This window comes from Burkholderia sp. JPY481 (assembly GCF_038900515.1).
Classification (GTDB): domain Bacteria; phylum Pseudomonadota; class Gammaproteobacteria; order Burkholderiales; family Burkholderiaceae; genus Paraburkholderia; species Paraburkholderia youngii.
In genome coordinates this window covers 57,672-173,014 of sequence record NZ_JAYMRT010000005.1, presented here as the reverse complement: position 1 = coordinate 173,014, position 115,343 = coordinate 57,672, and the positions used below count along the sequence as shown (strand labels likewise).

The window sequence follows — 115,343 nt, the reverse complement described above, 5'->3', positions numbered from 1 at the left end:
GCGATCCGCGACGTGTGGGTTAGCGCCGACATGACGGAGAACAATCTGGGTCATCTGAAACCCGGCACGCGCGTCGAAATCGCATTGGACGTGCTGCCCGGTGAAGTGTTCGACGGGCGGGTTCGCAGTGTCGGCTACGGCGTGAGCGTGGGACAGACCACGCCGGCCGGCAGCCTGCCCACCGTGCAGAATAGCCGCGACTGGCTGCGTCCCGCACAACGCTTTCCGGTGATCGTCGAATTCGACGACAACGAGCGCGCGCGCCTGCGCGATCTGCGGGTGGGCGGGCAGGCCGAAGTGATGGCGTTTCCGACCCAGGGCAATCCGCTCAATCCGCTGGGACACGCGTTCATCCGGCTGATGAGCTGGCTTTCTTATGTCTATTGAGAGGCCCATGCAGCTCGTGACCCAGCGCCTCGGTTATCGCGCGATACGTGTTGCGCTGGGAACGGCGATCGCTGTTGCGGTCAGCTTTGGACTCGATTTCCCGATCCCGGTCGTCGCGCCGGTATTCACGGTCTTTTTGCTGGCCACGCAGAATCGGCCGCTGTCGTTGAAGGCTGGCGTGATTCTGTCGCTGGTCGTCGCATCGACCACCGGCAGCGGCTTGCTGCTGGTTCCGTTGCTGCGTCACTACGCGCTGGCCGGCGTGACGATCGTCGGCCTGATGTTGTTCTTCGCGTTTCGTTATGGCTTGCGCGGCGGCAACAATCTCGTCGCCACTTTTCTGGTCGCGGGACTGACGATGATTTCCGCCGCGGGCACGGCCGACTTCGAGCTGGCATTGACGGTCGTCGGCGCGCTGGCGAAGGGGCTGCTGCTGGCCGTGCTGGTGTCGACGCTCACGCACAGCTTGTTTCCCGAGCGCATGGATGCACGAGAACAGCCCGCCGCGGCAGCGATGGCGCAGGACAAGGCGGCCTATATCGCGCTGCGTGCCGCGCTCGTCGTGATGCCGGCCTATCTGCTCGCGATGACCGATCCGGCGAATTACATGCCGATCATCATGAAGTCCGTCAGCCTCGGCAGACAAACCTGCACGACCTCGGCTCGCGGCGCCGCACGCGATCTGATCGGCTCTACGTTGCTCGGCGGTCTGCTTGCCATCGCCTTCTGGTTTGCGCTGAGGCTGTTCGTGCATCTGTGGATGTTTTTTCTGTGGATGCTGCTGTTCGGTCTGCTGGTGGGGCGCAAACTCTACGGCCTGCAACCGACGCGTTGCTCGCCGGGATTCTGGCTGAACAGTCTCGTGACGATGATCATTCTGCTCGGGCAATCGGTGCAGGACAGCGTGGCGGGCAAGGATGTCTACACCGCGTTTGCCGTGCGAATGGGGCTCTTTCTGGCCGTCACGGTCTACGCATGTTTGATGCTTCTGCTTTTCGAGCAACACCGCCGTGTGGAGTGAGGCGGTGCGTCATGCCGCAAAGCCGGCCCGGTGATCGCAACAGGAGCGTGCAATGGGAAATGCGACAGGCGAAGGCGCGGGCCGACCCCGGGCCGGCGAGATCCTGAAGGAAATGGCGATCACCGTGTGGTATCTGCGAGCGATTCTGATCGGCCTGCTTCTGCTATTCGTGCTGCTGACGGTCGGCATGTACTACTGGGGCGCGCCTGTCGAGACCGCGAACCGCACACCGTCGCCACTGGGCGAAACCGTGTACTTCTGTGCGATCACGGCGCTTACTATCGGGTACGGCGACGTGGTGCCCACTTCGTCGTTTGGCCGGATCGACGCCGCATGCCTCGGGCTGATCGGCGTGGTCTTCACCGGCTTGATCGTGGCCGCCGCTGTGCGCGGGGTGCAGGAGGCCGCGCATCGGGCGCAAAGGATCGGATAGCGAGGTAAGGTATCGCGGGCGGGCAGAGTCCGGCCGTGCATGTCGGCGTCGCCGTCGCCGGGAAGACGGGCTGGCGCGCGGAATGCTTCCCTCGAAGTCTTGACGCAATGGAGACGACACACAATGGCACGCTTGCTTTGCGATATCTGCGGTGTCCGGCCGGCGACGGTGCGGCTTGCGGTACTTCAGAACAACCAGCGTCAGGTGCTCGACGTCTGTGATTTTCACTACGCGCAACTGACCCGCCATCAACGCTCTATCTCGCCGCTGGAAGCGCTGTTTCGCGCGCAGGCATCGGCCCAGGAGCCGTCCGCTGCCGATCCGTATGCCGCGCAGCAGCCCGTCGAAGGCGGCGAGGCGTTCAGCATCGAGCGGCATTTCAGCGATGTCGCGATGGAGATGCTGCAGCGCGCCGCTGAAACCGCGGCGCAGTTCGGCCGTCGCGAGGTCGATACCGAACACCTGCAATACGTGCTCGCCGACCATGCGGCCGTCGAAGCAATCCTCGCTTCGCTCGGCGTGAAGGGGAGCGATTTGCGCGCGTATATCGATGCGAACGCGGAGAAGCGCGAGCCCGCCGCACCGAGCCCGCGCGAGCCGATGGGCGTCTCGCCGCGACTGAAGAGCGCGCTCGATCGCGCGTTCCTGGCGTCCCGCCAACTGGGTCACAGCTCGGTCGGCGCCGAACATCTGCTGATCGGTCTGGCCGAAGTGCCGGAGAGCTTTGCGGGGCAACTGCTGGGCCGGCTCGGGGTTCAGGCGCCGGCGCTGCGTCAGCAGACGCTGCGCGCGGCCGGCGTGCAGAAGCCAGCGGCGCCGCGCCAACCGTCGCGCACGCCGCAGCTCGACAAGCACAGCCGGGACCTGACGGTACTGGCGCGCGAAGGCCGGCTCGACCCCGTGATCGGAAGGTCCAGCGAAATCGAAACGATGGTCGAAGTGCTCGCGCGCCGGCGCAAGAACAACCCGGTGCTGATCGGCGAGCCCGGCGTCGGCAAAACGGCGGTCGTCGAAGGGCTGGCACAGCGGATGGTCAACGGTGACGTGCCGGAGTCGCTGCGCAACAAGCGGCTCGTCGAGCTCAACGTGAATTCGATCGTCGCGGGCGCGAAGTACCGGGGCGAATTCGAAGAGCGCGTGAAGCAGGTGATCGACGAAGTGCTGGAAAACCAAGAATCGCTGGTGCTGTTCGTCGATGAAGTGCATACGATCGTCGGCGCGGGGCAGGGCGGCGGCGAAGGCGGTCTCGACATCGCCAACGTGTTCAAGCCGCCGATGGCGCGCGGCGAACTCAATCTGATCGGCGCAACGACGCTCGCCGAATATCAGAAGTACATCGAAAAGGATGCGGCGCTCGAGCGGCGCTTTCAGCCGGTGCTGATCGCCGAGCCGTCCGTCGTGCAGACCATCAACATTCTGCGCGGACTGCGCGACCGGCTGGAGGCGCATCACAAGGTGACGATCCAGGACGATGCGATCGTCGGCGCGGCGGAGTTGTCGGATCGCTATATCTCCGGGCGCTTTCTGCCCGACAAGGCAATCGACCTGATCGATCAGGCCGCGGCGCGTGTCAATCTGTCGTCGACGTCGCGTCCCGCCGCTGTGCTCGAACTCGAAGCGGAAATCGGTCAATTGCGCCGCGAGCAGGACTATGCGGCATCGCGCAAGCAATTCGATCGCGCGCATGCGCTCGGCAGCGAGATCACCGCGAAGGAAGAGCAGCTGCGCGAGTCGACCGACGCGTGGAAGAAGAGCATCGGCACCCACACATCGCATGTGAGTATCGGGCAGGTCGCCGAAATCGTCGCGCGGCTCACCGGCATTCCCGTCGCGCAGTTGACGGCCGAGGAAAAGGAGCGGCTTCTGAATATGGAGCAGCGCTTGCATCAGCGCGTGATCGGCCAGGATGAAGCCGTCGTGGCCGTCAGCGATGCAGTGCGGCGCGCGCGTGCCGGCTTGCAGGCGCGGCACCGGCCCACGGCCGTGTTTCTGTTTCTGGGGCCGACCGGTGTCGGCAAGACCGAGCTGGCGAAAGCGCTCGCCGAAGTCGTGTTCGGCGACGAGGATGCGATGCTGCGCTTCGACATGAGCGAATACATGGAGCGTCATACCGTCGCGCGTCTGATCGGTTCCCCGCCCGGCTACGTCGGCTACGAAGAGGGCGGGCAGCTGACCGAACGCGTGCGGCGCAGACCGTACAGCGTGATCCTGCTCGACGAAATCGAAAAGGCGCATCCGGACGTGTACAACGTACTGCTGCAGGTTTTCGACGATGGACGCCTGACGGACGGCAAAGGTCGCGTCGTCGATTTCAGCAATACGCTGATCATCGCGACGAGCAATCTCGCGTCCGACGTGATCACCGGACAGAACCGCACGGGGCCCGGATTTTTCAGCCAGGCGGGTTCCGTCAGCGTGGAAAGCGGCGTGATGAACGTGCTGCGGCAGCATTTCAGGCCGGAGTTCCTGAACCGGATCGACGACATCATCGTGTTCAAGTCGCTGGGCCGCGACGAGACGCGTCAGATCGTGCGGATTCTGCTGGAGCAGGTGCGGCGCATTGCCAGCAGTCAGGACATCGAGCTGAGCTTCGACGACTCGCTCATCGACCATCTCGCGACCGAGGGCTACCGGCCCGAGTTCGGCGCGCGCGAACTGCGCCGGCAGATCCAGCAGCGCGTCGAGAATCCGTTGGCGAAGGCGCTGATCAATGGCGAAATCGGTGAAGGGATGCGGGTGGTTTGCCGCTACGATTCGCAGGAGCAGCGGGTGGCGTTCGAGCCGGTCTCCGAAGCAGGGGGATCATCGTCGTAGAAGGCGATCGAAACGCTTACAGAGCCTCCTCGCTGGGGGCTCTCGGCTATTGACTACCGGCGCGAAAAGGGGGAGCTTGTCTGTTTGGTTCAGGTTCGCTGTTGTCTCGATCAGTTCGACTATCCGAGGTGACCATGTGGATCTTGCGTTTAGGGCCGGCCATCCTTAACCGGTCCAATACCTCCGTCGGCAAGGTCACGACCTGAGTGGAGGTGGACACATGAAACCAGCGGCTTCCACGCGCTCTCATCTGCATCACTCGCCGTTTCTGCAAGGGCTTTTGCCCTTCAATTCCTCTCAACTGCCGCGCGACATCATCGCCGGGCTCACGCTGGCGGCACTCGGCATACCCGAGGTGATGGGATACACGAAGATATCCGGCACGCCCACCGTCACGGGTCTTTATACGATCCTGTTGCCGCTGGTGGCGTTCGCGGTTCTGGGTGCTTCGCGTCAACTGGTAGTCGCGGCGGACTCCGCGACGGCCGCGATCCTCGCCGGTACGCTGACGAGCGTCGCTGCATTGGGCAGCAAGGAATACATCGGCCTGACGAGCACGGTGGCCCTGACGGTCGCCGTGATGCTGGTGATCGCGCGTATCTTCCGGCTCGGCTTTCTGGCCGACTTTCTTTCACGTAGCGCGTTGATCGGCTTTCTGACGGGGGTAGGCGTGCAGGTCGCGGCGGGGGAACTCGCCGGGCTGCTCGGGCTCGCGAAGCACGGGCATGGCCCCGTCATGCAACTGGTGAGCGTGGTGCAACGTGTGGCCGAGGCGAACTATCCGACCACGCTCCTTTCGCTTGTCGTGCTCGCGGTGATCATCGGCTGCAAGCGTCTCGCGCCGCATGCGCCCGGCGCGCTGATCGCCGTGATCGGCTCCATCGTGGCGAGCGGGGTCTTCAATTTCGCCGGGCATGGCATCGCGGTGACGGGCGAAGTGCCCGGCGGACTGCCGTCGCTGTTCGTGCCGCCGTTGCACATGAGCGAGATCAACCAGGTGCTGGCGACGGCCGCCTCGTGCTTCATCGTCATCATCGCGCAGAGCGCGGCGACCGCGCGTGCCTACGCGACCCGCAACAACGAGAAGGGCGACGATAACGCCGACATCATCGGACTCGCGGCGGCGAACGCGGCCGCCGCGTTCACCGGCACCTTCGTCGTGAACGGTAGTCCGACCAAGACCGAGATCATCGACGACGCGGGAGGACGCACCCAGCTCGCCCATCTGACTACAGCCGTGATCGTGCTGCTGGTGCTGCTGTTCCTCACGAGGCCGCTCAGCCTGATGCCGGCCGCCGTGCTGTCGGCAATCGTCTTCATGATCGGTGTGAAGCTGATCGACGTGAAGGGGATGGCCGAACTGTTTCGCATGCAGAAGGACGAATTCGTCGTTGCGTTGCTCGCGGCGGGCGTGGTCGTGTTCGTCGACGTGATGCACGGCATTCTCGCTGCCGTCGTGTTGTCGCTGATCGCGCATGCGCGGCATAGCTATCGGCTGCGCACGCGTGTGTTGACGCGCGGCCCCACCGGCCACTGGATTCCCCATCACGTCGAGCCGAACCTGCTCGCGGCACCCGGCATCGTCATCTACCGGTTCGAAGCGGATCTGTTCTATGCGAACACGGGGCGCTTCACCGAGGAAGTGCTGAAACTCGTCAACGAGGCGAGCGTTCCGTTGCGCTGGGTCGTGATCGACGCAACCGAGATCAGCAATATCGACTACACGGCAGGCAAGACCTTGCTCCAGCTAGGTGCGGAACTCGACCAGCGCGGCCTGGGTATCGCCGTGGTCGCGGTGCCGGCTGGCGTGCGGCACGAACTCGAGCGGTACAAGGCGCTGCGGGTGAGCGGCGCGCATCGCGAGATCTTCGAGACGGTCGATGCGGCGATCGACGCACTGCGCGATCTGTCGCCGCCCGCGTGGGCGGCTGCACCGGACACCGACAAGCCGCGATGAAGCAAAGCGAGCGAAGGCAAGTGAAGGAAGTGAGATGACAAGGCCGCTTGATCCCCGATCCGAAAAAGGAGTGACGCGTGTCTGATTCCGCTGCTGAGAAGTCCATCCAACCCGCCATGGATCACGCCGATCCGAAGACGCTGGCGGCACAGGAAGATCCGTCCATGCTGTTCGCCGGGCGTGGCTCGCTGGCCGCGCGCATGGAGCAGGGCAAGGCGGCGCGCAAGAAGGCGCCGCGCGCGCAGCTGGGAATCTGCAGGATCGCCGATCGCGATCCGATTGCTCTGCTCGATGCGTCCAATGTGGGCCGGGTGCCGGAGCTGATACCGATCCGCTACGGTCGGATGGTCGCGAGTCCGTTCGCGTTCTATCGGGGTGCCGCGCCGCTGATGGCGCACGACCTGTCGAAGCTCCCGCATTCCAACGTGACCGTGCAATTGGGCGGCGACGCGCATCTCGCAAATTTCGGGCTTTTCGCGAGTCCGGAACGGCGCATTCTTTTCGGCCCCAACGACTTCGACGAAACCCTGCCGGGTCCGTTCGACTGGGACGTGCGCAGGCTCGCCGCTTCGTTCGTGATTGCCGCGCGCGAACGCGGCTTTGCGATGCGCGACCAGCGCGCGGTGGTACGCCGGCTCTGCGAGACCTTCCGGCAACGGCTCGCCGGATTGAGCAGCATGGACACGCTCGACGTCTGGTATTGCCAGTTCAAGGCAGCGAGCATGCTGGCGATTGCCGATTCGGTGGAGGAAAGGCGGAAAGAACTGGCGGTCATCGAAAAGGCGAGGCAGCAGTCATCACGTTCGGTGCTGACTCACGCGACCGAGCTTGTCGACGGCAAGCTGCGCATCAAGGACTCGCCCCCGCTCGTGTACCACGTGCCGCTCGAGAGCAAGCACGACCAGAAACAGTACCAAACGCTGGTACGGCGCTTCTTCGCCGACTATCGGCTGACGCTTCCCGATGACAGGCGCGCACTATTCGATCGCTATGAACTGGTGGATATCGCCATTCGCGTGGTGGGTATCGGCTCGGTGGGAACGCGTTGCTACGAGACGCTCTTCATGGCCGACGGAGAGTGTCCGCTGTTCCTGCAACTGAAGGAGGCACGGGCTTCCGTGCTGGAGGAGTATCTGGGGCCGAGCCGCTATGCCAATCACGGCCAGCGCGTGGTGAACGGGCAGCGTCTGCTGCAGTCGGCCAGCGACATTTTCCTCGGCTGGTCGAAGATGCATCACACCGGCAACGACTTCTATGTGCGGCAATTGCGCGACATGAAGGGCGCGTTCGATTTCACCACGTTCGACGTCGAAGATCTGGGCGAATACGCGGTGTCCTGCGCTCACGCGCTGGCGCATTCGATGGCGAAAGCAGGCGACCCCGCATTGCTCAGCGGATATGTCGGCAAGTCGGACGCATTCGACGAAGCCGTCGTGCAATTCGCGCTCGCTTATGCCGAACAGAATGAGGCGGACTGGACGGTTCTGAAAGCGGCAGTCAAGGCGGGACGTATTCAGGTCGTTCGTGAGTGAGGTTCAGGTCCCAGCGTGATTTTTTCTCAACCACATCGCCTAATTGCCTTCCGGCATTTTCGACGAATGATGGGTGGTAATCAGCCACTTGTGCCCATTCCACGCGTAGGTGAACGTATAGCGCGCCTTGACGACCGAACCGTCCGCGAACTTGAACGTATAGAGCCCCGAGTCGATCGCCGTATTGCATTCGATCATGATGTCGCGGAAGTCGATCGTGCCGACCGGTTTGTTTTCGAGGAAGTGTTTGAAATAGTCGAGCTTTTCGTCGGCGGTCAAACGCGGCTTGTTCGAGACGGTCGGCAACAGGATCGAGTTCGGCGCGTAGTTCGCGACGACCTTCTGCGGGTCGCCGGTCTTCAGCGAGTCGTTCCAGCGATCGAACAGTGCGGAAATCTGCTTCTCCGACGCGGGATGGCACGCTTCGGACCTCGCGAATGCGCTGCCGTGCACCACGACCGCGACCGTCGCGAGGATGACGGACGGCCCATATACGCTGATTTTCATGATGCCCTTCGCGATGGGTGGCCGGTGGGTTGTTCCGCCAGTAGATCGAAATCGCGCGCCGCATATCCGCCACAGCATCGACATTAGAGGACAACCGACCGGGTAATTTGGATAACTTCAGCTCGCTTCTTCCAGGACCACGACACTGCGCGCTTCCACGCGACATTGCTCGCTTTCGATGGCGCCCTGCTGCGCAGCTTCCACGATGTCATCGGGACTATCGCGCGCGGTATCGACGATACGCCGCCAGTGCCGCGCGTCTGGCGCGGGCAACTCGACCGTGCGCGCGCGATCGCTCATGTTGAACACCATGTTCAGTGCCGGCTCGCCCGGTTTTTCGCCGCCCAGCGTGACGGCGAGAAGCCGCGCGCCGGCATCGTGCCAGCCGGGCTCGTTCAGGCGCTCGCCATGCCATGCGACATCCGGCCGGGTTTGCCCGGGCGATGGCCGGCCGGTCAGGAAATTTTGCCGGCGCAAATTTGCGTGGCGCATGTGCAGCGCAATCAATTCACGCACGAAGCGCGACATGGCCGAGCCGGCTTCAGTGGATGTCCAGTCGAACCAGCTGAGCGCGTTGTCCTGACAATAGGCGTTGTTGTTGCCGCGCTGGCTGCGCAGCACCTCGTCGCCGGCGAGCATCATCGGCACGCCCTGGCTCAGGAACAGGATGGCCATCAGGTTGCGCGCCTGGCGCAGCCGCAGTGCGAGAATCGTCGGGTCGGAGGTCTCGCCCTCGGCCCCGCAGTTCCACGACAGGTTATTGGAGTTGCCGTCGCGATTCGCGTCGCCATTGACCTCGTTGAGTTTCGTCTCGTAGCTCACCAGATCGATCAGCGTGAAACCGTCGTGGCAGGTGACGAAGTTGATGCTGTTGTCGGGCAGCCTGCCGTCGTCCGCATACAGGTCCGAGCTGCCCGCGATGCAGGTGGCGACTTCCCCGATGAGGCCCGGGTCACCGCGCACGAAACGGCGAATCACGTCCCGATAGCGGCCGTTCCACTCGGCCCACGCCATGCCGGGAAAGGCGCCGACCTGGTACATGCCGGCGGCGTCCCACGCTTCCGCGATCAACGGCACGCGCGCGAGCACACGCGAAGACTCCATCGCCCAGGGCAGCGGTGGATCGGCCATCAGCTCGCCGTGCTGGTCGCGCGCGAACACACTCGCCAGATCGAACCGGAAACCGTCGACGCCCAGCTCCTCCACCCAGTATTCGAGGCAGTGAACGATGAACGCCGTCACCAGCGGGTGGTTGCAATTGACCGTGTTCCCGCAGCCGGTGTAATCCCGATAGCGACGCCGGTCGGCCTCGTCGAGGTGGTAGAAGATATCGTTGACGAGGCCCTTGAAGTTGATGACGGGTCCCGTCTCGCCCGCTTCCGCCGTATGGTTGAACACGACGTCGAGCAGCACCCCGATGCCCGCGGCGTGCATCGCGTCGGTGAGCGCGCGAAATTCCTGCGGCGCGCGCGCGGGGTCCAGGCAGTAGCGAGGATGCGGGCTGTAGAAGCTATGCGTGCTGTAGCCCCAGTAGTTGATCAGGCCGAGGGCTGCTGCCCCGGGCGGAACGTCCTGCTCGTCGAAGGCCATCACCGGCAGCAGCTCGACGTGGGTCACGCCGAGTTGCGCGAGATACGGAATCTTCTCGATCAGGCCGGCGAAGGTGCCGGGATGCTGGACGCCGCTCGACGGATGACGCGTGAAGCCGCCCACGTGCAGCTCGTAGATGATCGCGTTGTCGAGGCCGCGCGAGATACGGTTGGGGGGCGCGCGCAGCGGTTCCGTCACGATCGCGCGGTGCGTGGCGTGCGCGTTGGGGTTCGGGTCGCCGGCCGGACGCCGTGTCCACAGAACGTCGCTGACCGCGCGGGCATACGGATCGAGGAGTTCGCGCTCGGGATCGAACGCGGAGCCGCCAGACTGCGTATCGCGCGGACCGTCCACTCGCCACGTGTAGTGCGTGCCGAACGGCAGCCCTTCCACCATCACATGCCAGAAGAAGAAGGTTCGATTCTCATCGGTACAGAGAGGGACGATCTGAAACGGCTCCGGGCTGTCGGCGGCCTCGTACAGCAATAGCTCGACGCGCGTCGCGTAGCGGCAGAAGATGCAGAAATTGATGCCCCCGGGCACCACGCTGACACCCGTCGGAAACCGCGAGCCGGGGCGAACCGCATGAGCACGCAGCAATGCCGTTTCAGGGTCATTGGTCAAGGGTGATCCTTATCGGGCAGATCCTCCAGATCTTCTTGCAGTATTCGCCGATGGCCCGGTCGGAGGAGAACTTGCCCGAGCGCGCGGTGTTCAGGATCGACATGCGGGTCCAGCGCCCCGTGTCCTGCCAGGCGGCGCTGACGTCGTCCTGACGCGCCACGTAGGCGGCGTAGTCGGCGAGCACCAGAAACGGGTCCGAGTGCAGCAGATTGTCGACGAGCGGGCGGAACATCTCACGGTCGCCGCGCGAGAAATGACCGTCGGCGATCAGTTGCAGCACTTCGCCCAGTTCCGCGTTGTCCTTCACGTAGTCCGCGGGGTGATAACCCGCGCGCTTCACGCCTGCCACTTCGTCGGCGGTCAGGCCGAACAGGAAGAAGTTTTCGTCGCCGACTTCTTCGCGGATTTCGACGTTGGCGCCGTCGAGCGTGCCGATCGTGAGCGCGCCGTTCATCATGAACTTCATGTTGCCGGTACCAGACGCCTCCTTGCCGGCCGTCGAAATCTGCTCGGACAGATCGGCGGCGGGGTAGATGAAGTGGGCATTCTTCACGTTGAAGTCCGGATAGAACACGACCTTCAGCCGGCCGTTCACGACCGGGTCGTTATTCACGACTTCGGCGATGCCGTTGATCAAACGGATGATCAGCTTGGCCATCACATAGCCGGGCGCGGCCTTGCCGCCGAAGACGAAGCAGCGCGGCGTCAGCGCGAGTTGCGGATCGCGCAGCAGGCGCCGGTACAGTGTGACGATCAGCAACGCGTTCAGATGTTGCCGCTTGTATTCGTGGATGCGCTTGACCTGCACGTCGAACAGCGCGGCAGTGTCGACGCCGATGCCGGTGACACGGCGGATATGCTCGGCGAGCACCTCCTTGTTCGACTGCTTCACGCTGCGCCAACGCTGCTGGAACGCGGCGTCGTCGGCATAGGCTTCGAGCTTGCACAAACGCGAAAGATCCGTGACCCAGCCAGCGCCGATGGTCTCGTCGAGCAGCCGCGCGAGCCCCGGATTGCAAAGCAGCAGGAAGCGGCGCGGCGTGACGCCGTTGGTGACGTTGTGAAAGCGCTCGGGCCACAATTCGGCGAAATCCCGCAGCACGGTCTGCTTGAGCAGCCCGGAATGCAGTTCGGCCACGCCGTTGATCGCGTGGGCGCCGACCGTCGCGAGATGCGCCATGCGCACGAGCTTGTCTCCGCGCTCGTCGATCAGCGACATGCGTGCGATGCGCGCTTCATCGTCCGGAAAGCGTTGCCGGACTTCGTCGAGGAAACGCCGGTTGATCTCGTAGATGATTTCGAGCAGGCGCGGCAGCAGGTTGCGCATCAGCGGCAGCCCCCAGGTTTCGAGCGCTTCGGGCAGCAGCGTGTGATTGGTGTACGCGAGCGCGCGCCGCGTGATGTCCCAGGCCTCGTCCCACGGCAGCTCCTTGTCGTCCACCAGCAGACGCATCAGCTCGGCGACCGCGATCGACGGATGCGTATCGTTCAGCTGCACGTTGAACAGATCCGCGAAGTGTCCGAGCGGTTCGCCCTTGATTTCGAGCAGCCGCAGCATGTCCTGCAGCGAGCACGACACGAAGAAATATTGCTGCGCGAGACGCAGGCGCTTGCCGATCTCGGGCTCGTCGTTCGGATACAGCACCTTCGATAGCGTCTCGGAGATCACCTTTTCGTTGACGGCCTCGTAATAGTCGCCGGCGTTGAAGTCCTGCAGGTCGAACGACTCGACCGCCTCGCTTTTCCACAGCCGCAAGGTGTTGCAGGTGTTCACGCGATAGCCGGGCATCGGGATGTCGCACGCTACGCCTTTGACCTGCCGCGTGGGGGTCCAGCGCACACGCAGATGCCCGCGTGCATCGGTCTCGTTGTGCGTGCTGCCGCCGAACCCGACGTAGTACGCCACCTCGGCGCGCACGATCTCCCACGGATTGCCTCTTTGCAGCCACTTGTCGGTGGTTTCGACCTGCCAGCCGTCGCGAATCTGCTGATCGAAGATGCCGAACTCGTAGCGGATGCCATAGCCGATGGCCGGGATTTCCAGCGTCGCGAGCGAATCCAGATAGCAGGCCGCGAGCCGGCCCAGCCCGCCATTGCCGAGCCCCGGCTCCTCCTCGATCTCGAGCAGCGTATCCAGGTCGACGCCGAGCGAGGCCAGCGCTTCACGCGCGTTGGCCTCGATGTCGAGGTTGGCGAGGTTGTTGCCGAGTTGCGGGCCGATCAGGAATTCGGCGGAAAGGTAGCAGGCTACGCGCGCATCGTTGACGGCGTAGGTCTGGACGGAGGCGGCCCAGCGCGCCAGCATGCGGTCGCGCACACTGTAGGCGAGCGCCATATACCAGTCGTGCGGCGAAGCGATGGCCGGATAGCGGCCGAGCAGACACAGCAGATTGTCGAGCACGCCGCGCTGCAGCGCGGCGGCGCTCAGGCCGGTGCGCGCCGCATCCGTGCTTTGCGGCGTGGTCGTGGTGGGAGCGTCGTCCATGGAGCTTTCCCCGGTGCATGCTGCGCGTGAGGTTCAGAAGGGCCGGACCCAGTCGGCGACCCCGGCGCGGTCCGTGGCGTGGGATGCGCATGGTGCAGGCGTGTCGGGCGCGCTGCGCAGGCGCTTCGATGATTGACGAGGTCCGGACCGCACCTGTAAGCGAACTTCTACGTCCGGGCATTTTTTGCCAGCCGACGAAGATTCATAACGCAGAATATGTTACTGCGCGAAGATTGCAAGGATGATCCGGCACCGTATTGCGCGGCCTGGAAAACCGCATGTTGTATTCAGGCCGCGATCCGATGTTCGTAGAACGGCCGGTCCCGATCGTCGAGAATCGCGTACAGCGCTGCCAGATCGTGCGGATCGGGATTCAACCATGCGTCGATATGCTCGGGCTTGATCGGAATGATGCAGCGATCATGGCCGGCGGCGGCAATCTCGGGTGGCGGATCATCGGTGATGGCGGCGAAGGACGAGAGATCGGGCTCGCCTTTGCCGCTCCAGCGTGACCATAGGCATGCGACCAGCATGTCGTGGGGCGGATTGGGGCTGAACTCCAGCCGGACGTTTTCATCTTTGTCGCCGGGCGCCAGTTCACGGCCTTCCATCCGCGCGCGCGATACGTTCTCATAGAACGAACTGGCCAGCACGAGTCCATGTGAGTAGCCAAATAGTGTCTTCCAGAAACCTTCGAGACTGTCGCGGCGAGCGTTGTACGTGCCCGGATAGCGGGTGTCGTACGATGCGGGCTTGCCGGCGAGGCGGCACTGATAGCGCATCGGTTTGACGACGCGCTGGCCGTTTTCCATCACCAGTACCGGCGCGTAGTAGCCTGGAAAGATGCGCGAGTCGGCTGCTTTGGGATCGACCCGGCGCAGATCGTCGAGGCGTTCGAGCGTGCGGTCGATCTTGTCTTTGGCGATCCGTTGGCTCTCGGTCGCCGCTTTGGTGACTTTGGTCTGCAAGGAGCGCTCGGCATCGGCGAAGCGGGTGCGCTGTTTGAACAGTTCCTGTTCGAGCTTTGCGGTCTGCTGCGACCGGAAGCGTTCGATCAGCGCCCAGACTTCCCGTTCCGCGTCGGACTGCGGTTCCGAGAAGGCGTCTTCCATCGCTTTGGGAATCCTGGCCTGATTGTCCTCAGCGCGTTCGAAGAAAAGCCGCGCGAATTCCTCGATGCTCATCTGCGCGCCGAACATGCGGACGTAGCGCCGGTAGTCCGCCAGAATCTGAGCCGAATAGCACATGGATGCCCTCCGTTTGCTGTTCCGATGATACGCATTCGCACGCTTGCGTCAGCAGAAGTTTCTGCTCGTCGTTTGCAACTTGCCCAGCAGATGGGACATATCGACGAGCCGCTGCGCGACGAGGTGCCGGACTTCTCCCTGACACTGCCACGTGCCGTACACGGCGAGCAGCGTGGCGCCCAACGCTTCCTTGCGCTGTTTTTCGAGCAGGCCCGGCCAGATGATCACGTTGACGTTGCCCGTCTCGTCTTCGAGCGTGACGAATACGACGCCCTTGGCCGTGCCAGGTCGCTGACGCACCGTCACCAGTCCACAGGCGCGCGCGAGGCGGCCGTCGCGATAGGTCCGCAGCGTCGAGGCCGGCATCAGCCGGTTCGCGAGCAATTGCGGCCTGAGCAGCTCCAGCGGATGGCGGTTCAGCGTCAGGCCGAGCGAGCGGTAGTCGGCGACGATGTCGTGCGCTTCGCTCGGTGCGCCCAGTTCGGGCGTTTCGTCCTGAGTCGCGGCGGCCGCGAGCATATCCTTGTCCGGCACCGCGGCGACCGACTGCCACAGCGCTTCGCGGCGGTTTCCCGCGAGCGCTGCCAACGCATTCGCATCCGCGAGCGCATGCAGGTCTTTGCGGTCGAGCTGCGCGCGGCGCGCGAGATCGTTGACGCTCGCGAACGGACGAACCGCGCGCGCGTTCTCGATCCGTTCGGCGGCGCCGTCCTTCATGCCGCGCAGCAGCGAAAGACCGAGCCGCACGGCAGGGCGCGTCGCCCCCGCACGGTGTTCGAGCGACGAATCCCAGCCGCTCACCGTCACGTCGACCGGCAATACCGTGACGCCGTGCCGCTGCGCATCCTGCACCAGTTGCGACGGCGAATAGAAGCCCATCGGCTGGCTGTTCAGCATCGCGGCGAGAAAGGCTTCGGGTTCGTGACACTTGAGCCAGCTGCTCGCATAGACGAGCAGTGCGAAACTGGCCGCGTGACTTTCGGGGAAGCCATATTCACCGAAGCCCTTGATCTGCTCGAAGATCGCCTCGGCAAAGGCCTGGTCGTAGCCGCGCTCCTGCATGCCGAGCACGATGCGGTCATAGTATTTTTCGAGCCCGCCTTTGCGTTTCCACGCGGCCATCGCGCGCCGCAGCTGATCGGCTTCGCCGGCGGTGAAGCCGGCCGCGAGAATCGCCACCTGCATCACCTGCTCCTGGAAGATCGGCACGCCGAGCGTGCGGCCCAGCGCGGTCTTCAACGCGTCGCTCGGATAGGTGACGGGCTCGAAGCCCTGGCGGCGCTGCAGGTACGGATGCACGGCGCCGCCCTGAATCGGACCCGGCCGCACGATCGCGACTTCGATGACGAGGTCGTAGAACGTCTTCGGCCGCATGCGCGGCAGCATGCTCATCTGCGCGCGCGATTCGATCTGGAATACGCCGACCGTATCGGCGGCTGAAATCATCGCGTAGGTCGCCGGATCTTCAGACGGAATGTCCTGCATTTCGAAGCGTTCGCCGCGCTGTTCCGACACGAAGTCGAGCGTGCGCCGGATCGCCGACAGCATTCCCAGCGCGAGCACGTCGACCTTCAGCAAGCCCAATGATTCGAGGTCGTCCTTGTCCCACTCGATCACCGAGCGCTCGGCCATCGCCGCGTTTTCCACCGGCACGAGCCGCGTGAGCTTGCCGCGGCTGATCACAAAGCCGCCCGAATGCTGCGACAGATGGCGCGGAAAATTCAGCAGCTGCGAGGCGAGCTTTGCCCAGGCCTGAATCAGCGGCTTGTCCGGATCGAGGCCGGATTCCGCGAAGCGCGCGAGCAGATCCTGGCGGCCATCGAACCAGTGATGCGACTTCGCGACCGCATCGACGATCTGCGGATCGACGCCGAGCGCCTTGCCCGTTTCCCGCAGCGCGCCACGCGGACGATAGGTCGACACCGCCGCCGCGATCGCCGCCCGGTCGCGGCCGTACTTGCGATAGATGTACTGGATCACTTCTTCGCGCCGCTGGTGCTCGAAGTCGACGTCGATATCGGGCGGCTCGCCGCGCTCTTTGCTGATGAAGCGCTCGAACAGCATGTTGCCGCGCGCGGGGTCCACTTCGGTCACGCCGAGGCAGTAGCAGACCGCCGAGTTCGCGGCCGAGCCGCGCCCCTGACACAGAATGTGCTGACTGCGCGCGAAGCGGACGATGTCGTAGACGGTCAGGAAATACGGCTCGTACTGCAAGTCCGCGATCAGTTCGAGTTCGTGCTCGATCTGCTGCTGCACGGGATGCGGAATCCCCGCCGGAAAACGCCGCTGCGCGCCGATATAGGTCTCCTGGCGAAGATACGAGGCCGGCGTATGGCCGGCCGGCACCAGCTCGTCGGGATACTCGTAGCGCAGCTCGTCGAGCGAAAACGTGCAGCGGCTCGTGATGTCGACCGTCGCGGCGAGCGCGTCTTCCGGGTACAGGTTGGCGAGCCGCAACCGCGAGCGCAGATGCTGCTCGGCGTTCGGCGCGAGATCGTAGCCGCACTCATGGACCGGCTTGCCGACCCGGATCGCGGTCATCGTGTCTTGCAGCGGCTTGCGCGAGCGCACGTGCATCACGACTTCGCCGAGTGCGACGACGGGCACGTCGCGGCTCTTCGCGACGAATTCGACCGCGCCGCGATGCATGTCGTCCATCGCGCGTTGATGCAGCACGAGGCCGACCCATGCGCGGCCGGTGAAGGTTTCGTCGAGCCATTCGACCTGTGCGTCGAGCGCGTCTTCGCTGGCCGGGAAATCCGGCACCAGAATCGCGAGGCAGTCGGGCATGCCGAGCAGGTGGCGATATTCCTTCTCCGGCCGCGACAGATCCTGCGGCGTTAGCCGGTATTCGCCCTTGGGCGCGCGCATGCGCGCGAGCGTGATCAGCTCCGACAGATTGCCGTAGCCGTTGCGGTTGCGGGCGAGCAGGATCAGGCCGAAGGCCGGCGAACCATCGGCATTGACGAGCCGGAAATACGAACCGACGATGAACGGCAGCTTCGCTTCCTTCGCCGCGACATGCGCGCGCACGACTCCCGCGAGCGAGCATTCGTCGGTGATCGAGAGCGCGGAGTAGCCGAGTTGCGCGGCACGCTCGGCCAGTTCCTCGGCGTGCGACGCGCCGCGCAAAAACGTGAAGTTGGAAAAGCAGAACAGCTCGGCATATGCCGGCAGCATCGTGAAGGTGGTGTCCATGGCCGTTCATCCGCGCATATCAGCCGCGCCTGTCAGCCGAACAGGCCATGAAGGAACCAGCGTTGCTCTTCTTCCGCGTCGCGGCTGCTCACGCGCTCGCGGTAGATCCAGTAGCAGCTCTGGTCGTCCGCCTGCGCGACGAAGTAGTCGCGCGTGACGAGTTCGCCGTCGAACCAGCCGCTCTCGATGCGCTCGCCCGGCGACACCATGCGCAACGGCGAGCCATAGAACGGGCGGTGCTGGCGCATCAACAGACGAACGGGCGTGTCGAGCATCCACGTCGGGCGTGGCAGATTCTGCGGCAGCGGTCCGAGCTTGACCGGCTGCGACACCGGCAGCCAGCGGTTCGCGATCTCCGGGCGATGATCGGCGCTCGGCGCGGGCTTCAGCACGTTCTCTTCGCCGAGCCGCGCGACCAGCAGTTCGAGCAGGCGCTCGTGGTCTTCCTGCGAGCCGCCCGGTTCGGGAAAGAGCGTCGCGGACGCGGGCGCGGCCGATTCGACGTTCGATGCGTCGAGCCGCAACGCAATCACGGGCGCGGCGAGCTCGATGCGATGCAGCCGTTCCTTTAGCAGCCGCATCAGATGTTCTTCGCGCCAGGTCGGCTCGCCGAGCGCGATGTCGATCGTGGTCGGCTCGATCGCATTGCGTCCGCGCTCGTGTTCGAGCGACAGGCGAATGCCGCTGACCGCGAGCTGCTTCGCGCACAGCCATCCGCACAGCTGCACGACGAGCCGCTGCGCGCCGAACACCGCGCCATCCGCGTGTTCGAGCCGGTCCGGCATCTCGATGCGCGCCGAGAACGTGGGCGGCAGTTCGAGCCAGTCGAACAGTTCGGGCGCGGTGCCGAATGCGCGGTCGAGCGAGTCGAGCAAATGTTCGCCGCAGCGGCGCTGCAAGCCGGCGCGGGGCAGGCGGCGCAGATCGGCGATGCGCTCGCAGCCGAGGCCCGTGAACCAGTCGGCGAACGGACGGACTTCGGGCACGGCGAGCATCGGCAGCGCGCAGAGGCGCTGTTCGAGCGACGCGAGCTTCAGCACGCGGCGGTTGCCGAACTTCGCGAGCAGCCACGCGCCCTGGCCGGTCGGCGCGGCACTGATGCGCGCGGTGAAGCCGAGCGCATTGAGAATGGCCTTCGCGTCGCGGCACAGCGCGAGCAGGCCGCCGAAGAGCCGCAGACTCGCGCCGATCTCGACGACCACCGTCGCCTCATCGAGCAGCGCGACTTCGGGTGAGAAGCGCATCAGCGCGATCCCCACCTCGCGATGGGCCGCCGCTTCGCGGCCGCTGTCGCGCTCATACATCTCGGTTTCCGGCGACAGCGTCAGCACGCCGCCGCGCTTCATGCCCGCACGCACGCCCGCCGAGCGCGCGGCGGGATCGGCCATGACCACCTTGTCTTTCTCCAGCACCGCGCAGCCATGCGCGGGCTCAGGCGACCACTTCGGTCTGAAGACCTCGAGCGGCAACTTTGGCAGATGAACGGCGAGAAAGACGCGCATGTCGGGAAAGCAGAACGGGTGTGGGTTGAAGGGGAATCGACAGGGGCTCTGCGCGAGCGGGCCCTCGTCGTTTCACGATGTCGATGGTCAGACCTTCGGCCGATGGCCTGAGCGCGAGCCGCAGCAGCGCGGGCGACGCGTCCTGCGCGGTGGCGAGCGGCCGCACCATGATGAACAGCGTCTCCGACGACTGCGCGGCCAGATGCAGACGGCGCAGCGACGACGCCTGCGCGTACTGCGCCCAGAAGATCAGCGCGCCGCAACTGCCGGCGCGCAGGATCTGCTCGGCGGACCACAGCGCGTCGGCGGTTTTCGGTGCATTGATGCGCAGCACCTGCTGCAGCGACAGGCCGATGTAGTTCAGCCCGAGGCCGTCCGGCGTATGCGGCGGCTGCACGAAGGCGACCGGACGCTCGCCGACGGCGCTGAGCGCCGGCTGCAACAGCCGCAGTTCGCCGACGCCGGCCTGCTGCACCAGCAGATCGACCAGCGCGCCGAGCGGCCAGCCGCCGCCGGGCAATTCCGCCGACAGGGCCGGATAACCGGTATCGACGCTGCGGCCGCGGCCAGCGCCAAGCTGGGACGCCCGCCACAAGGACGGGTGAATGGCTTCCGGTGCTGGCAGGGCGGTTGTCATTTGCGAAAATACCTGTATGGATATACAGTATCCTACATCGTTTTTAAGATATGGCGAATAGGCACTTTTTCGGGAGCGGATGAATGGACATGCGAGTGCGCAAGCCGGCCGGGCATCCGATGCCCGAGATCGCGGCGTTCGTGGCCGAACTGAAGGCGGTGTTCGGCGAGCCGGGCATCGATGAAGCGATTCGCCGCGGCAAGGCGGGCGAGCCGAACTTTCATGCGCGGGAAAACGGCCGCTCGGTGGGAACGGCGCGGCCGGCCGAGGCTAACGTCTGGCGCGTGGATCGCGCGGTGCGCGACCGCCATTACTGCGAGGGTTGCGACGGCTCGTGCGTTGGCAGCGCGAAGTCGTGCCGTCCATAATTGCAGCTGCCCTCAACCTCGGAGAACCCCATGCTGCGCACGTACCTCGGAAGTTGCCACTGCCAATCCGTGAAGTTCGAGGCTCGCATCGATTTCGACAAGGGCACGTCGAAATGCAATTGCAGTTATTGCAGCAGGCTGCGGTTCTGGCACGTGCAGGTTCGTCGGGAGGACTTTCGTCTGCTTTCGGATGAAGCCACGCTCAGCGAATATCAGGGGAAAAATGCGGTTGCGCATCACCCGTTCTGCCAGCGCTGCGGGGTTCACGTATTCGACCGCATCGATATGCCGAACGGCACGGGGTATCCGTATATCAACGTCAACATCATGTGTCTCGATGAACTCGATCTCGATGCAGCGTTGAACGCGCCCGTGACCTATCGCGATGGCTTGCACAACGACTGGGGCAATCCGCCCGAGCAAACAAGGCATCTTTGATTGCGCGGGTCAGGGCGCTCTTCGCGGATGGTGGGGAATGTCAGGCAGGTGAGCGTCAAGTTGATGGCGTTCGCACACGAACTGAACGAACTCGGGCTCGAACCGCGCAGGATCATCGAGCGTGCCGGCGTAGAGGGTCACTATGTCCGGTGCATGATGCGGCGTGCCGAACAGCAGGCTGCCGCAATGAGCGCAGAAGTTGCGCGTCGTCGGCATGCCGCTGCCGCCGGTCTTCGTATAAGGCCTGACGTCGCCTTTGAACGAAAAGCCGGCGGCTGTCACTACGACGACCGGCAACCCTGCGGAACCGGAAGCGCGCTGACAATCGCGGCAATGGCAGATCAGTTGCGCGAGTGAATCACCGTGAGCTTCGTATTGCACCGCGCCGCATAGGCACCGGCCCGTCCAGGGACTCGACATCGATCTTCTCCGGTTCAAATGCTCTCGCTGTTTGCGCTGTTTGCACTGTTTGGTTGGAGAGCCTAAGAATACGCGCGGCGGACGGTAGATTACCAGCGCTCAGGTTCTTGGCGCATAGACATTACACCAGCCGTCCGCCGCAACCGATTTGCCGGGGAACATCGGGCACGGTCCGGCGGCCTCGCCCGCTGCGCCGGTATAGAAGCGACAGTTCGCGCAGGTCTGGCCCGCGTGGTACTTGGGGAACTTCGCGGTGTCGACGCTGCTCGCTTTCGCACGATAGCCGAGCGAGCCTGCGGTGGCGTCGTTTTCGTCGACGGGCGGCGGCGCGGCGAGCGCGAGGTCGGCGCTGGCGAGCGCGGCGCACACGCCCGCGGCCTGAAGAATGAAGTGTCTGCGATTGTGAGAGACCATGATGGTGTCCTGAGAAAAGAAATGGGTCGTCCACGCCGCATTCCATTCGATCGAAGCGGCGTGGCGTTGCAATGCAGTGCGATGCAACGTGTCAGTGGCGCGGTCCCGCATTCAGCGGTGTGGTCGAGGATTGCGCGGCCTGCGCGGTCAGCTTCACGTTGCCGGTGTCGTAGCCATTCGTATAGAGCAGGAAGGCCATCAGATCGGCGTACTCCTCGTCGCTCATCTTGCCGGGATGATCCGCGGGCATGTTGGTCGACATGTACTGATAGATGCCGCCGATCGTCAGATGCGAGTTCGCCGCTGGCGCGAAGGCCGGTCCGCTCAACGAAGGCGCGGTGTTGCCTTCGAGCTTCTCGCCGTGGCATTTCGCGCACGAATCGGCATACAGATGTTCGCCGTGGGCGACCTGATCGTGATCGAAAGACGGTGCCTCGGTCGTCGCCGCGACCTTGATGAAGCCGCCGGCGGCCGGCATGCCGCTCGCGCGCCATACGTCCGCACGCGGCGACGGCTGCGTCGGGCCGTCGAGATAGCGCGCGGCACTGCGCACGAGGCTCGCGTGAGGGGTCGCCGAATCGGTCGCGATCGTGGCTGGTAATGCCCAGTTGCGCGTCAGCGCCGCGAGCCGGCCATCGCTGCGCAAGCGCACGAGCGCTTCATCGATGCGCTTTTGCAACTGCTGCGTGCCGGGTCCCGATGCGAACACGAGTTTCCAGTCGGCATAAGGCGATTCGGCGGCGGCGACGTCGAAGTGCTGCTGCGGGTGCGCACGCCGATATGCGACCACGGCCGGGTACCAGACGATCGCGCGTTGCGCGCGTCCTTTCGCGACGGCGTCGACGGTCAGCCTGGAGGTGGTTTCCAGATCGAAGCGCGCGTTCTTCTGCTGGACCGCGATCAGTTGCGACGGGCTCGACCAGGTGGCCGCAATCGTGATCTTGCCGTCCGGCGCCGCGACGCTGGGGTTGGCCGCATGGGTGCCGCGCAGCGTGACGCTGACATAGCCGGAGTGCAGATAGCCCTCGGAAAATAGCAGCTGCGAGTCGGAGCCGTCGGCCACGCTCGAACGCGGAAAGCCCGCGATCACATCGCAGTCGCGCTGCAGCGATTTGGACAGCTCGCGAGCGGAGATGCCGTCGTCGCCGCCGTCGTCATCGATGCCGCGCGACGCGAAGGTCGCGGCGATGCCCGCGGCGTTCAACACCGCACGTGCAACGGACTTGTCCAGCTCGGCCGAAGGGCTGCCTGGCATCGTGCATACGCGCACGCTGGACGACGTCTGCGTGGCCGCGTGGACGGCAACCTGCGCGGCGCCGGCGACGAGCGCGCCGGCGAGAGCAACCTGAGTGAGTCGAATGTTCATGATGGTGCGTTCCTGTGATGGCGGGAACACCGCGCCCGCCTGAACTGCGTGCGGGCGCGGAGAGATGCAGCTGCGAGAGTCGGAGGTGCAGAACGATGAGGGTGCAGTGGCTGCGCTCAGCTGCGATCGAGCGCGAACACATACAGCGTGCCGCCGCGCGGAACGTCCTTCGCGACGTCGGCCATCGGGCCGCCCCAGATCGGATTCGCACCGCCGTAGCCCGCCAGCACGGCCACGTATTCCTTGCCATCGACTTCGAACACGGAAGGTTGCGCGACGATGCCGCTCGCGAGTTGCGGGCTTTCCCACAGCACCTTGCCCGTGGTCACGTCGAACGCGTACAGATGGCCGTCGAGCGAGCCGCTGAAGGCGAGGCCGCTGGCCGTCGTGGCGACGCCGCCGTTCCAGGGCATTTTGGTCCAGTGACCCCACAGCTTCTTGCCGGTATTGACGTCGATGGCCTGAAGCTCGCCATAACCCTGGCTGCCCGGTTCAGGCTGGATCTCGAAGCCTTCGCCGAGGTAGGGCAGGCCCTCCATGTAGCTGACCGACTTGCCGGACAGGCTCATGCACGCATGCAGCGACGGCACCACCGCGATGTGCCGCTCGGGATCGTAGGAGGTCGACCACCAGTTCTTGCCGCCGAGAAAGCTTGGGCAGGTGTTGATCGTCGTGCCGGCCTTCGGAAACCGGCTGGCGTCCTGAACCGGTTTGCCGTCGGCGGTGTAGCCGGTCACCGACAGCGCCTTGACGAACGGTTCCGCGTAAATCAGCTTGCCGGTCTTGCGGTCGATCGCGTGGAAGAAGCCGTTGCGGTCGGCATGGATGATCGCGTCATACGGCTTGCCCTTGTAGCTGATGTTCGCAAGGACCGGCGTGTTGACGCCGTCGTAGTCCCACGTGTCGTTGTTCGTGTATTGGTAGTGCCACTTCAGCTCGCCGTTCTTCGGATTGAGCGCGAGCAGTGAATCGGAGTACAGGTTATCGCCGGGACGCAGCGCGGCGAGCCACGGCCCCGGATTGCCGACACCCCAGTACAGCGTCTGCGTGGCTGCGTCGTAGGTGCCGGTCAGCCACGCCGCGCCGCCGCCATGTTCCTGCATGCCGTCGGGCCATGTGTCGCTGCCTTTCTCACCGGCACTCGGGATCGCATAGCGCTTCCAGATGATCGAGCCGTCGTCGGGATTGAGCGCGGCGATATAGCCGCGAATCCCATATTCGCCGCCCGACGTGCCGACGACGATCGCGCCGTCGAGCGCGAGCGGCGCAAGCGAGAACGCGTAGCCGAGACCCGGCTCGAACATCTGCTTCTTCCACACGAGGTTGCCGCTCTGCGCGTCGATCGCGGCCACCTCGCCGCTCAGCATCGCCACGTAGACGTTCTTGCCATACAGCGCGACGCCGCGATTCACGACGTCGCAACAGGCGGTCTTGAACGATTCCGCGCCGAGCTTCGGCTCGTATTTCCACAGCTGCGTGCCGGTTTTGACATCGAACGCATAGACGTTGTCCTTTGGCGTACTGACAAAAAGGTATCCGCCGTTGACGATCGGGGTTGCTTCGAAGCCCTGCTTGAGTTCCGCGGGGAAGCGATAGCTCCAGGCCTGCTTGAGTCCGGCGACGTTCGATGCATCGATCTGCTTCAGAGGGGAATGCGACTGGCCGCTATAGCTGCGGTAATAGGTCAGCCAGCCCGGGTCGCTTTGCGCTTGAGCGAGGCGCTCGTAGGTCACCGCGGGATAGTCCGGGGCGGCGCCCACCGGAGCCACGTTCAGTGCCATCGCGATCGCGATGCTCGCTCCAAGGACAGCCAGCCGGCCAGCGGCGGGCGAACGGTTCTTCATGGTCGTCTCCTGAGTGTTTGTCGATGCAGTGCCGGGAGAGGCGTCGCCCCTTCGTTCCGTGCGATCCGGTTGCGATGCCGTTACTGCAAGTGGCATGCCATTTTTGTGAACGAGTCCGAAAGGGCGGCGCGCCTGAAACGCGCTGCGGGACATCTCGCCCGCATGGCGCTCCATCTGTTGCGTCCCGGTACAACGCCGGACGATGGAGTGTTGAGAAACAGCACAATCGCGGCGCTCGCGCGCATCGCTCGGGGCGGGGGCGACGCCAGCAGCGCGGATCAAGCGCCACTCGGGGTGACTCCGCATATCGCAACGCGTAGGGATTTGCGGTAATACAGCCTCTTCGCTTCGCGACCGCCGATGAAATGAATGGCCTGGAGCTTGCTTAAGGAAACGGAGAAAAGTCTGGCAAGGTACCAGGCTCTGCTGGAGGGAGACAATGCGCGATGACGTTCATCCGGCCGTGACTCAGACGGCCGTCCGGTCCAATGACTTTCCCGCACCGGCGATTCAGAAAGCACACGAACGGTCCGAGACGTTTGGTCTGTGCGCGTCGGCGCGACCGGATTACGAGGTTCTTTCGAACGCGGGACTCGTGCTCAAACGCGAGCAGAACCGGGTGCTGTGCGCGCACGCGATGCCGGTGATGGAGACGCTGCGCGAGCAGATCGCCAACACGCAAAGCATGATCGTGCTGACCAATGCCGAAGGACTGATCCTGCATTCGATCGGCGACGACGACTTCCTCGCGCGCGCGGAGAAAGTCGCGCTGCGGCCCGGCGCGAACTGGGCCGAGGACCGCCAGGGCACCAATGCGATCGGTACGGCGCTGGCCGAGCGCTGCGCGATGGTCGTGCACGGCGACCAGCATTACCTCGCGGCCAACCGCTTCCTGACCTGCTCGAGCGTGCCGATTCTCGATCCGTATGGCGACGCGATCGGCGTACTCGACGTGACGGGCGATTACCGCAGCTATCATCAGCACACGATGGCGCTCGCCAAAATGTCGGTGCAGATGATCGAGAATCATCTGTTCACGACCACCTTTCACGAAACGCTGCAAGTGTCCTTCCATAGTCGTCCGGAGTTTCTCGGCACGCTGATGGAAGGCATCGTCGCGTTCACGAGCGACGGGCGCTTTCTGTCGGCCAACCGCAGTGCGCAGTTCCAGCTCGGCATGCCGCTCGCCGGGCTGCGCGCGCATACGTTGTCATCGTTGTTCCAGACCACCAGCGCGCAACTGATCGATCGTGCGCGCGCGAGTCTCGACCCGCACCTGCTGCTCAACCTGAGCAGCGGCGCGGTGGTCTGCGCGCGCGTGCAGTTCAGGCGGGCGTCGCTGGCCGAAGGCAGCCGCCCGGTCGCCATGCACGAGGGCGCGCGGGCGGCGGCGCGCGAAGAGCCGCCGCCCACCGCTGCCGGGCTTTCACGTCTGAGCTATCTCGACACGGGCGACCCGCAGGTCGCCGCGGTCATTGCGAAGGTCAAAAGGGTGATCGGCAAGGACATTCCGATCCTGATCAATGGCGAGACCGGCACGGGCAAGGAACTGCTCGCGCAGGCGATTCACAACGATTCACCGCGTCACGCGGGGCCGTTCGTCGCCGTCAACTGCGCTTCGATCCCCGAGACGCTGATCGAATCCGAGCTGTTCGGCTACGAGGAAGGCGCATTCACCGGAGCGCGCCGCAAAGGCGCAATCGGCAAGCTGCTGCAGGCGAACGGCGGCACGCTGTTTCTCGATGAGATCGGCGACATGCCGTATTCGCTGCAAGTGCGGCTGCTGCGCGTGTTGCAGGAACGCGTCGTCAACCCGCTCGGCTCGACGCGCAGCATTGCGGTGGACGTCGCGATCATCTGCGCGACGCACCGGGACCTGCGCGTGATGATCGCGCAAAACCGCTTCCGCGAGGATCTCTACTACCGGCTCAATGGCCTCGTGGTGCGTCTGCCGCGGCTGCGCGAGCGGACCGATCTCGCGGTCGTGATCCAGAAGATGTTGCTGCGCGAATCGCTCGCCAGCGCGAACGGGCACCCGCTTCACGTCGCGCCCGACGTGATGGCGATGTTCGAGCGCTGTCCATGGCCGGGCAACTTCAGGCAGCTTGGCAATCTGCTGCGCACCGCGGCGGCCATGGTCGACGCGGACGGCGAGATCCGGCGCGAGCATTTGCCCGATGACTTCTTCGATGACCTGCGCTGTGACGTTGCGTCGAGCGGCGCGGCGGATACGCGAGGCGCGGGCGGTGCGTCCGTGCCGGAGTGCGCGCGCCTCCAGGACGTGACCGTGTCGGTGATTGCCGCGGCGCTCGCGCGGCATGGCGGCAATGTGTCGGCGGCGGCGCGCGAGCTCGGCGTGTCGCGCAACATGATCTACCGGAAGATGCCCGCGGTCGAGCCGGGTCGTGCGGTGGACGACTTTTGAGCCCATCGCGCCGCTTGCATCGGCACTTCTGTTTCGCTCACGTGCTGTCGCACCGCTGTTGCATCCCGCAACGGTGGTGCTCCAAAAATCAACACTGCCCGTCTCCCGAATGCCCCCCGCCTCGCGTGACGACACCGGCATATCCTTTGCTTTGAAGGGAGCGGCCGCGCATCGAGTGCGGTTTTTCATCCAATCGCAAACAAGGAGACATGCCATGCAATGGATCACCCCGTCGTATGCCGAAGTGCGTTTCGGCTTTGAAATCACGATGTACATCGCCAATCGCTGAGCGGGCCGCGGCGTGCCGCCCGCGCTGCACGTAGTGCGCCGCGGGCGGCGCACGCAACGAACGACCATGAACACACTGGGATCGCGATGAACAAGCGTGATTCGAATAGCGGCGTGCCGCTGCGCCCCCGTCTGAGCAGCGTCTTCCGCCTGCAGTGGGAAGCGGCGCAGGACGCCTACGTGCTGCTCTATCCCGAAGGGATGGTGAAGCTCAACGCTAGCGCCGGCGCGATCCTCGCGCGTTGCGACGGAGAACACGAGCTCGACGACATCATCGGCGAACTCGAACGGCTTTTCGGCACGTCCGAACTTGCGCCCGACGTCTACCGCTTTCTCGATCATGCGCGGCTGCGCGGCTGGCTGGATTGACCAGCCCCAGGACTTGTGCGCGTCCCACGCAGATTCGATCGAGAAAGATGTTCGATCATCTCGAACGATTTCATCGCCCGGATCGTACGGCATTTCCATCGAAACGGCGCATCATTGAATCGCAGTAACTCACCTGACTCATTGGAGAAAGTTATGACGCGATTTCATGGCAAATCTGTATTGATCACTGGCGGTAGCAGCGGAATCGGTCTCGCCGCGGCAAAGGCGTTCGCCGCGGAAGGCGCACGGGTCGTCATCACGGGCCGTGACAGCGCGGCGCTCGAAGAGGCGAAACGAGGGCTTGGCGCCGACGCGGTGGCGGTTCGCAACGACACAGGATCGGTTGCGGCCGCGCGCGAGCTCGCCATCGCGATCGGCGATGCAGGCATCAAGCTCGATGCGGTCTTCATCAACGCGGGCGCTGCAAAGTTCGCGCCCTTCACTGACGTGGACGAAGCGCTCTGGGACGCGAACTTCAATATCAACGTCAAGGGCGCCTATTTTCAGATCCAGTCGCTGCTGCCGCATTTGAACAAGGGTGCTTCGGTGGTGATCAATGGCTCGATCAACGCGCACATCGGCATGCCCGGTTCATCCGTTTATGCGGCCAGCAAGGCTGCCGTGATTTCGCTCGCCAGGACCTTGTCCTCGGAGCTATTGCCGCGTGGCGTGCGCGTGAATGTGGTGAGCCCCGGGCCAGTGCAAACGCCGCTGTACGGCAAGCTCGGCCTGGACGCCGATACCCTGAAAGCGACTGCCGCTCAAATTCTCAATCAGATTCCGCTGGGACGCTTCGGCACGCCTGAGGAAATCGCCGCCACCGTGTTGCATCTGTCGTCACCCGAATCGGCGTTTATCGTCGGCACGGAGATCATCGCTGATGGCGGGATGAGTCAGCTTTAAACGACGCGATCGAATCTGATGCGCTCTCAAGTGCGGTCCAACAGCGGGCCGAAGATGTGAATCAGGTTTCCCTCCGGATCGCGCAGCATGGTTGAGCGCCGCTCGGCGCTCAACGGCTGGTCTGCCCACACCATGTCCACCCGATGCTCCTCCAGCAAGGCCGTGGTCGCCTCCAGGTCGTCGGTTTCGAACACCATCGCCTTGAGGCCAAGCACCGCAAGATGATCCGGCGGGGTCGTGCGGTCCACCGGACGTTGCACCGCGCTTGCGCGTGCCACCAGTTCAATGCGCAAACCGGCAGCCTCGAGGATTGCGTAGTCCGCGCCTCCCGCGTCGAAACGGCCGCGCCCGGTCACGACGAAACCGAGCCGGGATTCGTACCACGCGACCATCGCGCTCAGGTTGCTCACGGCGAGCGCGACGTTATTGAGTCGCAGACCGCGAACCGGAGGCAGCATCAGATGAGCCTTGTACATGACCGAGGTTTCCTACTTTGCACGCGCGAAGCGCGCGCGATCGTGCGGGGTGGAGAAGTCGAGCACCGGTCCAAGCGGCACGATGCCCGTGGGGTTGATCCCACGATGGCTTTCGTAATAGTGCCGTTTGATGTGCTCGAAATTGACCGTTTCCGCGACGCCCGGCATCTGATAGATATCGCGCGTATAGGCGGAAAGGTTGGGGTAGTCGGCGATCCGATGCAGGTTGCATTTGAAGTGACCGACATAAACGGCGTCGAAGCGTATCAACGTCGTGAAGAGACGGATGTCCGCTTCGGTGAAGGTGTCGCCAGTCAGAAAGCGTTGTGTCGAGAGCCGCTCCTCGAGCCACGCTAGCGTTTCGAACAGCGGCTTGACGGCTTCCTCGTACGCGCTTTGCGTTGTTGCGAAGCCGGACTTGTAGACGCCGTTGTTCAACGTGTCGTACACACGGCCGTTGATTTCGTCGATCTCGCGTCGCAATGGCGCCGGATAGTAATCGCCAGGCGTGGCGCCCAGAGCGTCGAAGGCCGAGTTCAACATACGAATGATTTCCGACGATTCGTTATTGACGATCGTCTTCTGCTGTTTGTCCCACAGCACGGGCACGGTGACGCGTCCGGTGTAGTGCGGGTCGGCGGCGGTGTAGACCTGATGCAGCAAGCTTGCGCCGTTGACGGTATCGGGCACGGTGCCGGGCCCCTCGGCAAAGGTCCATCCGCGCTCGAGCATCAGCCAGTGGACCACCGACACACTGACCATCTCGTTCAAGCCCTTGAGCGCCCGCACGATCAGCGCGCGATGTGCCCACGGGCAGGCGAGGCTCACGTACAGGTGGTATCTGCCAGCTTCAGCGCGAAAGCCGCCACGCCCGCTGGGCCCCGGCGAGCCGTCGGCGCTCAGCCAGTTGCGAAACGCGGCGTCCTTACGGACAAAGCGACCGCCCGTCGACGCCGTGTCGTACCAGCGGTCTTGCCATTCACCATTGACCAGCAGGCCCATGTCGTTGCTCCTTGTTCGCGAGACGTTCAGGTTGGTTACAGCATGATGGACCATCAGGATGGTATTGCCGTACGATCGTCCCGATGAACACGTTCGACGGAGTGGAACATGTTGTCGGCGGAAGAGCTTGCATTGCTGGAAGCGATTCGGGAAACCGGGAGCCTGTCGCGCGCGGCCGCGCAACTGGGCAAGGCGCCGTCAACTGTGTCGCATGCCGCGCGCCAGCTCGAGAGCCGCTTCGACGCATTGTTGTTCGATCGCCGGCGCTACCGGTTGCAGCTTACTCCGGCTGGGCATGCGCTGGCGGAGGAGGCGGGCCGGCTCATGCAGGACGTGGCTCGCATGACTCAGCGGGTTCGGCAGATCGCGAGCGGCTGGGAGGACCGGTTATGGATCGTGACCGACGAGATCATCGAGTTCGAGCTTGTGATGCCAGTCGTCCGCGCATTCGACGCGTTGCAGTCGGGGGTAAAACTCCGGGTCACCCATGAAGTGCTCGGCGGCACCTGGGAGGCGCTGCGCGAAGGTCGAGGCGACCTGGTTGTCGGGGCGACGAACGAACCCCCGGCGATCCCCGGCCTACGGTGGTTCGAGCTGGGTGTGATGGAGTGGGTGTTCGCGGTCGCGCCGCGTCATCCGCTGGCAGCGGCCAAAGGTCCGCTCAGGCGCGAAGATATCGCGGCCCATCGTGCCGTCGTCGTGGCCGATTCGTCGAGAATGATGCCGGGCCGCGCCTATGGCGTGGTTGGCGGCCAGGCTTCGCTGGCCGTTCCCAGCATGCGCGCGAAGATTCTGGCTCAGCGTGACGGGCTCGGGGTCGGCTGGCTGCCGAGACGCAGGATTGCGGCGCTGCTCAAGCGAGGCGAACTCGTCGAGAAAGGCACGGCCGATCCCCGTGAACCCAACGTGCTCTACGTTGCCTGGCGCGGCGACCACGAAGGCCGAGCGCTTCAATGGTGGTTGGAGCAATTGCGTCAACCGCGTCTGGCCAAACGATTGGTGAACGGACTGGATCTGTTTGCATAAGCGATCCGCATAGCTGCATGGGCAGCTTTCCCATGCGAGGTCGCGTAGGTCACCCCTCGATAGAAAGCGATAGCGTCGCGATGACACGACAACGATTCCGCATTCGTTGTCCGTGTGACCGTTCATGTCTGTGACACGCGCAAACGATAAATTTCGCGGGTCGAAGGGCAGGAACACTCGGAATTCATTTGCCACGGCATGAAGCCGATGCAATGCGCTGCATTGGAATGGAGTCAATGAGAACATCGCCATCCCGAATCGCCATCGCCGTCTCCGCTGCAACGTTGTCGCTCGCCACCGGGGCGAATGCGCAACAGACTGAACCCGCGGCCACTCAGCAGACCGAGGCACCGGTCACTCTGGGACCCATCGTTGTCAATGCGACGAGACCAGCGGCCGCTCCCGATAACGTGGACGACCCGGAACAGATCGTGGGCGTCAGCAAGACCGGCACTCCGCTCGGCGACCTGCCGATGAGCGTGGAGGTCGTTCCGCGCGGCATTCTCGACGAACAAGGCGCCATGTCGTTGCAGGATGCGATCCGCAAAGGCAACGTGTCCGGAGTGAACTACGGCGGTACCGATTCGAAGGGCTTCACCGACCACTTCATGATCCGAGGCCTGCAGGCGCAGACCTATGACGACGGTTTTTCGGACGGCGACCAGGTCAACGGCCCAATGCATTCGCTGCTGGGCGTCGAGCGCATCGAGGTGCTCAAAGGTCCGGGCTCGGCGCTGCTCGGCAGCGGTCCTCCGGGCGGCTCGATCAACCTGATCCACTACACGCCGTCCGCGCAGTTCCATTGGGGCGGCGATATCCAGGCCGGCTCTTTCGGTACGGTCAACGCGAGTGGCTACGTCACCGGTCCAACCGGCATCGACGGACTGAACTATCGTGTCGACGCCAGCGCCGGCCGCTCGGACGGCTACCGCGACCTGGCATCGTGGAACAGGGAAATCCGGCCCGATCTGCAATGGAAAATCGGCGACCACAAGGTTGAATTCTCGATCGACGCGCAGGAGTACATGGCAACGCCCGACTCATACGGGATCATCTACTACAAGGGTGCGCCGATTCGCAATGTCCCGTTCAACGCCAAATATTCGACGCCCTTCGCGAACGCGCACGGCAACTACGTCCGTGCCACGCTGACGGACGAGTGGCGCATCAGCGATTACCTGACGATCAATAATCGCCTGTCATACATGCACCACACGCTGGACTTCTACAGCAACGGCGACAGCACGCACGCGAAGGTCAAGGGCAACGCATTCGTCGGCCGCCAGTTGCGCGATCAGGACGATTCGCTCAACACGTTCGACTACCAGTTCGAACCAGTCTGGAAATTCTCGACCGGCAGCATCCGCCATACGCTGCTGACAGGCTTCGAATACCTGAACCAGGATCTCAACAGCGCGAAGACGACAGCAGACCTTCCGGGCATAAGCGACATCTTCGCGCCGGTGCCGCTGGAAACATCCATCGCAAGCCTGCACTTCCAGTGCGCGCCGTCTCACTCGTGCCAGAACGATCATGTGAGCGCGAACTTCTACAGCCTTTATGCGACCGATCAGGTGGACGTGACGGACAGGTTCAAAATCCGCGCAGGCGTGCGCAAGGACTGGTTCGGTACGTCGCTGACCCTGAACCCGGTCCCCGGCGAGCCGAATCGTACGGCCAACGACGGCATCACGCTGGTTCCCGGCAACACGTATACGCGCAACGATGCCCCGACCAGTTGGAGCGCCGGGATGTTGTACAAGCTGACGCCGTGGATGACGCCGTACTTCGGCGTATCGCGCAGCTATCTCGCGAACTTCAACTCCGAAAACACGGCTTTTTCCATCGGCCCACCGGAATCAGCGCTGCAATACGAGCTGGGCATAAAGTGGTCGTTCTACGACGGGCGCTACGTGCTCAACACCGCGCTGTTCGACGTAAAGCGGGAACACGTGGCGACCCCGTTCGGTGAAGACCAACTCGCGTTCGATTCGCAGCGCACGCGCGGCGGCGAGGCTTCGTTCGACGCGGATCTCACGTCGAACTGGCACGTGTACGCGAACTTTACCGGACAGCAGGCGCACATCACCTATAGTCCGGACACTCCCGGTGCGGTCGGGACCGCCCCGCAGGGCGTGCCGGCCTTTATGGCGAACCTGTGGACGACATACCGCTTCAGCCTCTTCGGCAAGACAGGTTTTCATGCTGGTGCCGGCATCGACTACATGAGCCGGATGACGAACGGCTTTGCCAACGGCTACGACTGGGCACCGGCCTCCGTGATCGCGAACCTGCAGTTCGGTTACGCGGAGCGTCACTGGGGAGCCGATCTGAACATCGACAACGTCACCAACCAGCGCTACTTCATCGCCACCAATGTGGTCGGTGCCTATCTCGGCTCGCCGTTAGCCGCGTACGTTCGCCTGCACGCGGACTTCTGATCGTGGACGACAGCGGGCGGCTGTCCATCTGGACAGCCCCCCGGCGATGGCAGCTACTGCGTGTGCAGCGCGACGGGCGATGCGAACCCTCGATCAATCGTCATCGTCGTCGGCAGCGGCGACCGTCTTCGTCCCTTCAGCAGACATCTTCGTGTAGATCGAATGCGGCGCCGGATACGGCTTGTCGCCCATCACGCCGGTCCACAGCACGCGGTTGAAGAGTTCCGGCGGAACACGATCCTCCTTGGAGAAATCGAAGCCCTTCGTCACGCTTGCCCAGTAAGTCGCGTCATGCAGCGGATGAATGTCCGGACCCTGTGCGTACTGATTGCCGTCGTTGCCGGCGGATGCCGGGCCGGTGGCAACGTTGCCCACGTTCGTACCCCTCAGGATCGTCGACGCGACGGCAGTGTAGGTCCACGAACCGTCCGAGCCAGTGTCGAAGACGTCGGCCATCGGTTGCGCATATGCGGTGTTCAGATTGATGTGCTGGGTGCCGAGCACGTCTTCCATGGTACGGATCGCGTTCACCTGGCTGTACGCGGTGCTGACAACGGCGTTCTTCTTCACGTATGCGCCAACGACGTAGGCCGGCGCGCGGTGCGAGTCGACGTGATCCGAACCGGCCTGCGAGTCGTCCTCGACCACCACGATCAGTGTGCTTTTCGCGTACGGGCTGTGTGCGACCGTCTCGATCAGCTTGCCCACCGCGAAGTCGTTGTCCGCTTGCTCCTGTTCAGCCGTCCCCATCTGACCGACGTTCTGCGCATAGCTGCCGGTGTGATCGGAACCCATGCGGACGAATTCAAACGACGGCAGACGGCCGTTCGCGACGTACTGCTGGAACTCGCGGTTCCATTCGAGTTCGCGGAAGGTGTCCGGATAGGCCTGGTCGAAGCCGCGGTAGTACGGGTCCGTCAGCGTGACGAGCGACGGCTTGAGCGGGTACGCCTGAATGTTGCCGGCAGCAAACGGGTTGAGGAGGGGGCTCGCGATCGTGCCGATCGAGCCGCTGTTGTTGACCATGCCGCCGTAGTTGCGGACCGTACCGCCCGCTTGCAGCACCGCGTCATAGATGCTCGCCTTCTGGTAGCCGAACGGCGCATCCGGGACCGAAATATCGGCGATACCCGGCAGCGCGTTGGCAGTGCCGCCCGGCAGCGACGACGTAACCGTGCTGTAGGCCCCGCCGGAGGCACCGTCGCGCATCGCGGTGGTGGCGAGGCCAACCGGCAGACCGCGATTGGCGCCTTCGGATTCATACGACATGCCGCGGCTCACGCCAGCGTAGTTTTCCTGCTGCGACACTTCCTCGGTCGGCGTGACGTGCGCGTGCTGCACCCACGACCAGCCATCCATCGAGCCGTCGCCCGGATCGGCGAAGTTGTCGATCGTGGCGAAATTGCTAGCGATATTGTGGAAGTTCGGCGTGGTGGCCTTGCCATACATCGTCAGCGACGGATCCCCGTTCGAGCCGTTGCCGAGGTCGCCGAGAATCTGGTCGAACGTCCGGTTTTCCTTGACGACATAGATCACGTGCTTGATGTGATCGTGCAGGAAATTCATCGTCTGGCGATCGCTTTGCGATTCTCTGACCGAATAGTGGTTGTTCTCATCGACCTGGCTGGTCAGCCGCGCAAGCACGTCGCCCCTCGGGACCGGTGCGCTCACGAGGCTGCTCTGTTCGAGACCGAACTGGTACTGGGCCGTTGTGCCCGACGTGTAGAGCGGGTTCGGGCCGGTGTTCGACTTGCCGTTGATGATGTACATCTGCGAGCCGTCGGCGCTCAGCGTGACGTCCTTGGGCGCATACGCGGTCGGGATCAGGCCGGTGACGTGGTAGCCCTCGTTGCCATCGAGCGAGATCACGGCGATCGAGTTGTCGCCGTTGTTGACCGCATACAGGGTTCGCCCGTCGCGCGATACGGTTACGTTGACCGTGTCACGGCCGCTGTACTTCCTGTTGCTGCCGCTGCCCTCATCATTGCCGTCGCCGGACTGGCTAGCGATGTCGATCGTCTTCTCGACCCGGTGGCTGGCCGTATCGATGACCGCGACCTGGTCGGTATTCGCCACGGCGACGTAGAGCTTGGACTGATCCGGCGAGAGGGTCATTCCGTACGCATTGCCTTTCACCGGAATGCGAGTGATGAATTGCGGCGCGGCCGGGTTCGACAGGTTGAGCACCACGACTTCACGGTCGCGCACCGACGAGATGAACGCCGTGTCGTCGGATTTCAGCGCAACGGCCCACGGGTATTCGCCGCCGGCAACGCCCTGCGTGCCCGACGTATTGAACGGGCGCAGATCGTATTCCGACATGACGGTGTTCGATGTCGTGTCGATGATGGTGATCGAGTCGTTGTAGTTGTTGGCAACGACGAGAATCCTGCCATTGCCGGAGAGAGCGAGACCACCGGCGTTCGGCTTCACGCCCGACCCGACACCCTTGCTGTGGTTCAGGGCGATGGCTGCGGTTTGTGACCATTGGGCCGACGGAAGAGCCGACGGGCGGCTATAGACATAAACCGCGTCGTCCGCGCCACCGGTGCCGTACAGGGTCTGGTTGCCATTCCATGCGAGGCCATCGAACGCATTGTTCTGGTGGATGGCCTGCACGAGCTTCGGGGCGGCCTTGTTGGCGCCCGACACGTCGTAGATGAAGATGTACTGGGTCGAGTCAGTCTTGTCCAGCGTGCTGTTGCTGGCACCCGTGTAGACGGTGTTATAGCCCGCCGTAATCACGGCCAGTGTGTTGCCGTCCGGGCTGAGTTGCGACTTGATCGCACCGCTGACGATCTGGGTCGGCTTGGCCGAAAGCTGCGGGTTGAGCAACTGCTGCACGGCACCTGGTATGGCTCGCGGAGAAATGAATTGCCCAGTCGGCAGAAGCTCCATGTCGCCCTGCGGCGCCGCAAATGCAATGCAGCTTGTCAATAGTCCTAATGCAAATCCAGATTGAATGAGATTTCGATGCATTTTGTTTCTCTCCAGATAATCAAAACAAAATAGCCAAATTGGATTGGAATGGAATCATTTGTCTGGTGGGTTGCCTCTGGTCGAGGATATGTGCGAGCGATTCGTCCAGGCGGGAAGCATTGAAACGGTGCCGCGCTGGAGCTTTCAGCACCGCAACATTTAGTCAGTTTCGAATGTCAGTGGAATGACATGTCTGAACCATGTGCATTCCGAATAAATTTTTACAAAAATTATCTCTCGATCGATATGTAATCGTAATTTAAACGTAAAAATATTCCTGATATAAAGTGCTCGTCGTAAACGTCGTGGCAAGAGGTGACTCGCAGGGCCCAACAGGTGTGTAATATCGACTGGAACGTCTCTTTGGGAGCAGTCCCATGCTTCGGGTACTTGAGCCGGGCGACTACTTCGGCACTACCACCCTGCAATACAGGGATGATGGTATCTCGGTCGTGGAGACCCAATTCGCAACGGATCTCATCATTCCGCAGCACGAACATGTGAATCCGTTTTTCTGTTTCGTGCTGGACGGCTGCGGTACACGATCCTGGCCGTCACGCCGTGGCGAAGACGGGCCGATGTCACTGACGCTTTTCCCCGCAGGCGTACCGCACGCAAATTGCTGGTACGGGGCCGGCGGCAAGGCGCTCCATGTCGAATTCTCGTCCTCGTGGCTAGCGCGGCTTGGTGGTCGGACCCAAGTCCTCGATCGCCCGGATGACTTTGCCAGCGGAGCTCCGCTGTCGTTCATGCGCCGTCTGGTCCGCGAGTGCCATGAGCAGGATTCGGCTACGTCGCTGGCAGTCGAAGGGTTGGTACTCGAACTTCTTGCAGCATGCGAGCGGGCCGCCCCGCGCGCGGCGACGGTTGGCGGTTCGCGTCGATGGCTCGCTCGCGTGGAAGCACTACTGCACGATCGTTTTCGTGAGGCATTGACGTTGGACGAAATCGCTTCGGATAGCCATGTTTCCGCCGACCACCTCGCGCGGGAATTCCGCAAGCACTATGGCTGTACCGTCGGAGACTACGTGCGCCAGCTTCGGCTCGATTTCGCGTGCGCTCGATTGACCAGTGGACGCCATTCGCTCAAAGCGATTGCTCAGGCCGCCGGTTTCGCCGATCAAAGCCACTTTACGCGCGTGTTTCGGCGCAGGATGGGGCTGACACCGGGCGCGTACCGCGCGCAGTTGCTCGAAGATCGCTCCTGTACCAAAGATTGACGGTCCGGTACAAGACCAACAGAACTGGCAAGGCCTACAGTGGCTCGCATCTTCGACACGAACTAACGTTCATGGAGACTGATGTGAGCACCGATCCCTTTCCATATCTGACCCGCCTTAACGTTCTCTACTCCTTCGGCGAAGTCATCGACGTGCCTGCCCTCGTGGCGGCAAACGGCCATCCCTGGTACAACCAGACGCTGTGTCAGGTGAACCAGTCGGTAGTCCGGCTGGGTGTCGTGCAGGGCGAATATCATTGGCACAAACATGACGCGGAGGACGAATTCTTTTATGTTGTTAGCGGACGTTTCCTGATAGACCTTGAGGATCGGGTCGTCGATCTAGGCCAGGGACAGGCGTTTGTCGTGCAAAAAGGCCTGCTGCATCGCCCTCGAGCGCCTGAGAAAACGGTGATCCTGATGGTCGAGGCGGCGGGAATCGTTCCCACCGGTGACGCCTGATGCAGATCGTCAGCGAGGATCGGTCAGCGGTACGGTCTGGCCAGTCGCATCCAGACCAATTCCGCCGTCGCATATGATGGTTTGCCCAGTCATGAAGGAGTTCGAAATCAGAAATTCGATCGCCATGGCGACGTCGTCTGGCTGGCCAATTCGTCCTACTGGCGTTCTCGCCGCATAACCGGCAAAAGCGGATTGCTTGTCTTTCTCCGGCAGGAAGTCCCACCACGGCGTATCAATGACGCCAGGCGAAACCGCGTTAATCCGCAACGGGCGTAGCTCTGCCGCCAGGATCGGCACGATCGCGGCAATCGCCGCGTTCGCTGCGCCGAGGCCCGCTGTTCCGGGTATGGCCGAGTGTGCCGACACGGCAGAGAGAAAAGTGATACTTCCGGTTTTCGCAATCGACGCAAACGCCGCCTGGGCACACGCGAAATGAGGAAACACTTTCTCATCGAATCCCATACGCACCGCATCGAGACTGACGGCTGAAAACGGGCCGCCACCCTTGCCACTGCCGAGCGCGAGAACCAGGTGATCGATTGCGCCAATCTCGGCAAACGTGCCGGCGATGGTCGATGCATCGGATGCATCGAATCTCACCGTATTTGCAGCGCCGTGCAATGCTGCCTTCGCTTTGGCCAGTTTCGCGGAATCTCTCCCTGCAATCGTAACCGTGTATCTCCGATCCAATAGCCGGCTAGCTGTCGCGAAGCCAATGCCGGAGGAGCCGCCGACAATGAAGACATGTTGTGACATGGTTGAAGTTTCCGCTCTTTGAAACATGCCGGGTATCCGGAACCCAGGCGGGGCCGACATCGAAATTCGATGTGTCAATGTGCCAGCGACGGGTCCGTCAACTGAAAGCTGAGCTGACGCAGTCGCTTGCGAAGCGTGGGGTCGTAGGCGTCGGGATGAGCTCTGGCGAGCCTCGTGCCGTCGAAATAGAGGCCGGTACGGCCTTCCATTGCGGTTGTCGCCGCAAGATGAAGAACCGCGTCGGCGCCTTCCGCGACCGTGCTGAGCGGTGTGATTCCGCCATTCCTCACCATGGTTGTATCCATGAATGTGGCCGGATGCAGACAATTTGCCGTCACGCTGGTCTGCGCCAGTTCGTCGGCCAGATCGAAGGTGAACATGATTTGCGCGAGCTTGCTCTGGCAGTAGGCCGCGGTACCGCTATAGCCGCGGCTCAACATCACGTCGTCGAAATCGATCGGGCGTTGTCCCACGGAAGCGACATTGACAATCCGCGATCTCGAGCCCTTCAGCAAAAGAGGCAGCAGAAGCCTGGTCAGGGCAAAGCCCGCGAGGTAGTTCACGGCAAACCGCAATTCGATTCCATCCGCCGTGACTAGCCGGGTCGAGCCACGCGGACCGGTGTCGATGCCGGCGTTGTTGATGAGCAGGTCGAGTCGATCGTGCGCGCGTCCGATCGCGCTCGCCAGCGATCTAACTTCCGCGAACGTAGACAAATCAGCCGGATAAAAAGTAGCTTTGCCTCCCGCATCCGCTATCTCGCGAACGACGTGTTCGCCCCTTTCCATATTTCGCCCGTGAATGAGCACATGCGCGCCCTGGGCTGCGAGTCGCTTCGCGACGCAGCGTCCGAGTCCGTCGGTCGAGCCGGTAACCAGCACAAGCTTGTTCGTCATGTTCATGATTGAATAGACTGAAAGTTGGTTTGGTCTTCATCCTGTGCGCTTTGCCGCGCGACAAACAGTGCTGGATCGATACTGGTATAGGGAGCTACCACGATGACGATGAACGTCAGAACCGTCGCCGCCGAACGGCGCCGTTGCGAGCTGGGTGCATTTCTGAGGTCGCGGCGCGAGCACCTGAGTCCAGCCGCGGTCGGATTGCCTGACGGGTTTCGACGACGCACGCCGGGGCTGCGCCGCGAAGAAGTCGCGATGCTCGCGGACGTCGGCATCACGTGGTACACCTGGCTCGAACAGGGGCGCGACGTCCGCGCGTCCGAAGAGGTGCTGATCGCAATCGCGAATGCGTTGCGGCTGGACGCCGTTGAGCGGCGGCATCTGTTCGTACTGAGCGATCGTCCGTCGCCGGAACTCCAGTCGACGAATCCAGAAAAGCTCGAAGAGCCGGTGCAACGGATGCTCGCCAGTCTGTCAGGCCAGCCCGCTTACGTCACTGGCCGTCGCTGGGATATCCTGGGCTGGAATCGGGCCGCCACCTTGGTGTTCGGTGACTACGGTCAGCTTTCGGTGGATGAGCGCAATCTGATGTTCATGGTCTTCGCGAATGCGCGGCATCGCCGTTTGCTCGTTGACTGGGAGGACGTGGCGCGTGCGTCGCTAGCGATGTTCCGCAACGACAGTGCACGCTATGTGGGTGATCCTGATTTTGAACGGCTGATATCGACGCTGCGACACAGGAGCGACGAATTCAATGCGTGGTGGCGCAGGCATGAGGTGCTCAATCCGTTATCGAACATCAAGCGCATCAGGCATCCGCGCAAAGGCCTGATGGTCTTCGAATACACCAGTTTCGCGCTGCTGGACGGCTCCGATCGCAAGCTCACCGTCTACACGCCGCTTGATGAATGCAGGACCGCGGACAAGCTGGACGCTCTCATCGTGTCCGCCAGGCGCGAACTGTAAAGCATTGACGCAATCAATTCAGCGCGCGGGATGCCAGACTCAAGCAAATGAGGTGGATGGTGTTCTTTCCGAGTGCAGTCAACTGAGAGACTGAAGTTCGCAGCGCGATGCCCAGGATCTTCATCAGCCACGCCAGCGCAAATAACGCTCTCGCGCTCGCGGTCGGACACTGGCTTGCCGATAACGGCTGGGATGACTACTTCGTTGACCTCGAGCCGGTCGAGGATTTGGTTCATGACGAACGCTGGCAGGAGGCGCTCAAGTCTGCGGCCGACCGCTGCGAGGCCGTGCTGTTTCTGATTTCGCCCGCGTGGTGCGACTCTCGCTCGTGCCTGGCCCAGTTAACCCTTGCCAGGTTTCTGGGCAAGACAATCTTCGGTGTGCTCGTCGAGGCGATGCCGCTCGACGCCTTGCCGAAAGAGTTGACGGTGCGATGGCGGCTCTGTGATCTCGCCACTGGGACTCAACGCCAGAGCTTCCGGGTCTCGCATGAGCCGCTTGTTCCGGCAACTGAAGTCTCTTTCGCCAAAGCGGGGCTTGCCCGGCTCGAGTTTGGGCTGCGACAGGCCGGGTCCTCCCCGTCGGGCTTTCCGTGGCCGCCGGCTAACGATGCCAAGCGGCCCCCTTATCCAGGACTGAGAGCGCTGGAGGCCGAGGATGCGGCCGTGTTCTTTGGCCGGGACACGGCGGTCTTGCGCGGGCTCGATACGCTACGCAGCGTCCGTGAGCAGGGGGGCGAGCGGATGTTGGTGATCCTCGGCGCGTCCGGAGCGGGCAAGTCGTCCTTCCTGCGGGCGGGCCTGTGGCCGCGTCTGAAGTGCGATGACCGAAACTTTTTGCCGCTGCCTGTGATCCGGCCAGAGTGCGCTGTTCTTACCGGTGCCACGGGACTAGTCGTCAGTATCGAGCTCGCCTTTCAGGAACTCGCTGCACCCAGGACGCGCGCCGAGATCCGCCAGGCAGTTCAGACTCCTGATGGATTTGAGAAACTGCTTGGCCAGCTTCAAACGCTGCACTGCTCGCGGCTCGGATCAGATGCCGTGGCGCCGACCGTTCTGATCTGTATCGACCAGGGCGAGGAATTGTTCAGCGCAGAAGGCGAAGAGCAGTCTTCGCACTTCCTGTCCTTGCTTGCGAGGACGCTCGCGACGGCGGAAAACGGGGCGATTCAGGCGATCGGCAAACGGCAGCGTGCGCTTGCGGTCGTGGCGATCCGCACAGACGCTTACGAGCCATTGCAGAGCGCGCCAACGCTGCGCGGCATACCACCGCGCGTCTTCAGCCTCCCTCCATTCGAGCGCGCGGAATTCAAGGCGGTGATCGAGGGTCCTGCCGCGCGGGCTACCGCCGCCGGGCGTGAGCTGACGATCCAGCCAGCGCTGATCGAGCGGCTTCTTCACGATACTGAAGGGACAGACGCATTGCCCTTGCTGGCCTTTTCGCTCGAGCGGCTATTTACCGACTATGGCGCCACAGGAAGCTTCAGCCTGGCCGACTATCAGGCGATAGGGGGTATGCGCGGTTCCATCGAGGCCGCGGTCGAATCGGCATTTGCCGATCCCGGACGGGCGCCTGCTGTTCCAGCAGATAAGGCTGAGCGCGAGCGTCTACTGCGCGATGGCTTGATCCCATGGCTCGCGCACGTCGAACCGCTGACGCAACAGCGCAAGCGCCGTGTGGCACGCTGGGATGAGCTTCCCGAGTCCGCCCATGCCGTGCTGAAGCGTCTCATCCGGTATCGATTGCTATTGGAAGACCGACGCAAGGCCGAAGCTGGCGATGAGGAAATCACCATCGTTGAAATCGCGCACGAGGCGCTGTTACGGCAGTGGCCTGTCCTTACCACCTGGCTCGACGCGGACGCAGATGCGCTCAATACAGTCGACACCGTGCAGCGAGCGGCGCAGGAGTGGCAAAAGAACGGGCAGGGGACGGCCTGGCTAGCCCACGCCGGCGAGCGGCTGGCGAGCGCGGAAGCCATCCTGCAGCGGTCGGACTTCGAACGAATGCTGGGCGCGGATGGCCTTTCCTATTTGCGGGCTTGTCGCGGGCGCGAGGAGGGCGCACGCGCGGAGCGCGAGTCGCAGTTGCAGCGGATCGCTCACACACGGACAGCGTCTACGCAGCGAGTCATCCAGGTACTGATGGGCGTAATCGCGTTCATTCTGATTGCGACAGCAGGGTGGATCATTCACCAGACCCGGACGGTCGCGCGCCAGACTTCTGTTGTGCTGGTGTCGGCCGCGACGATGGCGAACGACGCGGGAATTTACGATCGCGCAATGCGCTTCGCGATACTGGCGATGCGCAAGAGTTGGCTTTCGCCGGGATCGGTTGACGCGGAGCTGGAGCTCATGCGCGGCGCGCAGGCATCGATGCAAATTGCGGTGCTCGGTGGGCATCAGGATGCGGTCGATTCCGCCGCGTTCAGCCCCGAAGGCAAGCGGGTGGTGACCGCGTCCTGGGATGGGACCGCGCGGGTGTGGGACGCGGCTACCGGCAAACAGATCGTGCAACTCAGCGGACATCAGGGTCTGATTTATTCCGCCGTCTTCGGCCCGGACGGCCGGCGCGTGGTGACCGCGTCCGCGGACAGGACCGCGCGGGTCTGGGACGCGGCGACGGGCAAACAGATCGCGCAGCTCCGCGGGCATCGGGACCTGGTTTATTCCGCCGCCTTCGGCCCGGACGGCCGGCGCGTGGTGACCGCGTCCGCGGACAGGACCGCGCGGGTTTGGGACGCAGCTACGGGCAAACAGATCGTGCAGCTCAACGGGCATCAGGGGCCGGTTTTCTCCGCGGTCTTCAGCCCGGACGGCCGGCGCGTGGTGACCGCGTCCGCGGACAGGACCGCGCGGGTGTGGGATGCAGCGACCGGTCACGTGATCGCGCAGCTCAGCGGGCATCGGGACCTGGTGAGCTCAGCGGCCTTCAGCCCGGATGGCCGGCGCGTGGTGACCGCGTCCGATGACAAGACCGCGCGGGTATGGGATGCCGCGACCGGTCACGTGATCGCGCAGCTCACAGGGCATCAGGGACCGGTTTTCTCCGCGGCCTTCAGCCCGGACGGCCGGCGCGTGGCGACTGCGTCCGATGACAAAACCGCGCGAGTGTGGGATGCGGCGACCGGCCACGCGATCACGCAGTTCAACGGACATCAGGGACCGATAAGCTCCGCCGTCTTCAGCCCGGACGGCCTGCGCGTGGTGACCGCCTCCGATGACAAGACCGCGCGGGTGTGGGATGCGGCGACCGGACAGACGATCGTGCAGCTGATCGGACACCAGGGGCCGGTAAACGTCGCCGTGTTCAGCCAGGACGGTCAGCGGGTGTTGACTGCATCGCGTGACAGGACCGCGCGCGCGTGGGACGCGGGCAAGGGGATCTTGCTGCTCAGCGGGCATCAGGAGCCGGTTGTTTTCGCCGCCTTCAGTCCGGACGGTCAGCGTGTGGTGACTGCGTCCCGTGATAGGACCGCGCGGGTGTGGGACGTCGCCACGGGCAAGCAGATTGCGCTGCTCAGCGGGCATCAGGGTTGGGTAGACTCCGCTGCGTTCAGCCCTGACGGCCAGCGGATAGTGACCGCGTCCGCGGATCAGACCGCGTGGATGTGGGATGCGGCCGCGGGCAGACAGATCGCCCAGCTCAGCGGGCATCACGGGGCAGTTTTTTCCGTCGTCTTCAGCCCGGACGGCCGGCGGGTGGTGACCGCGTCCGCGGATGGGACCGCGCGGGTGTGGGACGCGGCCACGGGCAAACAGATCCTGGTGCTCAGCGGGCATCAGGAGCCGGCAGATTCCGTCGCCTATAGTCCGGACGGCCAGCGGGTGGTGACTGCGTCCTGGGATGGGACCGCGCGGGTGTGGGACGCGGCCACGGGCAAACAGATCCTGGTGCTCAGCGGGCATCGCGGGACGGTTTTTTCCGCCGTCTTCAGCCCGGACGGCCGGCGCGTGCTGACCGCGTCCGCGGATGGGACCGCGCGAGTGTGGGACGCGGCGACGGGCAAACAGATCGGCCAGTTCAGCGGGCATCAGGGGGCGGTGGGTTCCGCCGCCTTCAGCCCGGACGGCCAGCGGGTAGTGACCGCGTCCGCGGATGGGACCGCGCGAGTGTGGGACGTGGCGACTGGCCAGGTGATCGCGCAACTCACCGGGCATCACGGAGCCGTGAGCTCCGCCGCCTTCAGCCCGGATGGCGAGCGGGTGGTGACCGCGTCCGCGGATCAGACCGCGCGGGTGTGGCCGATCCCTTGGCTTATGCAAAATCGAGGGCGGAGTTTGGCGATGGCGGTGTGCAAGGAAAGGCTTGTGGGAGCAAACTTGCTCACAACCGGTGATGGAGCCGCCCTTTCTCCCGTGCGCGGGCGCCAGGGCGAAAACGTATGTGGATCCTGATTTGCCGACCGGACGACAGGAGCATCGAATGAAGCCGACACGCAACGCCGATTCCGTCCCAGGCGAGTGGTACATCGACACAGCGTGCATCAATTGCGGTGCATCGCGTCACGTCGCGCCGGGGCTGATCGTCGAACGAAACGACAAGAGTGTCTTCTTGCGGCAGCCGGTTACGCCCGAAGAGCACGTCGACGCCTGGCGCGCGGTGCTCGTGTGTCCTACGGCCTCGGTACGGAGTGAAACGAAGCAGCCTCGTCCGGGTGCCGTGATCTTTCCACAGCCGATCACGTCGGCGGTGTGGCGCTGCGGATTTAACGCGCGGTCGTCGTTTGGCGCGCACTCTTACTTTGCGAGGCGCCCGGACGGCAATCTGCTGATCGACTCACCGCGCTACGCGGCGGAACTCGTGAAATGGTTCGACGACAACGGTGGTATCGCGCATATCCTTCTGTCGCATCGTGACGACGTCGCGGACGCGGATAAATACGCCCGTCATTTCGGCGCGCGCGTCTGGATTCACCGGGAAGACATGTCGGCTGCGCCTTACGCAACGGACTTGCTCGACGATGCATCGGCGACGGATATAGCCGCCGGCGTGCGCGCGATTCCTGTGCCCGGGCACACGCGCGGGAGCGTCGTGTACCTGCTCGACGACAGTGTGTTGTTCGCGGGTGATTCGCTTGCATGGAGCCCGCGCGCGCGGGACCTCGTCGCGTTCAGGGACGCGTGCTGGTATTCATGGTCTGAGCTCACCGAATCGCTTGGCAAGCTAGCCGCGTATCGCTTCGACTGGTTGCTTCCTGGTCACGGCTGGCCCACGCACTTGCCGGCCGAGGAAATGCGCACCCGCTTGCTCGCGTTGGTTGTTCGCATGCGGAAGGATTGAGGTTGACGGGCTTTCGTGGCGAGAAGTGCCGCAACGCAGGTAGGGCTGAGAGTGTGGTCTCGCGCTCCGCGCAGACCAGCCGTGAAAAACAAAAAACCCCGTAAGACTTTGATCTTACGGGGTTTCTCGAACTACATCGGCTTACGCCGGAACAACTTGTGGTGCCAGGAGAAGACTCGAATTAAACGCATAACCAATTGAAAAATAACAAGAAAAATGATTCAAATAACAGCGGTATACGTACCTGTATACGCAAAAAACTTGGACGTTAGCGGCGCGTTGGGGCTCTCGTGGGACCAATATTCGCTCGGGCCGACGCTACCCTAGATTCTCCGAAAAGCGAACCAGTGAGCTAAGACGGCCTTTTGGCGGCTCGCTCCTGCGGCATTGCGCCTCGTACAAACTGCGAGTCGCCCCCAATTGATCACAATCAGGTGTTGCTGAGTCGTCCGCACCCGTTCAAGCAACCATTAAGCCAGACCACCCCATCGTTCGAGAAATTCGCATTATGAGGAGTCGATACATTATTGGCTCCCGCTATTGGGCAGATGAAACCGAGCAAACTAAGCTGGAAGTAATGTTTCATGCGGCTTTTTCTTTCGGGTGGCTTTCAGTCATGGCAAGCGCTACATGCGAACTGGGTTTTCTCTGTCCCAAATGCAGTGTTCCGATGGAAGACTGCTGGGAAATCCTCGCCGCAGGTGAGGTTCACCGCCTCACTTGTCAGTGCTGCGGCGCCGTGTTTAACGGTTTGATCGTGGAGTGTGATGCGTGTGGGTCCGAGGACTTTATCTCTAGTACGTCAGAAATCGATGCTGAAGGGATTGCCTGCTCCTCCTGTGGTCATCGCAATCTCCGTGACGGAGTCGATGATGAAGAGCCTTATTTTTGAGCGCGGGCTCCTTATCGGCGGAGAGCGGGTTGTGCTCAGTCTTTTTAGGGCTCCCCCGGGGTTCGTTCTGGAGCGACGACTGATTGAAAGAGATCAATCGACATTCGTCCAGGTGCTTCCCATAACGGTTCCGTACGATGTCCAACGATTCGCCGTTGCAGATAACTATTCGAAAGAACTCGCCCCGTTGTATTACGAGGTTCGGCGTCAACTTCTAGAAAGTCGCACGCTCGGATAGCTGGAGAGATCGGGAAGAGATGGCCACCCAACTGACGCCCCCCGACCTAAGCGTCCTTTTTGAAAGGCTCATCACCGCCAGCGGCGATTGCGAATTGGCCGATTACGTGAAGGCCATAGTCAGCGCACTGGGCGGAGACTCGTACGTCTTCGTCGCCATTTACCCCGGAGTGTCGACGGCGGCCCGTCCTACGCATCGTTTTTTGATCGGCTGCAGCCCCGAATGGTGCCAGATGTACAACACCAATAAGTGGTATATGACCGATCCATTTTTGGAGTACGCGCGAAGCAACACTGCCCCAATCACAGGTTCGGAGATTGCGCTTGAGACGCAAGGCCAGTGTGAAATGCTTGCAGCCGCGAGTGAACATGGCTTCAGAAGTGGAATGGTCGTTCCCGTCCACACGAGCGTTTCAGACCGTCTGGGCGTTCTGTACATCGGTTCCGACGATAGCCAGGAAATCGGGGAAAAAAAGCTCGCTGCACATCGGTTGTACTTCAGGGCGCTCGCCTTGGAGCTACTGGATTGGTTCAATCGAGTCTCAAAGCGCGAGCTAGTTGAGGCGCATGGAATTACCGAAATGGATCTTCGTGTAATGGGCTACTTGAAGATGGGATTTACTGCTGAAGATATTGCTCGCGAATTAGATGTTTCTATTCAGACGGTCTACGGAAATTTTAAAAAGATAAAAGACAAGATTGGGGTTTCTCATATTTCGGAAGCGGTTAAGTTCGCTCAGGTAAATGACCTTCTGGCGTAACTCGTATAGCGCATTTTGGTTATCACTAACTTTGCCGATAGCCGCGGCTGGTCTGTTCCTTATCGAACAACCGTGGGTGTTCGCGATGATCGTCCTTCTTCTTGTTCCTATGCTGGACGCGGCGATAGGTCGTGGTGCTCCGGGAGCGGGGAAAGTCTTCGATAAAAAAATTGAGGATCAGGTGCCGTGTTGGTTCGCGGTCGCGTGGATGGTCGCGATGGGAGTCGGCGCATGGCGCGCAAGCATGTCGTCTTGGATAGAGTTGATCGGACTTGCGACAGCTTGCGGATTACTCAGCGCGACCGCGATGGCGCACCTTCATGAACTTGCGCATCGACCGAATAGATTCTGGAGGGAGACAAGTGACATCGCATTCGCCGTCGCCGGCTATCCGCACTATCGATTCGCACATCAACTACATCATCAACACGTGGGAAATCCGAAGTTCGGTTCGGCGGCGCAGTTGGGAACGTCGGCGTGGCGCCATGCCGGTAGATCCTACACGGCTGCCTTTACCTCTTCACTCTCTCCGCAGTCATATCGTGATGGGAAGGTACCGTTGAGTTTGTTTAGAAATCTAATTTTCTCCTCCTCTCTATTGGTCATAGCAGCGGTTCTGCAAGGTCGGGTTGCAATCTTCTATATTGGCTATTCCATTGTTAGCATCTTTGTTGTCGAAACAGTGGGGTATATACAGCATTACGGTATCGCCGCGGATTCCTCCCATCCCGCGATAACAGCTTGGGACGTCGACTTCTGGCTGTCGAACTGTCTGCTTGTCAATAACGGATTTCACAACGCTCACCATCGCGAAAGTGAAGTGAGATATTTGAATCTCAGTTCGCAAGGCGTCGCTATGCCCGCAGGCTACTTTCAGATGCTTTGGTTAGCGCTGTTTCCGCCGGCTTGGTACTACCTAATGGATCGACGCGCAAAGATCTTACTCACGCGTCAATGACGTCGGCGTCTCGCTCTCAGAAATCAAACGCTTTGCGACCGTAGCAAGATATGATGAATCTAATGTCTCAAGTTCGACCTCTATAGGACAGCCGCTACGCGAGTAGTTTTTTTTCGTGGAGCGCGAGTATGCAGGATCATAATAATCGAGCATGATGCTCTCGAACAAGGCGACGATGTCATGTCGCTCAGCTAGCGACACCCATTTTTGTAGGGTTACGCCGCTTATAAGGGCTTTTAGATAGCTTAGGCGGGCGACTAGACCCTCGGGGTCTTTTTCAAAGTGGGGATACTCGCGACGCCACATTTCGATTCGCTCGTGCATTGGCGTTTTGACTGAAAACAAACGTCCCTCATGCATTCGATCGAACAGCGCAGTAGGCAATTGGACCTGCCCAATACGTTTGCTCTCACCTTCAATCCAGACGCGTTTCGAAGAGTCCAGCCGATAAAGCTCGGCAAGCAACATGCTGTCGAATAGCTTCTGAGTGGGTTGTTGTCGTCCGGGAATTGCCCCAATGATCGATCCTCGGTGCGAGGCGAGAGCTTCGAGGTCGATGATCTGTGCACCAGACTCTCTCAAAGCAATCAACAAACGCGTCTTCCCGCATCCTGTGGGACCGGAAAGCACATTGAACTGCAAGCGGGTAGGGATCTCTTCAAGAGTTTCACGAACCCAGCTCCGATATCCTTTCCAACCCTTCGGGAGCCGTTCGACCTTGTAGCCAATTGTTTCTAACGTGTCTGCCCAAAGCTTGCTTCGTTTCCCACCCCGGAAGCAATAAACCAGAATTGACATTTTTCGACTTGGCCGAAAATACGGAAGCTCGAGGTGACGCGCAATGTTTTTTAAAGAATAGGCGACGCCGATCTGATACGCGCGCATAGGATCGGTTCGATGCGTAGTACCGACTTCGGCGTACTCATCATCGAATACAACGGGCAGGTTTATCGCGCCTGGCAAATGGTCTTCGGCGAACTCACGCGGGCTCCTCGCATCAATCACCAGGTCAAACTTCTTCAAAGCATCCACGTCGTACATGTTTTGCCTCAGTTATCACATTGACGGTTAAAAGTCAATGTAGTTTGGTATGGTCCCGATCCCTCAGCCAGCGAACTAGACTTTTTCTTGCCGCGCTGCGTCCGACAACAGGTGCTGCCAGGCCGGCTCGTACGACCGTTCTACTACTACCGGCCGTCAGAGTGTCATGTCTGACTTCAGGATACGCCGCCCCAACGGGGCGCTGTAGTAATCGAATGAGGGAAGTGCGGGAATTGCAGGTCAACGCTAAGGGACCGTGCTGCACATTTGGATCGGCCGGACGATCGATGTCGCCGTCCGGTTTGATTTGTGGCAAGTAACGGGGAACTGATGCGGCAGAACGCTGCAGGCGATGAGGACGATCATGGATCACTCAGAGAACCCATGTCAGCCAGCAGGAGCACGCGACGATAGCACCGTAGCGCTTGCTCCAAATTCACTGCAGAGGCGCGTCGACCAGGCCGAGGCTGACGTTCGCCGCCTAACGGAGCAATTGAGAGGGAAGGAGCGACAACTGTGCGATATGGGAAAGGCGTTGCTTCGTACGGTGGCCGTGCATCATGCGATAGAAGAGCGACAGGAGCAGGAGCTCGAGTCGTTGCGTGCGATGGCCCCGTCATGGAGGGCGTTGCAATGCGCCTGCGAGGAGCAGTCGGAGCATTCTTACGGGATCACCGTTCGGCTGCCGTTTATTACCGAGATTCTTTCCGGAATGTTTGATGTCATGCAGATTTTCTGGTCCGACTATGACGAGAACAATCCGCCCAAGTCGTCCGTCGTAGCGCGGGCCATCGACGAACGGTTGAATCTGAAAGCTCAACCCGACGGCGAGGCGTCTCGAAGCGCGCAGACCTATGCGTCAGCAATCCGACCTGACTGGCTGAAGGAGACGGGCAGGCGATACCCGAGGTCGCGCTCCTGACGGAGTGTCCTGACGGTAAGACGGACTTCCCCGTCTGTGCTTCCTGTTGCTTGAATCGGATCTGTGCCGGGCTGATCCGCACAAAGCCAGGAGGACGGAAGTCATGTCGGATTCGATACGTGTGGCAGGCGCGATCCTGCGCCGCAAGCAGGTCGAGCAGGTCGTTGGCCTGTCCCGTTCCACCATCTATCAGCGCATCAAGGACGGAACGTTCCCGAGGCCCTTATCGCTGGGCGGCCGAATGGTCGGATGGCGAGCGTCGGATATCGAACTATTCCTGGTCGATCCGGCCGGCTATCGCGCGGCCAGTTCATCCGACGGGGAGCACGATGATGATTGATCCATCCCGTGCGTCCCTGGAGTTCCGTCTCGATAACTGGGCCAATGCGCCACGTGGCGCCTACGATCCGATCGACGCAGCCAGGATCGAGGCAGCTTGGCGATGTCTCGATCCTCGTCACAGGGAACTGCTTCGTGTGGTGTTCCTGTGGCACGCCGGTCGCGAAGTGGCCTGTCGCCGCCTCAGGATTCCGCGCCATCCGCGCAGTCGTTACGAGCTGGAGCTCGCTGCCGCCGAGCACGCGCTCGCCCGACTGCTGGAGACCAAACGGCCGTAAAAGATATTTCCGGAATTTGCCGGATACCCCCGGAAACTGACGGACGTTAGAACGGAAATACCGGGGAATTTTGACACTTGCCTCACCGCAAAATCACACCTAGAGTGCAGTCAACAACCTGTTTCCGGTCGACGCGCAAATGCGCGACCGAGTACGCGCCAGCGGCCCCGATGTCCCGACGTATGTGTGTGGGCGTAGTGGTCGCAATGCGAGCCAAGCCTGTGAACCTCATGGTCGCAGGCTTTTTTTCTGCTGATCCCCCTTGAACTCGCGGCGTGCCTCCCCGGCCTCGCGGGTTTCTTTTTCCGCACACATCCGTTCCGGTACATCGGTGCGCAACGGATTGAATCGATGGAAGGTGGATCATGAAGATGGATCGTTTCGTTCTCTGGTGTTGTGAACTGCGCACGATGCGAGGTATTGCGCGGCGCTGGTCGCTTGCGCTGGCACTGCTCGCCGGCACCTCGTTTTTCGCGCCGGGCGTGGCACATGCGGACGACTGGGGCTGCCAGGTCATGCTCTGCCTGTCGAACCCCGGCGGCCCCGAGCAGTATGGCGAATGCGTGCCGCCGATCGAGAAGCTATGGCGCGCGCTACGGCACGGCGACCCATTTCCGACCTGTGATTTCGGTGCGGGCGGGGCGCACGGTACGTCTGCCACCAGCAAGTTCGCGAGCGGCGGTTATTGTCGCGAAGATCTGCTGGTTTGGGGCGGTCCGGAGCAGAGCGAACTGCTGTGTCGCGCAACCGGTGCCATCAACGTCACGATTGACGGCCAGCTCTATACGCGCGTCTGGTGGGACGTCGGCGGACAGGGACCAACGATCACTGAATTCTATGGGGCAGGCAGTACGCAAGCGCCTTATGACCCTACACGGTCCGCGGCGCTCTTCCTGCAGCGCGTCGACGAGCAGTGGGATCGCTTCGGCGGGGGAAACTGATCATGTCTCTCGACTTTATGGCACTCGCGCAGCAATGCGCGCCGCAGATCGCGCCGGTCACGATGGCCGCGATCGTGCACACTGAGTCCGGATTCAATCCCTATGCGATCGGCGTGGTGCATGGCCGGCTACTGCGGCAGCCATCGAATGCCGCCGAAGCGATGGCAACGGTGCGCGCGCTGGAGGCGACGAGCTGGAACTTCAGCGTCGGACTCGCGCAGGTGAATCGCGCGAACTGGCGGGCATATGGCCTGACTGCCGGGAACGCTTTCGAGCCGTGCCGCAACCTGGCGGCGGGCGCCGCGATCCTGCAAGGCTGCTTCGTCGCGGCGCGGAACCGGCAGGGCTATGCAGACGCCGATTCCCAGTCTGATTTGCAGACCGCGCTACGCGCGAGCCTGTCCTGCTATGTGAGTGGCAATTTTTCGACCGGCTACCGGACGGGGTATGTACAGCGCGTCGTGGACAACGCGGCGGATCGGTTGCCATTGCCGCCGGGCGTACCGGCGATCCTCCCCCTCCCGGTCGTGCCTGTCGACTCTGCGACGCCGGTTCGCCCAGCTCGCTCCCTCTCTGTCATTCGACAGCCATCGCGGCACGCCCGCAATGGAGAGACTGACACATCACCCGCGAAGGATCAGCGGCATGAGCCGGACAGCAGTGCCGTGGTGTTCTAACCCGTCGTTCTGAAGAGTCAGATAGTGATCGATTGAACAGGAGCCGGTCATGTACTTAGGAATACTTTGTAAATCACGAAAATTCGGCATGTGGACGATGCGATGGCTGTCCGGCCGAACGGCTGCGTGGGAGACCGCGATCGCCACTTCGTTCCTGATGTTGGCGGCGCCGGCATGGGCACAGCTTTCCCAGGTCAATACGCTGCTGAGCACGATCCAGACGACGTTGCTGGGCGTGGGTGGTGTGATCTGCTCGATCTCCATCATCTGGGCGGGCTTCCGGATGATGTTCCAGCATGCCCGGTTCGGTGATATTGCGAACGTCTTTATCGGCGGTCTCTTCGTCGGTTGCGCGACCGTTATCGCTAGCATGTTGATTCCGGCAGGTTGATCCAGGGGCGCCGAACCATGCACTCGCTGAAGGATCCCGTCTTCAAAGGCTGCACGCGTCCCGCGATGCTCTGGGGCGTGCCGCTCGTGTCGTTTCTGGTGATCGGCGGTGGCATGCTGATCCCGGCCATCTGGGCACTACTCGCCAGCCCCCCGTTGGGTGTTGCGATTCTGTTCCTGATGATTCCCGTGTTCGTCGCGATGCGCATGATCACGCGCTATGACGATCAGCGCCTCGCGCAGTATTCGCTACGCGCTCGCATGGTGCTGCGCCAAGGCAACCGCCGCTTCTGGGGCATGCATTCCTACGTACCGGTCCTCCTGAAGAGGAGGGCGTGATATGCCGGCCAAACCGCAACTCGTTTTCGTCGCGAACCGGGAAGTGCCGCTTGCGGGCTACATCCCTTACTCGACGCACGTGACCGACCATGTGATCAAAACGCAGGAAGGCGACTACCTGAGGAGCTGGAAGATTGCCGGCATCGCGTTCGAGGCATCTGATCCTGCCGATATCCTCGCGCGTCACGATGGGTTCAACCAGTTCGTGCGTGGGCTCGCGGGTGGTCATGTGGCGCTATGGTCGCATCGCCTGCGCCGACGCGTGTCGGATCGCTTCTCGACGGAATACCGCAACCGCTTCTGCGAGGAGTTGGCTACGCGCTACTACGCTAGCTTCGCGGGCTACCGGATGATGACCAACGAGCTGTACCTGACGGTGGTCTACCGGCCGAACCGCACCCGGCTCGGACGCGTCTTCAGTCGCGCGGCGCGCCGCACAGGCGACGACATTCGGCGCGACCAGCTCGACGCGCTGAAGGTGATGGCGGAACTGGCGGCCCAGGTCGAATCAAGCCTCAAACCGTACGATCCGGTCGCGCTCGGCGTCTATACCCGACCCAGTCCCTGCACGTCGTCTCCGCGCAGCTATTCATCGGCGTTGGAATTTCTTGGCTATCTGGTCAACGGGGCCTGGGAGCGCGAGCCAGTGCCAGCTGGGCCGATTCGCGAAGCGCTGCCAACTTCGCGGCTCTTCGTCGGCGCCGAGAAAATCGAGATCCGCATGCCGGCGACGACGCGTTTCGCCGCGATGCTTGACCTCAAGGATTATCCAGAGGACACCGAGCCGGGCATGCTGAATGGACTGCTCTATGCCGACTTCGAGTACATCGAGACGCAGAGCTTCACGATCCTCGACAAGCCCACGGCAAAAGAGGCTCTGGAGCGGCAGCGCAACCAGCTTATCGCGGGCGAGGACGTCGCCGTGTCCCAGGTCGAGGCAATCGACCGGGCGCTTGATGACCTGATCAACGGCGATTTCGTCCTCGGCGAATATCACTATTCGCTGGCCGTGCTTGGCGACACGCTGGACGAGGTGCCCAGGCATGTCGCGAAGGCCCGCACGCAACTGGCCGATGCGGGTTTCCAGACGGCACTGATCGATCTCGTAGCCGACGCGGCCTGGTTTGCGCAGCTACCGTGCAACTGGCGCTATCGGCCGCGCGAGGCGAAGCTCACATCGCGCAACTTCTGCGGCCTGTCGAGTCTGCACAACTTCGCGACCGGCAAGCGGGAAGGCAATCCGTGGGGCGAGGCGATCACGATCGTCAAGACGCCCGGCGGCCAGCCGCTCTATCTGAACTTCCACGCGACATCCGACAAACAGGATTCGCTCGACGAGAAGGCGCTTGCCAACGCGCAGATCATCGGTCGCGCCGGCGCAGGCAAGACGGTGCTTGAGCTGTTCCTGCTGGCGATGGCGACCAAGTACGGCATCACCGCGGTTCTGTTCGACAAGGACCGTGGTACGGAGATCGCGATTCGTGCGATGGAGGGCACCTATACGGTATTCCGTCGTGGCGAGCCTACCGGGCTGAATCCGTTCCAGATGGTCGCGGGCGAGCCCGTCATCGACTTCTGGGAACGCCTCGTGCGCAAGCTCGTCGATATTGGCGAGCCGCTGTCTGCGAGAGATGAGCTCGACATCTCGCGCGCCGTGCGCGAAGTCGCCCGCATGGACAAGCCCCTGCGTCGTCTGTCGATGGTCCGGCAGCTCCTGCCGAACGTGGGCGAAAACAGCCTGCATGCGCGGCTCGCGAAATGGTGCGTGGGCGGGCGCCTGGGCTGGGTGCTCGACAACCCGACCGATCGCATCGATCTCGCCCACGCGACGCTGTTCGGCTTCGACGACACCGAACTGCTAGACGATGGCGAGGTGTCCACGCCCGTCACAATGTACCTGCTGCACCGGACCGAGAACCTGATCGACGGGCGGCGTTTCATCTACGTGATGACCGAATTCTGGAAGCGGCTCAGTGATCCGGTCTTCACGGATTTTGCGAAGAACAAGCAAAAGACGATTCGCAAGCAGAACGGGCTAGGCGTTTTCGATACGCAATCGCCTGCCGACGTGCTGCGCAGTGATATTGCGAGTGCGTTGATCGAGCAGAGCGCGACGTTCTTCTTCCTGCCGAACCCGCGCGCCGATTACAACGATTACGTGCGCGGTTTCAAGCTGACCGAGGCCGAATTCAACACCGTGCGCAACCTCGGCGAGAACAGCCGCCTGTTCCTCGTCAAGCAGGGCCATCGCTCGGCCATCGGCCGGCTCGATCTCGCGGGCCTTGGCGATGTGCTCGACGTGTTGTCCGGCACGAGCGACAACGTAGAACTGCTCGACACGATCCGTGCGCAGGTCGGCGACGCACCGCGAGACTGGTTGCCCGTGTTCCACGAGCAGCTCGCGAAGCGTCGCGCCGCACAGTCAGAACGGGCCGGCGCACGCCAGTCGTCGCAATCGCCGGGACTGGGGGGTGTGCGATGAGCGGCCTCTTTACCGCCGTGGGCGGCACCCTCGAGAACGGCATGTCGACCTACGTGACGAACGTGTCGTCGGCGCTGTCCGGCGCGCTCGTGCCGGTCGTGACCACGGCCGTCACGATCTGGGTGCTGGCTTACGGTCTCGCGGTGGTGCGCGGCGAAGCACACGAAGCCGTGCCGGCGTTCGCGTGGCGCGGGCTGAAGGTGGCCATCACGCTCGCGTTCGCGCTGAGCGCCGGGATCTACCAACAGCAGGTCGTCACCGCCGTCGACGGTGCGACGTCCGGACTTGCCCAGTCCATCCAGAACGCGGCGAACACGACGGGCGGCGGCAATCCGGGGTGCGGTTCAATCAACGGAAGCAGTGTGACAGGGCAGGGCGCAGCGACCGGCATCTACCAGACGCTCGACTGTTACGACCAGCAGATCGATCTCGTGATGGACGCGTACTTCGACAAGGCCACGCACGAGGGAATCAGCCCGAGTGGCTTGGCCGCCGCGATAGGCGATTTTCTGTGTGGCCTGGTGGCCGCGCTCGGGGGCTCGATTTTCCTGATCGTCCTGGCCTTCGAGGTCGTGATGGCGAGGATGCTGCTCGATCTCGTGCTTGGGCTTGGGCCCATTTTCATCGCCTGCGCGGCGTTCACGCCGACCGCGCGGTTTTTCGAGGCGTGGACCGCGAAGGTCGCCAATTACGCGTTGCTGCAGGTCCTCGTGGCCGCCTTCCTCGGTATGGCGCTCACCGCTTTCTCGGCGGATCTCACGTCGCTTCATGCGACGGGTAGCGCACCCGGCGCCGATGCATCGGTCCTCGTGCAAGCCATTTCCGTCTCCCTGGACGACAGCGCGGCGGCCGCCGCCGCGATTGGCGTCTTCGCGACCGGCATGTTCCTCGCGATGGTCGGCTGGCAGTTGCCGTCCGTGGCGGCGGGCCTGTCGGGCGGCGCGACGCTATCGGGCTTTGGCGCATTCGTGGCGGGCTTGGCCTCGCGGAGTTTGGCGGTTGCGATCGGCCGGGCGATCAGCGGTAACGGGCGAGGGCCGCGCCCAGGCGGCAAAATTCGCGATCGGACGGGCTCAGGTGGTGGGCCACGGGGCGGCGGTGCGACCCCGGCCTATCAGAGAGTCGCGCGCGCGAACCTCGGTCAGCAAGGACGTTGAAGCGGAGGAGACGATCATGAACGGACGATGCAGACGGATGAGCGCCGCATGCGTGTGGGCGGCAGGGTGCCTCGGTGCGCACGCACAGGGCATCCCGGTCTATGACGCGCAGAACGTCATCCAGGCCATTGCCTCGGTGGGGCAACTGAAGCAGGAAGTGCAGCAGGAAATCCAGATCTACCAGTCGACGGTCGGCACGCGCGGCTTCGGTGCGCTCCTGAGCGATCCGGTCGTGGCGAACTCGTTGCCGTCGAACTGGCAGAGCGTCTATACAGCGATCCAGAACGGCGGCTATACGGGCCTGACCGGCAGCGCGCAGGCGCTGCGCTCGGCCAGCCAGATCTACAACTGCGAGGACCAGACAGGGATCGATCAGCAGGTGTGCCAACGCGCGCTCAACAAGCCCTATCAGGACAAGGCTTTCGGCCTGCAAGCCTACCAGACAGAACTGCAGGAGTTGGACCAGATCCAGGGCCTCGCCCAGCGGATCGACCTGACGCAGGACCCGAAGGGCATCGCGGAGTTGCAGGCGCGTATCCAGATCGAGTCCACGGCGGTCGGCAACGAGATGACGAAGCTGCAGCTCTTCCGGATGCTGGCCGAAACCGAGGACAAGCTCACGACCGAGCAGCAGAGTGAACTGGTGCTCAGCCGGGCAGCCAAGACCAACCGGCTGCAGGACCACATGGTGCCGGCGTCGTTCGGAAACTGAGGAGATCACCATGTCCCTGCTGACCTCTTTGGCACTGGCTTGCTGCGTCGCCTGGAGCCTGGCTGCCTGCAGCAGCGGGCCGACGAAACCCGTGTTGCCGGACGGGCTGCATCGTGTGCCGGTCGATCGCGTGCCGCCGGTGCCCGATGTGCCAACTGCAGCACCAGCCACGGTACCGGCGGTTCCGGATCGGCACGCGTCCCCGGATGCCGGAGACGGGTCATGAGTGCGTCGCACGATTACGGGCGCGTGCTCGACATCGAGGCGTCGCTGACCCACCTGCAGGAGCGTTCCGAACGGCGCGCGTGGCATGTCGCCTACGCGGCGATCGGCGTCGCCGTGCTCAGCGCCACTGCGCTGGCGGTGATGGTGCCGTTCTATCGCGTGGTGCCGCTGCCCATCGAGGTCGATCGCCTGACGGGCGAATCCCAGGTGATCGACGTGCTCGATGCTCGCCACGTGCATACGAAGGAGATCCAGGACAAGCACTGGGTCGAAACCTATGTGCGCGCACGCGAGCGCTACGACTGGGGGCTGCTGCAGATGGACTACGACAGCGTCCTTGCGATGAGCGACGACGTGGTCGCTCACGATTACCGCGGCATCTATAGTGGCCCCGATGCGCTGGACCGGCAACTGGGGCCGGGCCTCGAGCGGCGCATCCGGCTCCTCTCGATCACGCTGCCGCCCGACGAACCCGGTCATGCAGTCGTGCATGTCGAGCGCACATCGTTCAAAAACGGCGAGGCCCAAGCCGAACCCACGCAGCGTTTCGTGATCACGCTGGCCTACACCTACCGGCCGCCCATATTCACGCGCGAAAGCGTGGCGATTGCCAATCCGTTCGGTTTCAGGGTCACGGCCTACAGTCGCGACCCCGAATATACGCCGCCGGCCACCGCTTCCACCTCGAATGTCGGGGGCACGCCATGAGAACGCCTGCTTTAGCCGTGGTGCTCGCTGCTGTGCTGTTCTCGGCTAGGGCACACGCGTTCGACGTGCCTGGATGGAACGACGACTCGCGCGTTCGCCAGGTGATCTATCGCGCGGACGACGTTGTGCGCATCGAGGCGCAGCGCGGCTTTGCCACGCACATCGCACTCGATCCATACGAGCACATCCTGGTCGTCGCGCCCGGAGACCGGGACGGCTGGCAGGTGGTCGCGAGCAAGGGCGATCACGACGTGTACCTGAAGCCGCAACTCGCCGCGCACGACTCGAACCTCGAGATCCGCACCGACCGGCGCAGCTACAGCTTCGATCTGGTGGTGCTCCCGCTCAAGGCCAGGTTCGGCAACGACCGTGAGATGTACCGCGTGAGCTTCGTCTATCCGGATGAGCTGGCGAAGCAGGCGCAGGGGGATTCGGATGCGGCGCGGGTCGCGAAGCGCCTGGCGCAGCTGCCCACCGTGCGTAACGCGCGGTACTCGATGCAGGTCATGCCGGACTCCGACGACATCGCACCGACCGCGGCATGGGACGACGGGCGCTTTACGTGTCTGCGCATCCCGAACAACCGACGCATGCCGGCGATTTTCCGCGTGGCCGATGACGGCACGGAAAGCGTGGTCGACAGGCACGTCGAAGGCGACACGATCGTCGTGCACGAGGTCGCAAAACGATTCGTGCTGCGGCTCGGCAATGAGATCGTGGGCATCTGGAACGACGCCTACGACATGGACGGAGTGCCACCTCATGACGGCACGACGGTCAATGGGGTGAAGCGCGTTCTGCGGAGTCACGATGATGAATGACGACACTCCACGCAATGTGATCGAGCCCGACGATGCGCCCGATTCGCTGCCTCGAAGTGCTCAGAACGAGGGGACATCGGGTGTTGCTTCGGATCGCGGTATGCCGGCTTTGGGTCAATACCGCGGTGGCCGCCCGCGCGCCTGGTGGCTGACGCCGGTCGTGATCGTGCTGATGGTCGGCGCCGGCGCCGTCTGGACGGTGCACGGCTTTCTCGCGCGCCACGATGCCGAGGCGAAGGCAAGGCGCGACACGCTAACCGATACGTCTTCCCAGGGACACGTGTTCAAGGATCTGCCTGCATCGTCGGTCGATCATGCGGCCTCGGCCCCGGTATCGCCGAGCGCGGTTGCGGCTCCTTCCACGCCGGCGTCGCGTGCCTCCGTGGCTGCCGCGCCTGCTCGCGCCACACACGCGGTGGCAACCCGCAGCTACTTCGATGCGCCGCTGCTCGCAACGGGCGGTGGACAGGAGTCCGCGGGTGGGCTGCCAGAAGGGATGGCGGCCGCGGCTTCCTCAGTTGTGGTCGCGGCGAGCGGCGCTGCCGGAGCGTTGGCCCAGGGGCCGGCCGGCGGCGCGCTCGCCCAAAGTTTGACGCCAACAGTCACGCAGCGCGTTTGGGCCGAGACGCTGGGCAACCGGAGTCTTATGCTCGCGCAGGGCGCCAAGATCGACTGCGCGGGCGATACGGCGTTCGATTCGACCGAGGCCGGCATCTCGACGTGCACGGTGACGAAGAACGTGTATTCGGACGATGGCCGTGTCGTGCTGATCGAGCGGGGTTCGCAGATCAACAGCCAATATCGCTCGAACCTGTCGCCAGGCCAGAAGCGGGTGTTCGTGCTGTCGGCCCGTATCGAGACGCCCCACGGCGTCACGGTCGAGATCGACTCGCCCGCGGCGGACGCGCTCGGGCGCATGGGCATCGACGGTTACGTGGACAACCACTGGCGCCAGCGCATCGGCGCAGCGATGCTGCTCGGCCTCACCCAGGACGCGATTGGCTATCTGTCGACCCGCGGCGGCAACTCCAGCGGGTCGGTGGTGTATGAGAACACGCAACAGCAGGGCAACGACATGGCCACGCGCGTGCTCGACAGCACGATCAATATTCCGCCGACGCTGACGCAGAACCAGGGCGCGGAGTTCACGATAGTCGTCGCGCGCGATCTGGACTTCGGATCGGTGTATGCCCTGGAGCCGGAGGGCACGCGATGAGGCCGCATACCCACCTGCCGGATGCATCTCGCGACCCGGTACTGGCCCGGCTACCCGACGACGCATCGGTGTGCGAGCTGATGCGTCCATTCGCGCCGCTGCTCGACGATTCCGATGTGACAGAACTGGTGATCAACCGGCCGCAACGTGTGCTGACCGAGAATGCGCTCGGCTGGCATGGCCACGATTGCCAGGAACTCGATTTCGATCGGTTGATGTCGTTCGCAGTGGCGGTGGCGACGCTGACCAGTCAGGAAATCTCGGCCCAGCATCCAATACTGTCGGCGCTGCTGCCGGGGGACGCGCGCATCCAGATTGTGGTGCCGCCGGTCGTGCCGCCGCGAACGGTGTCGGTGACTATCCGCCGCCCGTCCGCACGCGAGAAGACGCTCGATGCGTACCGTGACGAGGGACTGTTCGACGAGACGGTCTGGCATCGTCCGGATGGGCTTGATTCAGCATTACCCGCATTGCGCGCCGAAGACCGCAGGCTGGTCCGGTGCCTGGAAGAGCACGACTGGGGCGCCTTCTTCGACGGGGCGGTCACGGGCCGGCTCAACATCGCGGTCGTCGGCAATACGGGATCCGGCAAGACCAGTTTCATGAAGACCCTGTGCCGCTCGATCCCGGCGACCGAGCGGATCGTGACAATCGAGGATGTCCGCGAGCTGTTCATCCGGCACATCGAGAACTGCGTCCACCTGCTGTACAGCAAGGGCGGCCACGGGCAGGCGCGCGTGACGCCCGCCGATCTGATCGCGAGCACGATGCGCATGCGCCCGGATCGCGTGCTGCTTGCCGAGCTGCGCGGCGCCGAAGCCTATGACTTCCTGAAGCTCCTGACAACGGGTCACGCGGGTTCGATCACGAGCTACCACGCGCCCAATGCGACGGTGGCGATCGAACGCTTTGCGCTGATGGCGAAGGAACACCCGGAAGCCGCCGCCTGGGACGATGCCGCGCTAAAGCGCCTGCTGTTCCTGACCATCGATGTCGTCGCACACGTGGATGCACGTACGGTCTTCAATGCAGCGGGCGAGCAGACCCGCAGGCAGTGGGGCATGACGGAAGTCTGGTTCGACCCGGTGCGCAAGGCGCGCACCGCGTTCGTCTAGGGAGCGGCGATGAACCACCCGTCTTCCTCTTTGCTTCAGCACACCAGGACAGCCGCCATGACATTGGCCGTGCTGGCTTGCCTGATGGGTGGCGTAGCCGCATCGCTCTGGCTCGCGTCGTTTTTCCTGTACGCCAGCCTGCGGATCAATCCGCTGCACGCGGGACTGTGGGGCTGGCTCGATGCTGTGCTGGCCTGGCGGCACGGAATGATGCCGAACGTCGGTCGCAAGCTCGCGGGGGCGGCGCTGTTTGGTGTGCTCCTGTCCTTCGGTGGCCCGGTTCTCGGACTGCATGCGCTGTGGGCGAGCACGAACCGGCGTCGTCTCTATGGCAGCGCGCGCTTTGCGAGCGAGTCGGACATCCGTCGGGCGGGGCTGCTATGACGATGCGCACGCACCTCGATACCACGCCCGCGATTGTCGTCGGCATATGGCGCGGGCGTTACCTGCGCTTCGCCGGTCAACAGTTTGTGTTGCTGGCAGCGCCCGCCCGCTCGGGTAAAGGTGTAGGCATCGTGATCCCGAATCTGCTCGATTTCCCCGATTCGGTGGTGGTGCTCGACATCAAGCAGGAAAACTATGCGGCCACGGCTGGCTTCAGGCGTGCGCATGGACAGGATGTCTACCTGTTCAATCCGTTCGCCGAAGACGGCCGCACGCATCGCTACAATCCCCTGTCGGCGATCTCGGACGGCCGGTTCCGGGTGGGCGACATTCTTGCGATCGGCTATGCCCTCTATCCGCCGGGTGGCCACGATGACTTCTGGAAGGACCAGGCGCGAAACCTGTTCCTCGGCATCGTGCTTCTGTTGTGCGAATGGCGTGACGCGCGCCGGGCCGGTCGGGGGACGTCGATTCCCGACTACCCGGTCACGATGGGCGAAGTGTTACGGCAGTCATCAGGCAATGGCATGCCGGTGAAAACCTGGCTGCAGCGCGCGCTGGTCCAGCATCGCGACTTGCTCTCGGGGCAATGTGTCGATGCGTTGAATCGCTTCCTGTCGAACGACGACAAGGTGCTCGCGAGTGTTCTGGCATCCTTCAACGCGCCGCTCACGATCTGGGCCAATACGATCGTCGACGCGGCAACCAGTGCAAACGACTTCGACCTGCGCGATGTCCGTCGCCGCCGGATGTCGGTCTATATCGGCATCACGCCCGACCATCTGTCGGAGGCGGCGCTGCTCGTCAATCTCGTGTTCTCGCAGTTGGTCAACCTGAACACGAAGCAGTTGCCCGAAGCCGATCCCACGCTCAGGTTCCAGTGTCTTGTGCTGCTTGACGAGATGACCTCGATCGGAAAGATTCACATCATCGCGCGCGCGGTTGCCTATATGGCGGGCTACAACTTGCGTCTACTTTCGATCGTCCAGTCGATTGCCCAACTCGAGTCGGTGTACGGCCGAGCCGATGCGCGCACGTTCATCACGAACCACGCGATGCAGATCCTCTATGCTCCGCGCGAGCAGAAGGACGCGAACGACTACTCGGAAATGCTCGGCACCTTCACGGACCAGTCGCGCAGCGTGAGCCGCCCGAGCGGATTCTTCGGGAGCCGGGGCGGCCCGAGCGAAAGCGTGTCAGAGCAGCGCCGGCCGTTGCTGTTGCCGCAGGAGCTGAAGGAACTCGGTCGAGACAAGGAAATCGTCGTCCTCGAAAACACCAGGCCGATCCTGGCCGACAAGATCTGCTACTGGCGCGATCCCGAGTTTGCGTCGCGCGTCATGGCCGCGCCCTCCGTGCCCGCACTGAATCTGGCCCATTTCAGCGCTGTGGTCGAGCGCCGGCTGCGCGATCTGCATCCCAACGAGATCGAACAGGACGGCGCGGGGCTGATCCATCTGCCATCCGAATACCTGGAAGTGCTGCAAGCATGGGATCCGCGTGACCTGCCGCCGAACCTCGCCGACATCAGCGAGGAGGAGACCGTGGCCTACGTGGAACGGCATTTCATGCTGCTGGGTGTCCCGGCCCGCCAGGTGGTGCAGGCGAGACGTCACCTGAGCGTCGACGATCTCAATGTGGCGGAACTCGATTTTGTTGAGCCGGAGCGGCGAGCAGCCGCGGACGGCTCACGAGCCATGGGAGCGCTGCAATGACGACCCCCTTCGTGGATGAGACGGACCGTGCGCGTGCCGCGCTTGCCGTGATACCCGCTGACGACTATGAGACCTGGGTCGACATGGCGTTCGCGCTCAAGCAGGGCTTCGGCGACGAGGGTTTTGAGATCTGGGATGCGTGGAGTCGCACGGCTGCCAACTATAACGAGCGCGCGGCCCGAACTACGTGGCGCTCGGTCAGCGCATCGGGCGGCAAGACGCTCGCCACGCTGTTCTGGCAGGCGCGCCAGCATGGCTTCGACCTGAAGCGAACGAATTATCCGGACAACATGACGGCCGCGCTCGCGCCGTCTCCGGAGATGCTGGCGCAACGCGCGCGCGAGGAGGCGCAACGGCAGGCGCGCCATGCGGCTGTGGCTCGCGAGGCCGTGTCGATCTGGCAGTGGGCGAGGCCGGTCGGGCCGGAGCATCCGTATCTCGTGCGCAAGCACCTCGAGCCGATGGACACGCTGCACGAGCTGGATGCACTGGAGCTGCACGCACTGCTCGGCTATGCGCCGGCCAGCGAGGAAGAACTTCTGACGGGGCGCGTGCTGATCGTGCCGGTCTGGAACGGACCGATCTCGACACTGGAGCTGATCGACGAACACGGGCGGAAATCGTCATTGGCCGGCGGCGTGAAGAGGGGCGGCTACTGGATGACGGAGCCGACACTGGTTCGGACGAATGAATCGTCGCGGATCCTCATTGCTGAAGGCATGGCGACGGCCTTGTCCGCTTCGCGCGCGACAGGCTGGTCCGCGGTGGCGGCGCTCTCGAGCGGGAATCTGTCGATGGTGGCAACGAACCTTCGCGAGCGATATCCCGATGCAGACCTGATCGTACTCGGCGAACTGGGCAGTGGCGAGGCGCAGGCGCGGCAGGCTGCGGAAGCGGCTCACGCCCGTGTGGCCTGGCCGGCGTTTGCCGCTGATGCGCGCATCGACGACAAGGTGCCGACCGATTTCAGCGACATGGCGGTGTTGTCGGGCTTTGATGCCGTCGGCGCACATCTGCGCGCCGTGATCCGCTCTGTCGTGAAGGCGGAGGGTCAGCCGGGTGTCTCCACCGCATCCGGCATGACAGTGGTTGAGGTGGATGAGCGCGAGGAGGGCAGGATGATGAGCAACGTCAAGGAAAGGCTGCTGGCCGACGAGGAAGGGAAGCCCCGTCGCCGGTCCTCGAAGCTTAGTGCGCCGAAACAGGCGGCGCCGGAGGTGCCAGCAACGGGCGGGGCATCCTGCTCGGCGCCCTCCTCGGTGGATGCGACTGCGTCGTCGCCGGCTGCTGCGCCGGTTCCGGATCCGCCGCGGTTTGCGTCGGCGCGCCCACCGGTCGGCGAGCCGCTGTTTGGCGTGGGTGACGTGTCAAACGAGGTCAGGGCATTGGCCGAGCACCGGTTCGGCTCGCCGCTTAGGATGGGGACGCCGCGCGAGAACGGTGGCCCTTATCGCGGCGAGGTGTTCAACACGGAACACTATCTGATCCAGGAGGTCGCGACGCGCAGCGTCGTATTCCACCGCAAGGATCAGATGACCTTCGTGTCCGAGCGTCTGAAGTGGATGGACGAAAACGCGCGGCTGAACGGTTCGGAATTGCAGGTCGGTTATGACGGCGGCGAGGCCCGGGTCTATCCGTGGGACCGTGCGCGCGAACTACTGGAACGTGCCGTCGGCTCGCTGAAGAAGTCCGCCCGCGAATTGAATTACAGCCCGAATCTGGAAGGAATGCTCGACCAGTTGCAGGCGAGATCGTGGGCACGTATCCGGGAGGCGCGGACGGCCGCGCTGGAGAAATCCCGGGAACAGAACGAGTCGCGTGAGGCTGATTCGACGCCCGACCGATGAGGCACGGCAGCGTAGTGCTCACGTGCAAGGCCGATCCTGATGATGCGAGGTGGTGATATGGCTCAGACAACTTCCGCTCACGAGGCCGATCCGGTTATCAACCTGATCGAACCGGACGTGCCGGGCGACAGCGGCGCGCCGGCTGTCCCGGATCAACGTCGGGACAGGCTGGACTCGGCCGCAATGGACGCCGTATCCGCGCGACGCCGGCGCGAGTTCGATGCTGCCCGGGCACGGTTGCGCGATCAGGCGATCCGTGACGATGCCGTTACGCCGCAGCAGGTCGATACCCGATCATCGGGAGAGGCGATGGCCGGGATGGATCGGGTCCGTGCGCCGCTCAATCAGCCACCCGAACGTGTGCGCAAGCGCTACCTGCGCGCGGGCAACCAGTATTTCCTGAAGGATGCGCCGTATCAGCTTGCGTTCGAGGATCTGGGGCCGTACCTCGTTACCGAACACAACCGGCCCGACGTGGTCGAGTCGATGATCGACATGGCGCAGGCGAAATCGTGGCGGCGCATTCGCGTGTCGGGACACGAGGCATTTCGCAGCGAGGCGTGGTTGCAGGGCACGCTGCTCGGTATCGAGGTGAGCGGCTACGAGCCGAAAGCCGCAGACCTGGCGCGTCTGGCGGATGCCCGGCAGGCGCGGCTGGACAATCGTGTCGCGGCGGTGCCGGAGGTCGGCACGACGGCTACCGCAGGTGTGCAGGGTTGCGGTCCTGCCGTGGCTTCGTCGACGCCTCGGATCGACACAGGCGACACCATCAACCCCATCCCTGAAGCAAACCGGAACGCCGCCAACGACGAGGCCGATGCCCCTCGACGGTACGTCGGCGAATTGCGTGAGCATGGGAGTGCTCCGTACCAGCACAATCCCGCGCGTAGTGACTCGTACTACGTCGTGTTTCGCGACAAGGCCGGCATCGATCAGGTGGTGTGGGGCGTCGATCTCGAACGGGCAGTGCGCGAAGCGAATGTCCAGACCGGGCAGCAGGTGACCCTCGAAAATCTCGGCAAACGCCTCGTTACTTTGCGGGTGCCGATCCTTGATGAGGAAGGCAAAGTGATTGGCGAAGAGGAGAAGGACGTCTATCGCAATACATGGCAGGTGGAGGTCGCGCCGCGGGATCGGGCAGCCTCCGTTTCGCCGCCACGATCCGACGGTCCGGATGCCGGGCGTGTTGCTGTGGAGGAACAGTCTCGCCGTCGTGACGCGGGATATCCGGAAAGCGAACGTGCCTTGCATCTCGCCGTGCTGATGGCCGCCATGCGTGAGCAGGGCTTCAGCGAACGTTCTGTTGCCCGCGTGCAGCAGCGCGCGGAGCGCATGCTCGTAGCGTTCCAGCATGAAGGCATTCCGGTTCCGATACCGAAGGTGTTTGATCCGGCCGAACCATCGGGCCGGGATCGTCGTAAGCGTTCCACGCCGGAACGCACGCCTGTCCGCGAGATCGACCGGACACCCGTTGAACCGTCATCCTCGTCGCCGTCACGCTGAGGTGAGTCGTGGTCATGCGCGAGCGTTTGTGTGTCGAACTCGGGGCCGTCAGGTGGCGCTGGGACGACTGGTGCACACGCCGCGGTTTGACAGCGGCCGAAGGCGTGCGGCAATTGATCGCGGTTGCTGTCCGTGAGGATGCTGATGAGGAGTCCGGCGCGATCCTGCCGGGCCTGCCCCCGCCGGTCGTTGGGGAGTCGCGCAGTCGCATCGAAATCCGGCTGACCGCGGCGGAACTGGGCGCGATCAAACACCTCGCGGCTACGTTGGGCCTCAGTGGGAATCGATGGATCGTGTCACTCATCCGTGCGCAATTGACGAAGGAGCCGCAGTTGGGCGAGCGCGAGATGCGCGCACTGGCGGTATCCAGCCAGCAGCTTGCCGGGATCAGCCGCTTGTTGGGCCAACTGGCGCGTGCCAGCGGGACGGAATTCTCGCATCGGAATTTGATGATCGATTGGTCGGAGATGCGAAGACACATCGAGGACCACCTGCGTGCAACGGCGGCCGTCATGCGTGCGAACCTTGATCGATGGAGTCGCTGACATGTCTTACCCAAAAATCTACATCGATGCGATGCTCGTGAACTGGGGCGATCGGTTGTTTCAGGAGCCGTTGCGGCACGCACGTGCGTCGCGGCTCTCGCGTGTGGACATTCGGGACGGGGCCGCCCGCCTGCGCGCGCAGATTGCCCGCACGCTCAGGCGCACCCCGGAGGTCATGGTCAAGATCACCAACAAGGCGGCAAGTGCGCAGGGCATGGGTGCCGTGCGTCGGCATCTGCGCTATATCTCGCGTAATGGCAGGATCGAGCTGGAAGATCAGAGCGGCGAGCGTATTGCGGGGAAGGATGCCCTGCGCGATCTCACGAAGACTTGGGAGCTTGGCGGATGGAGTATTCCGGAGACCAGCACGCGGCGGGAGGTATTCAACATCCTGCTGTCGATGCCGCCGGGGACGGACCGGCAGGCGGTGCGCGATGCGGCTCGTGACTTCGCGGCGCTTGAGTTCGGCGATGGTCGCGCATACGTATTCGCCGCGCACGACGACGAGGCACATCCACACGTGCATCTGAGCGTGCAGGTGCGCGGCCCGGATGGTCGTCGCCTGAATCCGCGTCACAAGGATCTCCAGCGCTGGCGCGAGCGTTTTGCGGAAATGTTGCGTGAGCACGGTGTCGAGGCGAATGCGACGCCTCGGCGCGCGCGTGGTGTGACGCTGCGGTATCCGAAGCCTGCCGTCGTTCATATGATCGCGCGCGGTGAAACGCCGCGATACTGGAAGCCGTGGCCGACTGATGCGCAACGCGACGCGGGCTGGATCGCCCATGGTGGTGTATTTGCCGGCTGGCGAGAAATAGCCTACGCGATGGCGAGGTCGCGTGCGCGTGAGGATCGTGCAATGGCCGTTGAAATGGCTTATTTCGTTGGCGGCATGCCAGTGCAGCGAGACCGGCCGATGCTGGGGCTCGGGCTGGATACCCGACGCGAGCAATCGGGTCGTCAGGTGTCGGACACCACAGATCGTCCGGATGTCGACGAGCCGGTCGTGGACCGTTGATGTCGGGAAGGCTTAACGGCTGCACATATCATGTCGCGGATCGGCGGCATACGTCGTCGGGCCGATATCCTGATTCCCCGGTTTCCCCCGAATACCTGCTATGTCGAGGTCTTTGCCGCCGCCGCGGCGCTATTCTTCATGCGGCCGCTGGCAGCGGGCGAGGTATTGAACGACGTCAACGATGATTTTTGAGCGTGTGGAAATTCAGTACATGGTCGGCGGTGCGGAGGCCCTTGGACCGCGTGGGGAACTGATCTTCTACAGTTGGAGCAGGGCGGATGAGGCCAACGGGGCTGTTTTTACAGGGTGAGCAGACAGTGTAGAGGCTGCTGGTCGCGAGGAAGGTCGGGCATGCAGTCTCGCTCGACCGGGATCGCTCATCGATCGATGAGCCACGCCGGCGTTCCTTTGAATGTCGCGAAGAGCAAAAGCAGCAGGGCGATCACGAGAAGGGGAACACCGTAGAGCGCCACCGGGAAAAACAGCGCGAGCTGGAGGACCGATCCACCCGCGCCATACGGTAGGTTCGTGTCCCGGATGTTTTCGTAGATCAACCAGGCGACTGCTGCCAGGCCCAGTGCCATGAGGACGACGCCGCCCGACGTCGGTTCATGATGGAGGAAGGCTGCACCCCACGCGACGTATCCCCACCAGAGCAGATTGATGCCAATGGCAGCAAGCCAGAATCCGCGTGCGGTGAAAAAGCGGTAGCCAAATCGGTGCCGACAATGGCGGCTGAAGAACTGGATACCCTTGGCCATTCCAAAAATGGAGCCAAGGATAATCACAAGTTTTAGAATTTCCATGGAATATTCTCCCGGATATTTAATTCGATCGTATTGCTTGTGCCGTTCAGTAGAAAAGGAATGGTGGCAAAGGGCGAGATTCAGACCCCGATCTTTCGAAGAATAGATGGCCATGCCACGAATGCAACAGTTCCTAACCAGATGCTACATGGGAGGGCAGTAGCAGTAAGCCCGACCGGCGCTAAACCGGAGTTGCACACTCGTTTTCTCCGACGGAGCACGCAAATGGATACGCCTGGCCTGGCACAGCCCTCCCACATCTAGGCTTTTGATTAAACCGCGAATCGAGGGACAGTAGCGCTTCCTTGAACATAGACGGTCATTGAAAGAGGGCGACGATAAACCGCGATTGTTGTTCAGGGGGAACGGTGACGTGCGTCGGCTGGACTCGGACGTGCCAGCAAGTGCTGTGGCGAGAGGCAACAGGTTCTCCTGAGCGCGGGGTAGGACCGCGCCAAGTTGGCCCCAGTGTGCTGTATAGATGGAACCAAAGAAATGAAGGGTCGGATAGAGCAGAGCGTTTTTTGTTTGGCGGTTGCGGCTTTATGCGTGTGAAGAGGAGCGCCGCGATCAGCCCGCAACCGGTAAACAAAAAACCGTTTGTGCTAAACCGCTCCACGGATGCTAGCGTGTATATGGGCATTGAATTGATCGTGGGGTGTGAAAGCGGGCTCGTTCAGAATGGATGGGAGGCAGCGGTCCGGGTCAACTGACAGAAGCGACGCATCGGCGTGGATGTGACCGGAAAGATCAGGGATGGAAAAGAGTTTTGCCCGGGGCGCTGGCTTCGATGTGGCGTCGCTGGTCGCGTCGCGAGCGTGAAGCAGGCGAGCGTGATTGAGGAATCGTGCCGGACGGGCGAAGTGAGCGTGGCGAGGGCTCATGGCGGAGAACGTGGCATCGCGCCAGGCATGAAGGTTTCGATGCACACCATGTGTCCCCGGCCGCATGCGGGACAGTCGCGTAGCGAGCGGCCGGTGAGCCGGAGGTAACAGTCGCGGTAGTCTTCGGATGTCGAGGGTGCGTGGTCAGCGGGGGCGGCGACACCGAGCAGGCGGCGGCAGGTGGCGAGATTGGCAGCGCGGCAACGGTTGGCGAGCCACCCGTAATTGCGAATGTGCTTGAAGCCGTGGGGCAGCACGTGTAGCAGGAAGCGGCGAATGAATTCGTCGGCGGCAAGCGTCATGGTTCTGTTTGCTGCGTCATGCCGGTAGTCCTTCCACTGGAAGGTAACGGCATGACCATCGAAGTGCAGGAGGCGCTGGTTCGAAATCGCCACGCGATGGGTATAGCGACCCAGATAGTCGAGCACCTGTCTGGCACCGCCAAAGGGCGGTTTCGCATAGACGACCCATTCGACCTGTGCGGCGGGTGCAAGCCACGCCTCGAACGCCTGGGGATCCGCGAGGGGCTGGAGCTGGCCGAAGAAATGCAGCAGGCCAGTGGCAAAGGCACGGCGCAGTTCCTGGAGGAACAGACGCCGGAACAGGCGTGAAAGCACCCGGACGGGCAGGAAGAAGCCGGGACGACAGGCAATCCAGTTCTCGCCGTCCGGGGCGATGCCACCACCCGGCACGACGCAGTGTACATGCGGATGATGCTGCAGGTTCTGCCCCCAGGTGTGCAGGATCGAGAAGAAGCCAGTTGCAGCGCCCAGGTGTTTTGGATCGTTAGCGATCGTACGTAGCGTGTCAGCGCTGGTGCGAAACAGCATGTCATAGAGTGCGCGTTTGTTCTGGTACGCGAGCGTGGCGATGGGCTCCGGTAGCGTGAAAACCACATGGAAATACTGGACCTCGGGAAGCAGTTCGGCCTGCCGACGTTCGAGCCATTGCGCGCGGGCAAGCGACTGGCACTTCGGACAGCAGCGGTGGCGGCATGAGTTGAAGGCGATGCGCCGATGACCGCAGGCATCGCACTGCTCGACATGCCCGCCGAGCGCGGCGGTACGACACAGCTCAATCGCGCTCATCGCGCGCCGTTGTGCACGGCCGAGCCCATCGGCATGGGTCTGCCGGTACCGCTCTCCGCAGTGACGGAAGATGTCCGCCACCTCGAGTGGCGTGCGCACGCCGTGGCTTCAGAAATACGCGGGGGCAGCAGGCGGGCTCGGAAGGGGTTCAGGGTGCGGGAGCAGGTCGAAGGGGCTGGTGGTCGCGCATACGGTGCTGGTCGAGACCTTCAGGTAGCGTGCGGTTGTCGAGAGGGCGCGGTGTCCCATCAGCAGCTGGATGGTGCGTACGTTGGTGCCGCTTTCCAGCAGATGAGTGGCAAAGGCATGGCGCAGCGAATGCGGTGTTACGGGTTTCGTGATGCCGCTGCGCTCGCGGCCGGCCACACATGCGTTGACCAGGGCATGGCGTGTGATGGGGCGCCCGGGAATCTGGCCGGGGAAGAGCCAGTCACGGGGGCGAGCCTCGTGCCAGTAGGTGCGCAAGATCTCGAGCAGCCGCGGCGATAGCATGACGTAGCGGTCCTTGCGGCCTTTACCCTGACGTATACGGATCATCATGCGCTGGCTGTCGATGTCAGTCACCTTCAGGTGCACGAGTTCCGATACGCGCAGACCGGCCGCGTAGGCGGTCATCAGCGTCACGCGTTGCTTCAGGCTGGGAATCGACTCGAAGAAGCGGGTAACCTCCTCGTAGCTCAGGATGACCGGCAGCTTCACGGTTCGTTTGGGCAGCGGAAAGTCGTCGTCGCTCCATTCCCGCCTGAGCGTGATGCGGTAGAGGAAGCGTAGTGCGCCCACGGCCAGTTGAACGCTGCTCGGTGCGAGCTTGCGTTCGTTGGTCAGATGGATGATCCACACGCGGATGTCGTCAGGGCCAAGCATCTCAGGCGAGCGGCGGAAGTACCGCGCAAAACTCGAAACCTGCTTGAGATAGGACTTCTGCGTGTTAAGCGCGAGGTTGCGAATCTGCATGTCGTGCAGCATGCGTTCGCGGAGCGGTGTCATGGCGGACCTCCAGGAGGCAGTAGATGGCATGCCCGGTCGGGCACCTCCATCCTGCTCCTCGTGGCCTGTTCACGATCTCGTTGTGGTCCTGCTGTCGGCAACAGTCCTCACTGAACGCCAGCCACGCACATGCGCCTCTCTGCCAATACCGCTTCAGCGGTTTAGTACAATTGGAGTTATCCGCCCCTTCATTTCTGGACACTTTGCCCCGGCGGTTGCTCACCCAACTGATTTTGTTACTAGTTTTCAAGTAAATCTGTTGCTACCGCCCACTGGCGGCCCGTCGATCAACGTGAGCGCCGCGCTTACTCTGTCTATGACTGAGCCGTGTCTGGTCCGCCACCGCGAGCGCGTGACGATACCCGCAGGCCGTTCTGGTCAGTTTCTCTGCCTCGCTCCGGAAACCGCGACGGGCCTTCACGCAGTCGATAAACAGCCGATAGTCCGCTGCGACGGTCGTGGACATCGGGCTGGATCTGACCACCGGTGACAAAGGACAGTAGGGGAGCGCGTTACCACCGATGTGCGGGCAATATCGTCGCGCAGCGGCGCGGTCCCCGCGTTAGAAGCGTCGCGATATGCGTTCCACCCGCGACTGTGCGCTCCCTCCCACCGGTAAACTTCACCGCTCACAGCGTGACGCGCTGTCAGGTCAATTGCCGGCGCTCCATCAGCCCGGAGTGACTTCATGGCGTTGTGAAAGTGCCTGGCCGGTAGCCGGGTAAATTAAACTTGCGAAAAACGAGGGGATCGCATGCCAGTAGCCGCCGAACCAACAACGAGCATCAATTGGGTGACAGTCGTGGCGTCGAGCGCACTTGTTAGCGCCGTCGTCAATGTCGGCTGGAATGCGTTTTCGAAGTGGTTGGACAGTAGACGCGAGAATGAAAAGGAGAAGCAGCGCGTCGATCACGTCAAAATGGAGATCATGGATCAGCTCGAATCGTTCGCGAACCGCTGTGCCAGCTTCATGTATGACATCCACGACGGGCTGAACAACTTCTACGCTCGCGAAGATGACCCATTCTCGAACGTGCAGCGCTCCGTTCCGCTCAAGTTTGACCCGGAGCCGCGGTGGACAGAGCTGCCAGTTCGGTTCGTCGCGCCGCTAAAAGCATTGACTCGCGAATATAGCGACGCGGGTGAATGGATCGTCCGCAGCGGTGAGTGGGCAGATACGGCAGAACAATATGAATCCGAGCTGGAGCGTCTGGCGTTCTACGGCTTGGAAGTGCTCGCTATCGCTGAAAAGATACGGAAGGAAATTGACGCGGGAGAGAGAGGAACAGCGCAGCTGGAAGCGTCGCGAAATGAATTCGCGAAGCTAATTCAGCAGCGCCGAGAAGCCTACGAAAAAGCGCCCTTGGATGTGAGTTTCATACCCGAGTTGGAAGCGCAGTTCGAGCGGGAAATGCCCGACTTGAAAGCGCATCATGCTCGGATAACGAAGGCCGAAGAGTTACGTCAGATTGAAAAGTGGGTTCAAGGTGGGGAAAAGCCGGTCGAGTGACCGGCGGAGGAGTGAACCGGCCGGGCGGACAGAGTGGTCGAGTACCTTTTTGTATTCGGGTAACGCGATTTTTCCGCGATGTATGACGACGCGATGCCGCGTAACAAGTTGCCCTCAGGCGCCGATTTGATGATCGAACCGTGCGTTAAGAATGCGATACACTGCGCGCGGTTAAGGGGACATGGACTCCCTATTCTGTGCGCGCGAAATCGATGAAACTGCCGTTTAAAAAAACAAGCATCGGAGCAGCGATGGAGCTGGCCGAAACAGGACTGTCCGGTACTTCGAAATTTTCCGTCGTGCTGACCCGCACCCCAAGAAAATCAAGAAGAGCGGCCCATTCAAACTATCGAAGGTCTCTGAGGAATACCCGTACTTCTCGCATCTCTTGAACTGGATCGTTCAGGAAAAAATCACGGAATTGCCGGATTTTTCTAACGACACCAGGATAGCGATCATGTCGGACTTCGGCGGGGAGCATCAAAGCGCTCTCTTCTATACGTACTCGTTTCTGCTCCTGGCGTACGACAAGATCGGACCGTTCGAAGAGAAGGTGAGGGCGCTGCGAAAGAAGCACGGTCTTCTCGAGCACTACAGCGAGTTTGCGTACAAGAAACTCGCGTCGGGGGCAAAAGCACGCGCGCTTCCCGAATACCTCGAGTTGATCGACAGCTTCATCCACGGTGCGCTTATCACTCTCGCCGTCGACAAGCGAATCCAGACTGTATTTGGGCCGGATAAGCGACAGGCTCAGCCGATCATGGTGGAGGAGCTTCGAGAGAAAGGCCTCGGCGAATGGGCCGGGCCCGCAGCGGAAAAGGTTCTCCGGGTGACAAACATCATCGCGGCGTTCGCGGCGTTGCTTACACACGAGAACCAGAGTCTACTCTGGTACAGCGACAAAGACCTAATCAACGAGGACGGGAAGAAGAGGGACTTCAAGCATACGCAGCAGATACTCGGGCACGTCTTGGGCATGTATCTACCGCACGACCTCTCCGCCGTGGGATTTGGCAAGTCATTTGACAAGAAATCTCATCTGGACGATCTCTTGAGCGTCCCCGATCTCGCCGCAGGCGTTGTTCAAGACCTGTTGAAGCAGTACGAGACGGAAGAAGATATTCCCGGCGGGGATGAGAAGGTACGGGTCATGAGATGGATTGCGACGCCGGCGACCCACCTGTCAAAGATCACGATTCAGGTAACCCGGATGGCTAATGGCGAACTGGGATACGGCCGCGTTGATATGGCGGTGAAAGGTTAGCGCGGTCCGAATCGACAATGCCGCGTCGCCTGTCGAACGAAATTTCGCAACCGGAACTTTTCATTCAAAGAAGGGTATGATTAGCCCGACGTTTGGGCCAGATTGGCGGATTATGACAGAGGCGGATCAACTTAAGGCGTTTTCGGCCGTGACCGAGGTCACGCGAAGATGGGTGTCCGTTCTCGACACCAAAGCAGGCTTTCTGGTTGCCCTCAATGGCGCGCTTCTGACGTTTATCTGGACAAGCGCGAAACTCGCTGGCGGTCCAAGTTCGTACAGCAGATCGCTTGCGCTGGCGTCATCCGTGCTGGCTGTGATTTCTCTTGGCTTCGCTGCTTACGCCGTGTTTCCGCGAATCATGTTGGCGTTCACAATTGCCGCTAGCCATGTCAGTAACTCTGCTAGCGCAAAATTTCTCGAAAAACGTCGTAAATCCCGGCAGAAACGTGAAAAAAGCAGCGTTTTCGCATTGTTGTTCCGACGCAACGACATAGAGGAACGCTGTTCACTAACGTTGCTAGCGTCCATTTCATGTCTTTTAATGCTGCTAGCGCGTCCGTCCTGCGTATTGAGGTGGGCGTGGATCCCTTCGGAGAGACTGACGCTCTGGCTGTGGAGACAGTATTCATGCTAAGGCCGGACGGAAATGGCGCGCTTACTCGGAACTAGCCGAAACGAGAGTCGCCAACTGCTCAACGATATTGCCGCGTAGGCCCGCGGTGGAAGAGGGAATTTTTCGTTCCGAGGAACCGAATACTCCACAGTGCACCATTGCCTGCCGCAAGCGATCCCGACATCGCTATCCGGAAAAGCATCAACCTCGGTGCGGCGCCTTAGTCGATCTCATGCTCTCAAGCTTTGCGGCCTCCACGAAGTGGACGGCTACGCTAGCAGCGTTACTGAACTTGCTAGCGCCTCTGTGAGCACTGCTAGCGTCAACTGTGGGCGCTAACAATTGTCGATGGGGACGGCCGGTGGCGCGTAACACAATGCGCTGTACAAAACGTTTTTCGGGACGCTCGAAGCGAGCTGCCATTGGGCGAACACTTTGCGACTCATGAACAGGCTCGGCAGCACATCTGGACGCAGATCAAGGGCGTCAGGCATGTAGGCGAGAACCTGACAAATGTTCCATTAGAATGCCTAAGCAGATACCGACCACCCTCTCCGGTTCGACCGAAGTGCCGTACTTGTACGACATACTCATCGCCGGCTTTTGCGCGCTGACACGGCTGAACGCGGATACCTGCTGGTCCGCGGCTACCGGTGTCGCGCTGCACCGGGATAGCGCTATTGCGCGCAGCAAACGCAACCTGCCGCTCGGCCGTCTCGCCAACGCGACTTTGCGCGAGGGGAAGAGCAAGCTGCACGATACGCTGGAGCCGCTCGTCGACGGAAAGGTGCGCCGCGATGGCGTGAATGCGTTCGAAGCGCGTGCCACGGCGGTCCGGTGGGTCGCGACTGAACTGGGCTTCGATCCGGTTCCGGTGGGCATCCATGCGTTCGCGCCCGAGCAATGCAAGTAGGCGGCGCGTTACGTCGAAGCTTTTATCGAGACCCGGCGTACGAGACAGCGCGTCTCCGTCGAGCAATCAGCTTCCTTTCATTCCAGTCGGCACCGCTCGTTTCTCCCGCGCCGGCCCGCCCCACCAAAAAGTGCCATCGAAACTAGCTTTTGTGTAGGGACGCCTCTCCCATCCTCCCATATTCTTACGCCATCGAGACGACACGTCCCACGCTGCGACCTTCGTCCCGCAGCCCGCGACGATTAATCCACAGGAGAGGATGTTGACCAAGAAAGTCCCGCTCAAGATCGCGATCGCTGAGCATCCGCATACGTCGGCCATCCGTAACGGATCCATTCCCATCGAGGGCGTCGACGCCGAGTTCGTCACCGTCAAGCCGCAAATCGGCGCGTTCCGTCGCATGGTGCGCGACGTCGAATTCGACGTTTGCGAGCTCGCGCCGACCACCTACATCATCGCGCGTGCTTATGGCGCGCCGTTCGTCGGCCTGCCGATCTTCGTCGTGCGCCGCTTCCATCACGGCGGTCTGCTGGTGCGTCCCGACGCGGGCATCAACACGCCGAAGGATCTCGAAGGCAAGAAGGTCGGCGTGCGCGCGTATTCGGTGACGACCGGCGTGTGGACCCGCCAGGTGCTGATCGATGAGTTCGGTCTCGATTCGTCGAAGGTCACGTGGGTCGTCGACGACGAAGAGCACGTGACGCAACTGAAGCTGCCGTCGAACGTCGTGCATGCGCCACAAGGCAGCTCGCTCGCGGAGATGATGGCGTCGGGCGAACTGTCCGCGGGTTTCGCGGCAGCCGCCGGCATCGGCCGCACCGGCGCGCCGACGGGCGGCTGGCAGGAAGTCGAGGCCGACTATCCCGATCTGCTGCCGAACGCGACCGAACTCGAAATCGAGTACTACGCGCGCACGGGCGTGTATCCGATGCACGGCACGATTGTCGTCAAGGACTCGGCGCTCGCCGAGCACCCGTGGATTTCGAAATCGCTGTTCGATGCGTTCGCGCAGGCGAAGAAGGAATGGCTCGAACGTCTCGACGCCAGCGAAGCGACCAGCGCGAGCGACAAGAAGTATCTCGAACTGCGCAAGATCGTCGGTCACGATCCGCTGCCGTATGGTCTGCGGGAAAACCTGAAGACGATCGAAACGCTCGAGGCGACCGCGTTCAAGCAGGGTCTCACGCCACGCCGCATGTCGATCGACGAGCTGTTCGTCGACCCGCAAGCCCGCTGAGCCACCCGGGGCGCTACCGGGGCACTGCCCGAGCGCTCAACGCCGACCCGACGATTCGAACGGAGACACCATGATTATCGATTGCCACGGTCACTTCACGACCGTCCCGGCTTCCTTTCGCGCCTGGCGCGCCAAACAGGTCGAATTCGCCAACGACCCGGCCAACGCGCCGTCGCGTGACGGCGCCTTCGTCAGCGACGACGAGATTCGCGAAGCGATCGGCAACGGTCAGCTCAAACTGCAGCGCGAGCGCGGCAGCGACCTGACGCTGTTCTCGCCGATCGCCGGGCTGATGAGCCACCACCTCGGCAACGAGCGCACGAGCCTCGAATGGGCCGAAGTCTCGAACGACCTCGTGTATCGCGTGACCGAGCTCTACCCGGACAACTTCGCGCCGGTCTGCCAGTTGCCGCAATCGCCGGGCGTCGCGCCGGCGAATTCGGTCGCCGAATTGCGCCGCTGCGTCGAGCAGCTCGGCTTCGTCGGCTGCAACCTGAACCCGGACCCGAGCGGCGGCTACTGGACCGGCAAGCCGATGACCGATCGCGAGTGGTATCCGCTATACGAGGCCCTCGTCGAGCTCGACGTACCGGCGATGATTCACGTCGCCGCGTCGTGCAACCCGTGCTTCCACGGCACCGGCGCGCACTATCTGAACGCGGACACGTCGGTGTTCATGCAGATCCTGCAGTCGGATCTGTTCAAGGACTTCCCGACGCTGCGTCTCGTGATTCCGCACGGCGGCGGCGCGGTGCCGTATCACTGGGGCCGTTATCGCGGCATGTCGCTCGAAATGCGCGAGCGTCCGCTGGAAGGTCTGCTGAACAATATCTTCTTCGACTCGTGCGTGTATCACCAGCCGGGCGTCGTGTTGCTGACCAAGGTGATTCCCGCCGACAACGTGCTGTTCGGCTCGGAGATGATCGGCGCGGTGCGCGGCAAAGATCCGTCGACCGGTCATTACTTCGACGACACGAAGCGCTATATCGACGGCTGCGCGGCATTGAGCGACGAGGATCGCTACAAGATCTTCGAAGGCAACGCGCGGCGCGTCTATCCGCGTCTCGATGCGCGCCTGAAGGCGCGCGGCAAGTAACGGCGCAAGCCGCCCGCAATGAGCAAGATACCGAGGCATCGATGACTTCTTCAATCGTTGATATTCATCCGCACATCATCTCCGACGACGAAACCCGCTATCCGCCCGCGCCGCTGTTCGGCAAGCGTTCGGAGTGGTCGAAGGAGCGGCCGACCACGGTCGAGACGCTGATCGCATCGATGGATGCAGCAGGCGTCGCAAAAGCAGCCGTGGTCCATTCGTCGACCACGTACGGTTTCGACAACAGCTATGTGGTCGATGGCTGCGCGAAATACGCGGACCGTCTGGTTGCGGTCGGCTCAGTCGATGTGCTGGACCCCGATGCGCCGGCGCGCATCCGCGGATGGGTCGAGCGCGGCCTCGCGGGTCTGCGCTTGTTCACCGGCGGCAGCACGAAGGAGTTCGACCCGAGCGAGCTCGACGATCCGCGCTCGTTCCCCGCATGGGAGCTGTGCGGCGAGCTCGGCCTGCCGATGTGCATCCAGACCGGCCCGATCGGCTTGCCGCAAGTCAACGCGCTCGCGCGGCGCTTCCCGAACGTGCGCATCGTCCTCGATCACCTCGGCCGTCCCGAGGTCGCTGACGGCGCGCCCTATGCGAAGGCGCAGAGCCTGTTCGATCTCGCATCGCTGGAGAACATCTATCTGAAGCTCACGCCGCGCATCTTCGGCGACGTGAAGAAAGAGCAGGCGAGCGCCGAGACGTTCTTCCCGCGCGTGGTCGAAGCATTCGGCGCGCAACGGATGGCGTGGGGCTCGAACTATCCGACCTCGCCGGGCACGCTCGCGGAAATTCTCGCGACCGCGCAGGCCGGTCTCGCATCGCTTGGCGATGAGGACCGCGAGTGGATCTTCGGCAAGACCGCGCAGCAGCTTTATCCGGCGCTCGCCTGAAGTTCGGCGCCACCCGGGCCGGCCGTCCGCGAGTGTGAATCGCTTTCGCGGCGGCCTGCACGCAGCATTCAATCAAACTGAAGAGAACAAGCAGATGGAGACAGTCAAACCTGAACGACGAAGAATCGCGAGCCGCTGGGCCGTTCTCGCGCTTCTTGCGATCGGTGTGCTGATTTCGTTTGTCGATCGCACCAGCATTTCGTCGACGCTGGCCGACGAGAACTTCATTCGACACTTCGCGCTGACGGACGTCGATCGCGGCTGGATCAACGCCGCCTTCTTCTGGTCGTATGGGCTGTTCCAGGTGCCGATGGGTTGGGTAGCCGACCGTTACGGCGTCAAATGGCCATATGCGATCAGCTTCGCGCTGTGGTGCATCGCGACGACGCTGATGGGCCTCGTGACCACACTCGGCGCACTCGTCCTGATGCGGCTGATCATCGGCGTCGCCGAGGCGATCGTGATTCCCGCGAGCTATCGATGGATTCGCAATAACTTCGACGAACGGCAGAACGGCCTCGCCGTCGGCCTGCTGGCAATGGGCAACAAATTCGGCCCCGCGCTGGGTGCGCCGATCGCGGCATGGTTCATCGTCACGTACTCGTGGAAGCTGATGTTCATCGTGACCGGTCTCGCCGGGTTGCTATGGCTCGCGCCGTGGCTGCTGCTGGTACGCAACGACTTGCCTTCCAAAGCGGACCTGTCGCTCGCGAACCGCCGCGCTCGCACGGTGACCTTCGGCAACATCCTGTCGAGCCCGGTCGTGTGGGGCGGCATGATCACGAACTTCTGCTACGGCTATTTCACGTTCTACTGCATGACGTGGATGCCGGCCTATCTGGTCGAGCAACGCGGATTGTCGATTTCGCGCTCGGGGCTCTTCACATTCTTCAGCTTCGCCGGCATCGCGATCGTCGCGGCGCTCGCGGGGTCCGCCGCCGATCTGATCATCGCCCGGGGCAAGGATCCGATCCTGGTGCGCAAGATCTTCACCGTGACAGGCTTCGTCGGCGGCTGCAGCGTACTGCTCGGCGCGTACGCGCCGACGCTGCAGATGGCGCTGTTCTGGAACGTGTTGTCGCTGTCGCTGCTCGGTTTCGTGACCGCGAACAATCTGGTGCTGTCGCGTCTGACGTTGATTCCGAAGCAGGCAATCGGGCTCGTCACCGGGGTCCAGCAACTCGCGACCAGTCTCGCGGGCGGGGTCGCGGCGAGCCTGTCGGGATGGCTGTTGCACGTCAGCGGCAGCTACACGTTGCCGATGATGGTGATCCTCGGATTCCTGATGGTCGGCGCGCTGGCGACGATCGTCCTGTACCGCCCTGAATGGTCGCCCAAGGTGACCGACGCACCGGGCAGGTTGCGGCAGGCCTGACTACTCACAACATGGCCGGCATAGGGCGGCCGCTGGACACCTTAATTCACTGAGAAACACACATGGCGAAGATCGTATTCGGGATGGCGGTGCCGCACAGCGGCATGCTGGGCCAGGCGCCGGAAGACTGGCTCAAGAACGGGGAGCGCGACCGCAACAACCCGGAACTGTGGTATCGCAATCGCACCTGGACGTACCCCGAGCTCGAAGCGCATCGCGAAGCCGCGTTCGAGAAATACCTGACGCTCGAAGAACGCACCGCGCGCGCCGCGCGCTGCCGTAGCGCGCTCGACACGATGGCGGCCGCGTATCGCGAAGCGAACATCGACGTCGCGATCATTCTCGGCAAGGATCAGAAAGAGATCTTCACCGATTTCTCGCCTTCGATCGCTATCTATAGCGGCGCGCAAGTGCACAACGGTCCGCCGCAGCGTTCGGTCTACGCGCCCGATCATCACGTGACGCACGACTGCCATCCGAAGCTCGCGACCTATCTGATCGAGTACTTCCAGAAAGAGAACTTCGATCTGACCGATCTGTTCGCGTGGCCCGACAACGTGTGGATGAAACCGCTGCCCGAGTATCCGGTCGTGCCGCACGCATACAGCTTCGTGTATCACCAGATCATGGGCGACAACCCGCCGCCGCACGTGCCGGTCATCATGAACTGCTTCTATCCGCCGACGCAGCCGTCGATGTCGCGTTGCATCGAATTCGGCCGCGTGCTGCGCGACGCGATCCATGCGTGGCCGGACGATGTACGGGTGGGCATTTTCGCGTCGGGCGGTCTGTCGCATTTCGTCAACGACGAAGAGTTCGATCACCGCATCATGAAGATGCTGGCCGAGTACGACTACGACGGCCTTGCCGCGGTGGACAACCGTTCGTACCAGTCGGGCACCTCCGAAATCAAGTTGTACGTCAGCGTGATGAAGGCGGTGCAGGAAACCGGCGCGGAGATGACGCTGGTCGATTACGTGCCGTGCTGGCGCACGCCCGCGGGCACCGGCGAAGGCATGGGCTTCATGTACTGGAAAGCCGCCGACTGATCCGGCTTCACCCCCTAATTCACGAGTTCACCAGAGAGCAAGACCATGAGCGATAACCGTCTCAACGGCATCATTCGCGCGTTCGAATCCGGCAAGCCCGCATTCACCGCATTTTCGAAGCTCGACAAGCAGACCGCGATCGAGATGAGCGACGCGCCTTATGACGGCATCGTGTTCGAAATGGAGCACAACCCGTACGATGTGTCGGCACTCGGCGACGCGTTGCAGTACATGCTCAATCGCAAGGCGATCGTCGAATCCGCTTCGGTCGCTCCGCGCGTGACGCCGATCGCGCGGATTCCGGCCAACGGCGCGGAGATGAACCAGGCATTCGCGAAGCAGGTGCTCGATCGCGGCGTCTACGGCGTGGTGTGGCCGCATGTCGCGACGGTCGAGCAGGCGTATAACGCGGTCGCATCGTGCCGTTACGCGCGGCCGAAAAACGCGCCGCTGTATGAGCCCAAAGGCGTGCGCGGCGACGGTCCCGCCACCGCGGCGCGCTACTGGGGCTTGAGCACGGCCGACTACTACCGGAAGGCCGATGTGTGGCCGCTCGCGCCGGAGGGCGAAATCCTCGTCGGCCTGATGTGCGAAAGCACTCAGGCGATCGAAAATCTCGACGACATTCTCGCGAACGTGCCGGGCATCGGCTTCATCCTGATCGGCGAGGGCGATCTGAGCCAGGAGCTCGGTCATCCGCGCGATTACGAACATCCGGTCGTGGCCGACGCGATGCGCAAGATCGTCTCGATCTGCCACAAGCACAACGTGGTGGTCGGCAATCCGCACGTGAACATGAAGAACCATAAGCGGCTAGCCGAAGAGGGCTACCGCTTCCTGATGTCGGCGCCGACGCGCAGCTATGGCGTGGTTGGCGCGGCGCGCGAAATGGCGGGGTATTGAATGAACGGAGCCGAAAGCCTCGTCGATACGCTGACCGAGCATGGCGTCGACATCTGTTTCGCGAATCCGGGCACGTCGGAGATGCACTTTCTGAAGGCGCTCGAAAATCCGCGCATGCGCAGCGTGCTGTGTCTTTTCGAGGGCGTCTGCACGGGCGCCGCGGATGGCTACTACCGGATGAAAGACACGCCCGCGTCGACGCTGCTGCATCTGGGCCCGGGGCTCGCGAATGGCCTGGCCAATATTCACAATGCCAAACGCGCGTCGTCGGGCATGGTCAATATCGTCGGCGAGCATTCGGCCGCGCATCTGAAATACGATCCGCCGTTGATGTCCGATATCGAGGGACTCGCGCGGCCGCTCAGTCACTGGGTGCGCCGCGTCGAATCGCCGCGTGCGGTTGCGTGGGACGTCGCCGCGGCGGTCAGCAAGGCGAGCGAGTATCAAGGGCAAATCGCCACGCTGATTCTGCCGGGCGATGCGTCCTGGCAGGATGCGGGCGAACGCGTGGCGCTGCCGGCGTTGCCGGTCGCGCAGCCCACCACGCCGGACGCCGCGCGCATCGATCATATCGCGCAGGTACTGCGCTCGGGCGAGCCGACGCTGATCGTGCTGGCCGGCCGCTCGACGCGCGGCCGCGCCCTCGAACTAGCGGGCAAGCTGAAGGCGGCGAGCGGCTGTCGTCTCGCGACGCAGTTCTTTAGCGCGCGGATCGAACGCGGCGCGGGACGCGTGACGCTCGAGCGGATTCCATACGCGGTGAACGCGGCGGTCGACTACCTGAAGGGCTTTCGCCACATCATCACAGTCGAGACGACCGAGCCCGTCGCATTCTTCAGTTATCCGGACAAACCAAGCCTGTTGAAGTCTGCTGGCACGAGCGTGCATGCGCTGGCGGAAGTCGGTGAAGACGGCACGGCCGCGCTCGACATGCTGGTCGAGGCGCTCGGCGCGACCAGCACGCAGGCGGTTCTGCAACAGCGTGCGGACGCTAGCGCGCCCAGCGGCGCGCTGAGCCCCGCGAGCATCGCGCAGGCGCTGGCCGCGGCGTTGCCGGAGGACTGCATCCTCGTCGACGAATCGCTGACCACCGGCCGCGAGACGATGGGCCTGACCGTCGGCGCCGCGCGGCACGACCTGATCAACAACATGGGCGGCTCGATCGGCTACGGCACGCCGGTCGCAACCGGCGCCGCGCTCGCTTGTCCGGAGCGTCGCGTGTTCTGCATGGTCGGCGACGGCAGCGCGATGTACACGATCCAGTCGCTGTGGACCCAGGCGCGCGAAGGCCTGAACATCACGACGATCATCTTCGCCAACAACAGCTACGCGATCCTGAAGGCCGAGTACGCGAACATGGGTGCCGGCGCGCCGGGCGAGCGCGCGCTCGCGATGATCGATATCGACCGTCCGCGCATCGACTGGCTGGCGATGGCGAAGAGCATGGGTGTGCCCGCCGTCGCCGTCGACACCGCCGAGAGTTTTCACAAGGCCATGGCCGATTCCGTGCATGCGGCCGGCCCGTGTCTCATCGAAGTGAGACTGTAATTTCGTTCAAGCATAAGGACCGACATTCATGACGACCACGCAAACGGCGGTGCCGACGCTGCGCACCAACCTGGCCGAATATCCGGTGACGAAGGCGATGAGAGACGGGCGCGTGAGCTCGGAACTCGTCTCGCTCGATTTCTGCGGACCGACGCCCGCGCATAACGGCTTCAAGGCGATGGTGCGCGAGAACCAGTTCGACGCGGGAGAGCTCGCGATCGTCACGTTCCTGCAGGCCAAGGCCTACGGCAAGCCTTACGTGCTGCTGCCCACACCGATCTCGGGGCGCTTCCAGCACCATTGCGCGGGCTTCAATATCGACTTCGGGCATCTCGATCCGAAGGACATCGAAGGCAAGAAGGTCGGCGTGCGCACCTACACGCAAACCACCGCGCTGTGGATTCGCGGAATTCTGCGCCACGAATACGGTGTCGATCTCGACAAGGTCACGTGGATGACGCTCGGCGACGGCCATCTCGCCGAGTATCGCGATCCGAACAACTGCGTGCGCCTGCCCGCCGGTTCGTCGATCCCGCAGATGATGATGAACGGCGAACTCGCCGCGGCGCTGCTCGGCGAAGACATGCCGAAGGACGAGCGCGTGCGCACGCTGGTGCCCGATGCGCACAACGCGGCCAAAGCATGGTTCGCGCGCGAAGGCGTGGTGCCTGTCAATCACATGTTCGTCGTGCACCAGGACCTGTCGAAGAAACGCCCGGAGATCGTGCGCGAGTTGTACCGGATGATCGTCGAGAGCCGCGCGCAAACCGAAGGCGGCACGCCCGCCGTGTTTCCGCCGATCGGTCTCGAAGCGAACCGCAAGGGGCTGCAACTGGCGATCGACTGGGCGCTCGATCAGAAGATCCTGCCGCATCGTTTGTCGGTCGACGAACTGTTCGACGATGTGACGGGCAGCCTCGGCTGATGATGGGGTTCGCCGGCCCGAATGCCGGACTGGCGATTTCGAGCTTGCTGTGATGCTGATTAAAAAAACGGAGACTAGTACCGTGCGTTCCTCGCTTCAGATAAAAAAGAGAATCCTGTCCGGCCTGACCATTGCCGCGATCGCTGCTTTCGTGCCGGGGGCCGGCGCCGCGACGGCGACCAAAGGCGACCTGCTGATCTACCGCATCGGCCCGTCGACCTCGGAACTCTATGTCGCCAATGCCGACGGCAGCGACGAACACCGGCTGATTCAAGCCGACGGTTTCGACTATCACGGTGCGTTTTCGCCGGACGGCAACTGGATCGTGTTCACGTCGGAGCGCGATGGCCTCGGTCACGCGAGCCTGTACCGCGTGCGAGTCGACGGCACTGGGCTGCAACGGCTGACCGACTCGATTGGCATCAGCGATGCGGCGGTCTTCAATCCGGCCGATCCGAATCTGATCGCGTTCGTGTCCTCGCGTCGGGACAGGGACACGTGGGGCACCACCAATATCTGGACCCTCAACATCAAGACCGGCGCGCTGCATAACGTTACCGGCGACATCAAGTTCGATCCGGGCAAGCCGCACAGCTTCTTCCGGCCTTCGTGGTCACCGGATGGCAAGTGGATCGCGCTGTCGTCCGACATCGGTACCGACTGGCGTGGCCACAACCTGCCGGTCGGCTGGGAGCGCACGCAGGAAAGCAGCATCTACGAGATCCATCCGGACGGCACCGGGTTCAGGCAGATCACCGCGCGCGCCGGCTACGCCGAGGGCTCGCCGTCGTGGTCAGCGGACGGCAAGCGAGTGGTGTTCTATGAAACCCCGGTCGAATCGACCTGGGGCGCGCACCGTCCCGAGGCGATCGGCAAGGTCAGCACGCAGATCGTGCAGGTCGACGTGGGCACGGGCGAGCGCACGGAGCTGACGAACACGCCGGGATTCAAGGTATTCCCTCAATTCGTGGGCGCGACCAACGTCGCGTATCACATCAAGAACGGCGCTCAGGAAGGGTTCTATACGACTGATGGTCAGTCGCATGCGACGGCGGGAACCGGCATTCGCTCGCCGCGTTACTCGGCCGACGGCAAGAAGGTCGTCTACGAGAAGGTGGTGTACGGCAAGCCGTTCCATCCGAATGGCACCGCGCTGTTCAATTTCGATCCGCAATGGAACTACCGTTTCGTCGATGTATTCCCGCAGCTTTCGCGTGACGGCAAGTCGCTCGTGTACACGGAGAAGGCGGTCGGCTCTTCGATCGTGGTGTCGAATACCGACTTCAGCGACGCGCGTCATATCTACGATCCGGCGACCAGCGGCCTCGATCCGAAGATGATCCGGATGGGTCTGGCGGGCGCGTTCCAGCCGACCTGGTCGCCGGACAAGCAGTGGGTCGCCTTCGGCGTGGGCGGCTGGTTCTTCACGCGCGCTCACATGCCGGGCCAGATCATGCGCATCAAGGCCGACGGCAGCATGAACGGCAAGCCCGAGATTCTGACCGACGGCAAGGAGAATGCGGGCTTCCCGAGCTATTCGCCGGACGGCACGAAGATCGTCTACCGGGTGTGGAGCGATAGCGACAAGGGCTTGCGAATTCTCGACCTCGCCACGCAGAAGACCACGGTGCTGACCACCGAGCCGGACAATCTGCCCGGCTGGTCGCCGGACGGCAAGAAGATCGTGTTCACGCGCAAGGAGATCAACCCGAGCGACCCCGACAAGTTTCACTTCGACGTGTACACGATCAATCCGGACGGCACGGACGTGCAGCGCGTGACACCGCAGGGTTCGAACCAGGCACATGCGACCTGGACGTGGGACGGTCGCATTGCGTACAGCTCAGGCGAATATGGCTTCCGCGACGAGCTGTCGCTGTACGACGATACGTTCCAGCCGGATGGCCAGAACTGGGTGATGAATGCGGACGGCAGCGACCGCCATGCGATCACCGACACGGTGTGGGAAGATTCGATGCCGCTTTATATTCCGAAGCAGTAAGTCCGCGGCGAAGGCTGGTATGAGAAGGCACCGTGCTCAGGGACGGTGCCTTTTTTAATGGGCGAGTGCCCTTGCATAACCGGTCGGCGTTCGGCATGGTCCGATACCGACGATGAAACCATCGCTAGCGCCGCTCCTGCGTTGCTTTCGCGTGTGGCGCGTCTGTGGGCCTAGTTGGACGCTGGATCGCGCAGATCGTCCGCAAGTCCGGGCGAACCGAATTGGATTCGCGCGACGAGACCGGTAGGGTTTCGATTGGCCAACACCAGGGTCCCGCCGTGGGCCTGGACGATTTCCTTCACGATCGATAACCCCAGGCCCACACTGCCTGGCCGTTCGGCACGCGACGAATCGAGCCGAACGAAAGGTTCCATCACGTCCCGAATGCGATCCGCCGGAATTCCCGGGCCGTCATCGATGACCTCTATCATGATTTCGCCCCGATTCCGGGATGCCCGGACCGTTACATGATTGCCGTAGTGAATGGCATTTTCGATCAGATTGACGAGTGCACGTTGCAAGGCGCCCGGTTGGCAATAGAGCCTGAGCGACTCGCTTCCCTCGTATCGAATGGCCGCGCCGGCTTCCTCGTATTCATCGCAAAGAGTGGTTAGCAAGGCTTCCACGTCCAGCCATTCTCTCTTCTCATGGTCGAATCCGCTGCTGAGAAAATCAAGGACGGCGGTGATCATGGCTTGCATCAAACCGATGTCTCTGAGCAATTTTTCGCGACCGGCGTAAGTCTCGTCCAAGTCGAGTTGCAGGCGCATCCGGGTGAGCGGCGTGCGCAGGTCATGACTGATGGCGGCCAGCATGCGGGTGCGGTTTTCCAGCAAGCGGGTAATGCGCTCCTGCATCCGGTTGAACGCTTTCGCCACACGCCGCATTTCCAGCGGACCGACTTCATCGATATGGGTGACGACGACCTCTCGGCCGAATACTTCCGCCTTCTCCGACAGATGCTGCAATGGCCGGACGATCCGACGGACGGCCCAGGTGCATGTCACTGCCATGCCGACGAACATGAACACCAGCGATCCCCAGACCGGAAATGACATTCTCGATGGCGGTCGTCCGGCTTTATCGGATCGAATGTCCAGTGTCTGAGCGCCGAACGGCACCAGTACCTGGACAGTCTCGTGTTGCCCCTGGGCCCCGCTCGTGCATACGGAGATGCCGCTGATGTCCGGGAACTCAGACTTGAGGACCGCTTTCAGGTCGTGAGCGTCCATGGTCAATGACGAGCAGGCCGGGGGCGTCTGTACGAATCTGGCGGACATACCGTGTTCCTTCACGGCGAGGAAACTCGCTCGTTCGCCCTCGGGCATCGCCTGGAGCGTCTGCACCAGGCCGACGATACGGTAAGCGGTCTGCCAGGGCCACGGAGGATTCGGCGGTCCCCACGGGACATATACCAGGGCGATGAACAATGGGAAGGTCGCCGCCGATGAGGCGGCGATGATGGCCAGGATCTGGCCAAGGGTCGTGGCAAAGAAGTTTCGCATCAAGACGCCGTGACATCGGCCTGAAAACTATAGCCATCCGATCGTGCGGTGCGGATCAAATCATCGAGTACGTCGTCGCCGCACAGTTTTCGACGCAAGCGACTCACCAGCAGATCGATGGACCGGACGGCGATCGGAAATCCTTCGCCACGTGTCCAGCTGATCAATTCTTCCCGAGAAAGCACCTGGCGCGGATGTTGACAGAACACCAGCAGGAGATCGGTTTCAGCGCCCGTCAGCGGAATACGAATACCTGCCGGGGATCGCGCAAAGCGGCGATACGGAAAAAACGTAAATCCGGAAAACATCAGCGCTGAAGCAATGACGGGCTTTAGCGAGGTCGCCCCCTGCATTGGCACGCGTCGCAATAGAGCTCGAATGCGAGCCAGCAATTCACCGAGGTCGAACGGCTTGCAAACGTAGTCGTCAGCGCCGAGTTCCAAACCCGTGACCTTGTCTGTCGGCTCGGCGAGCGCTGTCAGCATGATGATGCGCGGTCCCCCTGAAGCACGCAATTGCCGGCAGAGATCCAGTCCATTTTTGCCGGGAAGCATGATGTCGAGAAGAACCAGATCGATCTCGCCGTTACGCAGGATTTTGCTGGCCGCTTCCGCGCTGTCCGCCTCCTGGACGGTGAAGCCCCTGTCAACCAGAAATCGTACCAACGAGGTACGGATGTCAGTGTCGTCTTCGACGATAAGAATGCGCGCTTCGGTCATCGTTTTCGCTACAAGGAGCCAATCCGGAATGTGTGTGTTTGCACATTGTCTCTGAAACGGCCTTCAATTGCCTAAGCAAAATATGTCAGTTTAGACACATTGTGTGAATCGTTATGAAAATTAGTGACTTGCGGTAAATTCTGTTCGATCATCAAGGATTATTCGCGTTTAAACGGCACCCAATTCACGCTGAATATCGAGTGCAAAAAATCCAGGCGAAAGTTCCTTTTTTCCAATTTCATATTGTAGAGAATTCATTACCATGAGACATTGACAAATATAACTATAAATATATTGTCGATTGAAATTTTTAGGATCTGAATTCATTTTCCGTTGCCGGGTTGTCAGGCAGCGCGGGAGATTTTTTTTTGAAATTGTGAAGGAGCGTAACTCATATATTAATTAACGCCGGCGATTCAGATGAAGGTATGTAGGGTCCCGCATATAATAATTTTTGGAGATAAGAGAATGAGAGTTACATCGTGTGTGAAGGAATTGACGTGCATAGCCGCGGCATGCATGGTTTCTGGATTGGGTCTGGTCGGCTGCAGTGGCGGGTCCGTCGCATCGACAAGCGCGCGAACCACGACCAGTGCTGACGACGAAATCCTCGGCGTCTCGACTATCGCGTCCGTAGACCTGGACGGACCCAAAGTCCAGGCAATCGTCGTCAAGTATAAGGACACGCTGAAAGCGGGCTCGGTGAACCTGAATACTTACGACGCCTACAGTTATGCAAATCTCGCACAGATTTACGACGATTCCGCAGCGGCCACCAGGAACGGTTTGAATGGGCAGTATCCGGCCTTCGCACAAAATACCGGGACTCCCGGCGCTCCCACTTATGTTTATGTGAACTCCTCGCCGACGATCGACTCGACGAATCACACGGGCGCCGCCAGCGGCAATTATGTGATTATCGAACTCAACACCAATTATCTGCTGGCTGCTGCGACCCCTTACTGGAGAGCTGGTGTAGCGGGTGGGGTGGTGCAGAAAGCGGCCGTGACCCTGAGCGACAATTCCACCATCAGCGCCAGCGCCACGGTGAAAAGCAATTACGCGTCAGACTATTTCTATAACTTCGCCCCGGACGGCAGCGACAATTCCGTTTATCTGGACACGGTTCTGGATGACACTTCCTATGTTATCAACGGCATCACAGGTTACAAGCTCTATACGGACGCCGTTACGCCGTCCTATTCCGGGAAAACAGCGAACGGCGTTGCAATCACGTATCCGAATGCAACCAATCTTTCCATGGTTGCGGGGAGCCCATTTCAGGCTACCCAATGCTTCAGCGAATATGATGGTCAGTACCATGACGTCAGTCTGAAGTACAGCCTCTTCGTCCCCTCCGACTACGATCCGAGCAAGAAGTACATGGTTGTTCTGCATATCGAAGATGCTGGCGGGCTGGGCGACGACCCCTTGATCAGCCTGACAGAGGCGCAGGAAGCGGCCAACTATGCGTCGGACAGGGTGCAGGCGTTGGCTAAAGCTCAAGGTTACGGCGGGCTGATCGTCGTCATTCCGCAGATACCCAATTCAGGTCAGAGCGTGGCCGATAACCTGACGGGCAACGAATACCTGCCCGCGACCTGGCAGCTGATGGATTACATCACGTCCAAATACAATATCGATACCAATCGCATTTATGCGTCCGGTCAGTCCATGGGGGGTATGCAGATATTGGATATGGCCGCCCAACGCGATAACTACTTCGCAGGCATCTGGGCGATCGGCTCGCAGTGGGGCAACAATTACAACAAGAGCGCCACGTATAACGGCAAGCAATACTATACGTACCCCACCGATGGGAAAATCATTACCAACGCGAATTGGCAGAATTGGTACTACTCGATTTCCGATGACAATATTCTCGCCACCAACATGACTGGCGATGCCACAGCCACCGGATATTGGAATCAGACCCAGACGCTCTTCAGTAGTCTTGCCGGCGTGACCATTCCCTATGCGACCTGGGACCCGACGACTACCTCCGAAACGCAGGAAAACACCTTGCTGACGGCTCTGCTGGGGACATCGAGCAAGTTGGGCATCTACTGGAATGCGCTGGCGAACGGCAGCCATAAGATGACATGGGTATATGCCAACGGAATTTCCGATAGCTACGACTGGCTCCTCAGCCAGACCAAGCAGAGCGAGGACGCTCGTGGCAAGCTGAATCTCAGCGGTGCTTACGCGGATGGACTCGGCACTTATGGCTACAACAGCATCACCTATTGAGCCGATGATATCGACGGTCTCATAAGCGCGAAGGGGCTGTGAAGATGGCCCCTGTGTAGAAGGCAAGCAGCGCTCAAATTCATCTGGATTGGAGCGCTGCTTTCTCTGTCCTTCGTAGAAGCTGCGTTCAGTCGCCCGCGCCGCCGTGCATTCCAGCGCAGTGGCGCGCCGCTATTTGCGTGGCCGACTCGTTCGTTGCGTTGACTTTCGGTGCCCATTTGCGCTGTAGCAGAACCAGCGTGCTCGTTGCGCCCGTCAGCAGAAACACGAAGATTGCCATCATGGGCCACTTGTAGCTACCGCCTATATGCAGCAGCCACCCCGAAAGACTGGCCGAGACGCCACCGGCGAGACTCGCGGCCACCTGTTGCAAGCCGGTGTTCAATCCGACCGCCTGTTTCGGAATCAGCGTCAGCTTGCACAGCGCGAGCGTATTGGCGGTGACGAGGCCGAGCAGCGACAGTGAAAGCACGTTCCAGAACAAAGCCATCTGCAAGGACGGCGCATACGCGCCGAGCAGAACCGTCGTGCCGCCGATGAACCCCGCGACGATAAAGCATTTGCGCACGATCACCGCATCGTGGCCGCGCGCGATGATCCGATCCGCCCCCCATCCTGCCAGCGCGGCGACGATCGCGATGCCGGCAAAGCTGAAGAATGTATAGAGCCCCGACTTTTCGAGCGACAAGCCGCGCTGCTCGACCAGATACGCGGGCATCCACGTCATGCAATAGAACGCGAAATAGCTGTAGCAGAAGTTGTTGACGAGGCCGCCCCATACCACCGGGCTCACCAGAAGATTCTTCAACGGCACCGACGAAGCGCGTTGTTTCGCCACCGTCAGTTCGATGCGCGACGGAAAGTCGTTTTTCACCATCGAAAGCCACGGCAACAGCCAGATCAATCCGATCAGGCCTGTCGCGACGAACATTGCCTGCCACGAGTAGTTGACGATGATCCACGCTGCGATCGGTGCACCGAGTGCGGGCCCCATCTTGCCGCCGACCGAAAAGATGCCGAGCGCGGTGCCTTTCTGCGTTTCCGCGAAGTTGTCGGCCAGATAACGATAAGTGGCCGGTACGACGACGGACTCGGCGACGCCGATCAGAAGCCGCATGACGATCAGCGCGGCGAGGCTCGTCACCATGCCGGTCGCGGCCGCGGCGATGCACCACAGCACGAAGCAGATCGCGTACGGCCATTTGACGCCGTAGCGGTCGACGATCCAGCCCATCGGCATCTGCACGAGGCCGTACGACCAGAACACCGCCGAGTTGAGCCAGCCGCGCTCGACGCTCGTCAGCGCAAATTCGCGCACGAAATGCTTGTCCGCAAGCGCGGCGGACAGGCTCGTTCGATCGACGAAGGAAATCAGCAGGCCGAGTGCGAGCAGCACGAGAATGGCCCACCGGTTTTCGGCGGCGCAAGGGTGCCTTTGTCTATCTTCCATGGTTCTTTCTCTTCTCAGGTAAGCAACTAGCCGGACGAAAAATGGGCCGCTGAAACGAACATCGGCGGCCCGCTATGCTGGGCCGCCGATGTTGTGTTTCATTCAACCGGAGCTGCTGGTCAGAAGTGGATTTCAGCCACGAACATAGGAACGGAAGTCTGGGTCGTGCCGGGTTGCGCGGAGGCTGGTGTGCCGTACATGTTGTGCCAGTACTCGTAACCGAGGCCTGTGTACACGGTGCGCGGATGACCAGCGAACGATCCGACGTCCACCAGCAGATTGACGCGGGTCAGGAATTCCGTGGTGGTCTGCACGCCGAAACCATCTTTGCCCTTGGGTCCGGTGAGGCTGGCGAAGCCTTTGAACACGAGAGGAACCGGACCGAGTCGGAACGGGTAGAGCCACGAACTTTCGAGGTGCACGGCGGGGTTGAAGCGCACGTCCACGTTCGCGATGCCGTTGTGGTTGCTTTCCGTGCGAACGCCGAGCGTGACGTTCCAAAAGCCGTTCGGGATCGCAAACTCGAGGGTGGGGCCCGCCACGAACATGCGGGCGCGTTCGGCGAAGGAATCGTTCTTGGCGCCGAACTCGTAGCCGAGGGTCAGGCCGAAGTCGCGGATGAATCCATACGAGAACGATTTGCCGAACACCTTGCTCGCACTGAGCGAGACCCGGCCTACGCTGTAGACCTCCTGCGCGCCGCCGGAGCCCGGCGTCGGATAGCCGTACTGGTTGGTCGGACCGGCTTCCGGGTTCGCCATGCTGGAGACCAGGTAGTCGACGTTGAACGCATAGCTACCGTACTTGAAACCACCTGTGGTCGTCAGAAAGCCGATGTTCTGCGTGATCTTGGCGGGTGCCCCGGATGCGGTTCGCACGCCGGGATAGTAGAAATTGGAACCTACGCGGTAGCCGATATACGTGTCGTTCCACGAGGTCGGCGGAGCGAACAGGCCTGGCGGCGGCGACAGCGGCGCGGTCAAGGTGCTGACCTGCGACAGCGTGACCGGTGCCGAGTTCAGGTTCGCTGCGGCGGCGGTCGCGTTGCTGTCCGTCTGGGCAAGCTGAACCGCTTGAGTGTTTCCCTGCGCCGTCGGCGATGTATCCGCCGCATGCGCGATACCCGTCAAGTAGCCGAAGAAGGCGATACCTAACAGCGGCATGCCGAGAGCTGTGGTTTTTTTCATGTCTCTTCCATATTTGTTGATACGCAAGATGTGGTCGATGCCCGACTCTCGATTGTTTTCGTACCGTCGGCGGTTGATTCCGGTGGTCAACGCAGTGATACCTGCCGCGGTGGTATGGAATGTATGCGATGCATGCGTGCCTGCCTTTACACAAAAATGAGATTCGCTGGCACTTTTTAATCAGAAGAGGGTGTATTCGGGTAAGTCACAGGTCGCGGGTCAACCGTTGCGTGCGTCTCGGTACCCGCGTCGTCCGCTAGAAAAGTCCCAGTGAATCTGATTTTTGTGTAAGGACGCCCGGCGAGGCATCCCATATTCTTGGCTCCGACAGCGGCACGTCGCTACTTCGCTTGCACGCTTCACCAGGCGATTTCGTTTAGCTCAGCCAACGAAATCGACGTGTATAAAAGCATCGCCGTTGCGATGCATATAAAAATGGAGATATCGCATGAGAAGGTGCACCACTCTCGCAGCCGGCGCAGTCTTGTGTTGCGCGTGCGTTCCCCCGGCGTTTGCGCAGTCTTCGGTCACGCTCTATGGCGTGCTCGACAATGGCATCGCGTATCAGAGTTCGAGCGGCAACAATTCGGCAACCCGCGCGGTGCCCGGTGGACTCTTCGCGACGCGTTACGGCTTCAAGGGCAGCGAGGATATCGGCGGCGACCTGCACGTCAATTTCCAGTTGGAGCAGGCGTTCTCCGGTCAGACGGGGGCGGCGACGGACCCGACCAAGGCCTTCAATCGTCTTGCGTTCGTCGGCATGTCGGGCGGGTTTGGCGAGGTCCGCTTCGGCTTGCAAAACTCGCCGCAATACGACGTGCTGCAGGCAGTAATGGACCCGTCATGGGTCAAGAGCATCGCTTCGCCGATGAATAACTTCAACGCGCTGATCATCCGCGCGAACAATGGCATTTCCTACTACACGCCGACGTTTGACGGTCTGAACGCCAAGTTCATGGTGGCATTGCGCGACCCGGCCGCGGGCGGCGGCAACGGCATCGGGTTCTACAACGCGGTCGTCCAGTACGTCAACGGGCCGTTGAATGTGGCGGCGGGCTATGAAAGAGGCGACGAACCTGCCGTCGGTGCGGGCGGCAGCTATGCGCTGGCGGGCGGTGCGGCCGCTGGTCCCGGCGCGGTGCTGAACGTGTTCAATGCGGGTGCTTCGTATGCAATCGGCGCGAACCGCATCTGGCTCGCCTATCACACGGAGAATCTGACCAATACGCCGAAGTACATGCAGCACGACGTCTACCAGATCTCGGACTCGTATCAGTTCGACCCGTTTTCCCTGCTTTCGGTGATGTACGGTTACTTGCACGATCGCACCGGGAAGGGCAACAACGCGCAGCAATTGGGCGTGCTGTTCGAGTACTCGCTGTCCAAATCGACCGAGCTTTATACGGCGGCGGGCTTTCTCCAGAACAGGAACCAGGCGGCATACACGCTCTCCGGCACCGCGTATTCGGGCCTCGCGATCACTCCTGGCACCAATACACGCGGCATCGGAGCCGGCCTCGTCCACAAGTTCTGAAGAGCGATCCAGACCGAAGTCAAGTTACGCCATCGAAGCTCTCCTCAGTTGCCATCACCGCCGATAGTTCACCTGTATCGCGGGCGTACCTGGCGCCGCTGCGCGCGGCGTGGCGCAGGGTACCGAGCATCGCTTCCGGCACGCGCGCGGAAATGCATGGAAAAATTCCGGTGGTTTCCGCGATCCATTCGACAGTGCTAGGATGATGCCCCGAGGCCGGGGCGGCTTCCTTTGTGATCAGGGTAAATCCCTTCTCGCGTTTGCCTACGTTGCACGCTATCTGCAACAGACGTGCGCCACTTTCGAACAGGGCGTGGCGCGGGCAAAGCAGCGAGGAGACGACCGGTGTAGCCTCGGCACCCACTACAAGCACTGCATGCCGGGCGGCGCAGCGGTTCACGCGCGCATCGGCGGCTGTCGATTTCCCTTCGCGCCCCGCAATTGCCATGCGGGCCTCGAGCGCAGGCGAATCGGCCGTCAAGGAGACTGTATGACTCACAGCGCCGCGGCAAAACATCAGCCCAGGGCGATCGCGAAGACGAAACGGACTACCGTACCGAAGGTCCGCTTGTACGTCGAGCGTCCCGAAGTGAAGAACTGGTTCGTGCACGTCGGCCATGTGACCGACCGCGGCCGCTGGCGCACCGAGCCGCATGCGCATCCCGCCTACGGTCAGATCATTTTCGTGCGCAGCGGGCGCGGCGTGATGAATCTGGAGGGCGAGAGCGTACCGTTCGAGGGCCCTTGCGCGCTGCTGCTGCCGACCGAATGCGTGCATGGCCTCGACTACGAAGTCGACGTGGACCGCTGGGTCGTGACGATCGAGGTCGCGTATCTGACGCAGGTCAACGCGAAGCTGCGCGAGTTCATCGCGCTGTGGGAGGCGCCGCGGGTGATTCCGCTCGGCGGCTCCGCCGATGCGGGCATGGAGTTCTACAGCCTCGTCGATAGCCTGAAACAGGAAGCCGAATCCGATGCGGTCGGCCATGTGGTCGGCACCGAAGCGTTGTTGACCACGCTGCTGCTGAAACTCGCGCGCTCCACCCCGCTCGAACAGACCGCGAACGAAAGCGCGACCCGCAACGACGTGCGCCAGGTGGACCGCTTCCGCAAGCTGATCGACGAACACTACCGCGAGAATCTGACGCTGCAGGATTACGCGTCGATGATGGCGGTGTCGCTGGTGCAATTGCGCGCGGCCTGCGCGTCGGCGTCCGAGCAAAGTCCGACCAAGATGATTCACGCGCGCATCATCACCGAAGCCAAGCGCAATCTGATTTTCGGCGATATGTCGGTCGAGCAGATCGCGTTCGGGCTCGGCTTCGCGGACGCCGCGTACTTCACGCGTTTCTTCCGCAGGGAAGTGGGCCAGGCGCCGAGCCAGTTCCGCGTCGCGGCGCGTCAGCAGCCGAACCGCTAGCGCATGGCTACGCGGGCGCGCGCCAACGTCGTCTTCAATAAGTCCAGGCGAATCGGCTTTTTGTGCAGGGACGGCCGCGGGCGATTCGACTACGCTTGAGCAGATCGCTCACATCGCCTGCGTTCTTACGTTCATCGAATATGACCCGGTTGTTCCAGCAGAATCGCGCCGCGCGCCACGCGCTGACGGTGGCGTGCGCCGTGCTGACGTTGTCGGCGGCCATGGTCGGCGCGCCGTTGCGCGCCGCTACGTTGCCGACGTCGGCACCCAGCGAACTCGTTTATATCGGGACGCTGCACAAGCAGATCAGCGCGCTGCGCTTCGATACCGCCACCGGCGCACTGACGGCGCTCGGGCCGGTTGCCGAAGGGCCGAAATCGACGTGGGTCGCGGCGTCACCGCACGCGCCGATACTCTATGCGGTCGACGACGACAGTGCCAAAGAAGGCAGCATCACCGCCTACGCGGTCAATCACGACGACGGTTCGCTGAACACGCTCGGCACGGTGGCGACGGGCGGCATGGGCACCACGTTCCTGCGCTTCGACACAACGTCGATGACTTTGCTCGGCGCGAATTACAACAGCGGCTCGGTATCGAGCATCGCCGTCAATGCCGACGGCAGCGTCGGGCCGCTCGTGTCGACGCTCGCCGAGACCGGTTCCGGTCCGAACCGACGCCAGGCGAGCGCGCACGCGCACGGTATCGCGATCGATCCATCCGGCCGCTATGCGCTGGTTGCCGATCTGGGCGCCGACCGCGTGTTCGTCTATCGCTTCAATCGCGCCACGCATGCGTTGTCGCAGGACGACGGCACGCGCGCGGCCACCTGCGTCGCGCCGCCGGGCAGCGGTCCGCGTCACCTCGAGTTCTCCGCGAACGGGCAGTTCGTTTATCTGCTGACCGAGTTGAGCGCGGAAGTGATGGTGTTTCGCTGGGATGCCGCGCAAGGCACGCTGACGCACGTGCAGTCGGTGCCGGTCGGCACCGACGGATTCGACGGCGTAAAAAGCGGCGCTGAAATCGCGCTCGGTCGTGATGGACGTTTCGTGTATGTCGAGAATCGGGGCGAAAACTCGCTGGTGGTTTATCGCGTGAATGCGGAGACGGGCGAGCTCTCGCTCGTGCAGCGCATCGCGTCGGGCGGCGACAAGCCATGGGGTTTCGGCATCGATGCAACCGGCCGATGGCTGCTGGTCGCGAATCAGCGCAGTGGCAGCGTCAACGTGTTCAGCATCGATGCGGCGTCGGGCAGGTTGGCGGACACGGGGCACTCGGCCGCTGTCACCGATCCGTCGAGCGTCGCGTTCGTCAAATAGCTCGCTACATCTCCAGCAGCACCTCGCGCAGCGCATTCAGCGATGCATCGCGCGGATTCCTCGGCCGCTGCAACGCAATCGGCAATTCGCGCGCGATACGGCTCGGGCCATTTGCGCCCGCCGGCGACAACAGCAGCACGCGGTCCGACAGACTCAGCGCTTCGTCGAGATCGTGCGTGACGAGCAGCACCGTCGTGCCGCGGGCGTGCTTCAGCGAGCAGCAGCTGTTGCAGTCGCGCGCGTGTGATCGCATCGACGGCGCTGAATGGTTCGTCGAGCAGCAAGCTTGATATAGACGTTGCAGTGATTGGCGCGGGCAGCGCCGGCCTCTCCGCGTTTCGTGCCGCGAAGGCGAAGGGCGCGAGCGTCGTGCTGATTGAATGCGCCCGTTACGGGACGACTTGTGCGCGCGTCGACTGCATGCCGTCGAAGCTACTGATCGCCGCCGCGGAAGCCGCGAATGCGGCGCGTCGCACTGCGCCGTGGCGTGCACATCGATGGCGCCGTGCGGATCGACGGAGCCGAAGTGATGGCGCGGGTCAAAGCTGAACGGGACCGCTTCGTAAAGTTCGTAGTTGAGTCGACCGAAGGCCTTCCTGCTGACGAGCGTCTGATTGCCTACGCGCGGTTCATAGACGACAACATACTGCAAGTTGGCGACGGTACTCGCGTGCACGCGAAGAGCATTGTGATAGCAACGGGTTCCACGCCATTTTTTGCCCGCGATGTACCAGGCGCTCGGAGATCGCGCAATTGTCAACGACGATGTGTTCGCCTGGGACGATTTGCCGCGCAAGGTGGCGGTGATAGGCGCGGGCGTGATCGGGCTTGAACTTGGTCAAGCGCTTGCGTGGCTGGGAGTGGAGGTGACGATGCTCGGCGCGCGTGGACATGGTGGTCCGTTAAGCGATCCTGCCATCAAGAATCACGCGCGCGAGGTGTTTAGCGAGGCGTTCCATTTCGAGCCGCATGCGGTGGTAGAAGCAGCGACGCGTGAAGGTGACAACGTGCGCTTGCGGTATCGCGATGGCGCTCGCGTCGTGCGTGACGAGACGTTCGACTATGTTCTGGTGACGGCGGGGCGTCGGCCGAATCTGGACAAGCTTGCTCTACTCAACACGTCGCTGGAGATCGATGCACGTGGTGTGCCTGTGTTCGATGCTGCGATATTGCAGGCGGGCAGGCATCCTGTGTTTATCGCTGGTGATGCGATGACGTCCTGCCGCTGTTGCATGAGGCCGCCGACGAAGGACGCATTGCTGGAGAGAATGCAGCGCATGTGGCACTCGACGTACATGGCGAATTGGAGCCGTTTGTGCGGCGTGCGCCAATGTCTATCGTGTTTACCGAGCCTGGTATTGCTATGGTAGGAGCGCGGTTTGTCGATCTGGCAGTCGACTCGTTTGTCACCGGCGAAGTGAGTTTCGGAGATCAGGGCCGCAGCCGCGTTATTCTGCGCACTCGCGGAATGATGCATGTGTATGTCGATAAGGCGTCCCGCCGGTTTCTCGGCGCTGAGTGGATCGGCCCGGATGCTGAACACATCGCGCATCTTCTTGCGTGGACCCTGCAGATGGGCCTCGCGGTGGATAACATGCTCGCAATGCCCTTTTATCATCCTGTTGTTGAAGAGGGTTTGTGGACTGCATTGCGCAGTGTCGCCGCGCAGTTGGCTAATGGTTGATTCTCGCGAGCTCGGAGCGCTGTTGCTGCGCTGCTTGCCCAGCTCTGATGGCATTGGTCGCCTCCGGGCCAGAGCGCCATGTCTGGACCCGGATGCCGAAGCTTGCGCATCAGTTGTGCGTCAGCGGTCTTGCATTTTCAGCAAGGTCGAGCACAAGCATATCGATGTGATTCCGGTCCGAATCGAAGCGCTAAACAAGGGACGACGATTGAGGCGGCGGCAAGCCGTGCCGCCCGTCGGGACGCTCCATTCGCGATCAGCGCCGTCAAATTTCCCAGCTGATCGCCGATCTCAATCCGGACTCAATCGAGGCCGGGTCGGGACATCACACGATCAAGGCAGACGCTCAGTTCGCGGGCAAAGCCCAAACAAAATGGCCCGCGCGCTGAAGGAAACTCAAGCGGTTCAGAACTGCACCCCAAAGGTTGGATCCGTGTCCAACTTTTGGAGTGCAGTTCATTGCGGCTTGGCCCCTCAAAACAACGCGCCGCGCATCGACGGTCGCGATGCGCGGCGCGTTGCGCCGACGCCTCGCCGCGTCAGCAGGCTCGAGCAGTTCGACTAGTAGTCGAAGCCGGGACCACCGGCTCCGGGTCCCGCGGGCGACGCAGCCGGTGCTGCATCTTTCGGCGTTTCGTGCACGGTGGCGTCGGTCGTCAACAGCACGCTCGCCACGGAGGCGGCATTCTGCAGGGCCGTGCGCGTGACTTTAGCGGATCGACCACGCCGGTTTCGACGAGGTCGCCGTATTCGCCCGTGGCCGCGTTGTAGCCATAGTTGTCGATTTCCGCCTGCGCGGCGTGCGCTGCTGCCAGCTTGGTCGTCGCGACGTAAATCAACGGAGCTGCTAGGCAATAGTTGCGCAGCGAGTCGTAGTTCAGGGACGCGACTCGGGCAGCGCGATTCGCCTAGAGTTCGATGTAGCCTTCCGCAGCCATCTGCCGCATGAGTTCGCGCACGGGTGGCCAAGAAAGCCCGAACTCCTCGCTCAGTGCCACCTCGTCCAGGCTGGAACCCGGCGCCAGCTCCATCCTAAGGATGCGACGCCGTAAAGCTTGTCTCAAAGCTGCCTTGCGGTCTTGCGACGGAGCCTGCCCATCTTCATGGTCCTTATCAGCGACGTTCCTCTTCATACACTCCTTTGTTGCATCCGTTGTAGGTGGCGCGTTTGCGCTATTGAGCCGGGTAATTTTCCGCCCGCTTCCCATCAGTTCAGTAGGCGAGTTATGCAGGATCCCGAGATACCTAGGACATTCCCTATACGGCGTCCCAAGCTTTGTAAGCGTCGAAAGCTCAGATTGTTACTCCTGCCGGCAGCGGTCAGCCTCGAACCCCGGCCTAGGTGGGCTCCGAGAGAAATCCATGTCCGGTCGCGCTTTTCCGCAAAATCTACAGAAAAGTGCCTCATTACCAAAAGTATCGAAAAGTACCCAGAAAATGTAGCTGGGCAGTGCAATTTGAATTGTTACTCTCCAATACATGCATTAGGCACCGCTGAACTCGACGTCCGCGCATGGTTATTCTGTGCTATGCGCAAAGAATGGCGTTTCGTTCGATTGGATAGCCTTGCCATGTTTGCTTTCGGCTCATGCATTCGCACTTCTGCGATGAAACTGGCTCGGGGGCGGCTAAAAGGAGTGAGACAACGCAAGTGACGGCCCTGCAAAGGTCAATACGTCACGCGCTTCAATTTTTTGAACCTGCCAGTTGAGATGACAGAATGGCCCAAAACCTGACGTTCGCACCAGGAGGCGTAGTCCATCCCGGCGCAATCAACGCGGAAGACACCTCCGCCCCTGCGAAATCAATCGCAGTCTCCGGGACCGATATTCTTTCGGTCAGGAACCTGTCGAAAATCTTCGGACCGAAGCCAGAGCGTGCCGCTGAACTCGTTAAGCAAGGTGTCGGTCGGAACGAAATTTTCGAAAAGACCGGCAACATGGTTGCAGTCAATAACGTCAGTCTCACCGTCAAGGCGGGCGAGATATTCGTCGTCATGGGCCTCTCAGGTTCCGGTAAATCGACGCTGGTTCGACTGCTCAACCGCCTGATTGAACCCACGTCCGGCCAGGTTGTTCTCGAAGGCCGCGACATCGCCCCCATGTCCACATCGGAACTGCGCGAAGTTCGCCGCAGGAAGATGGCGATGGTGTTCCAGTCGTTCGCGCTTCTGCCAAACCGCACGGTGCTCGACAACATTGCCTACGGTCTCGAGGTTGCCGGTCTGAAGAAGGCAGAACGGTACGAAATCGCGCGCGCCGCGCTGACCGGAGTCGGTCTGGGCTCGTACGAAAAGCTGCTTCCCAGCGAATTGTCCGGCGGCATGCAGCAGCGCGTCGGCCTTGCACGCGCACTTGCGGTGAACCCGTCGGTGCTTCTGATGGACGAGGCGTTCTCGGCACTAGACCCGCTGATTCGATTCGAAATGCAGAGCGAACTTCTGCGACTGCAGAAGGAAGAGCAACGGACCATCGTCTTCATCTCGCACGACATCGAAGAAGCCATCAAGATTGGAGGTCGGATTGGCATCATGAAGGACGGCTGCCTGATTCAGGTCGGCACACCTTCCGAGCTTATCCAATCGCCTGTAGACGCGTACGTACGGGACTTCTTCCGCAATGTCGACGTCTCCCGCTTTCTCAAGGCTTCGACTCTCATGACGGGGGTCGACCAAAGGCTGCTGTCTTGCGACATCGGCACATCCGCTGAGCGTTACCTCAATCAGCTTATTGATAGCGGCGTTGAATGCGGCTATGTATGCGACGACGCAGGTCGATATCAGGGTTGTGTCACCCCAGCATCACTTCACAAGGCGGGTACGCGTCCGGTACGGGACGCGCTGCTCCGCGATGTGAATGCGGTTTCACTCGATGCGGACTTGCACGAGCTCGCGTCCATCGCATTGAGTCAGGAACACGACGTACCCGTCACTGATACGGCCGGAAAGCTCGCAGGCGTGGTGTCCTGTCGGACGATACTGAAGCAGGTTATGGAACGGAGGGCAGCATGAATTCGTCACTCATCGGCAAGTTTGCGGAAGACGCCGTCAATTTTCTCTTTCAGCATTTCCGCGGCGGCTTCGACGGATTCTCTGCGGCGCTAGGCGCAGTGGTCAAGCTGTTGGAGGACGGGCTAGGTACCATCCCATTTGTCGCCATGCTCGTCATCTTCGTGGCTTTTGCCTTATGGCGGCGTGGCATCGTGTTTGCGGTCTTCGTGGGCGTTGCACTCTCGGCCATCCATTACATGGGACTGTGGACGCAAACCGTCTCCACGCTCGCGCTCGTCATTGCCGCAACATTCTTTAGTCTCGTCGTGGGTGTACCACTGGGCATCTGGGGGGCAAGGAACAAGCACGTGGAAGTCGTTTTGCGCTCGCTGCTGGATTTCATGCAGACGATGCCTGCCTTTGTGTATCTGATTCCGGCCGTCATCCTGTTCGGATTGGGCCGGGTTCCGGCCGTGATTGCCACCGTCGTTTTTGCCATGCCGCCCGTCGTGCGTCTCACCACGCTGGGTATCCGGCAGGTGCGGGAAGAGTTGCTGGAGGCAGGGCGCTCTTTTGGCAGCACGGACATGCAACTTCTCTGGAAAATCCAGTTGCCGAACGCGCTGCCGTCCATCATGGCCGGCGTGAACCAGACCATCATGATGGCGCTTTCGATGGTCGTCATCGCATCGATGATTGGCGCCGGTGGCCTGGGTGAGTATGTGTTGAGCGGTATTCAACGGCTCGACATCGGGATCGGCTTCGAAGGTGGCCTCGGAGTCGTATTGCTTGCCATCGTGCTCGACCGCCTGACCGAAAGCTTCGGCATGAAGGCGAAGAAGGCAAAACGCGGCGTTCGAACCGCAAAGGCTGGCACAGGCGCCGCAGCTCGCACCTGACGGATTTAAAAGCGACCACGCAGATAACCTTTTACTAGTGCTGATTGCACAGCAGGCGCCGTGCAATCAGCAAAGGCAGTAATGATGTTGGGTACCGGGTCGTCACTTGGCCGACCCCATCAATTTCTCAATGATTTTATGTTCACGTAGGAGTGCTAGATGAAAACTAATCTGCTCAAGGCGCTTATTGCGAAAGTAGCGATAACGACGGTCGTTGCCATCGGCGCTGGGTCTGCCGTCGCGGCCGAACCTATCAAGATGGCAGTAACAAACTGGGCAGACGTCCTGGCCGTTGCCAACGTGGCCAAATACGTGCTCGAGACCAAGCTGCAGCAGCCGGTCAAATTTGTGCAGGCCGACATCGGCATTCAGTATCAAGGTGTTGCGCGCGGCGACCTCGACATCATGGTGGGCGGCTGGCTGCCGGTTACCCACGCGGCTTACTACGCGAAGTACAAGAACGACCTGGATGACGTCGGCATTATCTACACGGGAGGCAAAAACGGCTGGGCCGTGCCAGCGTACATTCCCGCGTCAGAACTGTCGTCAATTTCCGACCTCAACAAGCCGGACGTCAAAGCCAGGCTGAATGGGACCATTGACGGTATCGAGCCCGGCGGTGGCCTGATGCAGGCATCCGAAAAGACAATCAAGGATTACGACCTCAACGGCTACAACCTGCAGTCATCGAGTGAGGCCGGCATGCTCGCTGGCGTTTCGCGAGCCTATCAGTCGAAGCAATGGGTTGTTGCCACCGTATGGAGTCCCCACTGGCTTTTCCAGAAGTGGCAGATGCGTTACCTCAAGGACCCGAAGGGAACATTGGGTGGTGAGGAGCAGGTCCACGCCTTCGCGTCCAAAAAATTTGCGAGCGAATTTCCCCGTGCGGATGTCTTCTTCAAGCATTTCAAGCTGACGCTCGCTGACGTCGAATCAATCGAGTACGAAGGCAATTCCACGAACGACTATGCAGCCGCGGCGAAAAAATTCGTCGATGCACATCCCGACAAGGTGACGGCCTGGCTGCAGCAGTAGTCCAGACGAGTGAAGCCCAACCTGTTCTCGGCGAGTTGGGCATTACTCCTTACCCGACGGGAAATTAGAGCGCTGAATTACGGCAACAGTTGTTCTAGCAAGACTTGCTTTAAACGATTTCATCCGGAGTGACTACGTGAACGAGAACTCTCGCTTTTTTGCTGAAACCCTCCAGAGCCGCGACCCGGTTATCGCATCAGAGATTGCGTTGGAGTTGCGTCGGCAGCAGACGCAGATTGAGCTGATTGCGTCCGAAAACATCGTCTCGGCAGCGGTGATGGAAGCGCAGGGTACCGTGCTGACTAACAAGTACGCCGAGGGATACCCGTCGAAGCGCTATTACGGCGGCTGCGAGCACGTGGACAGGGTCGAAGCGCTCGCCATTGACCGCGTCAAAGCCCTGTTCGAAGCAGAATACGCCAACGTGCAGCCTCATTCGGGCGCACAGGCGAACGGTGCTGTGATGCTGGCGCTCGTAAAGCCGGGCGATACGGTGATGGGCATGTCGCTCGATGCGGGCGGCCACCTGACGCATGGAGCCCGCCCTGCGCTTTCCGGCAAGTGGTTCAACGCCGTCCAGTACGGCGTGAGTCCGGACACGTATCGCATCGATTACGAGCAGGTCCGCCGGCTCGCGGAAGAGCACCGTCCGAAGCTCATCATCGCCGGCTATTCAGCCTATCCGCGTGCTTTGGATTTCGCAGCGTTCCGCGAGATTGCCGATAGCGTTGGCGCGCTGTTGATGGTCGATATGGCGCACATTGCGGGCATCGTTGCAGCCGGCCGGCACGAGAATCCGATTCGGTTTGCGGATGTGGTGACGTCGACCACCCACAAGACGCTTCGCGGTCCGCGAGGCGGGTTTATCCTCACGAACAAAGGCGACATTGCCAAAAAAATCAATTCCGCCGTCTTCCCTGGGCTACAGGGTGGTCCGCTCATGCACGTCATCGCAGGCAAGGCGGTGGCATTTGGTGAGGCGCTTCGTCCGGAGTTCACGGCGTATATCGACCGGGTGCTGCGTAACGCGCGGGCGCTCGGCAACGTCTTGAGGTCAGGCGACCTGAGTCTGGTGACGGGCGGGACAGACAACCACTTGCTGCTGGTCGATTTGCGCTCAAAGAAGTTGACCGGCACGCAAGCTGAAAAGGCGCTTGAGCGTGCAGGTATCACCTGCAACAAAAACGGTATCCCATTCGACACGGAGAATCCGACCGTCACTTCGGGAATCCGGCTCGGCACGCCTGCAGGTACCACGCGCGGCTTTGGAACCGAGCAGTTCGAACAGATTGGACACATGATTCTGGAGGTTTTGGCCGCGCTCGAACAAGCGCCCGACGGCGACGAACGGGTCGAGCGTGCTGTGCGCGGCCGCGTGCGAGACCTCTGCAACCAGTTCCCGATTTACTCACATGCGGACGCTCTTGTTTAACCCACAAGAGCGCGAAGACTTCGACAAGTCGTCGAAACAAGTTGTCATCCTTTATTTGAAGAGAGAATCAAGATGAGCTTCGAGGGAGTACATACACCACTGGTCACGCCGTTCAAGGCAGACGGCGAGATTGATTATGATTTGCTCGGGAAGCATGCTGCCAATCTGGCGGGCCGTGTGGCGGGTCTGGGAGTCGGAGGGACCACGGGCGAATACTATGCGCTCAGTTTCGATGAGCGTGTCCGGACGTTCAACGCAGTAGCCGAAGCCGCCGGCGGCAAGACGTACCTCACGGCCGGCATCAACGCGACTACGACGAATGAGGTCATCCGCCTCGGTCAGGAGGCGAAGCGCGCCGGGCTACCTGCATTGTTGCTTGCTACACCGTATTACGCCCAGCCGACGCAGGAAGAGTTGCTGAGCCACATGCTGAAGGTGGACGACAGTCTCGACATGCCCGTCATGCTCTACAACTTTCCGGCGCGCACCGGGACGGAAATCAGCGATACCGTGCTGGAAAAGCTGCTCGAGCGGCCAAACTTCGTCGCGATGAAGGAGAGCACCGGCGATATCTCGCATCTGCATCACCTTGCCACGCACTTCAGCGACAGGCTGGTGCTGAGTTGCGGAATGGACGACCAGGCGCTCGAGTTTTTCGTTTGGGGCGCAAAGAGCTGGGTCGGCGGTGCTTCCAACTTCCTGCCGGAAGCTCACACTGAGCTTTTCGACGCCTGCGTGAAGCGGCATGACTTCGAATCCGGCCGCAAGCTGATGGCGCAACTGCTGCCCGTGCTCGAACTGCTGGAACGCAGCGGGAAATTTATACAATACGTTCGATACGGATGTGAGCTGGCAGGTACGCCTGTTGGTGTCGCCCGGGCGCCCCTCGGTACGCTCACGGAAGACGAGCGCAGCGCGTTTTCCAGGCTGGTTCAACCTATGTTGCGCAACGCGAAGTAACGTTCATGGCCTCGAACCTGGAATTCGTGCGCTTCCCGGCTCCAGATGGGGTGAACGGGTGGTGGGAAAGTCTGCCGCCGCCTCGCCCCGCTGATACCGTCTCGTCTGAAAAGCGATTCGACTGGGTGATTATCGGCGGTGGAATCACGGGGCTATGTGCTGCCCGGCGCCTGGCTGAACTTGCACCCGAGGCCTCGATAGCACTGGTCGAGGCTGACCGTATTGGGCGCACCACAGCCGGACGAAATTCCGGGTTCTTCGTCGATTTACCGCACGACATTAGCAGTGAGAGCTACTCGCGAAGCGTTGAGGCGGACAAGGCGGATATTCGACTGCAGCGCCACGGTATCGACTACGTACGGTCGACGGTGAAACAACACGGCATTGACTGCGACTGGCGTGATGACGGCAAGTACCATGCTTCGGTGAACAGGAAGGGTCAAGCAGCACTGGCGCACTTTGCCGAGGGACTTGCTCGCATCGATGAAGAATTCAAATGGCTGGATGAAGCTGCTATCGCGACGGTAACAGGAACGGGGTTTTACCACGGGGCGCTCCTTACGCCAGGATGCAGCACGGTCCAGCCCGCGGCCCTGATGCGTGGTCTTGCTGCGACTCTGCCGGGGAACGTGAAGGTCTTCGAGCTCAGCGCAGTGAAGGGAATCGAGGACCAGGGGGCGAACAAAGTCTTGAGCTTCGCCGCCGGGAAGCTCGTGGCGAAGCGTGTGATTCGCTGCACCAATGCCTACGCCGCAAAATTCGGCGGGCATCCGAACGGCCTGTTGCCTGTGTACACATTTGCGTCGATGACTCGTGTGATGACGCCGGACGAAGTACGGCGGCTGGGCGGCACGCGCTCGTGGGCACTGATTCCGGCCGATCCGATGGGCTCGACCGTGCGGCGCCTGATTACTGACCGCATCTGCGTTCGCAACCATTTCGCGTTTCGACCCAGTCTTGAATTGTCAGAAGGCGACCTCGCGAAGGCCAGGAGCATGCATCAGCGGTCGTTCGACCGGCGCTTTCCGATGTTGAAAGGCGTTGAGCTTGAGTACACCTGGGGCGGCCCTCTGTGTCTAACTGTCAACAACGGGGCACTGTTCGGGCGCTGTGGCGATGGTGTTTTTGAAGCCGTCGGGTGCAATGGTCTGGGTCTGAGCCGGGGTTCTGCGTCCGGGAAGCTCATCGCAGAGTACGCACTGGGTCACAACAACGACCTCATTCACCAGCTTTTGAATCAGCCGCATCCGCGCTCACTGCCGGTTCGTCCCATTGCCGACGTCGCTGTCACTGCGGCTATCTGGATGAAGGAATTTTCGGCGGGTGCCGAGCTTTAAATCTTTGAGGACAGGACATGACGACCTATCAGGAATGGAAGCAGAAAGCCGAAACGTTGTCGCTGGACGGACGGGCGTTTATCGCCGGGCAGCGATGCCCGGCGGCATCGAACGAGACATTCCAGACCTTGAACCCGTCAACGGGAAAAGTACTAATCGATATTGCGAAGTGTGAATCGAAAGATATTGACCGGGCAGTTGCGGCGGCGAGAGATGCGTTTGAGTCCGGAGTGTGGTCAAAGGCGGCACCTGCCCAGCGAAAAGCAGTGCTCCTGCGGCTGGCGCAACTGATTGAGGAAAACACCGAAGAGCTGGCGCTCCTTGAGGCGCTCGAGGCCGGCAAGCCAATCAGCGAGTGCCTGGGACTGGACATTCCCGAGTCGGCGGCATGTATCCGCTGGCACGCGGAAGTCACCGACAAGCGATACGACGCGCTGTCGCCGTCGGGCGCGAGCGTTGTCAGCATGATTACGCGTGAACCGATTGGTGTCGTGGGCGCAGTGTTGCCATGGAATTTTCCGGCGCTGATGCTCGCGTGGAAAATCGGTCCGGCGCTTTCTGTCGGCAACAGCGTCATCGTGAAGCCCGCGGAGCAGACGTCGCTATCCACCTTGCGCATCGCGGACCTGGCTCTGCAAGCCGGTGTGCCCGCGGGCGTCTTTAGCGTCGTCACTGGTTTCGGCGAAAGCGCAGGCCAGGCATTGGGCCGACATGCTGACGTCGACCTCGTTGCGTTTACAGGTTCTACGGAAACGGGGAAGCGATTCCTTCACTATTCCGCAGACACGAACCTGAAGCGGGTCGTGCTGGAATGCGGTGGCAAGAACCCGCAGGTCGTGCTTCCCGACGTCGCGAATCTCGACGCTGTTGCCGAGCAGGCGGTGGCCGCCGCGTTCTGGAACATGGGCGAGAACTGCAGCGCGGGCTCACGCATTCTCGCTCCATCTGCCACGAAGTCGCAGTTGCTCGAAAAGGTTCAGGCCGTTCTCGAAGGATGGAAGACGGGCGACCCGCTTGACCCCGACGTGAAGCTCGGTTCCCTGATTGAAGAGAAGCACTATGAAAAAGTGCTTGCCCACATTGAGAAGGCGAAGTCGGAAGGGGCACGCCTGGTTTGTGGCGGCAAGGCCACGCGCACTGAGTCAGGCGGATGGTTTATCGAGCCGACCATCTTCGATAATGTCACACCGGAGATGAGCATCGCTCGCGAAGAAGTCTTTGGTCCGGTCGTCTGCTTCATCGCGTACGCTGATGTCGACGAGGCGGTGCGGATTGCCAACGATACGTGCTACGGACTGGCTGCGTCGCTGTGGACCGATAACGTCAATAACGCGCACAAGATTGCCGCTCGCATCCGCGCGGGTACTGTGACGGTGAACTGCTTTGGTGAAGGCGACCTGTCGACGCCATTCGGCGGCTTCAAGCAATCCGGCTTCGGCGGGCGTGACAAGTCCGTTTATGCGCACGACCAGTATTGTGAGCTGAAGACCACCTGGCTGAAGCTCGATTAAATCCTGCATGACTCCTGGACGCGATTGACAGCCGGGCCTGCCAGGCCCGGCTGCCATGGTCTTGTTCGAAGCTGCTTCATTTCAAACCCAGATGAGGTCTCATGCGACTTGGATTCATCGGAACGGGGACCATCACGAAGGCGGTCGTGACGGGCTTATGCAGGTTTGGCGTCTCGTTCGACCGGATATCACTATCGCCCCGAAATCCGGTTATGGCGGCGGGCCTCGCGGCGCGGGACGAGCGGATTCATGTGTGCGTAAGTAACCAGGAGGTATTGGAGGCTTCGGACGTCGTTTGCCTTGCCGTTGTTCCGCAAATAGCTGTGGAAGTCCTGGGAGAACTCGAATTCGACACGCGTCACCATGTTGTAAGTTTCATTGCGGGCGTCTCTCTCGCCGAGCTCCGTCGGCTCATACCCGCGGCGGGTGGGGTCGCACGTGCGGTTCCGTTACCGGCGGTCGCTGAAGGTAAGGGAAGTACTGCAATCTGTCCCTCCGATGACATCGCGAAGTCCATCTTTTCGGCTCTGGGTCAAGCCGTGGAAGTGGACGACGAACGCAAGTTCGACGCGCTGTCGGCCGTGACGGCGACGATGGCTAGTTTCTATGCCGTGCTCGAGACTCAGGCCGCGTGGCTCGTGCAACAAGGCGTTGGGTACGCCGCGGCACGAGCGTTCCTGTCCGGCTGCTGCCTTGGACTCGCCCATGACGCTGTCCGGACGGAACAGCCGTTTTCAGCGCTGGTCACGCAAAGCATGACACCTGGTGGCATCAATGAGCAGCTGCACTCCGAGCTCTCCCGACGAGGGGCGTACGACCTGTACGAGGAGGCACTTGATGGGGTGCTGAGACGGATCCGGGGCCACGCGTAGGAAGCGGCCACGAAGCGTAATATAAAGGGGCGGATGGTGGGTGCCTTTGCTGCCTGCCCTTGTCAGCTAGCCCGAAGGCTCTCAAACTATTTTTTGCGCGAGAGCTATTCGGCTCGGGCGCGAGGTCGACGCACTGTCACAGCGCAGTGCGCAACGTTGACGGGGCGGTTTTACGCCGCCCGGGCGTTTCCGCTTCACAGGTGAGAGCCATGCAAAAGAAACAGGTGTTTGCCGACCGATTGCTCAGTCAGATGCCGTCGTTACGGGCGCTCAAATGCTTCGTCACGGCCGCTCGATACGAAAGCTTCACGCAGGCCGCAGACGTGCTTTGTGTTACGCAGGCGGCAATCAGCAGACAAATCAAGGAGCTTGAGGACTCGCTGGAAGTCGCTCTGTTTGAACGGACCGGAAGGCACATCGCACTCACTGACGCGGGGCGCATCCTGTACAACGCGTCCTATCTGTCAATCATGAACATCGCTGAGGCGGCACAGGCGGTACGCCGGACCGACAAGCGTGCGCTGACCATTTGCGTTTCGCACACGTTCTCGGCGTTATGGCTGTCGTTCAGGCTGCCCTTGTTCCGCAAGCGCTTTCCAGACATCCGATTGCACGTGATGGTGACGGAGCATTTCATGGAGCTCGACGAGCTCATGGAACCCGACATCATCATCACCAAGAATCCGCCGCGCGAACCGGAGTACGACACTGAGCCACTCTTTCATGATGTGGTCTATCCGGTCTGCAGCCAGACGTTTTACGAACGTCATTTTCACGGCAGGTACGTGAAACCGCTGGACCTTCTATCGCACCCCACGCTAAATCTTTCGTTGCTGGGACGGGCCCAGATTTGCGAGCATGTTGACTGGTCGGTGTGGCGAAACTGGTTCGAAGAAGGTGATGGTTCGGACAGACAGGTCGAGAACGAACATCTGGAAAGCAACGATTATCGGCTTCTTGTTTCGCAAGCTGAAGCTGGCGAGGGCACTCTGCTTGGCTGGCATCACCTTGTCCACCGTCAGGTCGAGCAAGGAGTTCTGGTTCGTCCGGTACAAAACGCGCTCGAATTTAACGACCGGCACCATTACCTCATAACGCACAAGAACGCAAAGCTCCGCCCTGAATATCTTCAGTTCCGCGAATGGCTCGTGGAGGAAGTTGGCGCAATGATGGGCGGTTGGCGAGGCGTCGAAGCCGAAACGACGAAATAAGGGCGCTGACGTCGGTCCGGTAAGCGCAAACGTCCTCCACGATGGTCCAGGCCGGCTCAGCAAGCATTCATGCAGGCAGTTCATGTTTAATGACCCAGTCAGCCCCAAAGCCAATGCCACGCGGCCACTGCGCTTTGGAATCGTCCTGTTGCCCAACTTCACGCTAACCGCATTTTCTGGTTTCGTGGACGTACTCAGGCTGGCAAGCGATGAAGGCGACATGAGCAGACACGTTCGCTGTTCGTGGACCATTGTCGGGGAATCGCTCGTTCCAGTCAGGGCAAGCTGTGGAATTCAGGTAACGCCGTGGACGACCTTTGACGAGGCAGGTTCCTTCGACTATGTCGTGGTCGTTGGTGGATTGTTGCACTCGGGACCGCCGGCAAGCAAAGCCACGATTCAGTTCATTCATGAGGCAGCGGCAACATCAGCCACACTGGTCGGAATATGCACCGGGGTGTTTGCCTTGATGCGAGCCGATGTCATGGACGGATATCGCATGTGTGTGAGCTGGTTTCACTATTGGGACTTCGTCGAGCGCTTCCCGGGCGTGGACGAACGCAATCTTGTTGCTGACCGACTCTTTGTCATCGACCGACGTCGCATTACGTGCTCGGGCGGCCGCGCCTCAATTGATGTTGCAGCAGCCATTTTGCTCCGACATATCGAGGCGACAGTCGTACAGAAGGCACTGCGTATCATGCTTGTCGATGATGCACAAAAGGGAAACGCCCCTCAGCCATACACACCGGGGCTCGAGCCGGCAACGCATCCCAAGCTAAGGCGCGCAATCCTGCTGATGGAGCAGCATATCGGGCAGCCACTTTGCATGGCCGACCTCGCGGGGCGTGTTGAGATGTCGGTCAGGCAGCTTGAACGTCTCTTTACCGCAGAGACGGGCAAATCGCCCCACGCGTATGCACGACAGATTCGGATACGAATGGCTTCATGGTTGCTTACCAGTTCGGACCGCACGGTTGCTGATATTGCCTTCTCGTGCGGCTTTTCTGACGCTTCACACCTCGGTCGCGAGTTCAGAAAGAAGTTTGGCGAGTCGCCAAACGCTTATCGCGTGGCGCGCCCGCAAAGTCAAATACCAGCGTCGGTCGATTAGCCGGACGTAGCTTGCGCTTTGGCCTAAAGCGGCGCGGACGCTGCAGGAACCGAACGATTGAGGCCCGAGCAACAGGATTCTTAATTTTGTTCAGACATCGGACGTTAAAGAAGATGACAACCAAGCGTATGCGCGATGAAATGGCTCTCTTTGGATTGCAGGTCAAAGATGGTCGTCGGTGGTATTCGATTGACGAACGTGACTGGCAGCCGATGAAGATTGAAGAAGCAGTACTCCCCGGATTTTTCTGGATTCCAGTCGCGGAAGATGAGAACGGTGCGTGGAGCAGCTACTGGATGCGTTTACGACCAGGTGCTCGCTCGT

Annotated in this window: 97 protein-coding genes and 3 pseudogenes (2 of these 100 cut by a window edge); 72 read left to right on the top strand and 28 right to left on the bottom strand. The window is 61.8% G+C overall.

Annotation, left to right across the window (positions count from 1 at the left end; all coding sequences use genetic code 11):
* From VSR82_RS15205 to VSR82_RS15180, 6 genes are all read left to right on the top strand, one after another.
* A protein-coding gene (locus VSR82_RS15205) for an HlyD family secretion protein (protein ID WP_429459885.1) crosses the window boundary here: on the top strand, positions 1-387 show its 3' end. The gene continues 750 nt to the left of window position 1, outside the view; the window shows 387 of its 1,137 coding nt (coding positions 751-1,137); its start codon lies off the left edge, out of view; it ends in the stop codon at positions 385-387.
* A gap of 7 nt (positions 388-394) precedes the next feature.
* Positions 395-1,408: a DUF2955 domain-containing protein gene (locus VSR82_RS15200; protein ID WP_498857888.1), complete on the top strand. Its 1,014-nt coding sequence runs from the start codon at positions 395-397 to the stop codon at positions 1,406-1,408.
* Positions 1,409-1,460: 52 nt separating this feature from the next.
* On the top strand, positions 1,461-1,841 hold the full coding sequence (locus tag VSR82_RS15195; RefSeq protein WP_429459882.1) for a potassium channel family protein: 381 nt from the start codon (positions 1,461-1,463) through the stop codon (positions 1,839-1,841).
* Positions 1,842-1,964: 123 nt separating this feature from the next.
* A complete protein-coding gene (locus VSR82_RS15190; RefSeq protein ID WP_429459880.1) occupies positions 1,965-4,655 on the top strand; it encodes an ATP-dependent Clp protease ATP-binding subunit in 2,691 nt (896 codons plus the stop codon).
* A 220-nt stretch (positions 4,656-4,875) separates the two neighbouring features.
* Positions 4,876-6,612 (top strand): SulP family inorganic anion transporter, encoded by a 1,737-nt coding sequence (locus tag VSR82_RS15185; RefSeq protein ID WP_429459878.1) that lies wholly within the window; start codon positions 4,876-4,878, stop codon positions 6,610-6,612.
* A gap of 77 nt (positions 6,613-6,689) precedes the next feature.
* Entirely contained in the window at positions 6,690-8,144 is a 1,455-nt protein-coding gene (locus tag VSR82_RS15180; protein ID WP_429459876.1) for a DUF2252 domain-containing protein, read from the top strand.
* A gap of 39 nt (positions 8,145-8,183) precedes the next feature.
* Here VSR82_RS15180 and VSR82_RS15175 read toward each other — a convergent pair whose 3' ends face one another.
* From VSR82_RS15175 to imuA, 7 genes are all read right to left on the bottom strand, one after another.
* Positions 8,184-8,651: a metal-independent carbonic anhydrase family protein gene (locus VSR82_RS15175; RefSeq protein WP_429459874.1), complete on the bottom strand. Its 468-nt coding sequence runs from the start codon at positions 8,649-8,651 to the stop codon at positions 8,184-8,186.
* 117 nt (positions 8,652-8,768) lie between these two features.
* Positions 8,769-10,865 carry a glycogen debranching protein GlgX gene (gene glgX, locus VSR82_RS15170; RefSeq protein ID WP_498857887.1) on the bottom strand — a complete coding sequence of 699 codons (2,097 nt, stop codon included), beginning with the start codon at positions 10,863-10,865 and terminating at the stop codon, positions 8,769-8,771.
* The gene (locus VSR82_RS15165; RefSeq protein ID WP_429459870.1) at positions 10,855-13,350 is read right to left on the bottom strand and encodes a glycogen/starch/alpha-glucan phosphorylase; all 2,496 of its coding nucleotides are present in this window, start codon (positions 13,348-13,350) and stop codon (positions 10,855-10,857) included. The genes glgX and VSR82_RS15165 overlap by 11 nt, the downstream gene beginning before the upstream one ends.
* A gap of 287 nt (positions 13,351-13,637) precedes the next feature.
* The gene (locus tag VSR82_RS15160; protein ID WP_429459868.1) at positions 13,638-14,597 is read right to left on the bottom strand and encodes an SOS response-associated peptidase family protein; all 960 of its coding nucleotides are present in this window, start codon (positions 14,595-14,597) and stop codon (positions 13,638-13,640) included.
* 48 nt (positions 14,598-14,645) lie between these two features.
* Positions 14,646-17,795 (bottom strand): error-prone DNA polymerase, encoded by a 3,150-nt coding sequence (locus VSR82_RS15155; protein ID WP_429459866.1) that lies wholly within the window; start codon positions 17,793-17,795, stop codon positions 14,646-14,648.
* A 32-nt stretch (positions 17,796-17,827) separates the two neighbouring features.
* Positions 17,828-19,297: a Y-family DNA polymerase gene (locus VSR82_RS15150; protein ID WP_410848907.1), complete on the bottom strand. Its 1,470-nt coding sequence runs from the start codon at positions 19,295-19,297 to the stop codon at positions 17,828-17,830.
* Positions 19,227-19,934, bottom strand: coding sequence for a translesion DNA synthesis-associated protein ImuA (gene imuA, locus VSR82_RS15145; protein ID WP_026228047.1), 708 nt, complete (start codon positions 19,932-19,934; stop codon positions 19,227-19,229). Before imuA ends, VSR82_RS15150 begins: the two co-directional genes overlap by 71 nt.
* A gap of 83 nt (positions 19,935-20,017) precedes the next feature.
* On the opposite strand from imuA, the gene VSR82_RS15140 reads away from it, so the two are divergent.
* Positions 20,018-20,302 carry a hypothetical protein gene (locus tag VSR82_RS15140; protein ID WP_410848906.1) on the top strand — a complete coding sequence of 95 codons (285 nt, stop codon included), beginning with the start codon at positions 20,018-20,020 and terminating at the stop codon, positions 20,300-20,302.
* Between the two features lie 30 nt (positions 20,303-20,332).
* Positions 20,333-20,740: a GFA family protein gene (locus VSR82_RS15135; protein WP_410848905.1), complete on the top strand. Its 408-nt coding sequence runs from the start codon at positions 20,333-20,335 to the stop codon at positions 20,738-20,740.
* 9 nt (positions 20,741-20,749) lie between these two features.
* Here VSR82_RS15135 and VSR82_RS15130 read toward each other — a convergent pair whose 3' ends face one another.
* The 4 genes from VSR82_RS15130 to VSR82_RS15115 form a co-directional block, all read right to left on the bottom strand.
* Positions 20,750-21,160: a GFA family protein gene (locus tag VSR82_RS15130; RefSeq protein ID WP_429459863.1), complete on the bottom strand. Its 411-nt coding sequence runs from the start codon at positions 21,158-21,160 to the stop codon at positions 20,750-20,752.
* A gap of 99 nt (positions 21,161-21,259) precedes the next feature.
* On the bottom strand, positions 21,260-21,574 hold the full coding sequence (locus VSR82_RS15125; protein ID WP_429459861.1) for a high-potential iron-sulfur protein: 315 nt from the start codon (positions 21,572-21,574) through the stop codon (positions 21,260-21,262).
* Between the two features lie 91 nt (positions 21,575-21,665).
* Positions 21,666-22,940 carry a c-type cytochrome gene (locus VSR82_RS15120; protein ID WP_429459859.1) on the bottom strand — a complete coding sequence of 425 codons (1,275 nt, stop codon included), beginning with the start codon at positions 22,938-22,940 and terminating at the stop codon, positions 21,666-21,668.
* A gap of 116 nt (positions 22,941-23,056) precedes the next feature.
* Entirely contained in the window at positions 23,057-24,784 is a 1,728-nt protein-coding gene (locus tag VSR82_RS15115; RefSeq protein WP_498857886.1) for a methanol/ethanol family PQQ-dependent dehydrogenase, read from the bottom strand.
* Between the two features lie 439 nt (positions 24,785-25,223).
* Between VSR82_RS15115 and VSR82_RS15110 the strand changes: the two genes are divergently transcribed.
* The 4 genes from VSR82_RS15110 (at position 25,224) to VSR82_RS15095 (ending at position 28,769) form a co-directional block, all read left to right on the top strand.
* Positions 25,224-27,209 carry a sigma-54-dependent Fis family transcriptional regulator gene (locus VSR82_RS15110; RefSeq protein WP_429459857.1) on the top strand — a complete coding sequence of 662 codons (1,986 nt, stop codon included), beginning with the start codon at positions 25,224-25,226 and terminating at the stop codon, positions 27,207-27,209.
* Positions 27,210-27,423: 214 nt separating this feature from the next.
* Entirely contained in the window at positions 27,424-27,498 is a 75-nt protein-coding gene (gene pqqA / locus VSR82_RS15105; RefSeq protein ID WP_083788695.1) for a pyrroloquinoline quinone precursor peptide PqqA, read from the top strand.
* An 86-nt stretch (positions 27,499-27,584) separates the two neighbouring features.
* Positions 27,585-27,866, top strand: coding sequence for a pyrroloquinoline quinone biosynthesis peptide chaperone PqqD (gene pqqD, locus VSR82_RS15100; RefSeq protein WP_368582775.1), 282 nt, complete (start codon positions 27,585-27,587; stop codon positions 27,864-27,866).
* A gap of 153 nt (positions 27,867-28,019) precedes the next feature.
* Positions 28,020-28,769, top strand: a complete 750-nt coding sequence (locus tag VSR82_RS15095) for an SDR family oxidoreductase (protein ID WP_410848902.1) — start codon at positions 28,020-28,022, stop codon at positions 28,767-28,769.
* A 26-nt stretch (positions 28,770-28,795) separates the two neighbouring features.
* On the opposite strand, the gene VSR82_RS15090 is transcribed toward VSR82_RS15095, so the two are convergent.
* Both VSR82_RS15090 and VSR82_RS15085 read right to left on the bottom strand, forming a co-directional pair.
* Positions 28,796-29,245, bottom strand: coding sequence for a VOC family protein (locus tag VSR82_RS15090; RefSeq protein WP_498857885.1), 450 nt, complete (start codon positions 29,243-29,245; stop codon positions 28,796-28,798).
* A 12-nt stretch (positions 29,246-29,257) separates the two neighbouring features.
* Positions 29,258-30,247 (bottom strand): glutathione S-transferase family protein, encoded by a 990-nt coding sequence (locus tag VSR82_RS15085; RefSeq protein ID WP_368582777.1) that lies wholly within the window; start codon positions 30,245-30,247, stop codon positions 29,258-29,260.
* A 108-nt stretch (positions 30,248-30,355) separates the two neighbouring features.
* Between VSR82_RS15085 and VSR82_RS15080 the strand changes: the two genes are divergently transcribed.
* Both VSR82_RS15080 and VSR82_RS15075 read left to right on the top strand, forming a co-directional pair.
* The gene (locus VSR82_RS15080) at positions 30,356-31,273 is read left to right on the top strand and encodes a LysR family transcriptional regulator (protein WP_429459850.1); all 918 of its coding nucleotides are present in this window, start codon (positions 30,356-30,358) and stop codon (positions 31,271-31,273) included.
* A gap of 236 nt (positions 31,274-31,509) precedes the next feature.
* Complete coding sequence (locus tag VSR82_RS15075) at positions 31,510-33,714, top strand: TonB-dependent receptor (protein ID WP_429459848.1); 2,205 nt, start codon at positions 31,510-31,512, stop codon at positions 33,712-33,714.
* Between the two features lie 93 nt (positions 33,715-33,807).
* On the opposite strand, the gene VSR82_RS15070 is transcribed toward VSR82_RS15075, so the two are convergent.
* The gene (locus VSR82_RS15070; protein ID WP_498857884.1) at positions 33,808-36,612 is read right to left on the bottom strand and encodes a bifunctional YncE family protein/alkaline phosphatase family protein; all 2,805 of its coding nucleotides are present in this window, start codon (positions 36,610-36,612) and stop codon (positions 33,808-33,810) included.
* A 458-nt stretch (positions 36,613-37,070) separates the two neighbouring features.
* On the opposite strand from VSR82_RS15070, the gene VSR82_RS15065 reads away from it, so the two are divergent.
* Both VSR82_RS15065 and VSR82_RS15060 read left to right on the top strand, forming a co-directional pair.
* Positions 37,071-37,913 (top strand): helix-turn-helix domain-containing protein, encoded by an 843-nt coding sequence (locus VSR82_RS15065; RefSeq protein WP_429459844.1) that lies wholly within the window; start codon positions 37,071-37,073, stop codon positions 37,911-37,913.
* Positions 37,914-37,996: 83 nt separating this feature from the next.
* A complete protein-coding gene (locus VSR82_RS15060; RefSeq protein ID WP_368582783.1) occupies positions 37,997-38,374 on the top strand; it encodes a cupin domain-containing protein in 378 nt (125 codons plus the stop codon).
* Positions 38,375-38,383: 9 nt separating this feature from the next.
* Here VSR82_RS15060 and VSR82_RS15055 read toward each other — a convergent pair whose 3' ends face one another.
* On the bottom strand, positions 38,384-39,157 hold the full coding sequence (locus tag VSR82_RS15055) for an SDR family oxidoreductase (protein ID WP_498857883.1): 774 nt from the start codon (positions 39,155-39,157) through the stop codon (positions 38,384-38,386).
* A gap of 47 nt (positions 39,158-39,204) precedes the next feature.
* Positions 39,205-40,032 (bottom strand): SDR family NAD(P)-dependent oxidoreductase, encoded by an 828-nt coding sequence (locus VSR82_RS15050; protein ID WP_429459839.1) that lies wholly within the window; start codon positions 40,030-40,032, stop codon positions 39,205-39,207.
* A gap of 102 nt (positions 40,033-40,134) precedes the next feature.
* Between VSR82_RS15050 and VSR82_RS15045 the strand changes: the two genes are divergently transcribed.
* The 5 genes from VSR82_RS15045 (at position 40,135) to VSR82_RS15025 (ending at position 49,126) form a co-directional block, all read left to right on the top strand.
* Positions 40,135-40,995, top strand: coding sequence for a helix-turn-helix transcriptional regulator (locus VSR82_RS15045; RefSeq protein ID WP_498857882.1), 861 nt, complete (start codon positions 40,135-40,137; stop codon positions 40,993-40,995).
* A 107-nt stretch (positions 40,996-41,102) separates the two neighbouring features.
* The gene (locus VSR82_RS15040) at positions 41,103-45,392 is read left to right on the top strand and encodes an nSTAND1 domain-containing NTPase (RefSeq protein ID WP_498857881.1); all 4,290 of its coding nucleotides are present in this window, start codon (positions 41,103-41,105) and stop codon (positions 45,390-45,392) included.
* Positions 45,393-45,420: 28 nt separating this feature from the next.
* On the top strand, positions 45,421-46,278 hold the full coding sequence (locus VSR82_RS15035; protein WP_368582789.1) for an MBL fold metallo-hydrolase: 858 nt from the start codon (positions 45,421-45,423) through the stop codon (positions 46,276-46,278).
* A gap of 1,149 nt (positions 46,279-47,427) precedes the next feature.
* A complete protein-coding gene (locus tag VSR82_RS15030) occupies positions 47,428-48,168 on the top strand; it encodes a helix-turn-helix transcriptional regulator (RefSeq protein WP_498857880.1) in 741 nt (246 codons plus the stop codon).
* Positions 48,152-49,126, top strand: a complete 975-nt coding sequence (locus tag VSR82_RS15025) for a fatty acid desaturase (protein ID WP_498857879.1) — start codon at positions 48,152-48,154, stop codon at positions 49,124-49,126. Before VSR82_RS15030 ends, VSR82_RS15025 begins: the two co-directional genes overlap by 17 nt.
* On the opposite strand, the gene mnmH is transcribed toward VSR82_RS15025, so the two are convergent.
* Entirely contained in the window at positions 49,109-50,167 is a 1,059-nt protein-coding gene (gene mnmH, locus VSR82_RS15020; RefSeq protein ID WP_498857878.1) for a tRNA 2-selenouridine(34) synthase MnmH, read from the bottom strand. The genes VSR82_RS15025 and mnmH overlap by 18 nt on opposite strands.
* Positions 50,168-50,690: 523 nt before the next feature.
* On the opposite strand from mnmH, the gene VSR82_RS15015 reads away from it, so the two are divergent.
* The 22 genes and pseudogenes from VSR82_RS15015 to VSR82_RS14910 all read left to right on the top strand — a co-directional run.
* On the top strand, positions 50,691-51,089 hold the full coding sequence (locus VSR82_RS15015; RefSeq protein ID WP_498857877.1) for a hypothetical protein: 399 nt from the start codon (positions 50,691-50,693) through the stop codon (positions 51,087-51,089).
* A 103-nt stretch (positions 51,090-51,192) separates the two neighbouring features.
* The gene (locus VSR82_RS15010) at positions 51,193-51,429 is read left to right on the top strand and encodes a helix-turn-helix transcriptional regulator (RefSeq protein WP_498857876.1); all 237 of its coding nucleotides are present in this window, start codon (positions 51,193-51,195) and stop codon (positions 51,427-51,429) included.
* Positions 51,422-51,706, top strand: coding sequence for a hypothetical protein (locus tag VSR82_RS15005; protein ID WP_498857875.1), 285 nt, complete (start codon positions 51,422-51,424; stop codon positions 51,704-51,706). Before VSR82_RS15010 ends, VSR82_RS15005 begins: the two co-directional genes overlap by 8 nt.
* Before the next feature lie 365 nt (positions 51,707-52,071).
* A complete protein-coding gene (locus VSR82_RS15000) occupies positions 52,072-52,647 on the top strand; it encodes a hypothetical protein (protein ID WP_498857874.1) in 576 nt (191 codons plus the stop codon).
* 17 nt (positions 52,648-52,664) lie between these two features.
* Positions 52,665-53,324 (top strand): lytic transglycosylase domain-containing protein, encoded by a 660-nt coding sequence (locus VSR82_RS14995; RefSeq protein ID WP_498857873.1) that lies wholly within the window; start codon positions 52,665-52,667, stop codon positions 53,322-53,324.
* A gap of 97 nt (positions 53,325-53,421) precedes the next feature.
* On the top strand, positions 53,422-53,715 hold the full coding sequence (locus VSR82_RS14990; protein WP_498857920.1) for a TrbC/VirB2 family protein: 294 nt from the start codon (positions 53,422-53,424) through the stop codon (positions 53,713-53,715).
* 17 nt (positions 53,716-53,732) lie between these two features.
* Positions 53,733-54,053, top strand: a complete 321-nt coding sequence (locus VSR82_RS14985; RefSeq protein WP_498857872.1) for a VirB3 family type IV secretion system protein — start codon at positions 53,733-53,735, stop codon at positions 54,051-54,053.
* A gap of 1 nt (position 54,054) precedes the next feature.
* The gene (locus tag VSR82_RS14980) at positions 54,055-56,535 is read left to right on the top strand and encodes a VirB4 family type IV secretion/conjugal transfer ATPase (RefSeq protein ID WP_498857871.1); all 2,481 of its coding nucleotides are present in this window, start codon (positions 54,055-54,057) and stop codon (positions 56,533-56,535) included.
* Positions 56,532-57,692 (top strand): TrbL/VirB6 family protein, encoded by a 1,161-nt coding sequence (locus tag VSR82_RS14975; protein WP_498857870.1) that lies wholly within the window; start codon positions 56,532-56,534, stop codon positions 57,690-57,692. Before VSR82_RS14980 ends, VSR82_RS14975 begins: the two co-directional genes overlap by 4 nt.
* A gap of 16 nt (positions 57,693-57,708) precedes the next feature.
* On the top strand, positions 57,709-58,404 hold the full coding sequence (gene virB5 / locus VSR82_RS14970) for a P-type DNA transfer protein VirB5 (RefSeq protein ID WP_498857869.1): 696 nt from the start codon (positions 57,709-57,711) through the stop codon (positions 58,402-58,404).
* 10 nt (positions 58,405-58,414) lie between these two features.
* Entirely contained in the window at positions 58,415-58,630 is a 216-nt protein-coding gene (locus VSR82_RS14965) for a hypothetical protein (protein WP_498857868.1), read from the top strand.
* Positions 58,627-59,337 (top strand): VirB8 family type IV secretion system protein, encoded by a 711-nt coding sequence (locus VSR82_RS14960; RefSeq protein ID WP_498857867.1) that lies wholly within the window; start codon positions 58,627-58,629, stop codon positions 59,335-59,337. The genes VSR82_RS14965 and VSR82_RS14960 overlap by 4 nt, the downstream gene beginning before the upstream one ends.
* Positions 59,334-60,158 carry a TrbG/VirB9 family P-type conjugative transfer protein gene (locus VSR82_RS14955; RefSeq protein WP_498857866.1) on the top strand — a complete coding sequence of 275 codons (825 nt, stop codon included), beginning with the start codon at positions 59,334-59,336 and terminating at the stop codon, positions 60,156-60,158. The genes VSR82_RS14960 and VSR82_RS14955 overlap by 4 nt, the downstream gene beginning before the upstream one ends.
* Entirely contained in the window at positions 60,151-61,374 is a 1,224-nt protein-coding gene (gene virB10 / locus VSR82_RS14950) for a type IV secretion system protein VirB10 (RefSeq protein ID WP_498857865.1), read from the top strand. Before VSR82_RS14955 ends, virB10 begins: the two co-directional genes overlap by 8 nt.
* Entirely contained in the window at positions 61,371-62,489 is a 1,119-nt protein-coding gene (virB11, locus tag VSR82_RS14945; protein ID WP_498857864.1) for a P-type DNA transfer ATPase VirB11, read from the top strand. The genes virB10 and virB11 overlap by 4 nt, the downstream gene beginning before the upstream one ends.
* Positions 62,490-62,498: 9 nt before the next feature.
* Positions 62,499-62,873 carry a hypothetical protein gene (locus tag VSR82_RS14940; protein ID WP_498857863.1) on the top strand — a complete coding sequence of 125 codons (375 nt, stop codon included), beginning with the start codon at positions 62,499-62,501 and terminating at the stop codon, positions 62,871-62,873.
* Positions 62,870-64,588, top strand: a complete 1,719-nt coding sequence (locus tag VSR82_RS14935; RefSeq protein ID WP_498857862.1) for a type IV secretory system conjugative DNA transfer family protein — start codon at positions 62,870-62,872, stop codon at positions 64,586-64,588. Before VSR82_RS14940 ends, VSR82_RS14935 begins: the two co-directional genes overlap by 4 nt.
* The gene (locus tag VSR82_RS14930; protein WP_498857861.1) at positions 64,585-66,435 is read left to right on the top strand and encodes a PriCT-2 domain-containing protein; all 1,851 of its coding nucleotides are present in this window, start codon (positions 64,585-64,587) and stop codon (positions 66,433-66,435) included. The genes VSR82_RS14935 and VSR82_RS14930 overlap by 4 nt, the downstream gene beginning before the upstream one ends.
* Positions 66,436-66,492: 57 nt before the next feature.
* Positions 66,493-67,938 (top strand): LPD7 domain-containing protein, encoded by a 1,446-nt coding sequence (locus VSR82_RS14925; RefSeq protein ID WP_498857860.1) that lies wholly within the window; start codon positions 66,493-66,495, stop codon positions 67,936-67,938.
* 14 nt (positions 67,939-67,952) lie between these two features.
* Complete coding sequence (locus tag VSR82_RS14920) at positions 67,953-68,483, top strand: plasmid stabilization protein (RefSeq protein WP_498857859.1); 531 nt, start codon at positions 67,953-67,955, stop codon at positions 68,481-68,483.
* A gap of 1 nt (position 68,484) precedes the next feature.
* Entirely contained in the window at positions 68,485-69,498 is a 1,014-nt protein-coding gene (locus tag VSR82_RS14915; RefSeq protein WP_498857919.1) for a relaxase/mobilization nuclease domain-containing protein, read from the top strand.
* Between the two features lie 30 nt (positions 69,499-69,528).
* Positions 69,529-69,684 (top strand): annotated as a pseudogene (locus tag VSR82_RS14910) (DNA adenine methylase); the annotation flags it as partial.
* Positions 69,685-69,875: 191 nt separating this feature from the next.
* Here VSR82_RS14910 and VSR82_RS14905 read toward each other — a convergent pair.
* From VSR82_RS14905 to VSR82_RS14895, 3 genes are all read right to left on the bottom strand, one after another.
* Complete coding sequence (locus VSR82_RS14905) at positions 69,876-70,304, bottom strand: hypothetical protein (protein WP_184248068.1); 429 nt, start codon at positions 70,302-70,304, stop codon at positions 69,876-69,878.
* Between the two features lie 880 nt (positions 70,305-71,184).
* A complete protein-coding gene (locus VSR82_RS14900) occupies positions 71,185-72,375 on the bottom strand; it encodes an IS91 family transposase (protein WP_498857858.1) in 1,191 nt (396 codons plus the stop codon).
* Positions 72,376-72,384: 9 nt separating this feature from the next.
* The gene (locus VSR82_RS14895; protein WP_498857857.1) at positions 72,385-73,263 is read right to left on the bottom strand and encodes a tyrosine-type recombinase/integrase; all 879 of its coding nucleotides are present in this window, start codon (positions 73,261-73,263) and stop codon (positions 72,385-72,387) included.
* Positions 73,264-74,017: 754 nt separating this feature from the next.
* Between VSR82_RS14895 and VSR82_RS14890 the strand changes: the two genes are divergently transcribed.
* From VSR82_RS14890 to VSR82_RS14830, 13 genes are all read left to right on the top strand, one after another.
* Positions 74,018-74,773, top strand: a complete 756-nt coding sequence (locus VSR82_RS14890; protein ID WP_498857856.1) for a hypothetical protein — start codon at positions 74,018-74,020, stop codon at positions 74,771-74,773.
* Between the two features lie 457 nt (positions 74,774-75,230).
* Positions 75,231-76,037 carry a hypothetical protein gene (locus VSR82_RS14885; protein ID WP_498857855.1) on the top strand — a complete coding sequence of 269 codons (807 nt, stop codon included), beginning with the start codon at positions 75,231-75,233 and terminating at the stop codon, positions 76,035-76,037.
* A 76-nt stretch (positions 76,038-76,113) separates the two neighbouring features.
* Positions 76,114-76,671 (top strand): Pycsar system effector family protein, encoded by a 558-nt coding sequence (locus VSR82_RS14880; RefSeq protein WP_498857854.1) that lies wholly within the window; start codon positions 76,114-76,116, stop codon positions 76,669-76,671.
* A gap of 505 nt (positions 76,672-77,176) precedes the next feature.
* Positions 77,177-77,563, top strand: a complete 387-nt coding sequence (locus VSR82_RS14875) for a hypothetical protein (RefSeq protein ID WP_498857853.1) — start codon at positions 77,177-77,179, stop codon at positions 77,561-77,563.
* A 259-nt stretch (positions 77,564-77,822) separates the two neighbouring features.
* Complete coding sequence (locus tag VSR82_RS14870; RefSeq protein WP_498857852.1) at positions 77,823-78,800, top strand: PhnD/SsuA/transferrin family substrate-binding protein; 978 nt, start codon at positions 77,823-77,825, stop codon at positions 78,798-78,800.
* A gap of 70 nt (positions 78,801-78,870) precedes the next feature.
* Positions 78,871-79,896, top strand: a complete 1,026-nt coding sequence (locus VSR82_RS14865) for an amidohydrolase family protein (protein ID WP_498857851.1) — start codon at positions 78,871-78,873, stop codon at positions 79,894-79,896.
* Between the two features lie 41 nt (positions 79,897-79,937).
* The gene (locus VSR82_RS14860) at positions 79,938-80,789 is read left to right on the top strand and encodes an amidohydrolase family protein (protein ID WP_498857850.1); all 852 of its coding nucleotides are present in this window, start codon (positions 79,938-79,940) and stop codon (positions 80,787-80,789) included.
* 94 nt (positions 80,790-80,883) lie between these two features.
* On the top strand, positions 80,884-82,164 hold the full coding sequence (locus tag VSR82_RS14855; RefSeq protein ID WP_498857849.1) for an MFS transporter: 1,281 nt from the start codon (positions 80,884-80,886) through the stop codon (positions 82,162-82,164).
* A gap of 62 nt (positions 82,165-82,226) precedes the next feature.
* Positions 82,227-83,213, top strand: a complete 987-nt coding sequence (locus VSR82_RS14850; protein ID WP_498857848.1) for a DODA-type extradiol aromatic ring-opening family dioxygenase — start codon at positions 82,227-82,229, stop codon at positions 83,211-83,213.
* Between the two features lie 45 nt (positions 83,214-83,258).
* On the top strand, positions 83,259-84,116 hold the full coding sequence (locus VSR82_RS14845; RefSeq protein ID WP_498857847.1) for an HpcH/HpaI aldolase family protein: 858 nt from the start codon (positions 83,259-83,261) through the stop codon (positions 84,114-84,116).
* Positions 84,117-85,664 (top strand): acetolactate synthase large subunit, encoded by a 1,548-nt coding sequence (locus tag VSR82_RS14840; protein ID WP_498857846.1) that lies wholly within the window; start codon positions 84,117-84,119, stop codon positions 85,662-85,664. It begins immediately after the preceding gene.
* A gap of 28 nt (positions 85,665-85,692) precedes the next feature.
* Positions 85,693-86,589, top strand: coding sequence for a substrate-binding domain-containing protein (locus tag VSR82_RS14835; protein ID WP_498857845.1), 897 nt, complete (start codon positions 85,693-85,695; stop codon positions 86,587-86,589).
* An 82-nt stretch (positions 86,590-86,671) separates the two neighbouring features.
* The gene (locus tag VSR82_RS14830; protein WP_498857844.1) at positions 86,672-88,591 is read left to right on the top strand and encodes a hypothetical protein; all 1,920 of its coding nucleotides are present in this window, start codon (positions 86,672-86,674) and stop codon (positions 88,589-88,591) included.
* A gap of 170 nt (positions 88,592-88,761) precedes the next feature.
* On the opposite strand, the gene VSR82_RS14825 is transcribed toward VSR82_RS14830, so the two are convergent.
* Together VSR82_RS14825 and VSR82_RS14820 are read right to left on the bottom strand one after the other, a co-directional pair.
* Positions 88,762-90,096, bottom strand: coding sequence for an ATP-binding protein (locus VSR82_RS14825; RefSeq protein WP_498857843.1), 1,335 nt, complete (start codon positions 90,094-90,096; stop codon positions 88,762-88,764).
* Positions 90,096-90,815: a response regulator transcription factor gene (locus tag VSR82_RS14820; protein ID WP_498857842.1), complete on the bottom strand. Its 720-nt coding sequence runs from the start codon at positions 90,813-90,815 to the stop codon at positions 90,096-90,098. Before VSR82_RS14820 ends, VSR82_RS14825 begins: the two co-directional genes overlap by 1 nt.
* A gap of 519 nt (positions 90,816-91,334) precedes the next feature.
* Between VSR82_RS14820 and VSR82_RS14815 the strand changes: the two genes are divergently transcribed.
* Positions 91,335-93,065 carry a prolyl oligopeptidase family serine peptidase gene (locus tag VSR82_RS14815; RefSeq protein ID WP_498857841.1) on the top strand — a complete coding sequence of 577 codons (1,731 nt, stop codon included), beginning with the start codon at positions 91,335-91,337 and terminating at the stop codon, positions 93,063-93,065.
* Between the two features lie 127 nt (positions 93,066-93,192).
* Here VSR82_RS14815 and VSR82_RS14810 read toward each other — a convergent pair whose 3' ends face one another.
* Positions 93,193-94,515 (bottom strand): MFS transporter, encoded by a 1,323-nt coding sequence (locus VSR82_RS14810; RefSeq protein WP_498857840.1) that lies wholly within the window; start codon positions 94,513-94,515, stop codon positions 93,193-93,195.
* 119 nt (positions 94,516-94,634) lie between these two features.
* Positions 94,635-95,792: a hypothetical protein gene (locus VSR82_RS14805; protein ID WP_498857839.1), complete on the bottom strand. Its 1,158-nt coding sequence runs from the start codon at positions 95,790-95,792 to the stop codon at positions 94,635-94,637.
* Positions 95,793-96,150: 358 nt separating this feature from the next.
* Here VSR82_RS14805 and VSR82_RS14800 point away from each other — a divergent pair, with 358 nt between their 5' ends.
* Positions 96,151-97,236: a porin gene (locus VSR82_RS14800; RefSeq protein WP_498857838.1), complete on the top strand. Its 1,086-nt coding sequence runs from the start codon at positions 96,151-96,153 to the stop codon at positions 97,234-97,236.
* Between the two features lie 19 nt (positions 97,237-97,255).
* On the opposite strand, the gene VSR82_RS14795 is transcribed toward VSR82_RS14800, so the two are convergent.
* Positions 97,256-97,684 (bottom strand): hypothetical protein, encoded by a 429-nt coding sequence (locus tag VSR82_RS14795; protein WP_498857837.1) that lies wholly within the window; start codon positions 97,682-97,684, stop codon positions 97,256-97,258.
* Between the two features lie 42 nt (positions 97,685-97,726).
* Between VSR82_RS14795 and VSR82_RS14790 the strand changes: the two genes are divergently transcribed.
* Complete coding sequence (locus VSR82_RS14790) at positions 97,727-98,656, top strand: helix-turn-helix domain-containing protein (RefSeq protein ID WP_498857836.1); 930 nt, start codon at positions 97,727-97,729, stop codon at positions 98,654-98,656.
* A gap of 140 nt (positions 98,657-98,796) precedes the next feature.
* Positions 98,797-99,975 (top strand): lactonase family protein, encoded by a 1,179-nt coding sequence (locus VSR82_RS14785; protein ID WP_498857835.1) that lies wholly within the window; start codon positions 98,797-98,799, stop codon positions 99,973-99,975.
* Between the two features lie 4 nt (positions 99,976-99,979).
* Here the strand turns inward: VSR82_RS14785 and VSR82_RS14780 are convergent, their stop codons facing one another.
* Positions 99,980-100,228 (bottom strand): hypothetical protein, encoded by a 249-nt coding sequence (locus tag VSR82_RS14780; protein WP_498857834.1) that lies wholly within the window; start codon positions 100,226-100,228, stop codon positions 99,980-99,982.
* Positions 100,229-100,236: 8 nt separating this feature from the next.
* Between VSR82_RS14780 and VSR82_RS14775 the strand changes: the two are divergent.
* Positions 100,237-101,659, top strand: a pseudogene (locus VSR82_RS14775) (dihydrolipoyl dehydrogenase).
* 561 nt (positions 101,660-102,220) lie between these two features.
* On the opposite strand, the pseudogene VSR82_RS14770 reads toward VSR82_RS14775, so the two are convergent.
* Both VSR82_RS14770 and VSR82_RS14765 read right to left on the bottom strand, forming a co-directional pair.
* Positions 102,221-102,510, bottom strand: a pseudogene (locus VSR82_RS14770) (TCP-1/cpn60 chaperonin family protein); the annotation flags it as partial.
* Positions 102,511-102,567: 57 nt separating this feature from the next.
* On the bottom strand, positions 102,568-102,792 hold the full coding sequence (locus VSR82_RS14765) for a GntR family transcriptional regulator (RefSeq protein ID WP_498857833.1): 225 nt from the start codon (positions 102,790-102,792) through the stop codon (positions 102,568-102,570).
* Between the two features lie 587 nt (positions 102,793-103,379).
* Here VSR82_RS14765 and VSR82_RS14760 point away from each other — a divergent pair.
* The 11 genes from VSR82_RS14760 to VSR82_RS14710 all read left to right on the top strand — a co-directional run.
* Positions 103,380-104,669 (top strand): quaternary amine ABC transporter ATP-binding protein, encoded by a 1,290-nt coding sequence (locus VSR82_RS14760; RefSeq protein WP_498857832.1) that lies wholly within the window; start codon positions 103,380-103,382, stop codon positions 104,667-104,669.
* Positions 104,666-105,547, top strand: coding sequence for an ABC transporter permease (locus VSR82_RS14755; RefSeq protein WP_498857831.1), 882 nt, complete (start codon positions 104,666-104,668; stop codon positions 105,545-105,547). Before VSR82_RS14760 ends, VSR82_RS14755 begins: the two co-directional genes overlap by 4 nt.
* Positions 105,548-105,706: 159 nt before the next feature.
* Entirely contained in the window at positions 105,707-106,582 is an 876-nt protein-coding gene (locus VSR82_RS14750) for a glycine betaine ABC transporter substrate-binding protein (RefSeq protein ID WP_498857830.1), read from the top strand.
* A gap of 136 nt (positions 106,583-106,718) precedes the next feature.
* Complete coding sequence (gene glyA / locus VSR82_RS14745) at positions 106,719-108,014, top strand: serine hydroxymethyltransferase (RefSeq protein ID WP_498857829.1); 1,296 nt, start codon at positions 106,719-106,721, stop codon at positions 108,012-108,014.
* A 72-nt stretch (positions 108,015-108,086) separates the two neighbouring features.
* Entirely contained in the window at positions 108,087-108,974 is an 888-nt protein-coding gene (locus VSR82_RS14740) for a dihydrodipicolinate synthase family protein (RefSeq protein WP_498857828.1), read from the top strand.
* Between the two features lie 5 nt (positions 108,975-108,979).
* Positions 108,980-110,311, top strand: a complete 1,332-nt coding sequence (locus VSR82_RS14735; RefSeq protein ID WP_498857827.1) for an NAD(P)/FAD-dependent oxidoreductase — start codon at positions 108,980-108,982, stop codon at positions 110,309-110,311.
* Positions 110,312-110,328: 17 nt separating this feature from the next.
* Positions 110,329-111,822: an aldehyde dehydrogenase gene (locus VSR82_RS14730; protein WP_498857826.1), complete on the top strand. Its 1,494-nt coding sequence runs from the start codon at positions 110,329-110,331 to the stop codon at positions 111,820-111,822.
* Between the two features lie 101 nt (positions 111,823-111,923).
* Complete coding sequence (locus VSR82_RS14725; RefSeq protein WP_498857825.1) at positions 111,924-112,694, top strand: pyrroline-5-carboxylate reductase; 771 nt, start codon at positions 111,924-111,926, stop codon at positions 112,692-112,694.
* Between the two features lie 209 nt (positions 112,695-112,903).
* Entirely contained in the window at positions 112,904-113,905 is a 1,002-nt protein-coding gene (locus VSR82_RS14720) for a LysR substrate-binding domain-containing protein (RefSeq protein ID WP_498857824.1), read from the top strand.
* A gap of 82 nt (positions 113,906-113,987) precedes the next feature.
* The gene (locus VSR82_RS14715) at positions 113,988-115,019 is read left to right on the top strand and encodes a GlxA family transcriptional regulator (RefSeq protein WP_498857823.1); all 1,032 of its coding nucleotides are present in this window, start codon (positions 113,988-113,990) and stop codon (positions 115,017-115,019) included.
* A 113-nt stretch (positions 115,020-115,132) separates the two neighbouring features.
* A protein-coding gene (locus VSR82_RS14710; protein ID WP_498857822.1) for a cupin domain-containing protein crosses the window boundary here: on the top strand, positions 115,133-115,343 show its 5' portion. It continues 209 nt past the right edge of the window; 211 of the gene's 420 nt are visible here — the first part of the coding sequence; its start codon is at positions 115,133-115,135; the stop codon falls past the right edge of the window.

Bases quoted from the DNA above. Each gene is read 5' to 3' on its own strand.
- VSR82_RS15200 (WP_498857888.1), top strand. From the start codon at position 395: ATGCAGCTCGTGACCCAGCGCCTCGGTTATCGCGCGATACGTGTTGCG.
- VSR82_RS15195 (WP_429459882.1), top strand. From the start codon at position 1,461: ATGGGAAATGCGACAGGCGAAGGCGCGGGCCGACCCCGGGCCGGCGAG.
- VSR82_RS15190 (WP_429459880.1), top strand. From the start codon at position 1,965: ATGGCACGCTTGCTTTGCGATATCTGCGGTGTCCGGCCGGCGACGGTG.
- VSR82_RS15185 (WP_429459878.1), top strand. From the start codon at position 4,876: ATGAAACCAGCGGCTTCCACGCGCTCTCATCTGCATCACTCGCCGTTT.
- VSR82_RS15175 (WP_429459874.1), bottom strand. From the start codon at position 8,651: ATGAAAATCAGCGTATATGGGCCGTCCGTCATCCTCGCGACGGTCGCG.
- VSR82_RS15165 (WP_429459870.1), bottom strand. From the start codon at position 13,350: ATGGACGACGCTCCCACCACGACCACGCCGCAAAGCACGGATGCGGCG.
- VSR82_RS15160 (WP_429459868.1), bottom strand. From the start codon at position 14,597: ATGTGCTATTCGGCTCAGATTCTGGCGGACTACCGGCGCTACGTCCGC.
- VSR82_RS15155 (WP_429459866.1), bottom strand. From the start codon at position 17,795: ATGGACACCACCTTCACGATGCTGCCGGCATATGCCGAGCTGTTCTGC.
- VSR82_RS15150 (WP_410848907.1), bottom strand. From the start codon at position 19,297: ATGCGCGTCTTTCTCGCCGTTCATCTGCCAAAGTTGCCGCTCGAGGTC.
- imuA (WP_026228047.1), bottom strand. From the start codon at position 19,934: ATGACAACCGCCCTGCCAGCACCGGAAGCCATTCACCCGTCCTTGTGG.
- VSR82_RS15140 (WP_410848906.1), top strand. From the start codon at position 20,018: ATGGACATGCGAGTGCGCAAGCCGGCCGGGCATCCGATGCCCGAGATC.
- VSR82_RS15135 (WP_410848905.1), top strand. From the start codon at position 20,333: ATGCTGCGCACGTACCTCGGAAGTTGCCACTGCCAATCCGTGAAGTTC.
- VSR82_RS15130 (WP_429459863.1), bottom strand. From the start codon at position 21,160: ATGTCGAGTCCCTGGACGGGCCGGTGCCTATGCGGCGCGGTGCAATAC.
- VSR82_RS15125 (WP_429459861.1), bottom strand. From the start codon at position 21,574: ATGGTCTCTCACAATCGCAGACACTTCATTCTTCAGGCCGCGGGCGTG.
- VSR82_RS15120 (WP_429459859.1), bottom strand. From the start codon at position 22,940: ATGAACATTCGACTCACTCAGGTTGCTCTCGCCGGCGCGCTCGTCGCC.
- VSR82_RS15115 (WP_498857886.1), bottom strand. From the start codon at position 24,784: ATGAAGAACCGTTCGCCCGCCGCTGGCCGGCTGGCTGTCCTTGGAGCG.
- VSR82_RS15110 (WP_429459857.1), top strand. From the start codon at position 25,224: ATGCGCGATGACGTTCATCCGGCCGTGACTCAGACGGCCGTCCGGTCC.
- pqqD (WP_368582775.1), top strand. From the start codon at position 27,585: ATGAACAAGCGTGATTCGAATAGCGGCGTGCCGCTGCGCCCCCGTCTG.
- VSR82_RS15095 (WP_410848902.1), top strand. From the start codon at position 28,020: ATGACGCGATTTCATGGCAAATCTGTATTGATCACTGGCGGTAGCAGC.
- VSR82_RS15090 (WP_498857885.1), bottom strand. From the start codon at position 29,245: ATGTACAAGGCTCATCTGATGCTGCCTCCGGTTCGCGGTCTGCGACTC.
- VSR82_RS15085 (WP_368582777.1), bottom strand. From the start codon at position 30,247: ATGGGCCTGCTGGTCAATGGTGAATGGCAAGACCGCTGGTACGACACG.
- VSR82_RS15080 (WP_429459850.1), top strand. From the start codon at position 30,356: ATGTTGTCGGCGGAAGAGCTTGCATTGCTGGAAGCGATTCGGGAAACC.
- VSR82_RS15075 (WP_429459848.1), top strand. From the start codon at position 31,510: ATGAGAACATCGCCATCCCGAATCGCCATCGCCGTCTCCGCTGCAACG.
- VSR82_RS15070 (WP_498857884.1), bottom strand. From the start codon at position 36,612: ATGGAGCTTCTGCCGACTGGGCAATTCATTTCTCCGCGAGCCATACCA.
- VSR82_RS15065 (WP_429459844.1), top strand. From the start codon at position 37,071: ATGCTTCGGGTACTTGAGCCGGGCGACTACTTCGGCACTACCACCCTG.
- VSR82_RS15055 (WP_498857883.1), bottom strand. From the start codon at position 39,157: ATGTTTCAAAGAGCGGAAACTTCAACCATGTCACAACATGTCTTCATT.
- VSR82_RS15050 (WP_429459839.1), bottom strand. From the start codon at position 40,032: ATGAACATGACGAACAAGCTTGTGCTGGTTACCGGCTCGACCGACGGA.
- VSR82_RS15045 (WP_498857882.1), top strand. From the start codon at position 40,135: ATGAACGTCAGAACCGTCGCCGCCGAACGGCGCCGTTGCGAGCTGGGT.
- VSR82_RS15040 (WP_498857881.1), top strand. From the start codon at position 41,103: ATGCCCAGGATCTTCATCAGCCACGCCAGCGCAAATAACGCTCTCGCG.
- VSR82_RS15035 (WP_368582789.1), top strand. From the start codon at position 45,421: ATGAAGCCGACACGCAACGCCGATTCCGTCCCAGGCGAGTGGTACATC.
- VSR82_RS15030 (WP_498857880.1), top strand. From the start codon at position 47,428: ATGGCCACCCAACTGACGCCCCCCGACCTAAGCGTCCTTTTTGAAAGG.
- VSR82_RS15025 (WP_498857879.1), top strand. From the start codon at position 48,152: ATGACCTTCTGGCGTAACTCGTATAGCGCATTTTGGTTATCACTAACT.
- mnmH (WP_498857878.1), bottom strand. From the start codon at position 50,167: ATGTACGACGTGGATGCTTTGAAGAAGTTTGACCTGGTGATTGATGCG.
- VSR82_RS15015 (WP_498857877.1), top strand. From the start codon at position 50,691: ATGGGAAAGGCGTTGCTTCGTACGGTGGCCGTGCATCATGCGATAGAA.
- VSR82_RS15010 (WP_498857876.1), top strand. From the start codon at position 51,193: ATGTCGGATTCGATACGTGTGGCAGGCGCGATCCTGCGCCGCAAGCAG.
- VSR82_RS15005 (WP_498857875.1), top strand. From the start codon at position 51,422: ATGATTGATCCATCCCGTGCGTCCCTGGAGTTCCGTCTCGATAACTGG.
- VSR82_RS15000 (WP_498857874.1), top strand. From the start codon at position 52,072: ATGAAGATGGATCGTTTCGTTCTCTGGTGTTGTGAACTGCGCACGATG.
- VSR82_RS14995 (WP_498857873.1), top strand. From the start codon at position 52,665: ATGGCACTCGCGCAGCAATGCGCGCCGCAGATCGCGCCGGTCACGATG.
- VSR82_RS14990 (WP_498857920.1), top strand. From the start codon at position 53,422: ATGCGATGGCTGTCCGGCCGAACGGCTGCGTGGGAGACCGCGATCGCC.
- VSR82_RS14985 (WP_498857872.1), top strand. From the start codon at position 53,733: ATGCACTCGCTGAAGGATCCCGTCTTCAAAGGCTGCACGCGTCCCGCG.
- VSR82_RS14980 (WP_498857871.1), top strand. From the start codon at position 54,055: ATGCCGGCCAAACCGCAACTCGTTTTCGTCGCGAACCGGGAAGTGCCG.
- VSR82_RS14975 (WP_498857870.1), top strand. From the start codon at position 56,532: ATGAGCGGCCTCTTTACCGCCGTGGGCGGCACCCTCGAGAACGGCATG.
- virB5 (WP_498857869.1), top strand. From the start codon at position 57,709: ATGAACGGACGATGCAGACGGATGAGCGCCGCATGCGTGTGGGCGGCA.
- VSR82_RS14965 (WP_498857868.1), top strand. From the start codon at position 58,415: ATGTCCCTGCTGACCTCTTTGGCACTGGCTTGCTGCGTCGCCTGGAGC.
- VSR82_RS14960 (WP_498857867.1), top strand. From the start codon at position 58,627: ATGAGTGCGTCGCACGATTACGGGCGCGTGCTCGACATCGAGGCGTCG.
- VSR82_RS14955 (WP_498857866.1), top strand. From the start codon at position 59,334: ATGAGAACGCCTGCTTTAGCCGTGGTGCTCGCTGCTGTGCTGTTCTCG.
- virB10 (WP_498857865.1), top strand. From the start codon at position 60,151: ATGAATGACGACACTCCACGCAATGTGATCGAGCCCGACGATGCGCCC.
- virB11 (WP_498857864.1), top strand. From the start codon at position 61,371: ATGAGGCCGCATACCCACCTGCCGGATGCATCTCGCGACCCGGTACTG.
- VSR82_RS14940 (WP_498857863.1), top strand. From the start codon at position 62,499: ATGAACCACCCGTCTTCCTCTTTGCTTCAGCACACCAGGACAGCCGCC.
- VSR82_RS14935 (WP_498857862.1), top strand. From the start codon at position 62,870: ATGACGATGCGCACGCACCTCGATACCACGCCCGCGATTGTCGTCGGC.
- VSR82_RS14930 (WP_498857861.1), top strand. From the start codon at position 64,585: ATGACGACCCCCTTCGTGGATGAGACGGACCGTGCGCGTGCCGCGCTT.
- VSR82_RS14925 (WP_498857860.1), top strand. From the start codon at position 66,493: ATGGCTCAGACAACTTCCGCTCACGAGGCCGATCCGGTTATCAACCTG.
- VSR82_RS14920 (WP_498857859.1), top strand. From the start codon at position 67,953: ATGCGCGAGCGTTTGTGTGTCGAACTCGGGGCCGTCAGGTGGCGCTGG.
- VSR82_RS14915 (WP_498857919.1), top strand. From the start codon at position 68,485: ATGTCTTACCCAAAAATCTACATCGATGCGATGCTCGTGAACTGGGGC.
- VSR82_RS14905 (WP_184248068.1), bottom strand. From the start codon at position 70,304: ATGGAAATTCTAAAACTTGTGATTATCCTTGGCTCCATTTTTGGAATG.
- VSR82_RS14895 (WP_498857857.1), bottom strand. From the start codon at position 73,263: ATGACACCGCTCCGCGAACGCATGCTGCACGACATGCAGATTCGCAAC.
- VSR82_RS14890 (WP_498857856.1), top strand. From the start codon at position 74,018: ATGCCAGTAGCCGCCGAACCAACAACGAGCATCAATTGGGTGACAGTC.
- VSR82_RS14885 (WP_498857855.1), top strand. From the start codon at position 75,231: ATGTCGGACTTCGGCGGGGAGCATCAAAGCGCTCTCTTCTATACGTAC.
- VSR82_RS14880 (WP_498857854.1), top strand. From the start codon at position 76,114: ATGATTAGCCCGACGTTTGGGCCAGATTGGCGGATTATGACAGAGGCG.
- VSR82_RS14875 (WP_498857853.1), top strand. From the start codon at position 77,177: ATGCCTAAGCAGATACCGACCACCCTCTCCGGTTCGACCGAAGTGCCG.
- VSR82_RS14870 (WP_498857852.1), top strand. From the start codon at position 77,823: ATGTTGACCAAGAAAGTCCCGCTCAAGATCGCGATCGCTGAGCATCCG.
- VSR82_RS14865 (WP_498857851.1), top strand. From the start codon at position 78,871: ATGATTATCGATTGCCACGGTCACTTCACGACCGTCCCGGCTTCCTTT.
- VSR82_RS14860 (WP_498857850.1), top strand. From the start codon at position 79,938: ATGACTTCTTCAATCGTTGATATTCATCCGCACATCATCTCCGACGAC.
- VSR82_RS14855 (WP_498857849.1), top strand. From the start codon at position 80,884: ATGGAGACAGTCAAACCTGAACGACGAAGAATCGCGAGCCGCTGGGCC.
- VSR82_RS14850 (WP_498857848.1), top strand. From the start codon at position 82,227: ATGGCGAAGATCGTATTCGGGATGGCGGTGCCGCACAGCGGCATGCTG.
- VSR82_RS14845 (WP_498857847.1), top strand. From the start codon at position 83,259: ATGAGCGATAACCGTCTCAACGGCATCATTCGCGCGTTCGAATCCGGC.
- VSR82_RS14840 (WP_498857846.1), top strand. From the start codon at position 84,117: ATGAACGGAGCCGAAAGCCTCGTCGATACGCTGACCGAGCATGGCGTC.
- VSR82_RS14835 (WP_498857845.1), top strand. From the start codon at position 85,693: ATGACGACCACGCAAACGGCGGTGCCGACGCTGCGCACCAACCTGGCC.
- VSR82_RS14825 (WP_498857843.1), bottom strand. From the start codon at position 90,096: ATGCGAAACTTCTTTGCCACGACCCTTGGCCAGATCCTGGCCATCATC.
- VSR82_RS14820 (WP_498857842.1), bottom strand. From the start codon at position 90,815: ATGACCGAAGCGCGCATTCTTATCGTCGAAGACGACACTGACATCCGT.
- VSR82_RS14815 (WP_498857841.1), top strand. From the start codon at position 91,335: ATGGTTTCTGGATTGGGTCTGGTCGGCTGCAGTGGCGGGTCCGTCGCA.
- VSR82_RS14810 (WP_498857840.1), bottom strand. From the start codon at position 94,515: ATGGAAGATAGACAAAGGCACCCTTGCGCCGCCGAAAACCGGTGGGCC.
- VSR82_RS14800 (WP_498857838.1), top strand. From the start codon at position 96,151: ATGAGAAGGTGCACCACTCTCGCAGCCGGCGCAGTCTTGTGTTGCGCG.
- VSR82_RS14795 (WP_498857837.1), bottom strand. From the start codon at position 97,684: ATGGCAATTGCGGGGCGCGAAGGGAAATCGACAGCCGCCGATGCGCGC.
- VSR82_RS14790 (WP_498857836.1), top strand. From the start codon at position 97,727: ATGACTCACAGCGCCGCGGCAAAACATCAGCCCAGGGCGATCGCGAAG.
- VSR82_RS14785 (WP_498857835.1), top strand. From the start codon at position 98,797: ATGACCCGGTTGTTCCAGCAGAATCGCGCCGCGCGCCACGCGCTGACG.
- VSR82_RS14780 (WP_498857834.1), bottom strand. From the start codon at position 100,228: ATGCGATCACACGCGCGCGACTGCAACAGCTGCTGCTCGCTGAAGCAC.
- VSR82_RS14765 (WP_498857833.1), bottom strand. From the start codon at position 102,792: ATGAAGAGGAACGTCGCTGATAAGGACCATGAAGATGGGCAGGCTCCG.
- VSR82_RS14760 (WP_498857832.1), top strand. From the start codon at position 103,380: ATGGCCCAAAACCTGACGTTCGCACCAGGAGGCGTAGTCCATCCCGGC.
- VSR82_RS14755 (WP_498857831.1), top strand. From the start codon at position 104,666: ATGAATTCGTCACTCATCGGCAAGTTTGCGGAAGACGCCGTCAATTTT.
- VSR82_RS14750 (WP_498857830.1), top strand. From the start codon at position 105,707: ATGAAAACTAATCTGCTCAAGGCGCTTATTGCGAAAGTAGCGATAACG.
- VSR82_RS14740 (WP_498857828.1), top strand. From the start codon at position 108,087: ATGAGCTTCGAGGGAGTACATACACCACTGGTCACGCCGTTCAAGGCA.
- VSR82_RS14735 (WP_498857827.1), top strand. From the start codon at position 108,980: ATGGCCTCGAACCTGGAATTCGTGCGCTTCCCGGCTCCAGATGGGGTG.
- VSR82_RS14730 (WP_498857826.1), top strand. From the start codon at position 110,329: ATGACGACCTATCAGGAATGGAAGCAGAAAGCCGAAACGTTGTCGCTG.
- VSR82_RS14725 (WP_498857825.1), top strand. From the start codon at position 111,924: ATGCGACTTGGATTCATCGGAACGGGGACCATCACGAAGGCGGTCGTG.
- VSR82_RS14720 (WP_498857824.1), top strand. From the start codon at position 112,904: ATGCAAAAGAAACAGGTGTTTGCCGACCGATTGCTCAGTCAGATGCCG.
- VSR82_RS14715 (WP_498857823.1), top strand. From the start codon at position 113,988: ATGTTTAATGACCCAGTCAGCCCCAAAGCCAATGCCACGCGGCCACTG.